We start from the raw sequence: 112,919 nt of genomic DNA on the forward strand, positions 1-112,919 counted from the left end.
TGGTCCAGGATGGTCCAGGAGGGTGTGGGCGCGGCCGCGGCCGATCGCGTACAGGGCCATGATTTCCGCGTCCGCGTAGCGGGAGCGGTAGGCGGGGTCGGTGGCGGGGTCTTCCCCGGCCAGGGGCGGGCGGCGGGTGGCGAAGACGGCCAGGGCGGTGGCTTCCCGGCCCCGGGCCCAGGCCGCGAGCCGGTTCGCCGCGTGCACGTAGTCCAGCAGGTCGTTTTCGCCCAGGGCCGCCGGGTCCAGGCCGGCCAGGGCGTCCGCCCCGGGGACCGGGGACCACACCACCCCGGCCGGGTTGTGCGGTCGGGGTGCGGTGGGCAGGTCCGGGACCGCGGCCCGCAGCATCCGCACCCGGGCTCCCACCCCGGGCCCGGGCCGGGAGAGGGCCGGGTCAGCCTGGCCCGGATCCGCCCACGGCGCGGGCATCACCGGCACCGGAAACACCGACCCACCCTCACCGGACGCGCCCGCACCGGGGACGGACGGAACAGGGACGGCGTCGGGGACGTCCTCGGCGGTCTCGGGGTAGTCGGCGGGGGCGGGGTAGTCGTCGGCGGGGCGGTAGCGATGAGGCGGGCGATGTCGGCGTCGCTGAGTTCGGCGCCGGGGTCCTCCTCGGCGAAGGAGCCGGCGGCCAGGTGCCAGGCCAGTTCCGCGGCGCTGAAGCCGGCCCAGGGCTCGTGTGCGAGGGGGTCGGTGGCGATCAGGGCGGCCAACTGATCATCGGTGAGCCGTGGCTCATCGTCCTCCGGCCGGCGGCCGGGGTGTTGATCCAGATGCGACGGTCCGGTGGGGGTGGAGTCCCCGCTGCTACCGGGCCGATCCGTCGTGCCCATGATCCCACCTTACCCACTTTGTTCTAGTTATGGAATAGCTTCACGTATTTATCTTCTATATTGCTGTTTCCCCGGCCCGGCCCCGTCCGTGGTCCCCGGGGTTGTGGCGTCGCCCGGCCCCCGGAGTCGACAACCCGGTGGCATCGATTCTGCCCGCCGGGACCGACACATCCGGCACACCCGCAGGAGCTGCCAGCTCAACAGTCCCGGATCCCGGCAGGCGCACCTACCCGCAGGAGCTGCCAGCTCAACGGGGCCGGCGGATCAACAGGGCCGACCGGCGAGGGCTCCATCGACGCAACTTTTTGCCCGCGAACCACTGTTCCAAGCCTGCCCCCGGGCGTAGGCTCTGGCATACCGTTTGCAAAGTTGCAGGAGAACTCCACGTGCCGACTTCACGAGATGAGCTTCCCCGGAATTGTGCGTTTCAGGAGCGTACGAGCGGTTCGGCTGCGGCCGATTTGGTTCCGCCGGCTTCCGAATCCGGGCCGGTGCCGGGGCGCGCATTTCAAGTCGGGCTGGCCGTAGCGTGCACAATGTTGGCGGCCGGCGGATTCATCGGGGCCGGCTTGGTCGACACGTCCCCTGCGGATGCGGCCGCCGCTGCCCGAACTTTGCAGTCCGTTCCAAGGGTCAGCCCGGCCGGTTCATCTACTCCTGATTCCCTCGCAGCAGGGGATCTCCAATTCCAAGTGCAGTTCGCGAGCTCGCTGCTGCTATCCAAAATGCCGCCGGTCAGGCAGGTGCTCGATCTGACGGGGCCCGGGAACACACTGAACTTCGCCTGGTCCCTCGGGCGCGACCCCGGGGTCCGAACGGAACTTTCGACCGCTGCCATGTCCCTGGTGCGCCAGGAAATTGTGGCGGCCGCCTACCGGGGGCTGGGCCACRGCTACGTTTGGGGTGGGACGAGTTTTGCCAACGGGTGGGACTGTTCCGGGTTTGTCCAGTGGGCGTATGCGCAGGCGGGCGTCGCCCTGCCACGCACGGAACAGTGGCTGCCCATGGTGGAAACCAGCAACCCGCAGCCGGGTGACTTGGTGGTGCAAAACCCCGACGGACCCAACCATTGGTCCCACGTCGGCATTTACATCGGCAACGGCCACATGATCAGCGCGCTCAACCCATCCGTGGGCACCATCCTGCACACGCCCGAAGCCACCAGCAATTCCTGGAAGTACTTCACGATGCCCGGCTTTGCGGCCCAGGACAAGGCGGCGCAAGATAGGTCGGCTACGGACAAGTCGGCCCAGGCGACGGCTGACCCAAACGCCAAGACGGCGACGCCAAACCGCACGGAGTCGCCAAGCGTTGCGTCCCAGCCCTCGCCGACGGCCACGGCAACTCCGTCCCCGACGGCAACGGCAACACCCACGGCAACGGCTTCGCCAACCCCAACGCCAACACCAACGCCAACAACAACGGCAACGCCCACGCCGTCGGCAACGGCAACGTCGGGGCCGTCTCCTACGGTTTCACCGACACCCAGGCCAACACCGACACCAACTGAAACGCCAACTCCGTCGCCAATACCCACGGCAACACCGTCGCCAACGGCAACGGCAACGGCAACGCCAACGCCAACGGCAACGGCAACGCCGTCGCCAACCGCAACGATGGATAGCACAGCGTCGCCGACCCCTGCGGCCACCGAGCCGGCCGAGGCGTCACCAACGCCCTCATACGCGTCCACCCACGCAGCGCAGCGGGCGGCCACACAATAGTTTCCGGCACCTCGCAGAATCACTTCCCCGGCCACCACCCTCGCGGCCCTCATGCTCGTCTGCCATTCCATGGAGGACCCGCAATGATGGGAGGATTGATGCGTGGGACATATCGACGTGGCAAACATTGACTACTTTCTCTCCGACGGCCGACAGCTGCTGAACGGGGTGAATTTTCGCGTCTCCGACGGGACCAAGACGGCCCTGATCGGACCGAACGGCACGGGCAAGACCACCCTGCTGCGCATCATCTGCCAGGACATCAAGGCCGATGAGGGCGTGGTCTCCCGTTCCGGCAGCATGGGGGTGATGCGTCAGTTTGTGGGTCAGGTCCGCGACGAGAGCACCGTGCGGGACCTGCTCCTGTCGGTTGCCTCGGCCACCATTGCCGCGGCCGGAAAAGCCGTCGACGACGCCGAGCTGGCAATGATGGAGCGCGACGACGAACCCACCCAGATGGCCTACGCGCAGGCGATCGCCGACTGGGGCGACGTGGGCGGGTACGAGATGGAGACCACGTGGGACGAGGTCACCATGGCCGCGATGGGCATGGATTTCTACGCGGCCCAGTACCGGAAGGCCTCCTCGCTCAGCGGCGGCGAGCAAAAGCGCCTGGTCCTGGAGGCACTGTTCTCCGGCCCGGATGAACTGCTCCTGCTGGATGAGCCGGACAACTATCTGGACGTCCCGGGCAAGCGCTGGCTCGAAGCAAAAATGGCGGAGTCGGAGAAATCCGTGCTGTTCGTCAGCCACGACCGGGAGCTACTGGCAAACGCCGCCGACAGGATCGTCACGCTGGAGCCGGGCATCAACGGCGCCTCCAGCTGGACGCACGGCGGGGGTTTTGCCTCCTACGTGAAGGCCCGCGACGACCGCAACGCCCGGTTCGAGGAACTGCGCAAGCGCTGGGACGAGGAGCACGTCAAGCTCAAGGAACTCGTCATCATGTACAAGACCAAGGCGGCGTTCCGCTCCGACATGGCCAATCGCTACCAGGCCGCGCAGTCGCGCCTGGCGCAGTTTCTGGAGAAGGGGCCGCCGGAGGCCCTGCCCATTGAGCAGAACGTGAAGATGCGGCTCAAGGGCGGGCGCACGGCCAAGCGCGCCGTTGTGGCCACGAAGCTGGAGTTAACCGGGCTGATGAAGCCGTTCAGCACGGAGGTGTGGTTTGGCGACCGTGTCGGCGTCCTGGGGTCCAACGGGTCCGGGAAGTCACACTTTCTGCGCCTGCTCGCGGCCGGTGGCTCGGATCCGGACAAGGAACACGAACCCGTGTCCGACGTCGACATTGCGCACGTACCGCACACCGGTTCCGTAAAACTTGGCGCCCGCATCCGGCCCGGCTTCTTTGCCCAGACGCATGCGCGGCCGGATCTTTTGGGCCGGTCACTGCTGGATATTCTGCACCGCGGCGACGAGCACCGGTCCGGGCTGGGCCGCGAAGCCGCCGCCGGGGCATTGGACCGTTACGGCCTGGCATCCAGCTCCGAGCAAAAGTACGATTCGCTTTCCGGGGGCCAGCAGGCGCGCTTCCAGATCCTGCTGTTGGAGCTCTCCGGCGCCACGCTGCTGCTGCTCGACGAGCCCACGGACAACTTGGACCTGCATTCCGCCGAGGCGCTGGAGAAGGCCATCGATTCGTTTGAGGGCACCGTGCTCGCTGTCACCCACGACCGCTGGTTTGCCCGCTCCTTCGACCGGTTCCTGGTCTTCGGCACCAACGGCGAGGTCTACGAATCCGATGAACCCGTCTGGGACGAAGAACGCGTGGAGCGGGCCCGCTAGGCAAAACGGCAGCCCGCGCCGCGGGGTCGAGGGCGTGCGGCCGCCACGAACACTGCCGCCACAAACGCGGCCGCCACGAACACTAGAGTGGCAGTAACAACCCATGACCCTCTCGGAAGTGAAGGGCAATCCCGCCATGAATCAGCTCGCGGTCCGCCGCGCCACTGTTGCCACATTTGTCATCTTCGGCGTCAACGGGCTGGCCTTTGCCAGCTGGGCGGCGCGAATCCCGGCCGTCACCAGGATCCTGGAGCTGACCGCCGGGCAAATGGGCTGGCTCCTGTTGACCATTGCCGCCGGTTCCGTCATTGCCCTTCCGCTGGCCGGGACGGTGGTGGCGAAGATCGGCACCGCCAACGCCGTGCGGGTGGGCGGCCTCACGTCTTCGGTGGGCGGGCTGGTCATCGCGACCGCGCTGGTCTTCGGCTCAGTTCCCGCCACGGCCGTGGGCCTATTCTTTTTTGGCGCGGGGATCGGCGTGTGGGACGTGTCGCAAAACATCGAGGGCGCGGACGTGGAACGCCACCTCGGCCGGACCATCATGCCGGCGTTTCATGCCGGATTCAGCGCCGGCGCGTTCGTCGGCGCCGTGCTGGGCGCCGGATTGTCGGCCATGAATGTCAGCCTGCCCGGCCACTTGTTCGCCATCGTGGGGCTGGTAATCGTCGTCATGTTCACGGTGCCCCGCCACTTTCTCCCTGGTATTTACGGGACCAAGCCGTCTGTGGTGGTGGATACCGGGGCGCCGAAACCCCCGGCGGCCAGGGGGCGCAGCGCGTGGTCGGAAAACCGCACGCTGCTCGTGGGACTGGTGGTCCTGGGCGCCGCCCTGACCGAGGGCGCCGCCAATGACTGGATCGCCAAGGCCACGGTGGACGGGATCGGCGCCACGGAATCCGCCGGGGCCATCATGTTGGCCGTATTTGTGGCCGCCATGACCACCGTTCGATTCCTGGGCGGTCGCTTCATCGACGCGTACGGGCGCGTTGCCGTCCTGTACGGCAGCCTGGGCGCGGCGCTGGCCGGGCTGGTGCTCTTTGTGCTGGCCCCCAACATCTGGCTGGCCGGGGTGGGCGCCATATTCTGGGGTGCCGGCGCGGCGCTGGGCTTTCCCATGGGCATGTCTGCCGCCGCTGACGACCCGGCGCGCGCCGCCGCCCGCGTCTCCGTGGTTTCAACGGTCGGCTATGTGGCGTTCCTGGCCGGTCCTCCGCTGCTGGGTTTCCTTGGCGACCAGGTCACGGTCCGCTGGGCGCTGCTGGCGATCGGCGTGGCCATCATCGCCTCCCTCCTGACGGCCCCGGCGGCCAGGCCGCTGCCCAAGTCGGCCTACGAGGGCGCGGGCGCGTAAGCCGCCTATATACGGCTCAAGGCATTTATTGCCCACGATGGCCCAGAGCTGCAGGGTCAGCCCGGCCCCGAGGAGCGCCCCGGCCATCGTATCGGGGAGCCAGTGCGCACCCGGGTACCTGCGGCTGTACATCATGGCAACGCTGAGAATCACCCCTGATCCAGATCCACACGCGTCCCAGTACGACGGCGGTTGTCACCGCCGCTGCCACGGTGGCACTAACATGCCCGGACGGGTATGAACCGGAATCCACCGGGACCAGCCACTCCCGCGGCCGCACCCGTCCCACCGTGAACTTGATCAGGTGGGTGGCTCCCAGGGTGCCGAGGTTCGCGCCGGCCGTGAACAAGGCCAGCCGGCGATGCCGGATGAGCAGGGCCAGCGCGGGCAGGCTGGCCCACAATAACGTCCGGAGCGACCATCGCAGCGGCCGGGGCGCCGGCGCCGCAGGAAGGGAAAGGCGCATCCAACCATTCCAATGACGGAAAAAGTGGGCCGACCTCTTCCGGCAACTGGGCCGGGCACATAGTCTGGCGGGGTGACACGTGGACGCGGGTCGCCGCCACGGGACCCCCTAATGGTTAAGGGCATTCGATGGACATGATTGAAGCGTCCGGGCTGCGCAAAACGTACAAGGCCAGGGGCGGCGCCGTTCATGCCTTGGACGGCATGGACCTGACGGCCCAGCAAGGCACCGTGAAGGCGATCCTGGGGCCCAACGGGGCGGGCAAGACCACCGTGGTGAAGGTGCTGACCACCCTGATTCGCCCGGATGCGGGCACGGCGTTTGTGCACGGCATCGACGTGAGGGCCGATCCGCAGGCCGTCCGGCGCCTCATCGGCGTCTCGGGGCAGTATGCGGCCGTCGATGAAAACCTCACGGGATTCGAAAACCTGGAAATGGTTGGCCGGCTGTACCACCTGGGCCGGGCCACCGCCCGAACCCGTGCCGCCGAGCTCATCGAGCTGTTTGAGCTGTCCGAGGCGCAGTCCCGGCCCGTCAAGGGGTTCTCCGGCGGCATGCGGCGCCGCCTGGACCTCGCCGGGGCGCTGGTCATCCGCCCGCGCGTGCTGTTCCTGGACGAGCCCACCACCGGACTCGACCCGCGCAGCAGGCTGGCCATGTGGGACGTCATCAAGCGGCTCGTGGCGGACGGAACCACCCTGCTGCTGACCACCCAGTATTTGGAGGAAGCGGACCAGCTGGCGGACCACATTTCCGTGGTGGACGACGGAAAGGTCATCGCGAACGGGACGGTTGACGAGCTCAAGGCCCAAATTGGCGGGCACCGGGTGGAGGTGACGGCTGTTGATGAACGGGACATGAGCGCCGTCGTCGCCGTGCTGACCCGCTATGCGGCGGGGGAGCCGGCCGAGGAATCGGACGCCCGGACCGCGCACGTCCGGGTGGCATCGGGCCCGGATGCCCTGCACGGGGTGCTGGGTGACTTGAAGTCGGCCGGCATTGAACTGCACGACGCCGGCATCCGGCGCCCCACGCTGGACGACGTCTTCCTCAAGCTCACCGGCCACGTGGCGGAGAAGGAAGAAGACGTGGAGGTGTCCCCGTGACCGCACAGGCCCTGAGCCCACACGCGCCGGGCGCGGCCGCCATGTGGCTCTCCGATGGGTGGATGATGACCTGGCGGAACCTGATCAAGATGCGCCGCTCCCCGGACATGGTCATTTTTGCCGTGCTGCAGCCCATCATGTTCGTGGTGCTGTTCAGCCAAATCTATGGCGGGTCCATTTCCGTCCAGGGCACCGACTATACCCAGTACCTGATGGCCGGAATCTTCGCCCAAACGGTGGTCTTCGGGGCCACGTTCTCCGGGGCGGCCATGGCCCAGGACCTCAAGGACGGCATCATTGACCGGTTCCGGACCCTGCCGATGAGCGGCTCCGCCGTGCTCATCGGGCGGACCAACTCGGACCTTGTGCTCAACGCCATATCCATGGTCATCATGATGGCCACCGGGTTTGTCGTGGGCTGGCGGGTCACCACGCCCTGGTCCCACTTCCTGGCCGGCTTGGGATTGTTGATGCTCTTCGCCTATGCCTTCAGCTGGGTGATGGCGCTGCTGGGCATGAGCGTGCGGTCCCCGGAGGTGATCAACAATGCCTCATTCATGATCTTGTTTCCGCTGACGTTCATCTCCAATGCGTTTGTGCAGTCCAGCAACCTCCCCACGCCCCTGCGCATCTTTGCGGACTGGAATCCCGTCTCCGCCCTGGTCCACGCCGCACGGACGCTTTTTGGCAACCAGGGCACCGCCCCCGTCCCGGACGCGTGGACCATCCAACATGCCGTCCCCACGGTGGTCATCGGCGCCATCGTGATGCTGTGCATCTTTGTCCCGCTGTGCATCCGCAAGTTCGCCTCCATCAGCACCCGCTGACCCGCCGGTCATCCCAAGGGACGACCCTGAATCAACCCTGATTCATCCCTGAGAGAGACGCAATGGCGCCCGGCGCACCGTACCGTGGAGGGTAGGCCGCGGCCAATGTGCCGCACGCAGCTTTCCACAGTCGCCTGAAGGGGTATCCACATGATCGAGGCAGTAAACCTCGCCAAGCACTACGGTGCCAAGACGGCGGTTGACGGTGTCACATTCACCGTCAGCCCCGGGATGGTGACGGGCTTTTTGGGCCCGAACGGCGCCGGAAAATCAACCACCATGCGCATGATCGTGGGGTTGGACAAGCCCAGCGCAGGGTCGGTGCGGGTCAACGGCAAGCACTATGCCGAGCACCGCGATCCGCTCCACCAGGTGGGTGCGCTGCTGGACGCGAAGGCCGTGCACACCGGCCGCAGCGCCTATAACCACCTGCTGGCCATGGCGGCCACGCACGGCATTCCGACCAAGCGGGTCCACGACGTCATCGACATGACCGGGCTGGCGGCCGTGGCCAAGAAGAAGGCCGGCGGCTTTTCGCTGGGCATGGGCCAGCGGCTGGGGATTGCCGCCGCCCTGCTCGGGGATCCGCAAACCCTGATCCTGGACGAGCCCGTCAACGGCCTGGACCCCGAAGGCGTGCTGTGGGTGCGCAATCTGGCCAAGCACCTGGCCGGCCAGGGCAAAACGATCTTTCTCTCCTCCCACCTGATGAGCGAAATGGCGCAAACCGCCGACCACCTGATTGTGATTGGGCGCGGGCGGATCATCGCCGACGCACCCATCGAGCAAATCCTGGCCGGCGCCCAACAGGCCAAGACCCGGGTCCGGACCGCCGACGTCGTGCGGCTGGGCCAGCTGCTGGCCGGGGACGGCGTGCGGGTTGACAGCCTGGAAAACGAAACCCTTGAGGTTGCCGGGCTGGATTCGCGCCAGATTGCCCAGATCGCCCTGGAGAACCGCGTGCTCGTCTATGAGCTGACCCCCCTCACGACCTCCCTGGAGGAGGCCTACTTCGGCCTGACCAAGGACGCCGTGGAGTACCAATCACATGAATTCGCGGATGCCGAACCCGCGCCCGTTGTCACGAAGGGACACTGAAGATGATGAGCACGACGACGATTCCCGCTCCGTCGCGGGCCGGCGCGGACTCCCTGTCCTTCCCGGGGGTCCTGCGCAGCGAGTGGATCAAGTTCCGGTCCCTCATGTCCACCCGGCTGCTGCTGCTTTTCACCTTTGTGGCCGTTGTGGGCGTTGGCACGCTGGCCGCCTGGCTGCGCGGAACCATCATCGAAACCTTGATGGAATCCGGCCCCGGGGGCCCGCGCGAATCCGGCGCCCCGGCCGGTCCGAAGATGACCATGGACCAGGCCATTGAGGCGGCCAACTCCCAGGGCATCACCATTTACGGGGTGCCCATTGCCGGGCTGCAACTGGGCATCCTGGTCCTGGGCGCCCTGGCCGTGCTGCTCATCGCCTCGGAGTTCGGCACCGGGATGATCCGCTCCACCATGACGGCCGTGCCCAAGCGGCTCCCGGCGTTCTTCGCCAAGGCCATCGTGCTGGTGGTGGTCTCCTACATGGTGACCCTGCTGGCCGCCATTGCCACGTTCCTGATCTCCATCCCGATCCTGAACTCCTACGGCATCGAGATGTCGCTGGGCCGTGACGGCGTGCTGTACAGCATCTTCATGGGCGGCGTGTACGTTGCCGGCGTCGCCCTGGCGGGGCTTTCCCTGGGCACGCTGATCCGCAACTCCGCCGGCGGCATCGTCGTGCTGGTGGCCCTGTTCTTCCTGCTGGAGATCGGCACGTCGCTGCTCGGGCTGGTCCCCGGCGACTTCTGGAAGTACGTGGGCCAGTACGTGCCCAGCGCGGCCGGCGGCCGGATGCTGGAGATCGGCGACAAGGCGGCCTACATCAGCCCGCTGTCCGGCGGATTGATCTTCCTGGCCTGGATCACCGCACTGACGGTCCCGGCCGTCATCTCCCTCAAGACCCGTGACATCTAGGACGGCCAAAAAAGTCCGGCTGCCACAAGGCTTCTAGACTGGCTTCCATGCGCACACACAGCCAGGCGGGGGCTGCGGAACGAACGGCCGCAACCCCCGCCGACATCCCGGCCTCCGAGATGCCCGCGGCAGGCAGGGGCGCCGAGGAATTCTCGGCCCGCCGCCGCGGCCTGATGCGCCGCTACCTGTACAACCACCCGAGGGTCATGGACCTGATGGTGGTTGCGGCGTACCTGCTCGCCGGCTCCGCCACGTTCCTAAGCCCGCTCACGGCCCGGCTGCCGGTGCACGCCGCCCTGATGCTGGCCGGGGCCGTGGTGCTGATGTTCCGCCGCAGCCGGCCGCTCACCGTCCTGGCCGCCCTGTCCGTGCTGGAGGTCGTGAGCATCATCCTGGTCCCGACCTCGGGCAATATCGGGACCAGCCTGTGGTTTGGCCTATACGCGGTGGCCGTCACGTACCGCTCCGTCTTCAGCTTCGTCATGGCCGCCCTGGCCAGCTTTCCACTGGTCGCCTACATGCTCTTCTTCTACCAGTATCCCCGGGAATACCTGCTCGCGGACGGTCCCTCCGCCACCGCAAGCAACATCATCAGCGTGATCGTGCTGCTGCTGACCAATACCGTCGCCACCGGCGTCGGGGCGTCGGTGCGCCGCGGCCGCGAACACGAGGCGGAACTGCGTTCCTGGGCGATCAGGAACGCCCAGCTTGCCTCGGTCGCCGAACGGAACCGGATCGCCCGGGAAATGCACGACGTCGTCGCCCACTCGCTGACCGTGATGGTGGCACTGTCCGACGGGGCCGCCGTCGCGGTCAAGCGCAACCCCGAGCAGGCGGGGGAGGTGCTGGGCCGCCTCTCCGAAACCGGGCGGACCGCGCTCTCCGACATGCGCCGGGTGCTCGGGGTGCTGCGGGACGACGCCGGCAGCGACGGCCGGCGCGCCCCGCAACCGGACCACAGCGACCTGCGCACCCTCGTCGACGGGTTCCGGCAGGCCGGGCTGCCGCTGGTGGTCACCCAATCCGGGCCGTCCCTGCCCGAGGACCCCGCACTGGCCCTGACCGTCTACCGGATTGTCCAGGAGTCGCTCACCAATGTGCTCCGCTACGGCACCTCCGTCTCCCGGGTGCAGGTGGTGATCGGCCTCGACGCCGGGACGGTGCGCATTCAGGTCTCCGACGACGGGCACGGCTCCGTCGACGCGCCGGTGGGCGCCGGGCAGGGAATCGTGGGCATGCGCGAACGGGCCGGCATCTTCGCCGGGACGGTCGACGCCGGGCCCTCCCCGGGCGGCTGGACGGTCGAGGCGCTGCTGCATCTGTCCGAGGGAACCGAAAAACCATGACCAGCGAAAGTGACGCGATGAACGTGACCGCACCGATTTCAGTGCTGCTCGTGGACGACCAGCCCCTGCTGCGCATGGGATTCCGGCTCATCCTGGAGGGCGAGGATGACCTGAGCGTCGTGGGGGAGGCCGCCAACGGCGTCGAGGCGCTGGCCGCCGTGGACCGCCTCGACCCGGACGTGGTGCTGATGGATGTGCGCATGCCCGTCATGGACGGGATCGAGGCCACCGCGAAGATCGGCGCATCGGACTCCGAGGCCCGGGTCATCATCCTGACCACCTTTGACCTGGACGAATACGCCTTTGCCGGCCTGCGGGCCGGCGCCAGCGCCTTCCTGCTCAAGGACGTGGCACCGACGGAACTGGTCAAGGCCGTCCGGCTCGTGGCCAGCGGCGACGCCGTCGTGGCCCCGCGCATCACGGCGCTGCTGCTGGAGAACTTTGTGCGCTCGCAGCCGGAGCGGGCCCCCGCACCGCGCGATCCGCTCCTGGCGGACCTGACGCCGCGCGAACTGGAAGTCACCCACGCCATTGCCCAGGGCCTCTCCAATGCCGAAATCGCGCACCGCCTCTTTCTGTCCGAGGCAACCGTCAAGACCCATGTGCGGCGGATCCTGACCAAACTGCACTTGCGCGACCGGGTCCAGGTGGTGGTCTACGCCTACGAAACGGGCCTGGTCACCCCGAGCAACCCGGACTACTGACGCGGGCGCCGCGTCGTGCGGCCGATGATGGTTGAATCGAGGTATGACTTCCCTTGAACACATCCAGGACCTCGGAGCCTTCATTGAGGCCTCGCCGTCGAGCTATCACGCGGCGCACGAGGCCGGCCGGCGGCTGACCGCGGCGGGATTCACCCGGCTGGCGGAGTCCGCCGAGTGGCCCGCGCGCGGGCGCCACTTTGTCATTCGCGACGGCGCGATCATCGCCTGGGTGGTGCCGGAGGCGGCCACGGCCACCACGGGGTTCAACATTGTCGGCGCGCACACCGACTCGCCGTCGTTCAAGCTCAAGCCCAAGCCCACCACGGGCCGTTTTGGCTGGCTGCAGGCCGGCGTGGAGGTGTACGGCGGGCCGCTGCTGAACTCGTGGCTGGACCGGGAACTCCAATTTGCCGGCCGGCTCGTGGACCTGGACGGCACCGAAACCCTCGTGGCCACGGGGCCGCTGCTGCGGTTCCCGCAGTTGGCCATCCACCTGGACCGGGCCGTCAATGACGGCCTGAAGCTGGACAAGCAACACCACATGAATCCGGTCTGGGGCCAGGGCCATCCCGGCCGGGAGGACCTCCTCGGGCTCCTGGCCGCGAAGGCGGGGGTGGAGGCGGCCAGCATTGGCGGATACGACATCCTGGTGGCCGACACCCAGCCGGGACAGGTATTTGGCGCCTCCAACGAGTTTTTTGCGGCCGGCCGCATGGACAACCTGACGTCCGTCCATGCCGGATTGACGGCCCTGATCAATGCCGCCGACACCCATGCCCTCACGGGGTCCGTCATTTCCGTCCTGGCCGCCTTTGACCACGAGGAGATCGGCAGCGGATCCCGCTCCGGGGCGTGCGGCCCCTTCCTGGAGGACATCCTGACCCGGGTCTCGGACGGCTTGGGCGCCTCGGTGAGCGAGCGCCGTCGGGCCTTCGCCAACTCCTTCGCCGTCTCCGCCGATGCCGGCCACGCCGTCCACCCGAATTACTCCGACCGGCACGACCCCGCCAACGTGCCGGTGCTAAACGGCGGTCCGCTGTTGAAGATCAACGCCAACCAGCGTTATGCCACGGACGCCACGGGGGCCGCGATCTGGGCCGGGCTGTGCGCCGCCGCCGGGGCGCCCTACCAGGAGTTCGTCTCCAACAACGACGTCCCGTGCGGCTCGACGATCGGCCCGCTCACCGCCACGCGCCTGGGCATCCGCACCGTGGACGTGGGCACGCCGCTGCTGTCCATGCACTCGGCGAGGGAGCTGTGCGGGGTGGAGGACCCGTTCCATCTGGCCCGCGTGGCGGAGACGTTCTTCCGCACCGCCCTCTAATGGGCGAGGCTGACCACCAGGTTGATGGTGGTGGCCAGGATGCCGGTGCCGAAGAGAAACGCGAGCAGGCTGTGCCGAAGCACCGCCGATCGCATGGCGCGGCTGGAGATGTTTGTGTCCGAGACCTGGTAGGTCATGCCCACGCTGAACGACATGTACGCGAAGTCGGTGTACTGCGGCGGATCATCCTGGTTGAAGTCGATGCCCCCGGGTGTGCCGGCGTAGTACACCTCCGCATAGCGCAGCGTGAACAGGGTATGCACCAGCAGCCACGACATCCCCGTACATGTCAGGGCCAGCAGGGCCAGCAGCAGCCGGCCGCCGCCGGCGACGTCCGTGCTGCCCACCATGACCAGCACGACGGCGGCCAGCGACCCTATCGCCGCCAGCAGGATCAGCAGGTCCGAGGTGCTTTGGCCGGGGTCCTCCTCCTGGGCGTGGGCTGCGGTGCGGGCGGGGTCCATGGGCGCGATGGCCAGCCAGACCCAGACGTTGTACACCAGCGCGGCAACCGCCCATCCCGCGGCGGGCGCGTACTCCCAGGCGCTAAAGATTCCGGTCGCGGCGGCCGCCACCACGCCGCAGGCCAGCATGCCGACCAGGCGGAGTCTGCGGTGTCGGGCCCGCTGCGAGCGTGGGGAGTCCATGAGCTGATCATGCCACGGTGGACCGGGTCCGTGCCGTCGTCGTGCTTACGGTAAGATGGAGAAGTCTGTGCTGGCGCCGGGCCGGAACGCAAGATCCGGTCCGTGGGTCCACGGACACCGCAAATGAACCTCCTGTTACGGAAAGACCGTAACCGCCTAGCCCAAAGGAGGTGGGTTCACATATGCGTCCTTACGAATTGATGGTAATCATCGACCCCGAGGTCGACGAGCGTACCGTTGAGCCGTCGCTTCAGAAGTTCCTCAATGTCATCACCACCGATGGTGGAACCATCGAGAAGGTTGACATCTGGGGCCGTCGCCGCCTGGCTTACGATATCCAGAAGAAGTCTGAAGGTATCTACGCAGTAGTGAACTTCACTGCTTCTCCGGCTACCGCTCAGGAACTTGACCGCCAGCTTGGCCTCAACGAGACCATCCTGCGCACCAAGATCACCCGTCCGGAAGAGCAGAAAGTGGTTGCCGAGTAATTTCGGTCAACAACTCCACAGTTCTTACCCCGTAGGAAACCACCAAGCAGGAAGTAGGAGAAGATGGCAGGCGAAACCACCATCACGGTCATTGGCAATCTCACCAGTGATCCGGAACTGCGGTTTACACCGAGCGGTTCAGCAGTGGCGAACTTCACCATTGCGTCGACTCCGCGTACCTTTGACCGCCAGTCCAACGAGTGGAAGGACGGCGAAACGCTGTTCTTGCGTGCGTCGATCTGGCGTGAAGCGGCCGAGAACGTGGCGGAGTCCCTGACCAAGGGAACCCGCGTGATCGTCTCGGGCCGGCTGAAGTCGCGGACCTACGACACCAAAGAAGGCGAAAAGCGCACCGTCATGGAGCTTGAGGTCGACGAGATTGGCCCCTCGCTGCGCTACGCCAACGCAAAAGTCAACCGCACCCAGCGCTCCGGCGGTCAGGGCGGCGGCTTCGGCGGCGGCAATGCAGGCGGCACCTTCGGCGGCGGCAACGCTGCCGGCGGCCAGGGCGGTTACGGCGGCAATTCCGGCGGAGGAAACTTCGGCGGCAATGGCGGCCAGCAGCAGCCCCAGGCGGCACCGGCCAACGACCCCTGGGCCACGCCCGGTGGCGGTTCGTCCGGTTGGGGTGCGGGCCCGGATAGCTCCGAGCCTCCCTTCTAACAAATCATGTGCGGCAACCGCCGCACGCACACCATCCCGCGGATTAATATCCACGGGCTCCACGAATACTAAGGAGCTCCACGATGGCTAAGGCTGAACTCCGTAAGCCCAAACCAAAGTCCAACCCCTTGAAGGCTGCTGACGTCACCGTCATCGACTACAAGGACGTAGCATTGCTGCGCAAGTTCATCTCTGACCGGGGAAAGATCCGTGCACGTCGTGTCACGGGCGTCACCGTCCAGGAGCAGCGCAAGATCGCCCAGGCAATCAAGAATGCCCGCGAAGTTGCATTGCTGCCCTACTCCGGCGCTGGCCGCGGTTAAGGGAGATAAATACACATGGCAAAGCTCATTTTGACCCAAGAAGTAACCGGCCTCGGTGCCGCAGGTGACCTCGTCGAGGTGAAGAACGGTTACGCACGTAACTACCTTCTGCCCCGCGGGTTCGCCCTGACCTGGTCCAGGGGCGGCGAGAAGCAGGTTGAGTCCATCAAGGCTGCCCGCGTCGCCCGCGAGCACGCTTCCGTGGAAGCTGCCGCGGAGCAGGCTGCCGCTCTGTCCGCCAAGCCGGTCACGCTGACCGTCAAGGCCGGCGAGTCCGGACGCCTGTTCGGCACCGTCAAGGCCGAAGACGTCGCGAAGGCCGTTGAGGCTGCCGGTCTCGGCAAAATCGACAAGCGCAAGGTGGAACTGCCCGCCCACATCAAGTCGGTTGGCAAGTACACGGCCAACGTTCGTCTGCATGACGACGTTGCCGCCGTGATCGACCTGAACGTGGTGGCAGGCTAACAGCCCGCCCGACGCGTCAGCCGGAAGGGCCGGGTTCCGCAAGGAATCCGGCCCTTCCGGTCTTAATCAGTGTTTTTGCGACTGCAGCGATTGCATGTCCGAGGTGGTCGCATGGCGGTAGGACATGCTGATGAGCTGGCGCAGCACGTCCAGGTCGATGTCCGCCAGCTTGTTGACGTACACACAGGCGACACTGCTCTTGAACTTGCCCAGCTTCTCCAGCAGCGGCCGGGCCGCGGGCGGGTAGGTCAGGCCGTAGATCACCAGGTTCGCCTTCCTGGGTGAAAATCCCGCGGCGGGCGCGTCGCCTTCCCGCCCCGACGCATACTTGTAGTGATAGGCGCCAAAACCGATGATGGTCGGCCCCCACATGACGGGCGGCTGCCCGGTTTCCTCCTGCATCATGCGCAGGAGCACGTGGGCGTCCGCGCGACGCACGGCCGACGTGTCCACGGTGTTGATGAAGTCGACGACGTCCGCCGCGGTGGCCTCCGTCGTGTTGGCGTTGCTCGGTTTGGACACCCCGGCTTGCGGTGCGCTCATGGCCTGCCTCCTTCTGGTTGACCCAAGCCTAGTGGGTGCATGGGCTCGGTGGGTCGGGGGCGGACCGGCCGGCCACGGCCCATCCAGGGGTGGGGAACATGCCGGCGCGCGTATAAGCGCAGGTCAGCGTGTTCGGGCCGGCTGACAATTCACAGGTGGGGCGTGAATCTGTGGATATCGCTAGGATACCGCCAGCGATATCCCTGTTTTGTCGCCTTGTCAAGAGGCGGGGTGTGGGTGAGAGTTGCCACAAAGATTCTTTTTCTCCACAGCCGGTGTGCAGTGTTTACGCAGGTCAGAGCGGGTTTTGGGCGGCGGCCCAGCTCTTATCCACATGGTTATCCCCATCCTGTGCACAAGCTATGGCACTTAATGCACAAGTTATCCACAGGGCGGGGTTGGTAGTTGTCCACAGACCGTCTAACGTTGCACACGATCCCCTCTGCAAACGGCAAGCAATGTCGTTATCTGCTGGTAGGACGGGAGCAAGCATTCCAGGCGGGACCATGGGGTTTCGACGATGTCAGGCCAGCAGGCAGAAAGAGGACACAAAAGCATGTCAGCGCAAATGGTTGAAGCGGTCGGTGCACCGCGCGAGCCGGACTTTGCCCGGACCCCGCCGCAGGACCTTGTCGCGGAACAAAGCGTTCTGGGCGGCATGATGCTCTCGAAGGACGCCATTGCCGACGTCGTGGAGGTGTTGCGCGGCAACGACTTCTACCGCCCGGCCCACGAGAGCATCTACGAGGCCATCCTGGACCTCTACGGCCGGGGCGAGCCCGCCGACGCCGTCACCGTGGCCGACGAGCTGACCAAGCGCGGTGAAATCGCCAAGTCCGGCGGCGCCGCCTACCTGCACCAGCTCATCCAATCCGTGCCCACCGCCGCCAACGCCGGCTTCTATGCCGAGATCGTGGCCGAGCGCGCCGTGCTGCGCCGGCTGGTCACCGCCGGCACCAAGATCGTCCAGATGGGCTACGCCCAGGACGGTGAGGTCGAGGACGTGGTCAACGCCGCCCAGGCCGAGATCTTCAAGGTTGCCGAGCGGCGCTCCAGTGAAGACTATGTGGTCCTCAAGGACGTCATGGAGTCCACGGTTGATGAGATCGAGGCGTCGGGACACAAGGGGCAGGGCCTGACCGGCGTCCCCACCGGCTTCTACGAATTTGATGAGCTCACGAACGGACTGCACCCGGGGCAGATGATCGTCATCGCGGCACGGCCGGCCGTCGGGAAGGCCCTGGCACTGGACACCTTGCTTGCCACCCCTACAGGGTGGACCACCATGGGCGAGGTCAGCGTGGGCGACTCCGTGCTGGCGGCTGACGGCACGCCCACCGTGGTGGTGGCCGCTACCGAGGTGATGCTGGGTCGGCCTTGCTTTGAAGTGACGTTCGATGACGGCAGCGTCCTCATTGCCGACGCCGAGCACCAATGGCTCACCGACACCCGGTCCTCGCGCAAGTCCGCCCGGGCCGCCAATCCGCGGATCGCCCCGAGGGTGCGCACGACAGCCGAAATCGCGGCGACATTGCGATGTGCCACCGCCGATCAGCGGCTGAACCACTCGATCCAAAACACGGCGGCCCTGGACCTGCCCACCGCGGAACTGCCCATCGGTCCCTATACGCTGGGCGCCTGGCTGGGCGACGGCGCATCGGCGTCCGCACGCATCACCAACATGGACGAGGAAGTCCTGATGCGGATTTCCGGCGAGGGCTACGTGCTCAAGCCGGTTGCGAACCTGACATACAGCATCCATTTGCCCGTCGAATCATTCGTGTTCGCCGGCGTTTGCGTGGTCTGCGGTACGCCGTTCAGCAACAAGCTGCGCCAGGTTCGCACCTGTTCCCAGGACTGTGGGCGCAGGGCGCGCTGGACCACGGACGCCGTGCCGCAGCCGACGTGCATCGATTGCGGGGTTGCCTGCTCCGGTGGGTTGCGCTGTGAGCCGTGCCGACTTGACCACGGCTCATTGCAGGCCTTGCTCCGTTCCAACTCACTTCTGGGCCATAAGCACATTCCAGCGGCGTACCTGCGGGCCAGCGCGGCCCAACGCCGAGCGCTGCTGGCCGGACTGCTCGACACCGACGGCACCGTCACGTCCAGTGGATGCGCCCAATTCACCGTGACGAGCCGTCGCTTGGCCGACGATGCCCGCGAACTGATCCACAGCCTCGGGTACCGGTCCGGGTGGTCGGAAAGGCGGGTGCACGGACGCAGCGAGGAATCCTCGACGGCCTACACGATCACGTTTGCCACCGACGACGTCGTCTTTGGCCTCTACCGCAAGCAGCTGTTGCACAAGGAACGCGACGCCCGGCCGACCCCCAAGCGCACCCAGCGTTTCATTACGGCCGTACGTCCCGTGGAGTCGGTGCCGGTCAGATGCATCCAGATTGCGCACGAGAGCCATCTGTACCTCGCCGGTCGCTCCTTCATTCCTACGCACAATTCTACGTTCGCACTCGATTGGGCCCGCTCGGCGGCCATTGACCACAACATGGCCACCGTGGTGTTCTCCCTGGAAATGGGCCGCAACGAGCTCGCCATGCGCCTGCTTTCCGCCGAGGCCACCATCAGCCTCCAAGATCTCCGCAAGGGCACGGTCAAGGACGATCAATGGTCCAAGATCGCCACCACGATGGGACGGATGAACGACGCACCGCTGTTCATCGATGACTCCCCGAACATGTCCCTGATGGAAATCCGGGCCAAGTGCCGCCGCCTCAAGCAGCAGCACGACCTCAAGTTGGTCATCCTGGACTACCTCCAGCTCATGTCCTCGGGCAAGCGGGTGGAGTCCCGCCAGCAGGAGGTTTCCGAGTTCTCGCGTGCGCTGAAACTGCTGGCCAAGGAACTGCAGGTGCCCGTTGTGGCCCTCTCGCAGCTCAACCGGGGCTCAGAACAGCGAACCGACAAGAAGCCGATGGTCTCTGACCTGCGCGAATCCGGATCGATCGAGCAGGATGCCGACATGGTGATCCTGCTCCACCGCGAGGACATCTACGACAAGGAGTCGGCGCGCGCCGGCGAGGCCGACGTCATCGTGGCCAAGCACCGCAACGGTCCGACCAAGACGATCGTTGTCGCCTTCCAGGGGCACTACTCGCGGTTTGCCAACATGGCCAACGACTCAGGTGGCGGCGGGTACTAGCGGGGATCCCACACCGGACTCCGACTGCCGGAACCGGGCCTCGATGCGCCGGCCCGCGTGGCAGCCGAGCAGAATCAACACGGCCCCGCAGGCGCCGGGCCAGCCCAGCCGCTCGCCGGCAAGGACAATGCCCGCGAGCACGGCCCAAACGGGCTCCGTCCCCATCAGCAGGCTGGCGCGGGACGCCGACGTGCGCCGGACGCCCCACAACTGGACCAGGAACGCGAACACGCCGGCGGCCAGGCCCAGGTACAGCACGCCAAGCCAGTCGGCCGGCCCAAACGCCGCGGCCGCGGCGAGAGTGCCCGGCGGATCCAGCGCCGCCGCCAGCAACGCGCAGACTCCCGACTGGATGAGGGTGACCGTGATGGAACTGTACGGCCGATCCCGCGTCAGCGCCCCCAACAACGTCACATGCAGGGCCCGCACCGCGGCCGCTGCCAGCATGAGGATATCGCCGGGGTTGGGCGCCCGGAACCCGTCCCCGGACACCAGCAGAGCGACGCCCACCACGCTCACCGCGGCCGCCACAAAAAACCCACGCGGCAGCCAGCGGCGGGTGGCCGCGGCGTCCAACAGCGGGGTGAAGATGATCGTGAGGCTGATGATGAGTCCCGCATTGCCGGCGCGCGTCTGCGCCACGCCGTAGGTCTCCAGCAACAGCACGGCCGCCTGGGTCAGGCCCAGGAGAACGCCCGTCCACAGCTCCGCCCGCCCCGGCCGCCGCCGCACGCGCCACACCCACAGCGCCCCCAAGGCGGCGGTCGCCGGCACGAACCGCCACGCCAGCACCGCCGGCACCGACGCCACCACCGTGAGGTCCTTGGCCACCAGATAGCTGCCGCCCCACACGACGGCGACGGCCAGCAGCGCCACGTCCACGCCCCAACGATTGAGAAAATTCTTCACACCTCCATGCTTGACCCCCGGAAGCATCAGAACAAGCTGTCAGTTTCATCAGCTATGCATTAGTTTGGACTAATGGAAATCGGTCAGTTGCGGGCCCTCCGCGAGGTTCAGGCGCGGGGAAGCATTGCCGCCGCCGCCCAGGCACTGCACGTCACGGCGTCGTCCGTTTCGCAGCAAGTCTCGGCACTGGAGCGCAAGGCGGGGACGGCGCTGACCTACAAGCTGGGGCGCCGCACGGCCCTGACCCCCGCCGGGCTGGCGTTGTCCCGCGCGGCCGCGGACGTCGAAGTGGCCCTGGCCCGGGCGGACGCCGCCGTCGAACGGTTCCGGGACGACGCCGGCGCCCCCGTGAGCGTCGCGGCCTTCCACAGTGCCGGGCTGGCCCTGTTCAGCCGGCTGGAACAGGCGGTGACGGAGGCCGCCGGCCCCCGGCTCGGCTTCGCCGACCAGGACGTGGCGCAACAAGATTTTCCGGCGCTGACGGCCGACTACGACCTGGTGATCGCCCACCGGCTGGCCAGCAGCCCGGTGTGGCCGCCCGCGGTCCACGTGACGCCGCTGGCCTTTGAGCCGCTCGACGTCGCCGTCGGCGCCGGGCACAGGTTGGCCCGGCGCACCCGCCTGACCCCGGCGGACCTGCGCGGCGAGCGGTGGATCGCCGTGCACCGGGGGTTTCCACTGGAGGGGGCCATTGAAATGATCGGCTCGCTGGCGGGGGAGGAAGTGAGCATCGGGCATCGGATCAATGAGTTCTTCGTCGCGGCGTCGGTGGTGGAGCGCGGCAACTGTGTCTCCCTCATGCCCCGCTACACGGTGAACCGCCGGCTCTTTCCCCACTTGGTGCTCATTCCGCTGCGCGTACCGCAGCTGGGCCGCCGGATCGACATTCTGGCCCGGCCCGAGGCGCTGGAGCGTCGCGGCGTGCAGCAGGTGGTGGCGGCGCTGCGCTCCGTCATGGCGGAGCTGGTGGACGCCGCCGGCCCCGGCACGCCGATACGCTAGTCCCATGCCCACAAGCCCTGACCCCGGCACTCCCGCGACCGGCACGCCCGCGACCGGCACGCCCGCGACCGGTGCTCCCGCGCCGGTGAGTGCGGGCTCCGTCGCCGGCCCCTCCACCTCCGTGCAGATTCTGCGCCTGGCCGTGCCGGCCTTTGGCGCGCTGATTGCCGAGCCGCTGTTCCTGCTGGCCGACTCCGCCATTGTGGGCCACCTGGGTGTGCCGGAATTGGCCGGCGTGGGGCTGGCCGCCACCGTGCTCCAAACCGTGGTGGGGCTCATGGTGTTCCTGGCCTATTCCACCACCCCCGCCGTGGCGCGGCTCCTGGGAGCCGGGCGCCGCGCCGACGCCCTGGCCGTGGGCCGGGACGGGCTGTGGCTGGCACTGATCCTGGGCGCGGTGCTGGCCGCGGCCGGGTGGCTGGCCGCCGGCCCGCTCCTGTCCGCCATGGGCGCCGGCGGCGAGGTCTTGCGCTTCGCCCACGAGTACCTGGTGGTGTCCATGGCCGGCATCCCGGCCATGCTGCTGGTCCTCGCCGCGATGGGCGTGTTGCGGGGCCTGCAAGATACCCGGACACCGCTGGTGGTGGCCGGAGCCGGCTTTGGCGCGAACATCCTCCTGAACGTGGTCCTGGTCTACGGGCTGGGAATGTCGGTGGCCGGGGCGGCGCTGGGAACCGTCCTGGCCCAGTGGGCCATGGCCGGGGTGTACCTGGTGATCGTGGTCCGGGCCGCCCGCAGGGACGGCGTGGGCCTGCGCCCGGACTGGGCCGGCGTGCGCATGGTCTCCAGGGTGGGCAGCTGGCTGATGGTCCGCACGCTCTCCCTGCGCGTGGCCATCCTGGCCACCGTCCTGGTGGCCACGGCCCAGGGCCCCGTCAACCTCGCCGCCCATCAGCTGGCCATGACGCTGTTTACGTTCCTGGCGTTTGCCCTCGACGCGTTGGCCATCGCCGCCCAGGCCCTGATCGGCAAGGAGCTGGGCGCCGGAAACGCCGTGGCCGTGCGGGCGCTCACCCGCACCATGACGTGGTGGGGCGTCGGGTTCGGCGTGGTCACGGGGCTGGGCCTGTGGGCGGCCGCGCAGGGCGTGGGCTGGCTGTTCACCAACGATGTCCGCGTGCACCAGGCCCTGGCCGCCGCCCTGGTGGTGGCGGCCCTGGGACAACCGCTCGCCGGTTATGTCTTTGTGCTCGACGGCGTGCTGATCGGCGCCGGGGACGCCCGGTACCTGGCGCTGGCCGGGCTGGTCAACCTGGCGGTATACCTGCCGGTGCTGTTCTGGGTCCAGGCCGCGTCACTGGGGGACGACCCGGCCGGGCTGGCCTGGCTGTGGGCGGCGTTTGGCCTGGCCTACATGGCCGCCCGCGGACTGACCCTGGGCCTGCGCGCGCGGACCGGGCGGTGGGTGCAGGTCGGCGCCGGAGCCCGTCCCCGCTAGACTTGATGGGTGAGAGAAACAGCCGTGCCCAACACCGTCAATGGCAGCATCAGTGCCACCCCGGCTTCCCGGCTGTGGCAGCCGGTGCTGTTCCGTTCCATGATCACCCTGCTTTTTGGCATCATCACGGTCTTCTGGGGCGCCCCGGACGTCGTGGGCCTGTGCCTGAACCTGGGCTGGTACTTCCTGGCCCTGGTCGCGGCCCACTATTGGTTCGTGCGCCGGCTGGCGCTGCCGCGCACCGATCCTAAACGTTTGGCGCTCCTGGCCGCCGCGGGGCTCCTGGCCGTGGCCGGCGTCGTGATTTTCATTGCCGTCAGCACGGCCGTGGCGGCCTGGGTGGGTGGCGCGGCGCTCGCACTGGCCGGCGCGGCGGAGTTGTTCACCGCGCTGCGGGGCCCGGCGGGGAAGGCCGGCAGGTCCGCGCTGCGCAGCGATTGGCTGATTTCCGGTGTGTTGGGCCTGGGCACCGGGATCTTGCTGCCCTTCTTCACGGCCGCCGGCCCGCACGCGCTGCTGGGCGTCAGCGGCGGCGGTGCGCTGATGACCGGTGCGTTGTGGCTCCTCTCGGCGCTGACGCTCCGCCATGACGCCCGAAGCCGAAAAGGCAAGTAAACTAGGGGAAACCGTTCTACTTAATGTAGAAGTGTGAGTCCTATCAGATTGCAGGGCGCGGAAGTTGCCGCGCCGCCACCAGGACGACCCCCCGCTCAACCCGCGGGTGACGACCAATGCGAAGGATCAGCCGTGGGCAGCCAAAAGCCACAGAACCCCGAATCGTCCAACTCCATCAAGTTCCCCCTGAGCTTCTCCGTCGCCATGGCGGCGGTGGCCGGGGTGGTGACCCTGGTCGTCTCCGCCGGAGGCACCAAACACGGGCTGCGCTGGGACCTGGCGGCAATCGCTTTCGGCATAGCCTTCATTGCCACGCTGTTGATTGCCTCCCTGCTGGTGATGGGGCACAAGGAAAACCCCGCCTACCTCAGTGAGGGATCCGGGGTGAACCGCAAGTCCTCCGACCGCCTGGCCCACCTCCGCAAGGATGCCCGGGACGCCGCAGCCAAGGCCGAGGCCGAAAAGGACGACGGCGACCCCGCCGGATCCTGATCTTCACCCCCGGCGCGCGGCCGGCTGCGGGTGGCGGGAGGGATGGCTGCGGCTAGCCGCGCAACGCCGCCAGGGTTGAGCTGATGCGCTCAAAGACGGTCGCCTCCACCACGACTCCACTGCGTTTGAGGGCCAGGACCGCCGCCCCCACCACGCCGTCGTCCACCAAAACCGGGTGCGGGATCCCGCCCGCCCCTGACGGGACGTCGAACGCGGCCCCGGGCGACAGCCGCGCCACCACCTCGGCGGCCACCGTCCCGCCCTTCGTCAGGACGCTGCCGCCAAACACCAGCGGGCCGGGCGTGCGGGCATCGAGCACCGCCGTGAGTGTCCTGGCCAGCTCGTCAGCCGCCCGGTCGATGATGGCGCCGGCCACGGCGTCGCCCGGCACGAAGAAGACCAGCGGCGCAAAGCGGGAAAGTTCAAYGGGGCGCAGCCGGTAGGTCTCGGCGATCAATTGTTGCTGCGCGCCGGATCGGCCGTGCGAACGCTGCAGCGGATCGAGCGTGATGCCGAACTCCGCCAGGACCAGGGCGGTCAGGGCCGTGGGCTGCCCGCGCCCGTCCAGGGCGGCCGCCGCGGCGCGCACCACCTCCCGGCCCAGCCAGAATCCGGACCCCTTGTCGCCGAGCAGCCAGCCGGAACCGTCCGCGACCGCGGCGAGCTGCCCGCCCGCAATCCGCCCCGCCACGGCCCCGGTGCCCGCGATCAAGGCGTAGCCATCATCGTGAAAGGTTCCGGAATAAAAGGTACCCAATAAATCAGCTTCAATCATGACGTGGCCGGCCAGGCCCAGCGGCGCGAATCGCTCACCGAGCAAATGCTCCGGCAGGTCCAAGGATGCGCCCGCCATGCACACGGTGACGGTGGCGAACGGTGACGGGCCATCTCCCAGGGCCTTCCCGGCGGCCTCCGCCAGGGCATCCAACGCGCCCAAAAATCCCCGGGAAACCGGGTTTCCGCCGCCTGCCACGCCGTAGCCCAGGCACTGCCCGGCGGCCGTGAGAAACACGGCCCGCGTCGACGTGCCCCCGGCGTCTATCGCAAGGTGATTGAGCATCGTTACCATTCCGTGTCTCGACTGTGACTTGACTTACACTTCTGATGATAATAGTTTTCAGTTACTTGCGTTATGGAAGAAATGGATTTTCATATGTCAACGATCGCGCCGCGTCCACCGACAGCTCCGGCTGCCGGGCTGGTGAACCGCATTCAGGCCAAACTACCTGATATGCCGGCTGCCATGGCGAAGATCGGAGCCTACCTCCTGGAGCATCCGCAGGCTCCGTTGGAGCTGTCCATCATGGACCTGGCGGAGCAAACCCGGACCTCCCCGGCCACGGTGACCCGCTTCTGCCGGCTCCTTGGCTACGCCGGGTACGTCCCCTTCCGGGTGAGCATCGCCTCCGACCTGGGCCGCAGCGATGCCCGCGAGTCCTGGAAGGCGGATATTGGCCGCGCCTTTGGCCCCGACGATCCGGCCCGCGATGTCCTGAGCACCCTGGTCAATGCGCATACCAGGTCGCTGCAGGAAACCGCGACGCTCATGGACCTGGCGCTGATGAACAAGATTGCCCGCCGCATCGCCATGAGCTCCCATGTGGACATTTACGGCATCGGCGGCAGCGCCGTCATGGCCAAGGAGCTCCAGTCCCGGCTGTACCGGATCGGGGTGAACTCCCACCATTGGTCCGAGGTGCACGCCGGCCTGACAAGCGCGGCCATCCAGGACGGGGACTCGGTGGCGATCGGGATTTCCAACACCGGACGCACGGAGGAGACCATCCAAATGCTGCGCGAGGCCGGTGAGGCCGGAGCCCTGACCGTCGCGCTGAGCAACAATCCCCACTCCCCGCTGGCCGCCGGCGCCGACCTGGCCATCATCACCTCCGTCCATGAGCAGTTCCTGCAGCCGGACGATCTCTCCGCCAAGCACGTGCAATTGCTCGTCCTGGATTTGATCTACCTGCTGGTGGCGCAGGTGAACTTCTCCCAGACCACCTCCAAGCTGGCAGCGTCCGCCCTGGCGGTCTCGCCGCACCGTCGGCCCACGCGGGCGGCGCGCATGGAACTCAATCACCGTGGATCCGGCGGCACGGGAGGGCGGCGCCACAATGTCTGAGAATCTGGCGACTTTCGCCCTGGAGGTTTCCGCGCGGCTGGACGAACTCACCCGGTGGGCCGTCTCCGGCGGCCTGGACGGTGCCGCCGCCGCGCTCGTGGACGCACTGGGCGCCGGCGGCGTTATCCAGGTTTTCGGCACGGGGCATTCCGAGGCGTTCGCCATGGAAATAGCCGGCCGCGCCGGGGGGCTGATCCCGACCAGCAAGATCGCCCTGCGGGACCTGGTACTGCACGGCTCCCGGGACGCATCCTCCCTGAACTCGCTGGAGACCTCCATCCTGGAACGTGAAACGGGGATCGCCGAGGAACTTTTTGACGTCTCACTGGTGGATCCGCGCGATATCTTCATCATCGCCTCCAATTCCGGGGTCAACGGCTCCGTCGTCGGACTCGCCCTGCTGGCCAGGCAGCGGGGGCACAAGATCATCGCCGTCACCAGCCTCGAACACACGAACGCCGTGGAAACAAAACACCCCAGCGGGCTGCGCCTGAGTGAAATTGCCGACTTTGTCATCGACAATAGGGCGCCGTTTGGCGACACGACCTTGGAAGTTTCCGGCGGAGGAGGTGTTGGTGCGGTCTCGTCGATCACGGGTGCGTACATAGCTCAAATGCTCACGATTGAGACCGTCAGGCGCCTTGTTGACGCGGGGGAGAAACCGCCCATTTATGTTTCAGCAAACATCCCGGGCGGGGACGAACACAACGCCGCACTGGTGGGCCGCTATGCCGGCCGGCTTAGGCGCGACGCATGACTCTATAGTTCGCACCATCAATGGAAGGCAGTATACAAAATGAGTATTTTGAACAAGCCGCTCCAGCGTCGCGGGTTTCTCCGCGGCGCACTGGCTACCGCCGTGCTTGTCCCCCTGGGTGGCTCCCTGGCTTCCTGCGCCGGCGGCGGCGGCAGCACCTCCACCTCGGCCGCTGCCGGCGGCGAGAAATCAGCCACCAACCCCTTCGGTGTGGCCAAGAGCGCCAAGCTTGACGCCGTCATCTTCAAGGGCGGCTACGGGATCGATTACGTCGACTTCGCCGGGGCGATCTTCTCCAAGAACTACCCCGGGTCCAGTGTGAAGATCAGCCCGTCCACGGACATCGCCCAGGAACTCCAGCCCCGGTTTGTCGGCGGCAACCCGCCGGACTTGATCGACAACTCCGGCGCCAAGGCCATCGGCTTCAGCACCATCTTGGACCAGCTGGAGGACCTGACCAGCATCACCGAGGCGAACAACCTCGAGGGCACCAAGATCGCGGACACCCTCTACGACGGCGTGTTGGCGCCCGGGACGTTCAGCGGCAAGCTTGCGGCCCTCAACTACGTGCTGACCGTCTATGCCGTGTGGTATTCCAAGAGCTTCTTTGACGCCAACGGCTGGAAGGTCCCCACAACCTGGGACGAGGCCATGGATCTGGGCGCGAAGGCCAAGGCCAAGGGCAAGTACCTCTTCGTGTGGGGAAAGGAAGCCGCAACTTATTACCAGGAGATGGCCATTTCCTCCGCCGTCAAGGAGGGTGGGGACCAGGTCCGCCTGGACTTGGAGAACCTGACGGAGAAGTGCTGGTCCGCCCCTGCGCTGCAGAGCGTCTTTGGTGCGCTGGAGAAGATCGTCAAGGCCGGGTACTTCAAGCCTGGCGGCTCCGGCACCCAGTTCACGGCCGCCCAGGCGCAGTGGAGCAACAACCAGGATGCGCTGTTGTACCCGTCGGGGTCGTGGATCGAGAACGAGATGAAGGATCAGACGAAGTCCGACTTCAAGATGACCGGCGCCCCCGTGCCGGTTGTCTCCGCGAGCCCGAAGATGGCCCAGACCGGCCTGCACTCCGCGGCTGGTGAGCCCTTCATCGTCCCGTCCAAGGGTGCCGACGTTCCGGCGGGCAAGGAATTGCTGCGCATCATGCTCTCCAAGGAGGCGGCCACCAACTTTGCCAAGACGAAGCTGGCCCCGACCATCGTCAAGGGCACCGTCCCGGCGGACGGCTTCGGCTCCACCGCGCTGGTCTCCCAGACGGCAATGCTGGACGCCGCCAAGAAGGACATCTATACCTGGAACTTCATCGACCTCTACGGCATGAACCAGGACCAGCTGGTCGTGTGGAACTCCTTCCTGGACGGCAAGCTGGACGCTGCGGGACTCACCTCCGGCCTGCAGAAGATTACCGACAAGGTCCGCAATGACAGCTCGGTGAAAAAGATTGAAGTGAAGTGACACAAGTTAGCCATCGCGTGCAGCCGGGCGGCGGCGTCCCCGCCGCAGCCCGGCGGCGGCGCCGGAGAAACCTCACGTTCGATAAGGTCAGCTTCATGGCAGTCTTCCTCGGCGTGCCGTTGGCGATCTACCTGGTCTTTGTGATCTCGCCGTTCGCCCAGGCGGTGTACTACTCCCTGACCAGCTGGAGCRGCTTCAACAACGAGATGCCGTTCATCGGGCTCGAGAACTACGTCAAGCTGCTCCACGACGATATTTTCTTGATCGCCGTCCGCAACAGCATCATTCTGGCCATCTTCCTGCCCGTGATTACCGTGATCCTCAGTCTTATCTTGGCAACGCTGGTGACCATTGGGGGCAGCAGCCGGGGCCAAATCAAGGGACTGCGCGGCGCGGGTTTCTACCGCATCATCTCCTTCTTCCCCTACGTCATCCCGGCAATCGTCATTGGCATCATTTGGATGCAGATCTACGACCCCAGCTCCGGGCTGCTCAACGGGCTCCTGACCGGCCTGGGCTTTGACGGCGTGAAGTCATTTCCCTGGCTGGGCGATCCGCGCACGGCCATGGTCGCCTCCATGGTTGTCATCGTCTGGGGTTTCATCGGTTTTTACATGATCTTGTTCATCGCCGCCATCAAGGGCATCCCGGCGGAAACGTACGAAGCCGCGCGCATCGACGGGGCCGGACGCTTCCGCACGGCCATCAGCATCACCATCCCGCTGATCCGCGACAACATCCAGACCGCCTACATCTACATGGGCATCCTGGCCCTGGACGCTTTCGTCTACATGGCCATCCTCAACTCCGGCGGCGGCCCGGACAATGCGACCCTGGTCATCTCCCAAAAGCTGTTCACCACGGCCTTCTCCAAGAGCCAATTTGGCTTGGCCTGTGCCATGGGCGTGGTTCTGGCAAGCCTTACCTTGATCTTCTCCGGGATTGTCTTCCTGGTAAACCGCCTCACCGGAGGCACTACGGAGGTGTCTGAATAGTGTCAATCAAACTGACCAATAAAACCCCCGTGGCGCCCGGCCACGCTGACCGCAAGGCCCAGGAAACACGGGGCGACAAGGCCGTGGCCGGCATATCCCACGCGCTGTTGGCGCTGTGGGCGCTGATGGTCCTGGTGCCGCTGGCGTGGACGCTGCTGTCCTCGTTCAAGACGTCCAAGGAAATCTTCGCATCGCCATTTGGCCTTCCGGAGCAGTGGAGTTTCAAAAACTACGTCACGGCCTGGGACACCGCCGGCATCGGCAGGTACTTCTTCAACACCGTCGTCGTGGTCGGCTGCGCCCTGGTCATCGTCATGGTGCTCGGGGCCATGTGCGCCTATGTCCTGGCCCGGTACGCGTTCCGGGGGTCGCGCGCCATCTACTACCTGATGCTCGCCGGCCTGACGTTCCCGATCTTCCTGGCGATCGTCCCGTTGTTTTTCATCCTGAAGAACATCGGGCTGCTCAATACCCTGCCCGGGCTGATCATCGTCTATGTGGCGTTTGCGCTGCCGTTCACCGTGTTCTTCTTGTTTGCGTTCTTCAAGGCCCTGCCACATGAAATCGCCGAGGCGGCGCAGATCGATGGGGCCGGGGAGTGGCGCACGTTCTTCCAGGTCATGCTGCCCATGGCGAAGCCCGGCCTGGCCTCCGTGGCGATTTTCAACTTCCTGGGCCTGTGGAACCAGTTTCTGATCCCGGTGGCGATCAACACCAATAGCGAAAACTATGTCCTGTCCCAAGGCATTGCCGCCTTTGCCGGCCAGCAGGGCTACGCGGTGGACTTCGGCTCGCTGTTCGCCGCCGCCGTCATTGTGGTGGTTCCCGTGCTCATCGCCTACGTGCTCTTTCAGCGCCAACTGCAGGGTTCGGTCTCCGCCGGGACCATGAAGTAGCCGGCCGGCCTCACGTCCGCGTGGCCTTCTCGGCCAACTGGCGACGCCGGTACGCGGCCACGTGGGCCCGGTTGCCGCAGTTGCCCGTATCGCAATAGCGCCGGGACCTGTTCTTGGAGAGGTCGATCAGCACGGCCTGGCAGTCGTCGGCCGCGCAAACCTTCAGCCGGCCCAGCTCCTTGCCGCGGATCACGTCCACCAGGGCCATGGCGGCCTCCACCCCCATGCGCTGGGCCAGCGGGGCGACCTGCGCGGTGGCGTGCAGGTGCCAGTCCCATTGGTCGTGCTTGACGAGTTGGGGCAGGGCCCTGGCGCGCGCCAACACCTCGTTGACAAGCCGGGCGGCCGTATCCTCCTCGGCCGTCCAGATGGTCCGCAGCTCGGTGCGCATGCGGCGCACCGCACGCAGCTCGGCCTCCGAATGCTCCCGCAGCCCGGTGACTTGCTCCGCCAGGACGAACCGGTCCAAATCCGCCACCGTGGCCAGGCCGTCCGGCTCACCGCCGCCACCGGCGGCGGCGATGCCGGTGGGTGCCGTGTTGATCAAGTTCGCGGCCGATGCCAGGGCCACCTCGGTGTCATTAGTAAAGATCACGTTGACTCCTGACAATTCATGGGCGTAATGTCATTAGTCTAACGCCTTTTACCCATGACATACGGATACACCCATGACCCCAGCCAAGACCACTCCCACGTCCATCCTGCCGGCGCTCAAGCCCACCCGGATCGGATCGCCCGCGCTGCTGTTTGCCTTTGCGTCGGCCGCGACGTTCGCGCTCTCCGGACCCTTCGCCAAGTCGCTGTTCGAGATCGGCTGGTCGCCGGGGGCCGCCGTGGCCGCCCGCATTGGCGGGGCCGCCGTCGTCCTCCTCATTCCGGCGCTGCTGACCCTGATCCGCAGATGGGCTGCGGTCAAGGGGTCCCTGGTGCGCATCGCGATCTATGGGATCGTGCCCATCGCGCTGTGCCAGCTCTTTTACTTCAACGCCGTCGAGCACCTGTCCGTGGGCGTGGCGCTGCTGTTGGAATACCTGTCCCCGGTGCTGCTGGTGGGCTGGGCCTGGCTGACCACCCGGACCCGCCCGCGCCTGCTCACCATCGTGGGCGCCATGGCCGCCATGACCGGGCTGGTGCTGGTGCTGGATCTGGCCGGTGGGCAATCCATCAGCGTCGAGGGCATCCTGTGGGGCCTGGCCGCGGCGGTGTGCTCGGCCGTGTTCTTCATCATGTCCTCGCGCGCCAATGACAACGTCCCTCCCATCCTCATGGCCGGGGGCGGCATGGCCATGGGCGCCGTGCTCATCGTTGCGCTGGGGCTCAGCGGCGTCATGCCCCTGACGTTCAACAGCGCCAGTCCGGTCTTTGCCGGCCATCATGTTCCATGGTTCGCACCCGTGCTGGGGCTGGTGCTCGTGACCACCGTGTTCGCGTACGTGGCCGGCATCATCGCCACGCGCGGGCTCGGCTCAAAGGTGGCATCCTTCGTGGCCTTGTTTGAGGTGCTGTTTGCCGTGCTGTGGGCGTGGCTCCTGCTCGGGGAGCTGCCCCGGATGATCCAGCTCCTGGGCGGGCTGTGCATCGTCGGCGGCGTGGTCATGGTCAGGGTCGATGAGCTGCGCGGATCCGCCCGGCGCGGCCCGTCGTATGTGGTGGACCTCAAGGCGCTACCGGCCGAAGCGGCGCAGCCGTAGCGAGTTCACCACCACCAGCACCGAGCTGGCGGCCATCGCGGCCCCGGCGATCATCGGGTTCAACAGCCCCAGGGCGGCCACCGGGATCCCGACCGCGTTGTAAAAGAAGGCCCAGAACAGATTGGCCTTGATGGTGCCCAGCGTCCGCCGGGACAGTTCGATCGCCGTGGCAACCTGGCCGAGCTCGTTGCCCATCACGGTCAGGTCGGCGGCCTCGATGGCCACGTCGGTGCCCGAACCCATGGCAATGCCCAGGTCGGCCTGCGCCAGGGCGGCGGCGTCGTTGACACCGTCGCCGGCCATGGCCACGACGGCTCCGCCCGCCTGGAGCCTGCGCACCGCGGCCACCTTGTCCTCCGGCACGGCGTCGGCCATCACATCCTCCGGGGCGATCCCCACCCGGTCGGCGACCAGGGCGGCCACCCCGGCGTTGTCCCCGGTGAGCAGCATCGGGCGCAGGCCCAGCCGCTTCAGGCGGGCAATGGCCGCGGCGGACCCGGCCTTGACGGTGTCCGCCAGGGTGATCAGCCCGACGGCGTGCCCGTCCACGGCAACCCAGACGGCGGTGGTGCCCCGGCGCTGGCGTTCCACGAGCGCGGCCCGATCCGCCGCCGTCGTCTGCACCTGGTTTTCCGCCAGCCAGCCCGACCGGCCCGTCACAACCGTCAAGCCGTCGACGACGGCGCGCACGCCGCCGCCGGGGGAGGAGGCAAAGTGTTCCAGGGGCGGCAGGCCGCCCTGCCGCCGGGCATGGGCCGTGATGGCGTGGGCGATCGGGTGTTCGCTGTGGGATTCCACGGCCCCGGCAAGGCGGAGAATCTCCGCAGCCGGCAGACCCGCCAGGCTCACGACATCGACCACGGACAGCCTGCCATCGGTCACGGTGCCCGTCTTGTCCAGCAGGATCGTATCAACCCAGCGCGAGTCCTCCAGCACCTGGGGCCCCTTGATCAGGATGCCAAGCTGCGCCGCCCGACCGGTGCCGGTCAGCAGCCCCACCGGGGTGGCCAGGCCCAGGGCGCACGGACAGGCGATGATCAGGACCGCGACGGCGGCCGTGAAAGCCCGCTGGAGTTCGGCCAGCCCAATCACCGGGCCCGAAAAGACCAGCCACAGGACCAGGGTCAGCACGGCGATGCCCAGGACGATGGGCACAAACACGGCGCTGATGCGGTCCGCGAGCCGGGCGATCGGCGCCTTGCCGGCCTGCGCCCGGCTGACCAGCCGGCCCATCTGGGCCAGCGTGGTTTCACTCCCGACGCGCGTGGCCCGCACCAGCAGGCGGCCGGAAGCGTTGATGGTGGCGCCCGTGACGGCGTCGCCCGCCGCGACGTCCACGGGCAGGGACTCCCCGGTGATGAGGGAGGTGTCCACACTGGAGGCGCCGTCGGTGACCACGCCGTCCGTGGCGATCTTCTCCCCGGGACGGACCACGAAGACCTCGCCCACGGCCAGCTCCGAGGCAGGGATCTCGACCTCGACGCCCTCGCGCAGCACGGTGGCCGCCTTGGCACCCAGATTCAGCAGCGCCTTGAGTGCGTCCCCGGCCTTCGCCTTGGCCTTCGCCTCAAGGTAGCGGCCCAGGAGCAGGAACGTCACGACCACGGCCGCCACTTCAAAATACAGCGACGCATGCTCTCCCTCCATGGCCGCGCCCTGCGCGGTAAGCTGCGGATCCGCCAGCAGGGTAATCGTGGAGAACAGGAATGCCGCGGTGACCCCGATCGAGACCAGCGTGTCCATGGTGGAGGCAAAGTGACGGGCGTTGATGGCCGCCGCACGGTGGAACGGCCAGGCCGACCACGCGACAACCGGCAGCGACAGGACGCCGGCCACCCAGCCCCAGTGCGGGAATTGCAGCGCCGGGACCATGGAGATCAGGAACACCGGAAGGGTCAAGCTGGCCGCCAGGATGAGCCGCGGACGCAGCATGGCCGCGGAGCCGCCATGCGCCATGTGGTCGTGCTCCGCCGGCGCCGTCCCCATGCCGGCGTGCGCGGCGTCCGGGCGGGCCTCATGCGGGCCGGCGTCGTGCGCGGGAAGGGCGGTGTCCTTCAGGGTGGCCTTGTAGCCGGTGGCGTTGACGGTGGCGAGGACCTGCTGGTCGGTGATGCCGGCCGGGACCGTGACCCGCGCCGATTCCAGCGGCAGGTTGACCGAGGCGCTGACGCCGTCGAGCTTGGCGAGCTTGCGCTCCACCCGGCTCACGCACGAGGCGCAGGTCATGCCCGCGATGTCCAGCTCCACCGTGCGGGTGCCGGGGCGCTCGGCGGCGATGTCTGCGGCGCTCATGGCGCTCCTTAGGCGTTGTTGGCGACGACGAGGTAGCCGGCTTCCGCGACGGCCTCACTGATTTCGGCGGGATCGAGGGTCAAGGTGGAGGTGATGGTGACCTCCGAGAGGCCGCCGGCGTTGAGCTCGACGGCGACGCTTTCCACGCCCTTGAGCCCGGTGAGTTCCTCGGTGACGGAGTTGACGCAGTGCTCGCACGTCATGCCGGAAACGAAAAAGGCGGCGGTGTTGCGATGGGTGCTCATGCGGCTAGCTCCTTAGCAGGCGGGAAATGGCGGCGGTGGCCTCGGCGACCYTTTCGGCAACGATCTGCGGGTTGCCGGTTTCCCGGGACTCATGGGCGGCGCCGACCACGCAGTGGGCAATGTGGTCCTCGAGCAGGCCGATGCTCACGGCGTGCAGGGCCTTGTTCACGGCGGCCATCTGGGTGAGGATGTCGATGCAGTACTTGTCTTCCTCAACCATCCTGGCGATGCCGCGCACCTGCCCCTCGGCCCGCTTGAGCCGGCGCAGATAGGCCTGTTTTTCCTCGGCGTAGCCGCGGGTGGCGGCTTCATCTTCAACTGTGGTCATGGCTTAAACATATACCCCCATGGGGTATTAAGAAACTGCGTGCGGCTTCCGAGCGGATGGGGCCGCGATGCGCACGACGACGTTGCCCTTCTTCCGGCCGGCGTCGACGAAGTGATGCGCTGTGGCGATGTCTGCGAGGTCGAAGGTCCGATCGATGACGGGGCGGAAGAGTCCGGCGGCCGCCAGCTGGGAAACATCCGCGAGATCACCGCTGGTGAGCGCGACATTCCCGACCGTGATGTTCTTGCCTGTGCGTCGACTGCGGCCGTGGGCTGCGATGACGTCGGCGAGGCCGGCGATGACCGAGAGCAGCGCCCCGCCGGGCTTGACGAGCGGTTCCAGCCGCTCAAACGACGCGTTGCCGACACAGTCGACGACGACGTCGTAGGTGGTCCTCGACTCGGTGAAGTCGGCCTTGGTGTAGTCGATGACCCGGTCCGCGCCCAGGGAGCGGACCAGGGCGGTGTTTGCGCCGCTGCATACCGCGGTGACTCGTGCGCCCGCCAGGTGGGCAAGTTGTACGGCGGCGGTTCCGACCGCACCGGAGGCCCCGTTGACCAGCACCGATGCGCCCGGTGTGAGAGGTGCCCGGTTGAGGTACGCCCTGGCAGTGATCCCGCCGAAGACGAGGGCGGCTGCTTCGTCGAACGTGAGGTTGCCCGGTTTGGCGGTGATGGCGCCGTCCTGCTTCACGGTGACGTACTCGGCGTGCCCGCCGAAACTCGCACCGAGCATGGCGATCACCTCGTCGCCGGTGCGGAACCCGGTGACGTCGGCTCCCACCGCTTCGATCACTCCGGCAATATCCATTCCGAGAACCGGGCGACGCGGGTTGAGAAACCCAAGGGTGAACGAGCTCAGCAACTTCAGCCCCTTCGGGATGTCCTTGGTGCGCGATCGATGGTCGGCGGCGCTGACGGTACTGGCGTGAACCTTGACGAGCACTTCATCTCGGCGAGGGGTGGGCTTGGGCCGATCCTCGATGCGGACGACCTCCGGTCCGCCGAAACGGCGGTAGACGGCGGCCCTCATCGAACTGCCTCGGTCAACACGTCGCCGGTGGCGTCAGTGGCCGTGAGCCTGGCGACCGCGGCGGGCCTGAAGCCCTTGGTCACCAGCCATATGCCCATCCCGAACTCCCAGACGGTCAGGAACAGCGCGCCGAGTCCCGGCACGACAGACACAGGCGCCCAGAGTCCGAAGAGCACCCCGGCGGCGCCGGTGATCAGAAGTGGGGCACCGATGAATCCGAACACCGGCAAGACACGGGGCAGGAGCCCCGATTTGTACATCAGCGAGCCAAGCAGCAGCGCGTTGAACGCCGGGATGAGGCCCTGGCCCAGGAGTGTCGTCCACGTGTGCAGGGCGAGGAGCGCCTGGCCGGTGATCAGCGCTTCGTCCCCGGCGCCCGCCTGTCGGAGCGTGACAATCGCCAGGAGTGCGACAACGCCGGCAAAGATTGCGGCCGCCTCGAGGATCCGTGCGCCGACGAAGCCGAGCGCGACCCCCTCGTTCTGCCGCTTGACGACGGGGTACAAGGCGACGGCGGTTCCAATGCACGCGAGGGCGACGATGATTTCCAGGACGCTGCCAAGGATGATGGCGCTGTCCGGGCCCGGTCCCGCTATGTAGGCGGGGTCGCCCTTCACCTGGCTGTAGAGAAAGAGGGTCGGGATGGACACGAAGGTGAGCAGGTAGAGCACGCCGGCGGCCAGCGAGGTCCTTCGGAACGAGTTCGACGGCGCCGGTCTCGGAGGGGATGCCTGGGTGGTGGTCTTCATGGTGGTCTCCTGTAGCGGTGTGTGGGGTTTGCCTGCCTTCAGGTGTACAACGTACGCCTTGGTTCACAGCATAAGGTGTACTCCGTACACCTGTCAATGGGTGCATCTTGAGGGGGACAGCGGAGGCAAAGGGCGGTTACTTGGGGCCTGGGCAAGCCGCGTGGAGGCACGCTTTGGCCTGGGCGAGTCGGGCCTCTTCAGCGCTTATCGGCGCGGGTCTTGGACCCTGTCCAGCCTGGCCTGTTGTGACGACCAGCGCTGCTGATGGAGCCGCTCGAAGCCGTCCAGCAACAGATCGAGGGCGAATTCGAACTCAAACTGATCGTCGCAGCCATGCCCGACAACCGAGCCGTCGTCGTGTTGGGCTGCCATGGCCAGCGTAACGACGTTCGGATATCGCGCGGCCATCTCCTTGAAAAGTGCCTCCCGGACCTCCGGCCGGACCTCCGGCGGGACCTCGGCCGCGGGGTCGGCGGGCGTGGTGAACAGTTCCTGGGTGAATCCCCACATCCGGCTGCCGATGGCATGCATGACGTGATGGGCCAGGTCCGCGGAGAAGCCGCCGGCGAGGAACATACCAATGAACGAGTTCATGTAGCCCAGAACGGCAGGGGACTGGTTGGTGCGGGTCTCGAGTACCTGCCGGGCCCATTGGTGGCGCTGGAGCATGCGCCGCGCCGAGAGCACCCTGAGCCGGACGGCGTTCTTCCAGTCGGTATCGGGGACGGCGGGATCGATCTCCCCGACGATGGTCTCGACCATGCCGTCGAGGAGTTCCTCCTTGTTCGCTACATGTTTATAGAGGGCCATCGGCACCACGTGGAGCTCCTGGGCCAGCCGGCGCATGCTCAGCGGGCCGATGCCCACTTGGTCGGCAAGCGAAACTGCCGCCTCCAGCACGCGCTCCCTATTGAGCCGTACCCGTCGTTTCGCTTCGATGCGCTGAGCCACTTCCACTTCCTGCCGACGTCCGTCTCCCGTATTAACAAGAGTACATCGTACACCTTGGCTTCACGCCGGTCGTGAAGGGCCGACGCGGGGAAGTTGCGTGCCCAAACCCCTTGCCGCGCGGCCCGGGCGGTGGTCGAATTTAGGGATGGCAAGCAATGGAGCACCAGCAGAGGCAAAGTCCGGCAATTTCCTGCTGGCCGTGGGCACGAAGAAGGGCCTGTGGCTTGGCACCAGCACCGACAGGGTGAATTTCACGTTCACCGGCCCGCACTTTTTGATGCACGAGATCCCCAGCATCGGCATCGACACCCGCGACGGCCGCACCCGCATCCTGGTCGGCCTGCGCAGCGAGCACTGGGGCCCCACCGTGGCGCACTCGGACGACCTTGGTGAAACCTGGCAGGAGCCGGAGCACGGCGCCATCACCTTTCCGGAAGACACCGGGGCGGCGCTGGAACGGGTGTGGCAGATCCAGCCGGACAGCGCGGAGCGCCCGGGCGTGGTCTGGGCCGGCTGCGAGCCCATCTCCGTGTGGAAGTCGACCGACGGCGGCGAGCACTTTGAGTTGAACCGCGGACTGTGGGACCACCCCCACCGCCCGGACTGGGGTGCCGGATTTGGCGGCGCGGCGGCGCACACCGTCCTGCCCAGCCCGGCGGACCCCAACACCATCCATGTGGCCATGAGCACCGGGGGCGTGTACCGCAGCACGGATGCCGGCGCGTCCTGGGAGGCCCGGAACAAGGGGATCACGGCGTATTTCATGCCGGATCCGCTCCCGGAATTCGGCCAGTGCGTCCACAAGATCGCCCGGGACCCCAATACGCCGGACACCTTGTATGCGCAAAACCACCACGGCGTCTACCGCACCGATGACAACGGCGACACCTGGACGTCGATCGCCGCGGGCCTGCCCACCGATTTCGGCTTCACGGTCCTGGCCCATCCGCGCCGCTCCGGCACGGCCTGGGTGATCCCGATCAAGGCCGACGGCGAGCGGATCCCCCCGGACGGGCAGCTGGCCGTGCACCGGACGGACGACGCCGGCCAGTCCTGGACACGGTTGGCCGACGGTCTGGCGCAGCCGGACTACAACGTGGTGCTCCGGGATGCGGCCGCGGTGGACACGGCCGAGCCGACCGGCCTGTACTTTGGCACGCGCGGCGGTTCCGTTTATGCCAGCGCCGACGAGGGTGCCGGCTTCACCGAGGTCCTCACCCACCTGCCGGACGTCCTGTGCGTCCGGGCCGCCGCCGTCGCACGCTAAGCCGCCAAAAGTTGAGGGAGGGACCGGTGTCACACGAGGTGACGGTGTTGATTCCCAGCCTGTTGCGGCCGTTGGTGGGGGACAGCGCCGAATTGCGGCTGGCCGTGGAGCCGGCGGGCGCCACGGTGGCGGAGCTGCTGGACGTCATCGGCGCGGAATTTCCGCTGTTTGGCCGGCGCGTACGGGACGAGACCGGTGGGCTGCGCCGGTTCGTGAACATTTACCTTAACGGCGACGACGTCCGCCGGCTGGACGGGCTGAAAACGCAGGTGGCCGCCGGCCGGGAGCTGATGGTGATTCAGTCTGTGGCCGGCGGCTGAGGCCCCGGGAACCGCCTAGACGGCGTCGAGGTCCGTTTCCAGCATCGCAACCAGCGTCTCGAGGGCGGCGTCGGCCCCGTCGCCCTCGGCCCGCAGCACCACCACGCTGCCGTGCTCCGCGCCAAGAGTCATCAGGGACAGGATGCTGCTGGCATCCATGGCGTCCTCGGCCGGGGCGCCGGCCATGGCGATGGTGACCTCCACGCCTACCTCGCCGGCCGCCGCGGCGAAAAGGGCGGCGGGCCGGGCGTGCAGGCCGGAGCTGCTGGCAACGGTCGCTGTGCGTTCGGACATGGTTCCTCCTGTGGGACGGGGTGGGGCCGAGGCGGGCCGGCGATCCGGTCCACGGCTGAAGAATACTCTAGAGGCCGAGCTCGGCCAGGATGGGCAATTTCTCCCGTGCCCGCTCCCGCGCCTCCGCGGGACCGGTTGCCGCCAGGGCCACCTTGGCAATTTCCTGGGCCTCTTCCAGGGTGACGGTGGCCAGGACGGCGCCCACGGCGGCCAGCGCCCGGGCCGTCATGGACAGGGACGACACGCCCAGGCCCACCAGCACGACGGCGAGGGCCGGGTCCGCGGCCGCCTCACCGCAGACCCCCACGGGCTTTCCGCCGCCTTGGGCCGCGGCGCCGGCCACCGTCAGGGCGACCAGCTGGAGCACGGCCGGTTGCCACGGGTTGTTCAGGGCGGCCAGCGGCCCCAGCTGGCGGTCGGCGGCCATCGTGTACTGCGTCAAATCATTCGTGCCCAGGCTGGCGAATTCAACCTCGGCCAAGATGGCTCCGGCCGTCACCGCCGCGGACGGCACCTCGACCATGACCCCGGGCGTCCGAAGCCCGGCGTCGGCGCACATCGACGCGAACCGGGCCGCCTCCGCGGCGGTGGAAATCATGGGCGCCATGACCCACACCTCGGCCGCCGACGTCCGGGCCGCCTCCGCGATGGCCTGCAGCTGGCGGGCCAAAACGCCGGGGGAGGCCGTGTCCGTCCGGAAGCCGCGCACGCCCAGCGCCGGATTCGGCTCCGTCGCATCGCTGAGGAAGGGCAGGGGCTTGTCCGCGCCGGCGTCGAGCGTGCGGATCACCACCTTCTTGCCGGGGAACGCGTCAAAGACGCCCTTGTACGCCGCCACCTGCTCCGCCCGGTCCGGCTCGGTTTCCCGGTCCAGGAAGCAGAACTCGGTCCGCAGCAGCCCCACGCCCTGGGCGCCGGCCGCCGCGGCCTTCGCCGCATCGGCGGCACCGCCCACATTGGCGAGCAGCGGGATGCGGCGGCCGTCCGCCGTCGTTCCGTTCCCGTCAAAGACGGCCAGGTTGGCGGCGTTGGCCGCCCACGCCGCGGCCGCCGCACGATCGGCGTCCGAAGGCTCGGTGGCGATGGTGCCGGCCGCGCCGTCGACGTAGACTTCCGTGCCGTCCGCCAGCCGGTCAATGCCGGGCGCGGCGACCACGGCGGGCAGGCCGAGGGAGCGGGCGATGATGGCCGTGTGCGACTGGGGCCCGCCGCCGGCGGTGAGCAGCGCCACCACCTTGGCCGGATCGAGGGTGGCGGTGTCGGCGGGCGCCAGGTCTTCGGCAACCAGGATGAAGGGCGTGTTGGATACGGGGATGCCGGGCGCCGGCACACCGCGCAGGGCGGCCACGATCCGCGCCCGGACGTCCAGGACGTCAGCGGCCCGCTCGGCCATGTAGCCGCCGAGGTTCACCAGCATGGCCGCAACGGCCTCGGCCGCGTCCCAGACGGCGCGTTCGGCCGACGAGCCCGCGGTGATCAGCTTGGCGGCCGCCTTAATGAGCATGGGATCGGTGGCCATGAGCGCGGTGGCCTCCAGGACCGCCTTGGCGTCGGCCCGGGCCGCGGCGGCCCGCTCCCGCAGTTCCGCCTGCACGGCTTGGGCCGCCGCGTGCAGGGCGGAGACGGCCTCATCGGCACTTGTACCGGCCGCGAGCTTCTCGCCCGCGGGCGGCTCGGCCACCGGACGGGGCATCGCCCTGACGGGCCCCACGATGCGTCCGGGACTGACGCCCACTCCGAGGAAATTCCGCATAGAAGGTCCTTTGCTCCTGTAATGGCGCCGCCGCGAGAGTCGAAATACTCGTGTGGCGTACTTCATATAGCGTTGTTATAGGTGTTAGGGTAGCAGTCATGAACTTTGACGGCCAGCTTCCAGCCAAGGCCAGGTTGCTGAAGGCGGCGGCCGAGTTGCTGGCCCATTCGGCCGGGGAGCCGGTCTCGACCCGGGCGATCACCGAGCTGGCGGGGGTGAGCGCACCCACCCTGTACCACCACTTTGGTGACAAGGAGGGGTTGTTTAATGCGGTCATCGACGAGGGCTTCAAGGAGTACGTGGCCGGTGAGCGCAACTTCGTGCCCACCGGGAAACCGCTCGCGGACGTGCGCCAGATTTGGGACAACCACCTCCGTTTCGGACTCGAGAACCCGCAGCTCTACTCGGTGATGTTCGGCAACATCCGCCCGGAAAGCCGGCCCGCCCGGGTTGCCGAGGCGGAAGGCTTCATGGAGGAAATGCTGGAGAAGGCGGCCGCGGCCGGCCAGCTGCGCGTTCCGCCCCGTGAGGCCGCGCGAAGCATCTTGGCGGCCAACGTCGGCGTCACGCTGATGTTGACGGCGGAACCGGCCGCCGAACGCAACTTTGAGCTGTCCGTCATGACCCGCGAGGCCGTGATCTCGGCCGTTTCCTCGGCGGCGGAACTGGCCACCGCCGAAACCCCCGTCGGCGCCTCGTCCGTGGTGGTGGCGGCCATTGCCCTGAATGCGGCGCTGGAGTTCTCCCACCCGGCGCAACTCTCCGGCACGGAGCTGAAACTGTTCCTGGAATGGCTGCACCGGATTGCCCAGACTGCCTAAGTGAGCAGGCCGGACTATATTGGCAGCTAAGCGTTCTTGAGGTGTCCCCAACCGCAGAAAGTTGTGCCCATGGCCAAGGAACTAGCCGCCCAACTCATCGCAGCGCTGCAAACCGCCGGCGTGCGGCGCATCTACGGGATAGTGGGCGACAGCCTCAACCCGCTGGTGGACGCCGTGCGCAAGACCGGAGGGTCGTCCAACGGCGGCATCGACTGGATCCACGTCCGCCATGAGGAGGCCGCCGCGTTTGCCGCCGGGGCCGAGGCGCAGCTGACCGGGGAGCTGGCCGTGTGCGCGGGTTCGTGCGGACCGGGGAACCTGCACTTGATGAACGGCCTCTTCGACGCCAACCGCACCGGCGCCCCGGTGCTCGCCATCGCCTCGCACATTCCCAGCAAACAAATCGGCAGCGACTTCTTCCAAGAGACCCACCCGGACCGGATCTTTGACGAATGCTCGGTGTATTCGGAGCTGGTCAGCACGGCCGAGCAGGCGCCGCGCGTGTTGCACAACGCCATCCAGCACGCGGTGGGGTTGCGCGGCGTGGCCGTCATGACGCTTCCCGGGGACGTCGCCGGCCTGCCGGCCGCCGCGCCGTCGCCCCTGCTGCGGCCGCTGCGACCGGCCAGCCTGGTGCCGGCGCAGGAGAGCGTCGCCGAGCTGGCCGAGGCCATCAACCGGGCGGAGAAGGTGGCCATTTTTGCCGGCGCCGGCGTCCAGGGGGCCCATGACGAGGTGGTGGCGCTGGCCGAGAGGATCAAGGCCCCGATCGGCCACAGCCTGCGCGGGAAGGATTTCATCCAATACCGCAACCCCTTTGACATTGGCATGACCGGGCTGCTGGGCTACGGCGCGGCGGCGGAAGGGATAGCGGACGCGGACCTGCTGATCCTGCTCGGCACGGACTTCCCCTACGACCAATTCCTGCCGGCCACCCGGACCGCCCAGGTGGACCGGGCCCCGCAGCACCTGGGTCGGCGCACGGACGTGGACGTGGCCGTCCATGGTGACGTCCTGCCCACCCTCCAGGCGCTCCTGCCGCTGGTCAAGGAGAAGAAGAATTCGAAGTTCCTGGCCGCAATCTTGAAAAAACATGACCGGCTGATGAACAAGGCGGTGGGCGCCTACACGCGCAAGGCCGAGAAGATTGTGCCCATCCACCCCGAATATGCGGCCTCGCTGCTGGATGAAATCGCGGCCGAGGACGCCGTCTTCACGGCCGACACCGGCATGTGCAATGTGTGGACGGCTCGCTACATCAATCCGCTGGGCACCCGCCGGCTGATCGGCTCCTACCTCCACGGCTCCATGGCCAATGCCCTGCCGCAGGCCATCGGCGTGCAGGCGGCCTACCCGGGCCGGCAGGTCATCTCCGTCTCCGGCGACGGCGGCCTGTCCATGCTGCTGGGCGAGTTGATCACCGTGGCCGCGCACCGGCTGCCCGTCAAGGTGGTCGTGTTCAACAATTCCACGCTGGGCATGGTGAAGCTGGAAATGCTCGTTGACGGCCTGGCGGACTTTGGCGTGGACGTCCCGGACGTGAACTACGCTGCCGTCGCGGCCGCACTGGGCTTCCATGCCGTCCGGGTCACCGATCCGGCGGACATTGCCGGCGCCTACCGGGCCGCCTTTGCCCACGACGGCCCGTCCCTGGTGGAGCTGATCACCGATCCCAATGCGCTGTCCATCCCGCCCAAGCTCAAGGGCGGCCAGGTCATCGGCTTCGCGACGGCCATGTCCAAGGTCGTGCTCAACAAGGGTGCCGGCGAGGCCGTCAGCATGGCCCGGAGCAATCTGCGCAACATCCCGCGCGGCTAGTAATCCACAAGCCGCCGCCATCGAGGAAAAGGACGTCCCATGCTCACCATCGCACTCATCTTTGCCGGGCTGGCGGCCCTGGAGCATGTCTACATCTTTGTGTTGGAATCGCTGCGCTGGACCGCCCCGGCGACCCGCAAGATCTTCGGCATCAGCGGCGAGGAGGCCCGGGCCACCCGGGAACTGGCGTTCAACCAGGGCTTTTACAACTTGTTCCTGGCCCTGGTGGCGCTCGCGGGCATCATCGCGGYCGCCGCCGGGCACCGCGGCGTCGGCGCCGCGCTGATCCTTGCCGGCGCCGGGTCGATGGTCCTGGCCGGGCTGGTGCTGCTGATCTCCTCGCCGGCCAAGGCCAAGGCGGCCCTGGTGCAGCTCGCCCCGCCGCTCGTCGCCGTCGTACTGATCGCACTGTGGCTGGCCGGATAAAGCCATTGAATCCGGCAGCCGGCAGGCATAGCGTTTAAGGACATCCAAGGGGGTGGCCAAAGTGGAAATACATCTGTGGTGGCTTGAGCTGGACCTGGCGGCGAAGGAGTGGCTGCGCGAAAATCTGGAGGCCGAGACGCTGCCGGAGCCCGTCCTGGCCGCAGTGGTCGCCTCCGGCGGCGACGTGGTCAACGGCACGCTGACCGTGCGGGAATGGAACTTCATAGAAACGCAATCGGAGTTTGTCGACTGACCGGCACGCGCGCCGATGTGATATTAACACCAGGATCGCCCGCTGCGGTGGCATGTAAGGGACAATGGGAGGGATGACTCCCCCCAAAAGCACTCCCAGCACCCTTGCATCCGACGCGCCTGTCTCCGACGCGCCTGTCTCCGGCGCGCCTGTCTCCGACGCGCCGACGGCCCCGCGCCCCCCTCGCGGCGCGGGCAAGCCGGCCCAGGTTCTGCCCGCCGCCGAGGGTTGGACCCAGGCCACGGGACCCGGGGGACGCCCGCTGCTCCAGTTCAAGTCCCCCCGCGTGTCCCAGCCGCCCGTGCACCTGGCTGATATGACGCTGCCCGAACGGGAGGCGAAGTTCAAGGAGATGGGCCTGCCGGCGTTCCGCGCCAAGCAGCTCTCCGTGCACTATTTTCAGCACTACACCACCGATCCGGAGCGGATGAGCGACCTCCCCAAGGACCGCCGCGCCGAGATTGTTGAGACCATGTTCCCCAAGCTGCTCACCGAGGTCAAGCGGCTTACCACGGACAGCGGGGACACCATCAAGTTCCTGTGGCGGCTCTTTGACGGCTCGCTCGTGGAGTCCGTGCTCATGCGCTACCCCGGGCGCATCACCCTATGCGTCTCCAGCCAGTGCGGTTGCGGCATGAACTGCCCGTTCTGCGCCACCGGCCAGGCCGGGCTGACCCGCAACATGTCAACGGCGGAGATCCTGGACCAGATCGTCCAGGCCAATCGGGTCATCGCCGAAGGCGGGCTGGGCGGGCGGCGCGGGGCCGACCGGGACGCCGAACGCCACGACGCCGAGCGCGTCACCAACATCGTCTTCATGGGCATGGGGGAGCCGCTGGCCAACTACAAGCGCGTCATGAATGCGGTGCACCGCATGGTGGCCCACGCTCCCGAGGGTCTGGGCATGAGCGCCCGCGGCATCACCGTATCCACCGTGGGGCTGGTGCCGGCTATCTACAAGCTGGCCGAAGAGAACCTCGCCGTGACCTTTGCGTTGTCCCTGCACGCCCCCGACGACGAGCTGCGCAACGACCTGATCCCGGTGAACTCCAAGTGGAAGGTTGATGAGGCCCTGGATGCGGCCTACAACTACTACAAGGTCACCGGCCGTCGCGTGTCCATCGAGTACGCGCTGATCAAGGACATGAACGACCACCCCTGGCGTGCGGACCTGCTGGCGAAAAAGCTCAATGCGCGCGGCCGAGGCTGGGTCCATGTGAACCCCATCCCGCTGAACCCAACCCCCGGCTCCATCTGGACGTCCTCGGAGCCGGCTGTCATGGCGGAATTCATCGACCGGCTCATCGAGGCCGGTGTGCCCACCACCCTGCGCGACACCCGGGGCAAGGAGATCGACGGGGCCTGCGGGCAGCTCGCCGCCGCCGAGTAGCGTCTTTGGGACGACGGCCAAGCCCCGCCAGGGACGTCAGTTCCTCCCGAAGTTTCCCCCGAAGTCGGCCACGACGTACGCGGTGGTGGAGCCGGGCTCAATTTCGGTGCGGCCCGCATCCGCAATGACCGGGCCGGAGGCGCGCCGGGCGCCCTCGCGGAAGTCCCTGGCCCCGGCACGCACCACGCCCACCGGGAATCCGGCGGCGGCCCAGGCGTCCACGGCGGCCTGGCCGGCATCGAGCAGCCACGCAAAGAGCGCATGGGCGGCCTGGGCGGCGGCCTTGCCGGTGGACATCCCCAGGGATCCGTTCAAGACAATGGTCAGCTGTTGGGCGGGCAGCGGGGTCCCGCCGGGCAGCTGCGTTCCGGAGACCTGCAATTTGGCGAGCAGCTTCGGCAGGGAAGCGGCGGGCATGGGCGGCAAACCGATGGCCCCGGCCGTGCCCACCTCGGCCAGGACGTGGTCCGGGAAAGCCGCAAGCACCTTGGCAAACATTTTCGCGTCCGCCCGGCGCACCGATTTGGCAAAGGCTCCCGCCGCCCAGATTTGCCAATCCGGGTTTTCCGGGGCGCGCATGAACGCCTGGACGGACGCCAGTGCCGCGGCGGCGATGCCCTCGTCGCGGCCGGCCGGATCCACCCGGTCCACGAGCAGGACGATCGGCTGGACAAGTTCCTCGGGCATGCGTTCGGCTGGCTCACTCACGTCCCAAGCCTATGCCGCAACGGCCYCGGCGGCAGCCGGCGCCCTCCTCCTTGATTGAAGATTTGTCAGCGCTTACAATCTATGGTGCGGTGCGTGATCCCCACCGTCATCACGCTTGGAAAGGGCTGGGCAGGTGTCRCATGGCCAATCCTGAGCGCCACGGTCCACGACGTCGCCCTCTCCGGCCTGTCCCTCTGCACCGTCTCCCGGACGCTGCGGAACCTGCCCAAAGTGTCCGGGACGGCGCGGCGCCAGGTGGCCGGCGCCGCCGGGAAGCTCGGCTACACGGCGCCGGCCGCGGCGCCCCGCGTGGCCGTGGCCAGTGTGGGGATGGGYCGGGTACCGTGGGACAATGTGGGCATCGATGACGAGCACGCCGCCTGGCTGGCCACCACCCACCTGCTGGAGCGGGGCCACCGGGACGTGGCGGTGTTGACCGGGCCGGCCGGGCGGGGCAATTTTGTGCGAACCTCCGCTGATCGGCTCGCGGGATTCCATCGCGCCTTGGCCGAACATGACCTCCTCGCACGCCCGGCGAACACCGGCAAGGCCGCCCACCATCTGATGGATACTAAGATCATTGAACGCAAAACCACGCGCCGCAAGCGCTGAACGGACCACCGTGAACCCGACCGAACCGCCCGCCGTGTCCGGCCCCGCCCCCTCCAGCAGCACCGCCTGGACGGGGGCCGCCGCCCTGCTGTTTGACCTCGACGGCGTGCTGACGCCCACCGCCCTGGTGCACGAACGGGCCTGGCAGGAACTCTTTGACGGTTACCTGGCCGAGACCGGACACGCCGAAAATTATCGCTCCAGCGACTACTTCGACTACATCGACGGCAAACCGCGCTTTGACGGGGTCCGGGACTTCCTGGCCTCCCGCGGCATCACCCTCCCGGAAGGACCGCTGGACGACGACCCCGCCCACACCACCGTCCACGGCCTGGGCAACCGCAAGAACCTGATCTTCAACCACATCGTCGAGACCAACGGCGTGGAACCCTACGCCGGATCGGTGCGCTTCGTCCAGGCCGCGCTGGCCCGCGGACTCAAGCTCGCCGTCGTCTCTTCCTCACGGAACGCGCCCGCCGTCCTGGCCGCAGCCGGGCTGGCGCGCTACTTCCCGGTGGTGGTCGACGGGCAGGTTGCGGCCCGGGCCGGGCTGCCGGGCAAACCGGATCCCGCCACGTTCACCTATGCCGCCGCACTGCTGGGCGTCGCCACCGAAGACTGYATCGTGGTGGAGGACGCCGTCTCCGGAGTGCAGGCCGGCAGGGCGGGCAACTTCCACTCCGTGATTGGCGTGGACCGCGGCGCGGGACGGGCCACCCTCCTGGACGCCGGCGCCACGTTTGTGGTCGGCGACCTCGACGAACTCCTCTAAGACCTTTCACCCCAAAGGAACATTCCCCACCATGACACTGATCAGCTCCGACCGGCTGCGTTTTCCCTGCGAGCCGTGGCAGCTTATGGAGACAACGCACGCCCCCAACGACGACGACGGCACCCTGGAAACGCTCATGGCGATCGGGAACGGCCACCTGGGCATCCGCGGCGCCCGTTCCGTGGGAGGCGAGGGCGTGCTGCCGGGAACGTTCATTAACGGCTTCCACGAAACCTGGGACATCAAGCACGCCGAGAATGCGTTTGGATTTGCCCGCACGGGCCAGCGGATCGTCTATGTCCCGGACGCCGGAAACTTTAGTGTTTCCATCGACGGCGAGGCGCTCTCGATGGCCGAGTCCACCATTTTGGACTACCGGCGCAGCGTCGATTTTGCCACCGGCATCTACCAATGCACCGTCCTGTGGGCGTGCCGCTCCGGGGCCACCGTCACGACGATCGCCCGGCGCGCCGTTGGCTTCGATTCCCGCGGGTCCCTCGGCATCGAACTCTCGATCACGGCGGACCGGGAGGTCTCCGCGGACGTCACCTCCGCGATCATCAACCGGCAGGACCAGCCGGTGGAGGAACAATCCATCCACGATCCGCGCCGCGCCGGCCGGCACGCGGACAGGATCCTGGTGCCCCTGCACTTGCAGGGCACGGGCGGGTCACTGCGCCTGGCCTGGGAAACGGCCGCGTCCCACCAGCGCGTGGCGATGGCCGTGGACCACCGGATCTCCGGGGAACAACAGCCGTTTGAGACGGTAGTCGGCCCCGACCAGTCCACCGTCCGCTGGGTCTTCGCCATTGAGGGCGGCCAGACCTTCCGCCTGGAGAAGAGCGTCAGCTACGTCACGGCCGAGCAAAGCGTCGCGGAGGACCGCGGGGAGCAGCTGGCCGCCGCGGCGGAGGCGGCCCTGGTGGGGGTCGGAGCCATTTTCGCCGAAAGCATCGCGCACTACCAGCGGTACTGGACCACCGCGGACATTGTGCTGACCGGGCAGCCAGAGCTGCAGCAGGCCGTGCGCTGGAACCTGTTCCAGCTCTCACAAGCCACGGCCCGTGCCGGGGTGTCGGGCATCCCGGCCAAGGGGGTCAGCGGCTCCGGCTATGAAGGGCACTATTTCTGGGACCAGGAGATCTACCTGCTGCCCTACCTGACCTACACCAACCCCGACGGCGCCCGGATGGTGCTCCAGTCCCGGCACCTGATGCTCCCCGAGGCCCGGCGGCGGGCCGCGGAGCTCAACGTGGACGGGGCGCTGTTCCCGTGGCGGACCATCAACGGCCTGGAGGCCAGCGCCTACTACGCGGCAGGCACCGCGCAATTCCACATCGCCTCGGCCATCGCGTTCGCGGCCAACCGCTACGAATGGGCCAGCGGCGACACCGAGTTCCGCGGCGAAATCGGCGCCGACCTGCTGGTGGAAACCGCGCGCATGTGGGTGTCCCTGGGATTCTTCGGCAAGGACGGCCTGTTCCACATCCACGGGGTCACCGGCCCGGACGAGTACACGGCGGTCGTCAATGACAACCTGTACACCAACGTGATGGCCCGCTTCAACCTGCGGGCGGCCGCCGCCCTCGACGGGCACCCCGGCGTCGGCGAGACCGAGCGGCTTGTCTGGCGCCAGGCCGCGGACCGCATGTCCCTGCCCTATGACGCGCACCTGCAGGTGCACAGCCAGGACAACGACTTCATGACGCTGGAGCCGTGGGACTGGTCCACCCCGCGCTCGAAGTATCCGCTGCTGCTCCACTACCACCCGCTGGTGATTTACCGCCACCAGGTCCTCAAGCAGGCGGACACCGTGCTGGCCATGTTTTTGCAATGGCAGGATTTCACGCCGGAGGAAAAGCAGCGCGCCTTTGACTTCTACGATCCCATCACCACCGGCGATTCCACCCTGTCCGCGTGCGTGCAGGGCATCATGGCCGCGGAGGTTGGCTACCGCGACACCGCCCTGAGGCATTTCACCGAGGCGGTGTTCATCGACTTGGACAACTCCCACGCAAACACCATTGACGGTGTCCACATCGCCTCCGCCGGCGGGATCTGGAGCTCCCTGGTGAGCGGCTTTGCCGGCATGCGCGACCAAGGTGCGGTATTGCACTTTGACCCGCGCCTGCCCTTCGACTGGGACGGCCTGTCCTTCAACCTCATCGTCCGGGGCCGGCTGCTGGCCGTCAACCTGGGCCCCGACGCGATCGGCTTTACCCTGGGCGACGGGTATGACACCGCCCCGCTGGAGCTGAGCGTGCGCGGCACCAGAATCCAGGTCACCGGCGGCGAGTGGACCACGGTCCCGCTGGAGGCGGTGCCGGTGCCGGCGCCGTCCGTCTTCCCCAGCTCCTTCCCCACGGCGGGGTTCCCGGTGATCGGCACGGGATTGTCCTAGCCCCGCCCGCCTGCCGGTCCGCACGGCCCCGGGGCCGGCGTATGGCAAGCTGGGAGGCGGCGGCACCGCCGTCGTCCATTTGTCCGCCAGCCTTGCCACGGAGACCGCCATGACCCGACCCCTCACCGTTGCCGCACGAGCCCAGGTGCCGCCGTTTGCGGTGATGGATATTTTGCGTCGCGTGGCGGAATTGCGGGCACAGGGGCGCGACGTCATTTCGCTGTGTGCCGGGGAGCCGGGTGGGGGAGCGCCGTCGGAAGTGTCCGCCGCGGCCGCCGCCCTGCATGCGGGCGGGACCCCGCTGACGTATACGCCGGCCCTGGGCACCGCCGAGCTGCGCGGCGCCATCGCGGGGCACTACCGGCGCTGGTACGGCCTGGACATCCCGGCGCGGAACGTGGCCGTGACCACGGGGTCCTCCGGGGCGTTCCTGCTGACCTTCCTGTCCGCGTTCAACGCCGGGGACCGCGTGGCGCTGGCCCGGCCCGGCTACCCGGCCTACAAGAACATACTGCGCGCGCTGGGGATCGAGGTGGTGGAAGTCGATTGCGGTTCCGACACCCGGTTCCAGCCAACGCCCGCGCAGCTGGACGCCGCCGTCCGTGAGCACGGGCCGTTGGCCGGGCTCGTGCTGGCCTCCCCGGCCAACCCCACCGGAACCATGGTCTCCCGGACCGAACTGGCGGCCCTGGCGCGATGGTGCGCGAAAAATTCGGTGCGGCTGGTCAGCGACGAAATTTACCACGGCATCACCTATCCGGGCCCGGACGCGGACGGTCACGGCCCCGCCGATCCCCAGGGCGTCTGCGCCTGGGAACTGGATCCCGCCGCCGTGGTGATCTCCAGCTTCTCCAAGTACTGGGGCATGACGGGCTGGCGGCTGGGCTGGGCCATTGTTCCGGATGACCTCATCGGGGCGGTGGACGCCCTGGCCGGCAACGTGGCGCTGTGCCCGCCGGCCCCCGCGCAGCTGGCCGCGATGGCGGCATTCACCGAGGCGTCCTACGCGGAGGCCGAGAGGTCCGTGGCCGATTTTGCCCGGACCCGGGAGTACCTGCTGGCCAACGTGGGGCGGCTGGGCTGGGGCGGCGTGGCCCCGGCGGACGGGGCGTTTTACCTCTATGCCGACCTGGGGCCCGCCCTGGACGGGTTTGCCGACTCGGCCGCCTATTGTTCGACGCTGCTGGAAACCGCCGGGGTGGCCGTGGTGCCGGGCCTGGATTTTGACGCGGCGGGCGGGCGGAGCACGGTGCGGCTCAGTTTTGCCGCCGGGTTCGACGCCGTTCGTGCCGGCCTGGAGCGCATCATTGACTTCCAAGAGGCCCGGGTCCAGCAGGCCCGGGTCCGGCCGGCCGGGGGCGCGGCGAGCCGCTGACCGCCCGACCCACGGGGCATTGGCTCCTCCACCGGCGGAGCCCCCGGGGCGGTTGTCCACGCATCGGCGGGCCCCTCTTTTGCGGGGGTGGATGAACTGGGAACCTTGGTCCAGGGAAAGGACGGTCCATGGATAACAACACCGACGACACCACCGAGGACAATACCGAGAGCAACACCGACACCGACCCCGGCCACTCCGCCCGCCGGGTCAACCAGGAATTCCGGGAGCTGACGCGCGGGCTCATCGTGCCCTACCCTCACGAGTGCCTGATTTGCTTCCTGTTTCGTTTCATCGACCTCGTCAGCCTGGCCGACTTCCCCCTGGTGCGCCGGTATGCCAGCGCCAGCGCGCCCAGGGCGACGGGTTTGGTCGGGCGCCTGATGTCGCACGGGGCATACAGCGACGGTGACGTCATTCAATGGGCCGTGGTGGCCAACCCGCAGGTGTGGGACGCGGAGTGCTGTCGCGATTGCGGTGTGCCGCTGCGCGTGCCGGCCTGCCTGCAGGTCCGCCTCGGCTCAACCCAGCCATGCAGGCTGTGGCGGTGGCGGCGGGAGATGGTCTTTGACACCGGGTACCGAAGCTGGATCCCACCGGGCGGGCAGTGAACCAGTCGCGGCGTCGACCATACCCGGCTGACCGTGGTGGGCCGGCGTTACTGGCCCGGATGGGGGAGGTGCTGGTGGGGAACGCGGTCCCGGTCGTACGTGATGGTGGTGTAACCGTGCGGGGCCGGGAGTCCATCGCTGCCAAGGTTGACGAACACGATCTTCTCGATGGTCAAAATCGACTCGCGGGTGAACATGTTCCGCACTTCGGCCCGCATGGTCAGGGAGGTGCGGCCAAATACCGTCGCCGTCAGACCCATCTCGATGAGGTCGCCCTGTTGGGCCGAGGAGACGAAGTTGATCTCCGACATGTACTTCGTCACCGCGTTGCCGTTGCCGAGCTGGATGATCGCGTAGATCGCCGCTTCCTCGTCGATCCAGCGCAGCAGGCTGCCGCCAAAGAGCGTCCCGTTGGCGTTGAGATCTTCCGGACGCACCCATTTACGCGTGTGAAAGGTGATGTCGCCGGCAGCCATGGTGCAATGCTACGGCAAGCACGGGGTCCCGCCCGCCACGTGACGCGGCGGACTACGCGGTGCGGTCGTGCTCGGCGCGGTCGGCGGCGGCCAGGATGGCGGCGCCGAGCTCGACCGGTCGCGTGAACTGGGGCCAGTGGCCGGTGGGCAGGTCTACGTACTCGACGTCGCGGATGCGGGCCAGCTCCGCCACGAACGGCACGCCCGCGGCGACCCACTCGCGCAGCTGCCCCGATGTGAACTCGCAGGCGATGACCGTCACCGGCACGTCGTAGCGGCGCTCATCGGCCAGCTGCTGCCTGTCGTACGCAACGCCCCGCGGTTGCGGAATGGCACGGGCCCGGAACGCGGCCCGCAAGTCGTCCGTGAGCTCGGTGAGGTCGGCATCCTCGAAATCGTCCCACGGCGGCAACGGGACGTCGTCGCCGTCGGCCGCCAGGGAGTCATTGATGGCCAGGCCGTCGCCCAGCGGGCCGCTGTCCACATACACGGCCCGGGACACGCGGGTGGGACGGGCATCGACCACGCCGTGGATGATGGCCCCGCCGCCGGAGTGTCCCACCAGGACCACCGGCCCCTCGATGGCGTCGACCTCGGCCACGACGGCGTCGATGTGGTCACGCAGCCCGATCCCGGCCCGATCGGCGCCAACCGACTCCAGGCCGGGCAGCGTCAGCGGGTGCACATGGTGTCCGGCATCCGTGAGCGGGGGCGTGACATCCGCCCAGGAGGAGGCATCCAGCCAGAATCCGGGCACGAGGACGATATCCATGCGGACAGCCTACGCCGCCGGGCCCGCACGCGGCACCTGCACTGTGGGAGTCTCGCCGCGTCGGCGGCGAGGCGAGGCCCGCGAGAGAATGTTAAATCGATTGACACTCGATAGAAAACGAATAAGATTCGATACATGCAAAAGACTCGTCTGGCGGTAATGGCGCTCAGGATCCTGTTGTTGGTGGCCTTTGCCCTCCTGGTGCTGTTTCAAACCATGTCCCTGCCTGGGCAATTTGCTTTCATGGCGCAGGAAACCCCGGAGCTGGCGTACTTGCGCTGGCCCTTGACGGCGTTCTCGGTGGTGGAATTGATGTGCGCCCAGCTCGTGATCGTGAGCACCTGGAAGTTGTTGACCATGGTCAAACACGACCGCATCTTCACCAGGGCGGCCCTGGCATGGGTGGACGCCATCGTCTGGGCCATCGCCGCCGCCTGGGTGCTCCTGTTCGGCGTTTTCCTCTACTTCGCGAGCAGCTGGGATGATCCCGGGTGGCCGTTGATATTGATTCTCATATTGGTGGGCGGAGCCGTCCTGGGGCTGCTGATGGTGGTGATGCGCGCCCTGCTGCTGCGGGCCACCACGTTGCGCACGGACATGGATGAGGTGATCTGATGCCCATCGTGGTGCGCATCGACGTCGAGCTGGCCAAACGCAAGATGAGTGTGGGGGAATTTGCCGAACGCGTCGGGCTCACCCCGGCGAACGTCGCGGTGCTCAAGAACGGCCGGGCCAAGGCCGTTCGCCTGAGCACCCTGGAATCCATGTGCCGAGTACTTCACTGCCAGCCCGGTGACCTGCTCCAGTGGGTCGAGGAATGAACCGGCGGCGCATCCCCCGGCGCGCCGGCTAGGGCTGGCGCCGGGGACATGTGGTCAAAACGACCAATCGAATCTAAGGTGGGTGGACTTCCCAACTAGCATCGAGGGACCCTGCAGATGAGGCGGAGGACATGATTGCCATTCCCCACGGTCCAGGTCCGGCCGACGACCTGGGCGGCCGGACGCCGGGTCAGTCGGTCATCGCCGAACTGCTGACCCGGCAGGCCCAGGCGCCTCCGCGCGGCTTCCTGGCGCGAATGGTTGGCATCAGCCCGCTGACCGGCGACACGTCTGCGTGGTTCAAAGGCGCACTCGGCGAGATTGCAGTTGCTCGTCTCTTGGCGAAACTCGGCCCGGAATTTCTTGTTCTGCATGCCATTCCAGTAGGAGTTGGCAGCTCAGATATTGACCATTTGGTAATTTGTCCGGCGGGGGTCTTTACTCTCAATACAAAAAACCATTCCGGGCAAAAAGTCTGGGTCGCCGGTGGCACGGTGATGGTCAACGGCACGAAACATCCGCACATCCGCAACGCAGCGTTCGAGGCGAGGCGGGCCTGCCGGATCTTGAGCCGGGCGGTCGGGACGCCGGTGGCAGTGACCGGACTGGTGGTTGTGGTCAATCCCCGGACGTTTACCGTCAAGCAGAAGCCTGCGGGCGTGGAAATCCTGGAGAGCCGAACGCTTCAGCGCTGGTTCATGCGCCGGCCGCGCATCTTGGCGCCGGATCAAATTGCCCAAATCGTCGCCCAGGCCCGGCAACCTTCAACCTGGCATTCCGACCCGCGGACCGACGGGGACCCTGAGGTATTGAACGACCAGTTCCAGTTGCTCCACCAGACGGTCGGGAGCGCGCTCTTGCGCCGTGGACTGTGGGTTTTAGCCCTTCCGGCCACTCTGTTCGTGGCGGGAGCCCTCCACTATGAGGCCCTCATCCGGAATGCCGGCGGCTAGCGGCACCCGCGCCGTGCTGGGCGGGTGCCGCCGTCGTACCGGGCCGGGCGGCTACTTGTGCAGATGGTCCACCAGGGACTCGGCGATGCCAATGTACTTGCCCGGGGTCAACGCCAGCAGGCGGTCCTGCGCCTGCGTGGACAGCCCCAGACCGGAGACGAACTCCTTCATCCGGGCGCCGTCCACGCGGTGGCCGCGGGTCAGCTCCTTCAGGCGCTCGTATGGGTCCTCCATGCCCGGGACCCCCGCAATCGCCTCCGCCCGCATGACCATCTGAACGGCCTCGGCAAGCACCTCCCAGTTATGGTCCAGATCCTCCGCGAGCACGGCCCCGGCCGTGTCGAGCCGGCCCAGGCCGCCGAGCACGTTGTTGATGGCGAGCAGGGAGTGGCCGAAGGCGACGCCAATGTTGCGCTGGCTGGAGGAGTCGGTGAGGTCGCGCTGCCAACGGCTGGTCACCAAGGTGGCGCCGAGCGTGTCCAGCAGGGCGTTGGAGATCTCCAGGTTCGCCTCGGCATTTTCAAAGCGGATCGGGTTGACCTTGTGCGGCATGGTGGAAGAACCCGTGGCACCCGGGACCGGGACCTGGGCAAAGTAGCCGATGGAGATGTAGCTCCACACGTCCGTGCACAGGTTGTGCAGGATCCGGTTGAAGCGGGCCATGTCCGCATACAGCTCGGCCTGCCAGTCGTGCGATTCGATCTGCGTCGTCAACGGATTCCAGCTCAGGCCCAGGCCCTCGACGAAGCTCTTGGCAACGTCCTGCCAGTCGGCGGCCGGGACGGAGGCATAGTGGGCGGCATAGGTACCTGTGGCGCCGTTGATCTTCCCCAGGAACTCGGTCTTGGCAATCCGGTCCAGCTGGCGGGTCAGGCGGTGGGCGGTGACGGCCAGTTCCTTGCCGAGTGTGGTGGGGGTGGCGGGTTGGCCGTGGGTGCGCGAGAGCATCGGCACGGCACGGTTTTCCTCGGCCATCGCGGCAATCTTGGCAACCAGGGCGCGGGCCGCCGGCAACCAAACGTCCTCCACGGCGCCCTTGATGCCCACGGCGTAGGAGAGGTTGTTGATGTCTTCGCTGGTGCACCCGAAGTGCACCAATGCCTTGAGGTGCTCCAGGCCGAGGTCCGCCAGATGGTTGCCGATGAAGTACTCCACGGCCTTGACGTCGTGGAGGGTGACCTTTTCAAAGGCGGCCAGCTCGGCAATGGATTGTGCGTCAAACTCCGTGACGATGGCACGCAGGCCGGCCTGCTGCTGCGGTGTCAGCGGTTTGGTGCCGGGGAGCACGTTGGTGTTGGTCAGGTGAATGAACCATTCGACCTCCACGCCCACCCGGTCGCGGTTCAGGGCGGCCTCGGAGAGATAGTCGACCAGCGGCGCCACGGCGCCCGAGTAACGGCCGTCGAGGGGACCTAGGGCGATGCGCCCGGGGGAGGCGGCCAGCGACAGGCGGCCGGACGGGATGCGGGCGGTGGCGGATGCGGAATCAGACATGGCCCAATTCTTTCATGAACCGCCGGGTCCTCCACAGCGGGGGCCCCCGGCCAGGTCATTGACAACTGTCCCGGCGGCCGCGCCGAGGTGGCCCGGCGCGCCTAGCGTTGAAAGGGAGGAGAGACGGGAAAAGGACATGGACGACCGGATGGCGGGACCCGTGGCAGGGATTGGTGGGGTGGTGCGGGCCGGACCGGCACCCGATGACGTCGACGTGGTGGCCCTGCGCGTGAGGCAAATCGCCCAGGAGATTGACGCCATTCGGCTGGAACTTGGCCCGCTGTGGGGGGTGGACTGGCGCTCGCCGGCGGCCGCCGCGTTCCGTGAGCGCCTCCTGGAGCGCAACGACGCCCTGGCCGGGGCGGTGCGGGACGTCCAGGCCGCCGCGGCGGCCGTGCAGCTCCATGCGCGGCGGCTGAGATCCGCCGCCCCGGCAAGTGCCGGTCCGGCACTCTGGCCAGGTCTGGGCCCGGGTGCCGCCCCTTGGCCTGGTCCCGACGCCGGTGCGGATGCCGGGGACCCTGGGCGGTTCCCCGGCTGAGGGGGCTTGGCCGCTCCCGTGCGGGGCGGTCGGAAAGGAGCGATGCAATGCCCGAGCCGCCGAGACCCGGAGCCACGTTCACGACGACCGGCGGTGTCGGATCCATTCGGTACACGCTGGAGGAGATTTCCGCGGCAGGTGTGAAACTCGGCCGGCTGGCCCAGGGGCTGGAGCCGCTTGTGGACCGGTTGCAAGGCGAATGGTCGTGGCTGGGCTCGGCCCCCGCGGGGCCGGCCGGCTACCCGTTTGCGGCCCTCGAGGCGATGCGGGCGGGAGTGTGGTCGTGCATGCGAGCCCAGGCAGACACGGCGGCCCTTGCCCGAAAGGCGACCAGGGCCGCCACGGACTATGCGTCCGCCGAGGCCCACAATGCCGCCGCGGCCGCCCAGGCGGCCAGGCTGGGGGCGCTCGGGGATGGTTTGCAATCCTGGGCGTGGGGGTCGTTCGCGCCGCTGAGGCTGTGGGGCGGGGCAATGGCGGCATGGCAAAACGCCCGCAAGGGTGGCGCGCGTGATGCCGCGGAGAGCATATTGAACAACGCTCCCGCCTACCTTGCCGGCTTACTGGGTCCCGGCATCGGACTCTCCTTTCTCCTGACGCACCTGGGGTATCCGGACCCGGCGAACTCCGGCATGGTCCCGGCGGTCATGGTCCGGAAGGCTTTTGACTGGTCCGGACTGGCCACGCCGGGACGGTTGGACGTGCGCAGGGTTCCGCCCCCAAACTGGAGCAACCAAGGCGAACAATGGCCGCGCGGCCACGCCCTGCCGGACCCACCGGACGGCGGTGCGCCCGGTGTGGTGGAACCGACCATCAAGGGGGCCCTGGCGGGCAGCCAGGACGCCTACGGCTACCCGCCCGGCTCAATTGGTGTCGACCGGGTGGACCGACCCGACGGAAGCCGGGCGTGGCTGGTGCACTTGCCCGGAACCGAGGACTGGTCCGCGGTGGACAGCGCCAACCCGTTTGATCTGGAAGGCGATCTGGAAGGCCTGACCGCCGCCCACGCCGCCCTGTTCGCCCAGCAGCAGGTGGTGATCCAGGACCTCATCAAGGCGGCGTTGGCGGACGCGGGCGCGCTCCCCGGACAGGACGTGCTGATAACGGGCCATAGCGGCGGCGGCATTCACGCGGCCGCCGCCGCGGCCAATCCCGCATTTCTGGCCACGGTCAACGTCAGGATGCTTGTCATTGCCGGCTCTCCGGCCAAGAACCTGCGGGTCGGCCCGGGCATTGCCGTTCTGGATCTGGAAAACGAACACGACCTTGTCACGGCCACGGACTTTGGGCCACCGCCCGCCTCGCCCACCTGGGTGACCGTCACGTCGCACCGGCCGGGCGCCGCGGACGGGGCGGATCCGCTCACCCTCCTCAAGGACGCGCACGAGTTAAGGAATTATCTCCATGACGCCGCAGCCATGGAAGGCAGCGACGACCCGGCCATCAAGGGAGCGCGGGACGCCCTGCGTCACTTTCTGGGCGCAACGGCCGGGGCGCCCGTTGCCGTCAGGAGATTCGTCTACCAGGGCCGCGACGTCAACGATCCCCAACCGGGGAATCCCAAGCCGGCGGCACGGCCGGGAGGAACGATGAAACCCTAGCGTTTGCGGGCGGAGCGTGTCAGTCCGCTCATCAGCATGGACACCACGCTGATGATCAAGGCGGCCAGGATGGCGGTCCAAAAGAAGGAGTCAAGGGCGAAGTGGACGGGCGTATAGGCGCTCAGCCATGACGTCAGCCACAGCATGGCCGCATTGATCACGATCGTGAACAGGCCCAAGGTAACGATCGTGACCGGCAGCGACAACAGCAGGACGATGGGCTTGATCAACGCGTTGACCACGCCAAAGATCAGGCCGATGAAGACATAGGCCAGTGCGGTGTTCCCCGTGGCACTGCCCGTATCCAGCCCGCCGCCGGCGCTGTACCCGATTGTGACGCCGGGCAGGAGCACCGTCGCAATCCAGAGGGCGACGGCGTTGACAAGCACTCGAACGACTAATCTGACCATGGAGTCATGATTCCACAAACGGGCCAGTCCGGGCAGGTCATGCGCGTCAAATCGGCACTTTTGGCGTGACCGCATTCACACGCCGTTCGGTTCCCTGATTTAGGCTAAGTCCATGACTTCCAATACCCAACCCCTGCATACCGGCGTCCACCCCCGATCCGTCGTGGGCCGGCTGCCCAAATATGCGGCGGGCAAACCCCCCGTCCCGGTGCCCGGGCTGGCGAGCTTCAAACTCTCCTCGAACGAGAATCCGCTGGGCCCGGTGCCCGCCGTCCTGGAACTGCTCCACGGCGGCCTGGAGGTCCACCGCTACCCGGACACCAGCTGCACGGCGCTGCGCACTGCGCTCGGTGAGTTCCTGTCCGTGCCCGCGGAGGACATTGTCACCGGTGCCGGCTCCCTGGGTGCGCTGAACCAGATCCTCGCCGCCTTTGCGGGCCAAAACGACGACGGCACCCCCGATGAAGTCATCTACGCCTGGCGGTCCTTTGAGGCCTACCCCATCTGCGTCGGGCTGGCCGGGGCCCAAAGCGTCCAGATCCCCGTCCGCGCCGACGGCACACATGACCTCCCCGCCATGGCGGCGGCCGTCACCGACCGCACCAAGGTCGTGTTCCTTTGCACGCCAAACAATCCCACCGGCCCGGCGCTGGGCACCGAGGAGACGGAGGAGTTCATCCGCAGCGTCCGCTCCGACGTCGTCATTGTCATCGACGAGGCCTACCAGGAATTCGTCCGGGCCGCCGACGCCGTGGACGGCATCGCCATGTACCGCAAGTACCCCAATGTCGTGGTGTTGCGGACGTTTTCCAAGGCGCACGGCCTCGCCGGGCTGCGCGTCGGGTATTCAGTCTCCGGGCCCGAACTCACGCAATACCTGCGCTCCGCCGCGACTCCGTTCGCTGTCTCCAGCGTGGCCGAACAAGCCGCCGTGGTGTCGCTGGCAAACTATGACCAGGTTGTGGAAAGAGTACAAAGCCTCGTCGAGGAACGGGACCGGGTGACGGCCGGCCTTGCGGCCCTTGGCTGGGACGTCCCGGACGCCCAGGGGAACTTCGTGTGGTTGAACCTCGGGTCCGATACGCCCGAGTTTGCGGCCATCGCGGACCGCCACGCCCTCTCGGTGCGGGCCTTCGGAGAGGAAGGTGTGCGCGTCAGCATCGGCGAGGTGGAGGCCAACACCCGCTTCCTGGAGATCTGTGCCTCCTATACAAAGCCGCCACGCCGTTCCTAGCGGTTAACCAACCGTGAATCGGCGTCGCGTACCGATACAGTGGTAAATCGAAAATGGAAATATATGCACTCCATGGAATGCATTCCCGGCGGAGCATATATCCACACCAACGAGTCGGCGGACCGGGCTTGCGGCCCGCACAGAGTCGGCAGACGAGGAGACGGCATGGGCGCTGCCCACCAACCCGCAACCCGCACGGCATCATCCGGGCACTCCGCCGCCGGCGCGGGCGCCCAACAACCGCGCCCCGGCGGCTCCCACGGCGTCCTGCGGACCACGGGGGTCGGTGAGGCGGACATGGTCCAGCTCCTGGATGAACACGGCAGCCTCCGTACGGACGCCACGTTCAGCCCGTACGTTGACGCCCTGGATCGGGACGCCCTGCGGGGCTTTTACCGCGACATGGCCGTGGTGCGCCGCTTCGACGCCGAGGCCACCGCGCTCCAGCGCCAGGGCGAGCTGGCGCTGTGGGTTCCGGTCGTCGGGCAGGAAGCGGCCCAGGTTGGATCCGGGCGCGCCATGCGCCCGGCCGACTATGCGTTCCCCACCTATCGGGAGCACGGCGTCGCACTCGCCCGGGGGGTGGACCTGGCCGATGTTCTGAAGCTTTTTCGCGGTATCACCAACGGCGGCTGGGACCCCCGGGAGACCAACTTCCACCTCTACACCCTGGTCCTGGCCGCCCAGACCCTGCACGCCGTGGGCTATGCCATGGGCATCCAGCGGGACCTGGCCGCCGACAGCGAAACCGAACCGGCCGCCGTCGTGGCCTATTTCGGCGACGGTTCCAGCAGCGAGGGGGACGCCCACGAATCCATGGTTTTTGCCGCCTCCTTCAACGCCCCGGTGGTGTTCTTTTGCCAGAACAACCATTGGGCCATCTCGGTGCCGTTTGAGGTGCAGTCCAAGATTCCCCTGGTCAACCGCGCCGGCGGCTACGGCTTCCCCGGCATCCGCGTGGACGGCAACGACGTCCTGGCCGTGTATGCCGTGACGCAGTGGGCGCTGGAGCATGCCCGGGACGGCCACGGCCCGGTCCTGGTCGAGGCCGCCACCTACCGGGTCGGGGCGCACACCACCGCCGATGACCCCACCAAGTACCGCCGCCTGGCCGAGGAGGAAGCGTGGCGGGCGAAGGATCCGCTGGCGCGCCTGGAAACCTACCTCCGCGACGCGGGTCTGGCCGATGACGACTTCTTTGCCCAGGTGCGCGAGGACGGCGACGAACTGGCCGCCCATGTCCGGCGCGCCACGCTGGCCTTGGGCGGGGCCGACATCCGGCAAAAATTCGCCACCGTCTATGCCGAGGCGCATCCGCTGGTCGCCGAGGAACTCGCCTGGTTCGAAAACTACGAGGCATCCTTTGCCGACGCCGATCCGCAGACTTCCGCAATACAAGGCGGTGCCGCATGACCACCATGACCATGGCCAAGGCCATCAACGAAGGCCTGCGTGCCACGCTCGCCGGTGACCCCAAGAGCTTCCTCATGGGTGAGGACATCGGCGCTCTGGGCGGGGTGTACCGCGTCACGGAGGGGCTGGCGAAGGAATTCGGCACGCACCGGGTCATCGACACGCCGCTGGCCGAGTCGGGCATCATCGGCACGGCGATCGGCATGGCCCTGCGCGGCCACCGGCCCATTTGCGAGATCCAGTTTGACGGCTTCGTGTTCCCCGGGTTCAACCAGATCACCACGCAGCTGGCCAAGATCCACACCCGCTCCGACGGCCTGCTTAGCGCGCCGGTGGTCATTCGCATTCCCTACGGCGGCGGCATCGGCTCCATCGAGCACCACTCCGAATCCCCGGAAGCCCTTTTTGCCCACACGGCCGGACTGCGCATCATCACCCCGTCCAACGCGAACGACGCCTACTGGATGATCCAGCAGGCCGTGGCGTGCAAGGACCCGGTCATCGTGTTCGAGCCCAAGCGGCGCTACTGGCTCAAGGGCGAGGTTGACACCGACGTCTCGCCCGGAGACCCGTTCGCCGCCCACGTGGTGCACTCCGGCTCCGACGCCACCATCGTCGCGTACGGGCCCCTGGTCCCGGTGGCGCTGGCCGCCGCCCACGCGGCCGCCGAGGACGGGCACAGCGTGGAGGTCATCGACCTGCGCTCCATCTCGCCGATCGACTTTGACACCGTGGAGGCATCCGTGACCAAGACCGGCCGGCTGATCGTCGCCCACGAGGCCCCCACGTTTGGCGGGATCGGCGGGGAGATCGCGGCCCGCATCGGCGAACGCTGCTTTTATTCGCTGCAGGCCCCGGCCATCCGCGTGGGCGGCTTCCACATGCCCTACCCGGTGGCCCGGGTGGAGGAGCACTACCTACCGGACATTGACCGCATGCTGGAGGCGTTGGACCGCGCCTTCGCATATTAGGAAGGCCCCCATGTCGACCCTGAACCTGTTCAAGCTGCCCGATGTTGGCGAGGGCCTGACCGAGGCGGAGATCGTCGCCTGGAAGGTCAAGGCCGGCGATGCCGTGGCCGTCAATGACGTCATCGTGGAAATAGAAACGGCCAAGTCCATCGTGGAGCTGCCCTCGCCCTACGCCGGCACGGTGGCCCAGCTGATGGTGGCCGAGGGCGACACCGTGGACGTCGGCACGCCCATCATCGCCATCGGTGCCGGCGATCCGTCCTCGGCGGCCCCCGCCCCCGCCCCCGCTGCTGTCGAGGAGCCCGCGGCCATCAAGCCCCTGGTGGGCTCCGGCCCCAAGGCCGACGCCGTCAAGCGCCGCCCGCGCCACGGCTCGACCGCGGTCGGCCCCGCACCCGTGGCGGCGCTGGCAGCCGCCCACGTTCCGGCGTCGGGCATGGCGGGCGCGGTGACCGGCCGCGTGTTGGCCAAGCCACCCGTGCGCAAGGCGGCCAAGGACCTGGGCATCAACCTGGCCGACGTCCCGCCCACCGGCGTCCACGGGGAAGTGACGAAGAAGGACCTGCTCGGCCACCAGGAGCGGCGTGCCGCCGCGGGGACGTCACCGGCCGATGACCCGCGCGTGGAGCGGATCGCGGTCAAGGGGGTGCGCAAGGCCACCGCCCGGGCCATGGTGGAAAGCGCCTTCACGGCACCGCACGTGAGCATTTTTGTGGACGTTGACGCGTCCCGCACCATGGAGTTCGTGAAGCGGCTAAAGGCCTCGCGCGACTTTGAGGGCATCAGGGTCTCGCCGCTGCTGATCCTCTCGAAGGCCGTGATTTGGGCGGCCGCGCGGAACCCGTCGGTCAATGCGACGTGGGCCGGCGAGGAGATCATCATCAAGCACTACGTGAACCTGGGCATCGCCGCGGCCACCCCGCGCGGACTCATGGTGCCCAACATCAAGGACGCGCAGGACCTGTCCCTGAAGGAGCTCGCCAGCGCCCTCAACGCGCTGGCGGCCACCGCGCGGGCGGGCAAGACGCAGCCGGCGGACATGGCGGGCGGATCGCTGACCATCACCAACATTGGGGCGCTGGGCATCGACACCGGCACGCCCATCCTCAACCCGGGCGAAGTGGCGATCGTGGCATTTGGCACCATCAAGCAGAAGCCGTGGGTGGTCGACGGCGAGGTGGTCCCGCGCTGGATCACCACGCTGGGCGGCTCCTTCGACCACCGGGTGGTGGACGGGGACCTCTCCGCGCGCTTCATGGCGGACGTGGCGGCCATCATGGAGGAACCGGCCCTGCTGCTGGACTGACCTCATCTGACCCGCAATAGATGTCGAAAAACCCCTGAAATTCGCGATTTTTCGGCATCTATTGCGGGTCAGATGCCCGGGCGGGGCTAGAGGCGGGCGGCGATGGCGTCCGCCAGCACCGGTGCCAGGCGCCGGACGCCCTCGCGGAGCTTGGCGGGAGGCACCGCACTGTATGCCAGGCGCAGCTTGTTGCTGGGGCCGCCGGCCGCGGAGAACGCGGCGCCGGGCACGAAGACCACGCCGGCGTCGATGCCCTTGTACAGCAGCGGGTACGTGTCAATCCCCTCCGGCAGGGTCAGCCACACGAAGAAGCCGCCCTCGGGCCGGGTCCACGAGACGCCGTGGGGCATGAATTCCTCCAGCGCGGCAAGCAGGGCCGAGCAGCGCTCCTGGTACATGCTGCGGTAGGTGGCGATCTGGCCTTTCCAGTCGTAGTTGCGCAGGTAGTCGCTGACCAGCAGCTGGTTGAATGTGGGCGGACACAGCGTGACGGCCTCGCTGGCCAGGTAGTAGCGCTGCAACAGGTGCGCCGGGACCAGCGCCCAGCCAATGCGCAACCCGGGCGCAAAGATCTTGGAAAACGATCCCAGGTACAGCACGTCCTCGGGGTTGGCGGCGCGCAGGGGCTCCGGCAGGACGCCGTCGAACTTCAACAAGCCGTAGGGATTGTCCTCCAACACCAGAATATTCGCCTCGCGGCAGGTGTTCACGATTTCCTGGCGGCGGTCCGGGGCCAGCATCACCCCGGAGGGGTTGTTGAAGTTCGGAATGGTGTACAGCAACTTGATGCGCTTGCCGGCCCCCTGCAGCGCTGCGATGGTGGCGCGCAGGGCGGCCGGGATGAGGCCGTGCTCATCCCCGGCCACCGCCTGGACGTCGACCTGGTAGGCCTCAAAGGTGTTCAGGGCGCCCACATAGGTGGGGTCCTCGAGCAGGATCACGTCCCCGGGGTCGCAAAACACCTTCGCGGCCACGTCCTGGGCCGACTGCGAACCGGCCGTGATGACGACATTCTCCGGGTCCGCGTCCAGGATGCCCTCGGCGGCCATGACCTGGCAAATTTGGGTGCGCAGTTCCAAGGTGCCCTGTCCGCCCCCGTATTGCAGCGCCTCCAATCCGTGCTCGGCGATGATGCGCCGGGCCGTTTCGCCCAGCCGGTCCAGGGGCAGGGACTGAAGGTACGGGTTGCCCCCGGCCAGCGAGACCAGGCCGGGCTGCATGGAAATCTCAAACACGTCCCGCACGGCCGACTGCTTGATGTTGGCGGCACGGGCGGAGAGCAATGCCCCGTGCCGGTGGCCCTCGGTCGGGGCGGGACCGCCCTGGGCCCGGGCGAGGGCGTCGACGGCTTCTTCGGACAACGTTTCGGCGGCGGCGTTGACGCCCGGGGCTGGAGTGTTCACGGTGTCAGGATACAGCCAGAGTTGCTAAATAGGCATCAAAAGTTTAGTTAGAAGGGCGTTATTTCAGGCTGAGCGCCTCCGTCAACGTCTTGCCGTTGATTGTGATGGCAACCGGTGCGCCCGCCGCCCGCTCCGCCGTGAGCATCAGCTGCTGTTCAATGCGCGGGATGTCGCACTCGCCGCCCATCGTCAGGGTGCCCGAAAGGTGGGCCGTGACGGTGGCGCCGGAGCGGTCCACGGACGCCACCGCCAGGCGCGACTGCCAGAGCGTATTGTCCAGCCCCGACGCGCCGACCGCGCGCGTATGGTTGGCCAGCAGCGCGCGCAGGGCCCCCTCCACCGGGTCGGTATAGGTGATGGCGGCGCTCGTCACCGCGACGGCGCTGTCCCCGCAGCCCACCATGGGTCCGGCCACGCCGTTGTCGCCGATCGCGACGTAGAACAGCGTGGCGGACGCCGTGGTGGGCATGACCGTCGGCTCGGCCGGCGGGGACGACGCCGGCGGGGATGACGCCGGCGGGGACGACGCCGGGGCGGGGGTCGGCGTCCCTGAGGCACTGGCCGTCGGCAGGCCTGAGGCGGATGGCGACGGGCGCGCCGTGGTGGCGGTGCAGCCGCCCACAGCCAGGGCCGCCCCGGCCACCAGCGCCAGCAGGAGGTGCGTTCGCGTGCCGGCCATGATGCCCTCCTTGTGGGTTTGCGGGGCGCCGGCAAGTCCGCAAGGCACCTGCCCGTCCGCGTCAAACCAGCCTAGGGAGGGCCGGCCGGCATGTGAATCGGGCAGGCGGAACGGGAACCAAAGCGTGACCACGTCTCGGCCACGTCACGGGTCCCTGGCGGGTGTTAGCGTCGCGCCCGGTAGTTCAGGTGCGTGACGAGGCCGGTCTGCCGCGCGCCCGCCTGCTCGAACGACTTGGGCCCGACACCGTCAAAAAGCCGTTCCCCGGCGCCGAGGATGACCGGCGCAAGGTGGACCCGCAGCTCGTCGATGGCGTCGACGACCAGGTACTGGTTGATGGTTTGGGCGCCGCCGCAGATGGACACGGCGCCAGTGCCGGCGGCCGCACGCGCCCGGTCAAGGGCGGCGTCGATCCCGTCGGTAACGAACGTGAACGTGGTGCCGCCGTCCATGGCCAGCGGCTCCCGGGCGTGGTGGGTGAGCACAAAAACCGGGCCATGGTAGGGGGGATTTGGCCCCCACCATCCTTTCCAGGACCCCTCCCATGCCCCGCGGATGGGGCCGAACATGTTCCGCCCCATGATGAACGCGCCGGCGGCGGTGATGGCCTCAAGTTCGGACGCATTTTCCTCCCGCTGCTCGACCATCCAGCTGTGGAGGCGGCCGTCCACGCCCTCGCCCATGGGCAGTTCGGCGCTTTGGTGCGGGCCGGCCACGAAGCCGTCCAACGATACTGCGATGTCGCACGTGACCAGGCCCATGGCCGCACGTCCTTTCTGTCGGCTGACGTTATTCGCTGAGGAAGTCGGCGATCGCGGCCGCCATGCCAGCAGGCTCCCAGCTGTGGTCGGCGGCCGGGATCGTGGCCTTGCGCGCGTTGGGCACGGATGCGGCGATGGATTCCGCGGCCGGGGGCATGATCGGCAGGGTTTGCCTGCCCACCAGGGCCAGCGTGGGCGCCGTGATGGTCGCCCACAGCTCGATGTGCGGCGCGGACTGGGTCCAGGCCAGGGACTCGGAGTCGGCCTCCAGGGACGGCCCCATCGAGGTCATGACGGGCCAGGCGGGGCTGTTCCGGGCGCCCTCCAGCCACTCCGGCGGCATGTCCTTCATGAAGTAGGCGATGGTCTCCTCGGGGTCCCCGGCCGCGATCTTCTGCCGCAGCCCGTCCAGGAAATCGGCGCCGTCGTCGCCCAGCTCCTCCCGCAGCGGCACCTCCCACAGCACCAGCGCCGAGACGGGCAGCCCCGCGGCCGCGGCCGCCAGGGCGATGGCGCCGCCGGAGGAGCTGCCGAACAGGGCCGCGGATCCGCCGGCGACCGCGATGAGCGCGCGGAGGTCCTCCAGGGTGTCCGCCAGCGTGAACGACGGCGCCTGTGCGCTCTCGCCGCGGCCGCGCCGATCGAAGTTGATCACCCTGAATCCGCGGGCGGCCAGCAGCTTGGCCATCTCGACGGTGGTGGGGTCGAAGCCGCGAAATTGCATGGCCCCCGCCACGAGGATGACCGGCGGTCCGGACCCCTCGATGTCGTAGGCGATGCGGGTGCCGTCGCGGGATGTGACGAAGCTGGACATGGGGCCTCCTGAAAAAAGCTCTAGACGGCACGCTACGCGGATGCGTACGTGCCGTCCAGAGTCTTGCCGCTCGTTGTGGTCCCGGAAGGTGCTAGACCAGCTGGCGCCAGTCGGCGGCCAGCGGGAGGTCGTGGGCCGCGGACACCGAGTGGTGGGCCACCTGGCCGCCGGCCACATTGAGGCCCGCAACCAAGGCGGGGTCCGCCTCCAGTGCGGCCATCACGCCCAGGTCGGCCAGGGCCACCGCGTAGCGCAGGGTGACGTTGGTCAGCGCATAGGTGGAGGTGTTGGGGACGGCCCCGGGCATATTGGCCACGCAGTAGAACACCGAGTTGTGCACCTTGAAGGTCGGGTTTTCGTGCGTGGTGGGGTGGGTGTCCTCAAAGCAGCCGCCCTGATCCACGGCGATGTCCACCAGCACGGAGCCGGGCTTCATCTTCGCCACCAGTTCGTTGGTGACCAGCTTCGGGGCGCGGGCGCCTGGGATCAGAACCGAGCCGATGACCAGGTCGGCCTGCAGCAGCGACCGTTCGACCTCCAGGGCGTTGGAGGCCACCGTCTTCAACCGGCCCTGGTAGTGGTCATCGAGCTGGTGCAGCCGCTCGATGTTGATGTCCAGGATGGTCACATCCGCGCCGGCGCCGATGGCCATGGCCGCCGCGTTGGTGCCGGAGACCCCGGCGCCCAGGATCACCACGTTGGCGGGGCGGACGCCGGGGACGCCGCCGAGCAGGATGCCCTTGCCGCCGGCCGGGGCGGTCAGGCACTGGGCACCCACGGCCACGGACAGCCGGCCGGCCACCTCGGACATCGGGGCCAGCAGGGGCAGCGTGCGACCGAGCTGCACGGTCTCGTAGGCGATGGCCGTGACGCCGCTGTCCATGAGCGCGCGCGTCAGTTCCGGCTCGGCGGCCAGGTGCAGGTAGGTGAACAGCACCAGGCCCTTGCGGAAGTAGGCGTATTCGATGCTGATGGGTTCCTTGACCTTGACCACCATGTCGGCCCGGCCCCACACCTCCGCCGCGTCGGTGACCAGCTCGGCCCCGGCGCCGGCGTATTCCTCGTCCGTGATGCTGGAGCCGACGCCCGCGCCGCGTTCAATCAGCACCGTGTGCCCGTGCGTGATGAGTTCGTGCACGCCCGAGGCGGTCATGGCCACCCGGAACTCGTTGTTCTTGATCTCCTTGGGAACACCAATGATCATGATTTTGTCCTTCACTTGGGCGTCGTCGACTAAACGGCAGGTACGTTGTTTGGTACTGCCAGACTATGTCCGGATTGTGGTCCACTTCATACCCGGGAGAGTCGGGCGCATGGGGAAACGGGCTCAAATCCGGTGAATTTCACCCCCGCGGGTCGACATTTGTCGAGCCCGCGCGGGTCAACTGTCGCCTGCTGTCTGCCCGGCCCGCTAGGCTGGGCCCATGCGCAACGAGGACATCGAGGACCTTGTCGAACAGCTCGCCGTGGAACTGGGCCGCGGGCTGTCCCTGGAGGACCTGGACGGGCTGCTGCTGGCCTACAGCGCCAACCAGTCCCACGCGGACCGGGTGCGGGTCAATTTCCTGCTGAGCAAGCGGGTGCCGGCGGACGTCAGTGGCTGGCAGCTCTCGCATGGGATCGCCACCGCGGTGCGGCCCGTGGTGGTGCCGGCCAACCCCGGGCTGGGCATGCTGGGCCGGGTGTGCGTGCCGCTGCTGGTCCGCGGCTTCCGCGTCGGCTACCTGTGGGTGCAGCAGGACGTCCTGGAGCAAAGTGCGACGGCGATCCTCGCCCAGCTGCCGCAGGTGCGGGACTCCCTGGACCTCCTGGCCACGCTGCTGCTCGATTCCAACACGGCCGAGTCCAGCCACCGCCGCGCCCGGGAGCAGCAGTTTCTGGCCGCCGTGGACGGCGACAAGCACGCGATCGAGAAGATCTCCGAATGGCCCGAGGTCCGCCAGCGCGGCCCGTGGCAGGCCGCCACGGTGTACGCGGCGCCGGGACCGGACCCGGATCCCGCTGCCCCGCCGCTCCCCATCCCCGCACCCCCGGCCGGGTCCGCGCGCGGGCCCCGGTTCGACCGCCGGGCCGTGCGGGATCCGCTGGCCGCCACCCTGGTCCATCGCAGCGCCGGCCTGCAGGCCACCGTCGGCATCGACGATGCCCTGTTCACCGCCGGCCTGGACACCCACGCGGTGATGCTGTTCCGTGCGACGCCGGGACGGGCCAGGCACGCCGCGGTGCTCGAGCGCTATACCGCCGAGCTCACCAAGCGCACCGGCGTGCCGGCGTCGAGGGTGGTGATGGGGATCGGTGAGCCGTTCGGCTCGCTGCGGCAGCTGCCCACGGCGTTCCGGGAGTCGCGGATAGCCGCCCAGGCCGCCGTCGTGGACCCGGCGCTGGGCTCGATCCTGGACGTCCGCGGGGCCGGGGTCTACGAGGTGCTGGCCGGGGGCGCGGCCGACCCGGAGGACAGCGTGTACTACCGGCTGATCCGGGACCGGGACGCGGCCGGGGAGTTGTTCCCGGTGCTGGAGCTGCTCTATGACAACGACGGCGCCGTGGCCGGGATTGCCGGCCAGCTGCACCTGCACCGCTCCACCGTCTACAACCGGCTCGCCCGGGTGCGCGCCCTCATCGGCGCCGACCCGCTGGCCGGCCGGGTTCGGCTGGAACTGCATCTGGCCCTGAAGGCCGCACGCTGGGCGGCGAGGCCCCGGATCTAGCCGGGCGGCGCAGGCCTGTATGGGCCGCCCGGCGCCGGCTACTCCGCCAAGAGGTGCAGGTCCTCGGCGGTGTCCACGTCGGCGCCGTCCGAGAGGTCGCTGCAATCCACCACGTCCAGCAGGCCCGGGTGGGCGCGCAGGAAGGCGCGTGCGGCGGAGTCGCCACCGGCGGAAGCCGCGGCCTCGGCGGCCAGCGAAGCGCTGAAAACGATGGGATGCCCGCGCCTCAACCCGGCGCCCGGACCCGTCCCGGACCCTGCGTACCCGGCGGCGGTGATCCGGCCGGGGCGGTGGGCGGCAAGCAGCCTGGCGACCAGTGCGGCCGTGATGCCGGGCTGGTCCACCAGCGCCACAAGGATGTTGTCTCCGGCGGCCACGGCGGCCACGCCCGTGCGGAAGGAGCCGCCCATGCCCGAGGCCCAGTGTTCATTGACCACCAGCCGGCAGGCGGCAAATGCCGGCTGGTGGGGGGCGGCCAGGCGCCGTGCCGCCCGGTGCAGTTGTGCCACCTCCGGCGCACCGGCGCCCGCCACGACCACGGTTCGCCCGCACCCGCCGTCGCGCACCACCTGTGCCACGTGCTCCACCAGGGTGCCGCCGTGGAAGGGCAGCAGGGCCTTGGGGCCGCGCCCGAGCCGGGTTCCCGCCCCCGCCGCCAGTAGGACGGCCGTAGTCTGCGTCATGTCCCTCAATCTAGGCGCCTTTCCGGCCCGTGAGCCACGTCACCAAAAATAAACTGTTTCTCGGTGAAATACAACCGTTGACTCACGGGAAACTTCGGGTTTACAGTTACGACACCGAAAAGCCGGATTCCGGTTCGTGCTCCAGATTCGCTCAATGCCGCGTGAATCGTTCGCAGGTGAAATCCACCGTGGACGAGGCGCCGGCAGCAGATACCACACTCATCAGTTGCCGTGCATTCCCATGCGCTGCCGATGCCCGAGAGGCAAGTTTTCGCCATGACCGATACTCGTTCCCCCCTGCTCAATCGCCGATCCCTCTTGAAGGCCGCAGCCTTCGCGCCACTGGCCGGTATGGCGCTTTCCGGCTGCAGCACGAAGCCATCTGCCAGCGCTTCCGCGAACAAGACGGTCACGGTCACCTCCTACGGCGGCTCCTACAATGACCAGCTGACCCAAACGATCCTCGATCCCTTTGCGAAGCAGAGCGGCATCAAGCCAACGCTGCTGGCCAATACCAGTCTTGCCGCCCTCAAGGCGCAGGTGCAGTCCGGCGACGTCCAATGGGACCTGGTGGAAATCACCGCCCCCGAGTACGAGACGGCCGTGCAGGAAGGACTGCTGGAGAAGTTCGACTACAACATCATCAGCGACAAAGGCCTGCCGGGCTACGCGAAGGCCGAGTACGGCATCAAATACCTGAGCTTCCTGTTCGTGATGGCGTGGGATGAAAAGGTCATCCCGGACGGCAAGGCACCCAAGGACTGGGCGCAGTTCTTCGACCAGAACCGGTACAACACCAAGCGCTCCATCTACAACCAGCTCTCGGACAGCTCCGTGCTGGAGGCGGCCCTGCTGGCGGACGGCGTGCCGTTCGAGAAAATCTACCCGCTGGACGTGGACCGGGCCCTGCGCGTGCTGGCGGCGCACCCGGGACGGAACAAGCTGCTGTACCACTCCGCCAATCAGGAGCCCATCCAGCAGCTGACCTCGGGGGAGGTCTCCCTGTCCACAAGCTTCAACAACCGCATCAACGCGGCCCGGTCCGACGGCGCCAAGCTCAACTTCTCGCCCGAGAACGCCGTGCTGGCCGGCGACTACTTTGTGGTGCCGAAGGGTGCGAAGAACAAGGAAGCGGCCTTCAAGCTCATGAACTTCATGTCCAACGACGCCGAGGCCGGGGCCGCCTTTGACAAGGTCACGAACCTGACCCTGGCCAACACCGCGGCACTGTCGAAGCTGCCCAAGGAGATCGCGGACACCCTGCCCACCAGTCCCCGTCTGGCCGATAAGATCCTGGTCCGCGACGACAAGTGGTGGGCCGCCAACCTCAAGGAGACGGAGCAGAAGTTCAAGCTGTGGCAGGCCAGCTGAGATGACAAACGCCACTCTTGAAAGGGCCCGGCCCGGCGCCGGTGATGCCCGCGACCGCGCCCGGCACAAACCCCAACGCCGCCGCGCCGGCTGGTTGCTGTTGCTGGCACCAATCCTCGCCTTCGACCTGCTGCTCTTCCTGACCCCGCTGGGCAAGCTGGTCGGCTCCAGCTTCACAGGCGACGCCTACGCCCGGGTGTTGGCCGACCCCCTGGTGAGCCGATCGCTGATCAATACGCTCACGATTGCGCTGACGTCAACCATCGTCACCGTAGTACTTGGCTACATCATTGCCCTGGTGCTGTGGCGCAGCGGCACCGTGATGCGGGTGATCCTCTTTGCCGTGGTCCTGCTGCCGTTCTGGACCGGAATCCTGGTCAAGAACTTCGCCTGGGCCGTCCTGCTCCAGGACAACGGACTCGTCAATGGCGTCCTGCAAAACATCGGGCTGACAGGGGCGCCCATCGGGCTGCTGCACAACCGCTTCGCCGTGATCGTCGGCATGGTCCACTGTCTGCTCCCATACGCCGTCTTCCCGATCTTCTCGTCCCTGACGGCCATTGACGACCGCCTGGCGTTGGCCGCCCGTTCCCTGGGCGCCAGGGAGATGTCCATTTTCCGGCGGATCACCCTTCCCCTGAGCACGCCGGGAATTTCCGCCGCCGGCCTGTTGGTCTTCATCATCAGCACAGGCTTCTTCATCACACCCGTGGTGATGGGTGGACCCGGCGACATGATGATCGCCAATGAAATCGACTACTACGCCCGCCAACTCACCGACTTTTCCGGGGCGGCGGCGCTCGCCGTCATCCTGACCGTCCTGGTGAGCGTCATTGCCGCCGTGTACCAACGGGTCCTCAAGGCCGGAGGCCACCATGAACCGCTCTAAAGCGCCGCAAACCGCCCGCCGGCGCCGGCTGCTGTCCCTGCTGTCCCTACCGGTGTTCGCGTTCCTGGTGGTACCCACCTTGATCGTGGTCCCGGTGGCCCTTAACAACAGCCGCTACATCACGTTCCCGCCCGAGGGCATCTCGCTGGCCGCCGTGCAGGGGTTCTTTGAAGACCGTGCGTGGACGTCCGCGTTATCCGCGAGCATGCAGGCGGCCGTGATCGCCGTCCTGCTGGGCGTGGTGTTCGGCGCGAGCGCCGCCATCGGCCTTCACGGGCGGAAGTTTCCCGGCCAGCAGGCCGTGGTGGGGCTGATCCTGGCACCGATGATCGTCCCGACCGTGGTCCTGGCGCTGGCGTTCTACCAGTTCTTCATTTCCGTGGGGGTGGTGGGCAGCATTATCCCCATCGGCCTGGCCCATGCGGTCATTGCCACGCCCTACGTATACCTGACCACGCGCGCCAGCCTCGCCGGGCTCAACCCGGCCCTGGTGCGTTCGGCGCAAAGCCTGGGCGCCGGGACGTTGTCGGTCTTCCGCCACGTCTACCTGCCCGTCATCCGCCCGGGGCTGATCTCCGGGGCCTTGTTTGCCTTCTCGGTCTCCATCGACGAGACCGTGATGTCGCTGTTCATGCAGTCGCYGGGTGCCACAACGCTGCCGGTGAAGATGTTCACCGACATCCAGTTCAACCTCACCCCCAAGATCGCCGTCTCCTCCGCCCTGTTGGTCACCGTCGCCACCATCGGCCTGCTCTTCCAGGTCGTGTACGTGCTCAAGCGCCGGTCCACCGCCCGCATGATGCCGCTGGCCGTCTAGTTTCGCCTGGAAAGGTTTTCCCATGACAACTTCAGTAATAGCCGCAACTGCACTGGACCCCCGGACGATGGCGGCCAAGGGCGCCATCGAGCTCCGCCAAGTGCGCAAGACGTATGGGGACGTCGTCGCCGTGGACGGGCTGGACCTGTCCATCAAGCCCGGGGAATTCGTCACCTTGCTGGGGCCCAGCGGCTCCGGCAAGACGACCACCATGATGATGGTGGCCGGCTTCGAGGACCACACCTCCGGGTCCGTGCTGATCGACGGCCGGCCCGTGGACTCGCTGCCGCCGCGGGAACGCAATCTAGGCGTCGTATTCCAAAACTACGCCTTGTTCCCGCACATGAGCGCCCGGGAAAATGTGGAGTTTGCCTTGCGGATGCGCAAGGTGCCGAAGGCCGAATCCCGCGAGCGGGCCGAGGCTGCGCTGGACCGGGTGGGCCTGGCCGGCCTGGGCGGCCGCCGGCCGCGCCAGCTCTCCGGCGGCCAGCAGCAGCGCGTCGCGCTGGCCCGTGCGCTGGTCTTCAACCCGGCCGCCCTGCTCCTGGATGAGCCCATGGCCGCACTGGACAAGCGGCTCCGCGAGCACATGCAGGAGGAGATCAAGACGCTGCAAAAAAGCCTCGGCATCTCGGTCCTCTTTGTCACCCACGACCAAGACGAGGCCATGGCCATGTCCGACCGGATCGTGGTGATGAAGGACGGGCGCATCATGCAGTCCGGCCCGCCCGAGGAGGTGTACAACTACCCGTTGACGGATTGGGTGGCCAGCTTTCTCGGCGACACCAACCTCATCCCGGCAACAGTCCTGGAGCGGGACGGCAACCTGGCCGTGGTGGATCTGGGCTCCCTGGGGGTCGGCCGGGTCCGGGACCGCGGAGCGCAGGGGGAGAAGTACGCGGTGTCCATTCGGCCCGAGCACCTGAAGTTCCGTACCGCGCCGGTCGCGGAAAACGGCGGCACCGGCGAGCTGACGTCCTCCACCAACCTGGGCGCCACCATCAGACACCGGCTCAGCGTGGGCGGCCACGACCTCCAGCTCCGCGAGCTCAGTTCGGACGCCGAGGCCCCTGGCCGCCGGGCAGCGGGCCCCGTGCACGTCGGCTGGGACGCGGACAAGGCGCAGCTGCTGGTGCTGGAAGGCTGACCCTGGTGATCCAGCCGGCGCCTAATCGCCGGTGGCCGCGTTGCGCTGCCCCGCCAGCCACGCCGTGATGTCGTCGCGGCGGATGCGCCGGTGCGAGCCGCGGTACTGGACCGGGATCTCCCCGCGGTCGGTCATGTTCCGCAGGAACGTGTGCGAGATTCCGGCCAACTCGGCCGCCTGGGAGGTTGTCAGCAGTTCTGCCACGCTGGCCACCGCGACGGCGTCGCCCCGGGCCAGGCGTCCCAGCAGGTCCAGGACCGCGTCCCTGGCCTCGGGTGCCAGGCGGTGCGCCGTGCCGTCCACGAAGACCGTGACGTCGTCGCTGCCGGAGAGCGTCCTGGCCAGGGCGGCCCGGTCGGCCGGGCCAAGGGCGCTCACGTGCGGCGCAACAAGTGTCATGGGGGGATCCTATCAACGGTCGCACCAAACACCGTGGGCGGCACCCGCGTCAGGCGGGTGCCACCCACGGTGTTCGGTGCGGCGGTGTTTAGAGGATGGTGCGCATCATCAGCGTGATTGTGCCGTGCCCAGCGCGGCGGACTCATCCGCCGTCTCCTGCTGCCACAGGGCAATCCGTGCCTGATGGTTGGGGTTCTTGCGCATGACCGCGTAGACCACCCCGAGCACCACAAACCAGAGGGGCGTCAGCAGCAACGCCAGCAACGTGTCCGGCTGGGTGGTCAGCGCCCACAGGATGAAGGCGAAGAACGCAAACACCACATACACCATCGGCTTGCCGCCGGGCGTCTTGAACGTGGAAGCTGCGGCCAGCTTGGGCCGGCGCCGGCGAAAGGCCAGGTAGCTGGCCAGGATGATCGACCAGACGAACATGAAGCACACGGCGGACACCGTGGTCACCATGTCAAACGCCTTGCCAACGTCCTCGCCCGCGTACAGGAGCACGACACCGCCCAGCAGCAGCAGGCAGGAGAGGAACAGGGCGTTGCGGGGCACCTTGCGGCGGGACAGGCGGCCGAAGATCTTGGGGGCGTCGCCGTCGTTGGCCAGCCCGTAGACCATGCGGGAGGTGGAATAGATGCCCGAGTTGGCGCTGGACATGGCCGAGGTGAGGACCACCAGATTGACCACGGTGGCGGCGATGCCCAGCCCGGCGAGGGCGAACATGCCGATGAACGGGGAGTGCCCGGCCTTGAAGCCCGTCCACGGGGTGACGGACATCAGCACGATGAGCGCGCCCACGTAGAAGAGCATGACGCGGATCGGAATCGCGTTGATGGCCCGGGGCAGGTTCTTCTCCGGGTTCTTCGTCTCGGCCGCGGCCGTGCCGACCAGTTCGATGCCGACAAACGCGAAGACGGCGATCTGGAAGCCGGCCACAAATCCCATGAATTCGTGCGGGAAGAGGCCGCCGTGGCTCCACAGGTTGGTGAAGGAGGCGGTGCCGGCGTCGGAGGTGAAGCCGGTGAAAATCATGACCAGGCCCACGACGATGAGGGCGACAATGGCGACGATCTTGATGAGGGCAAACCAAAATTCGGTCTCGCCGAACGCTGCCACCGTCGGCAGGTTCAGCAGGAGCAAGATCAGCACGGTGGCGACCCCGGGCATCCAGAGCGGGATGCCGGGGATCAGCTCGCGGGAATACCCCGCGATGGCGATGACGTCGGCCACGCCGGTGACGACCCAGCAAAACCAGTACGTCCAGCCGGTGAAGAACCCGGCCCAGGGGCCGAGCAGGTCCCCGGCAAAGTCGCTAAACGTCTTGTAGTTCAGGTTGGAGAGCAGCAGCTGCCCCATGGCCCGCATGACGAAAAACAACATGAAACCGATAATCATGTATACAAATATGACCGACGGGCCGGCCACCGAAATGGTCTTTCCGGACCCCATGAACAGGCCGGTGCCGATGGCCCCGCCGATGGCGAGCAGCTGGATATGCCGATTGGAAAGAGCCCTGGTGAGCTGTGGAGCGTCGTGACCACCGTTTTGGGTGGCACCGACCGTTGCGGTGGAGCTATGTTGCTGCATTAAAAAACCCCTAAAGGCAAGACAAAAGTGACCTAGACAACACGTGTTTGTGTATACATTACAGGCGATTTAGCACTGCTCCTGACCGGTTATTGCGCGCCGGACCGCGGCCGGTCCGGCGTCGGGCATGCCAAAAGTTCACCCCCTGCCCGTCCCTGCGCGACGGGTAGGGTATGAGCCATGACACAAAAAATTCGCACCGCGCTGGTGGGATTTGGCCTGGCCGGAAGTGTGTTTCACGCCCCCGCCATCGCCTCGCTGGAGCGCTTCCGGCTCGACGTCATCGTCACCGGGGACCCGGCGCGCCGGGCCGCCGCCCGCACCGCCCATCCGCAGGCCGCCATCGTGGATCCGGCGCAGTGGGCCAACGCGGAGTCACGGCGGGACGTGGACCTGGTGGTGGTGGCCACCCCGCCGGCGACCCACGCGGCGCACGCGCGCGCCGCGCTGGAAGCCGGGTGCGCCGTCGTGGTGGACAAGCCGTTCACCGTCACCAGCGTGGAGGGGGAGGAATTGATCGCCCTGGCGAGGGCATGCGGGCAGGTGCTGGCCACCTACCAAAACCGGCGTTGGGACGGGGAATACCTGACGCTGAAAAAGCTGCTGGCGGAGGGACGGCTGGGGCAGGTGCGCCGGTTCGAGTCGCGCCTGGAACGCTGGGCGCCCGAGACCACCAAGGAATGGAAGGCCCGCGCCACCGCGGCCGAGGGCGGCGGCGTCCTGTACGACCTTGGCACGCACCTGATCGACCAGGCCCTGGCGCTGTTCGGCCGGGCCGTGCGCGTCTACGGGGAGCTGGCGGCCAGGCGGCCGGCGGAGCGTGCCGACGACGACGCCTTCGTTGCGCTCGAACACGCCGGCGGGGTGGTGTCTCACCTGTGGATGAACCTCACCGCTGCGCAGGCGGGTCCGCGGTTGCGGGTTGTGGGTTCCGAGGCGACCTATGTGAAGCAGCGGGCCGACGGCCAGGAGGGCCAACTTCGGGCCGGCATCCTGCCCGGGCAGCCCGGCTACGGGGTGGACCGGGAGGAAGACTGGGGACTGCTGGGCCGGGACGGGTCGCTGGTGCCGGTTCCCACCGAACCGGGCAACTTCGCCGAATTCTACGAGCTCCTCGCCGCCGCGCTCCTGGACGGCGGGCCGGTTCCGGTGGACCCGGCCGATTCCGTGGCGGCGCTGCGGATCATCGAGGAGGTCCGGGCCCAGCAGGTGGTGTGGTAGCCGCCGGGCGCGGCCACCCGGGTGGCACGGGCGAATTCTGCCGCCGGAGGGCGCCGTACGGACGTAAGCTATGGCCAGGAATGTGAAGGCACAACGTGGGAAAGCTGGGGGAATGACAACGTCGGGGAATGTACTCCCGCCGGGGAGCGCGGCGCTGGCCGAGCCGAGCGAGACGGTCCGGCATCGCTGGACGGTGTCCGTCGTCCTGGTCAACGTGGGCATCAACGCCGCATTCTTCGGCCCCCTCCAGGTGCTGCTGGGGCAGCAGGCCATTGCCTTCAGCGCCGCGGATAAGGAAGGCATCCTGGCCCTGGTCACGGGTGCCGGGGCCGCCGTCTCGCTGGTGGCCAACCCCCTGTTCGGCACCTTCAGCGACAGGACCATCTCCCAATTCGGGCGCCGCGTTCCGTGGGTCTTCATCGGCGCCCTGCTGGGCACCATTGGCCTGTTGGGGCTCACCGTGGCGCCCACCGTGGCCGCCATGACCGCCCTGTGGTGCCTGGTCCAGCTCGGCTGCAACGGGGCCCTGGCCGCCATCACGGCCGCCGTCCCGGACCAGGTCCCGATCAGGCAGCGCGGACGGATCGGCGGCCTGGCCTCCATGGGGACCGTGGTCGGCATCTTGGTGGGGGCCGCCTTCGGGGCCGTGGTCGCGGGCAACTTTGCGCTGGGCTACGTGCTGTGCGCGGCGGCGCTGGTGGCCGGAATCCTGCCGTACCTCTTCCTCTCCAACGACCAGGTGCTGCCGGCCCGCGACCGCCCGCCGTTTTCCTGGGCGGAGTTCGCCAAGGGCTTTTGGATCTCCCCGCGGCTCTACCCGGACTTTGGCTGGGCGTGGATCACCCGCTTCCTGGTCAATGTGGGAAACCACCTCGTCACCTTGTACCTGCTGTTCTTCCTGCGCGACGCGGTCGGCTTTGAGAATCCGGAATTCGGGGTGCTGATCCTGACCGGCGTCTACGCCGTCCTGACCCTGGTGACGGCGGTGATCGGCGGCCAATGGACGGACCGGGTGGGCAAGCGCAAACCCTTTGTCATTGGTTCCTCGGCCATCATCGCCCTGGCGGCCCTGATCCTGGCATTTTCGCCCACCTGGCCGGGGGCGCTGGTGGGCGCGGCCGTGCTGGGCGTCGGCTACGGCGCCTACCTGGCCGTGGATTTTGCCCTGCTGACCCAGGTGTTGCCGTCGGCCGCCAGCCGGGGCAAGGACCTGGGCGTCATCAACGTGGCCAATTCGCTGCCCCAGGTCATCGCCCCCATCATTGCGTGGCCGCTGGTCACCCTCTTGGGCGGCTACGTCACCTTGTACGTGGTGGCCGCCGTCATCGGCCTGTTGGGTGCCGTGTTCGTGGTGAAGATCAAGGGCGTGGCCTGAGGGCCGCTCAGGCGAAGAAAAGCATCTTGACCAGCGCGGCGACGCCGACCACGATGATGGTGGCGCGAAGGGCCATCGGCGGCAATTTTCGCCCGAACTTGGCCCCGGCGAGCCCGCCCAGCAGTGCGCCGCAGGCAATGAGCGCGGTGACCTTCCAGTCAATGTAGTGCCACGCGACAATCATGAACGTGATGGCGGCGATCCCGTTGACGGCCGTGGTCAGGACATTCTTGACCGCGTTGATCTGCTGCAGGGCCACGGTCGTCATGATGCTCATGAGCCCCACAACCAGGATGCCCTGGGCCGCGCCGAAATATCCGCCGTACATGCCCAGCACAAAAATCCCCGCCATGAGCCCCACCGTGCTGCGCGACGCCCCGCCGGGACGCTCGCCCGCGCTGGCAGCCATGATCGCCTGTTGCCGGGCGGTCCGGCGTTGCAGGGCCGGTCCGAACGCCACCATCAAGATGCCGATGACGATCAGGACCGGGACAATGGTGTTGAAGGCCGACGGCGGAAGGACGAGCAGCAGCAGGGCCCCCACCAGCCCGCCAATGGCAGAGGCGGGGAGCAGCCGCTTGATCAGTTCCTTGTTGGGGGCCAGCTCCCGGCGGTAGCCCCACGTGCCGGACAGTCCGCCGGCCACCAGCCCGATGTTGTTGGAGATGTTCGCCGTCAGGGGCGGGTAGCCAAAGAGCAGCAGCACCGGAAACGTCACCAGCGTTCCGGATCCCACGACAACATTGATCATTCCGGCCCAAAAGCCCGCCAGAAATATTGCCGCCGCCTCCAGCATGGGGCCACCCTTCCCGATTCCGTGCACGGCCGTCGCCTGGGCCGCCGCCTGTGAGCTGTCCAGCCCGCTCGCAGTCAGGGGGAGTCCGCAAACTTTAGGAGGGGCCTTACGAAGTCTAGTGTCACCGGCGCCGCCGCCCCGGGCGGAGGGTGCGCCATCGCGCCGAACGGGGCCGGCCGGCGTCGAATTGGCGTGGCGGGGCGTCACAATTGCACCGCGCCCATGGCAGGATGGCGGCATGGACGCACAAGTCGCCTGGACCATCATCTGCGGGCTCGCCATCCTGGTGGGCGTTGCGGGCGTGATCGTGCCGGTGCTGCCGGGCAGCCTGTTGATCGGCGCCAGCCTGCTCGGATGGGCCCTGGCGGTGGGGCGGCCGGTGGGCTGGATCGTATTTGGCGTGGGCGCGGTGCTTGTTGCCGCCGGAATGCTCTCGGGCGCCATGCTGACCGGACGCGCGATGAGGCGGCGCAACATTCCGGGCCGGTCCGTCGTGGCCGGGCTGGTGTTGGGCGTTGTCGGGTTCCTCGTGGTCCCCGTGGTGGGGCTCCTGCTCGGGTTTGCCGTGGGATTGTTCCTCTCCGAGCTGCAGCGACAGAGGTCGTTCGCGCCGGCCGTCTCGTCCTCGATGGCCGCGCTGAAGGCGACCGGGTTGGGCATGCTGGCCGAATTCGGGTGTGCGTCCCTGGCGGCCGGGACGTGGGCGGCCGGGGTGCTGGTCTACTTTCTGAACCGGTGAACGGCGGGCGGGGCGAGCCTCCGGGCGGCCTTAGGGCAGCTGAAGCAGCACGCGTACCTCGGCCATGGGTCCGCCACATTTCTCGGTGCCCGCAACACGGGTCCAGTTCAGTGCATTGGACGCCCTTGCAAGGACCGTGCCGCTCGCGTCAAACACGCTGAACGTGACGTGCGCCGGTGGCTTGCTGCCCACGCTCAGAACCCACGAACCATCCGGCTGGTGGGCCAGCAGACCGGTCCCGCCCGCGGAATTCCGGGCGAATGTCGGTGAGAGGGGAATGCATGCGCTGCCCGTGCAGGCGGTCACCGCCGCGGCCGCGGCCACGGCGTCGTGGTTGCCGGCCAGGGTCACGGAGACGTGGTTATGCCACGACGCCGGCGGGCAGGACCCCGCGTCCCGGTCCAGGACGATCGCCCCGATGATGAAGGCCATGCACAGGGCGGCCATCACGGGGATGACCACCAGCTCCACGCGGCGGCGGGATGAGGACTTCACGGGCATTTTGCCATCGTATCGAACGGGTCTGGAGGTTTCCCGCGAATTTGTTCAAGGCCCCGACCCCGTGCGTGCGTTCGGGCGCGCTTTCCGCCCGCGTTAGGATCGGCATATGCCGCTGCCCGCCCCCGAGTTTTCCGCACCGACCCAGCCCGACTACCCCCTCCGCACCGAACGCCTGCGGTTGCGTCCCGTCCGGGCCGGGGACGTGCCGGCCATCAACGCCTACCGTTCCCGACCCGACGTCGTCCGGTACTTGCCGCACCCGCCGCAGACCGTGGCCGACACCGAGCTGACGGTGAAATCCATGATGTCCCAGGCCGCCCTGTCCGAGCCCGGGCAGTGGCTGGATTTGGCCGTGGAATACGGTGACGGTGCCGATCCCGTGGGTGAGGTGCTCCTGAAGTGGGACGGCGCCGACCCGCGGCTGGGGGAGATCGGGTTTGTGTTCAGCCCGGCGGCACAGGGCCGGGGCATCGCACGGGAGGCATGCGCGGCGGCCCTGGACTTGGCGTTCACCGGCTTCGGCTGGCACCGGGTGGAAGGGATTTGCGATGACCGCAACGGCCGCTCGGCCGCCCTGATGACGCGCCTGGGCATGCGGCTGGAGGCGACTTTTGTGGAGTCGGACTGGTTCAAGGGCGAGTGGGTGTCCCTGCGCCACTACGCCATCCTGGGCCGGGAGTGGCCGGAGGTCACCCTGGCAGGGACGGGACGGCGCTGAGGAATCCGCCCGTGCCCATGGTCAGGAACGTGGCGCCGATGCCGGCCACCACGTAGAGGCTGACCGGGACCAGCAGCAGCCATTCCCGCCACGAGCCCGCGTTGCCCAGCACCGGCACGGCCAGGTTGCCGTTGCGCTTCCATACATGCCGCAGCCCGGGGACGGCGCGCACCAGCCGGGGCGCCTTGACGCGCAGCGGCCACAAAAGGTTGCACCCGCCCGTGGTGAGGATGTCACCGAGGATGTGAACGGCCACGCCCAGGCCCATGGCCAGGGGGAACCAAAACTGCTCCTGCGGGGCGAAGAACGTGATGAATCCGCCCAGGCCCAGCCCCAACACCCACGGGAACTTCCGCATGGAGTCGGGGATGACCTTCAGCGCCTTGGCCGCAAACGAGCCCAGCAGCACGGTCAGCACGCCCGCGCCCGGGTAGATGACCCCGAACGGCTCCAACGGCACCGTCCACAGGCCCGCCAGAAACGCGATCACCACAAAGACGGCCAGCCCCAGCAGCGAATGGGTGCCGTGCCGGTGCCCGCCGGACAACCTGCCCACCTGGATGCACATGATGTTGGACAGCGGCGGCAGCGAATGTGCAATGGTCGCATGCCGGTGGTCCGCATCCGGAAGCAGCGCGGCCCCCGCGGTGACGATTGCGCCGGTCAGCACACCGACCGGGCTGACCTCCAGCAGCCCCAGCCCCAGGTCAAATCCCTGCGTGGCCAACGGCGCCAGGTGGGCGGCGGCAGCGGGGTCCACGTGGAACCGGGTGGTCAGCGCCAGCCAAACGGCGGCACCGCAGGCGGCGTGGTGGGCTCCCATCATGGCGGCAGGTCCTTTCACCTTGCGGGCGTTCACCCCAAGGGCAGTGGTGCCGTCCCTCAGGGCGGGGAGGAAAACGTGCAAGCTCCACAGTACGGCGAGCCCGGGACAAATTCCGGGCCCCAACACGCCCATGTGATGCACGCGACCCGCCCGAGGTAACCTAGGGGCCGAGGGGGAAGCAATTTGGCTGATGGTTTAGGGCACGACGGCGCCGCGCGGCTGACCGTGCACGTCCCCATGCGCTGGGGAGACATGGACGCCTACGGGCACATCAACAACGTTGAGGTGCTCAGGATCCTGGAGGAGGCCCGCGTCCACGCGTTTGGCCCGCCCGCCGGCACCGGCATGCCCGGCGTGGAAGTGGACCTCCCGGTTTTCACCGACCTGCCCGAGGGCACCCAGGCGCTGGTGGTGGAGCACCGGGTGAAGTACCTGACCCCCCTGAACTACCGCAACATCCCGGCGCGGATCGAGGTCTGGATCAGCGCCGTCAAGGGCGCCAGCTTCACGGTTGCCTATGCCGTCTTCGATCCGGTCACCGGGGCCCGGTGCGTCATCGCCGAAACCGTGCTCGCCTTCTTCGATGAGGGGTCCGGTTCCCTGATGCGCCTTGCCGCGACCAAGAAGGCGCTGCTGGAGCCGCTGCGCGGCCCCGCGAACTTCCGCTAGTTTTGCCGGGGCGCCACTTGGCGGCGAAATATCCCGGCCCGCCCAACCGTTGCACAGGCATGACAACCATAGGAATCATCGGTGCAGGACACATTGGCAGCCAGATCGCCCGCAAGGCCGTCCAGCTTGGCTATGACGTGGTCATCAGCAATTCACGCGGGGCGGAGTCCCTGGCGTCCCTGGCGGCGGAGCTGGGGCCGCGGGCCCGGGCCGCAACGGCGGCGGAGGCCGCGGCGGCCGCCGATTTCGCCGTCGTCACCATCCCGTTCAAGAACTACCGCGACGTGCCGGCAGCCCCGCTGGCCGGGAAGATTGTGATCGACACCAACAACTACTACTGGGAGCGCGACGGCCATGTTCCCGCCCTGGACAAGGGCGAGGCCACCGTCTCCGGGCTGTTGGCGGAGCATTTGAAGGATTCCCGCGTGGCGAAGGGATTCAATCACATTCCGGCCGCGGACATCACCACCACCGGCTCCGTGGCCGGCACGGCGAACCGGCGGGCGCTGGCCACGGCGAGCGACCATGCCGACGCCGCCGCGCTGGTGACCAGGCTCTACGACGAATTTGGCTTTGACACCGTCAACATTGGCCCGCTGTCCGAAAGCTGGCGGGTGGAGCGTGACCGCCCCGCCTACGTGGTGCGGCAAAACGCCGCGGAACTTGCCGCCAACCTGGCCAGGGCGCCCCGCCTGATCTGATTTTGGGGTCGGCCGCGTCACGCGTCGACGAGGATCCCGTCCGCGTCCGCATAGATCATGGCGCCGGGGCGGATGGTGACGGTGCCGAGCCGGATGGGGACGTCAATCTCCCCGGCCCCGGTCTTGGAACTCTTGGCCGGATTGGTGCCCAGCGCCTTGACCCCGAGCGGGAGGGTGTCCACCACCACGCTGTCGCGGATGGCACCGTTGATGATCACCCCGGACCAGCCGTTGTCCACCGCCGCCTGGGCAATCATGTCCCCGAGCAGGGCCGTCTCAAGCGAGCCGCCGCCGTCGACCACCAACACGGCGCCGTGCCCCGGCGTGGCCAGGGTGGCCTTCACCAGCGCGTTGTCCTGAAAGCAGCGGATGGTGCGGGCCGGGCCGCGAAACGCGGCGACCGTGCCAAAGGTGCGGAATTGCAGGGCGACGGAGGCCAGCTCGGGACCGCGTTCATCGTACAGATCTGCCGTGGTAAAAGTCATGGTTCTCCTGGGACGGTTGTGTAGCCAGCATAGGCGAACCAAGGCGTGGGGGGGGGGGTGAGCATCTGGTAGGTGGTGGCGATGGCGGCGGTGATGACCGGTTTGCCGATCGCATCCTGGATCTGCTGGACGGCCTCCAGGGAGGGCATCTGAACGCAGGCCGACAAAACCACGACGTCGGCCCGGCTGTGGTCAAGGTCCTTGATGATCTCCACCAGCGCCAGCGGATCCCGGGAGCCGACTTCCAGGTTGTCCGGGATCTCCAGCGCTATGTAGTTTGTGACCTCAATGCCCTCGTTCTCAATGTACTCGGCAACCGCGCGGGTGAGCGGTTCCATGTACGGGGCAATGATCGCCGTCCTTTTCGCGCCGAGGGCGCGCAGGCCCTCGATCAGCGCCCCGGCGCTGGTGACCACCGGCGTCGGGGACCCGGCGTCGGCCGCGCGTGCCTCAAGCTGGGCCTGGGATTTTTCGTGATAGCCGTTTCCGCGGCTCATGATGGCAACCAGGCAGGCGTACCCCATGACGTCCACCCGGGCATCGGCGAGTTCCACCGCGCACCGCTGGGAATCGTCGTCCATAGCCTCGAGCTGCTCCTTGGTCACCTCCGTCATCCGCATGCGACTGGAGTGAAAGGTAAACCGTTCCGGCTCGTGTAGTTCACGGGCATGCAACATGGCGGGGATTTCGGATTCCATGGTGATGTTGGAACTGGGGACTATTTGTCCGATGCGTATCTTGCGTGGCATGGGATACTCCTTCGAGGATTCAGGGTTGGGTGCGGACGGGGCCGGATTGTTCAGACCGCTATGACGGGGTTGGTGAGACGTCCGATCTTCTCGATGGTCAGCTCCACCACGTCACCGGGCTCCAGGAACTGGGGCGGCATTTGGGCCGCGCCGACGCCGGAGGGGGATCCTGTTGCGATGACGTCCCCGGGCTCCAGGGTCATGCCGGCGCTGATGTCGGCAATCAGCTCGGCAATGGGGAAGAGCATGTGGCGGGTGTTGGAGTTTTGCATTTCCACGCCGTTGACGGTCAGCCGCACGTCCAGGTTCTGCGGGTCGCCGATTTCGTCGGCGGTGACGATCCACGGGCCCAGGGGCGCGTAGGAGTCCTGGCCCTTGGAGTAGAACCACTGGCCGGAGCGGCGCTGGTCCCGGGCGCTGATGTCATTGGTGATCGAGTAGCCGAACACGTGGTCCAGTGCGTTCTCCACCGTGACCTTGGTGGCGGTCTTGCCGATGACCACCGCCAGCTCGCATTCCCAGTCCAGCTGCTTGGTCAGTTCCGCGTTGTGCAAGATGGGTTCGCCCGGGCCGATGACGGCCGTGGCGGGCTTGGAGAAGAGCACCGGCCGGGTGGGCAGGTCCTTGTCGGTGTCCAGCGTGCGGCTCGACTCGGCAACATGCTCCACATAGTTCAATCCCACGCCTACGATCTTAGTCGGGCGGTGGGGTGCCTGGAGGGTGACATCGGCGAGCTGGTGGACGCTCTCGCGGGGCCAGTTCCCGGCACTCGATTGCAATGCCGAGGTTGCCTCGGCGAGCAATGACGGGTCCGCCACATAGGCGAGCACGGTGTCGGGCAGTTCCCTTCCCACCGCCTGGCCCAGGGCCTGAAGGTCGATGACGGTCGACTCGTCCACCAGAACCCCGGCCCGGGCAGTTGCACCGGCGGGTGTGAAAGTTAAAAGTTTCAAGATTTGGTACTCCGTGTTTCTACAGGGCTGCTCCGCCCGGCGAATAGGCGCCGGGCGGAGCAGTTGGTGATGGGGGTCTAGAAGTCCAGGTACTGTGAGCCGCCGTTTGCGTCGTAGCCTTCTTCAACCCAAAGGTCCAGTGACTTCATGGTGGGGAAGTCATTGAAGGAGAAGAGGCAGGCGTCATCATTGGCGTCGTCATTGTGATGTTCGTGCCAGGCCCAGGAGGGAACGACGAAGATGTCGTTTTCCGTCCAGTCAAAGCGCTGGCCGTTGATGATGGAGTGGCCCTTGGCGCCCTTGGCCACGGTGTAGACCACATTGCCGGTGTGGCGGTGGGACAAGGTGCCCTGCCCGGCTTGGAGCAGCTGCATGTGGGCGCCCATGGTCGGCATGACCGAACCACCGGTCACCGGGTTGACGTACTCCATGATGACGCCGTCGTAGGGCGTCCCGTCGGAAACCGTGGCAAGGTTCTGCAGTGCCTCGTAGGTCTTTTCCCACGGGAAAGCCAGCAGCGGCGAGTACTTCTTGTCCCAGCCGAAGCCCACCGGCTTGAGAGTGCCGGCCCCGTGCTTCATCAAGGTGGTGTTCAGCACCTTGCCGGGGACCTGGTGGAGTTCGGGGTGCACGGCGTAGAAACCCGCGTCAAGGGCGTTGATCAGGGGGATGTCGAGCCCGTCCTGCCAGATGACCTGGCTGGTATCGGAGTTGTTTCCATGTTCGTGCCAGGTGCCGCGCGGGGTGATGGCGAAGTCCCGCGGGCCAACCTTGAGGCGGTCGCCTTCCACGATCGTCCAGGCGCCTTCGCCCTCGATGACAAAACGCAGGGCCGAGGCGGCATGACGGTGCGCGGACATGGACTCGCCGGGATTCATGATCTGCAGGCCGGTATACAGCAGGCCGACGGCCGCGCTGACGTCCCTGCGACCCTTGTTGGCCAGGTAGACCACGCGCCGGCCGGCATCGTCACCGGTGACCAGCGCCGCGGACTCGACCACCTTGGGGCGGAGCTCCGCGTACTTCCAGTGCATCGGCACGGATTTTGGCTTCGGCTGCCACGGTTCGATGTCGTTGGCCACCGTCCACAGGGCGCCGGCATCCATGGCCTCGAGCTCTGAATAGAAGGTTTCCAGTTCCGCGGTGTTCTTCACCCGGGCGCGACCGATCTGATCGTCAGTAGTTGTGCTCATTGCTCCTCCTCCGTATGGGCCGCCACAGCTGTGAATTGCCGGACGTGCCAATGTCATTCACTAGATTCTCGGATTCCTGCTCTGGTTCAGTGCCGGAATAATTTCGGTCCGCAGGACCGGTTTCGTTCAATATCCTCACGGGACGGTTGGGGCGTTTGTTGACCCGAAGATCGAAAATATCGAAGCGGTTGTAGTGACCGACGATGTCGTGCATCTGTTTGGGTTGGATGCACTTGCTCAGGTCAACTTCGGCATAGACGATGCCTTCGACGTCAATCAGTGGCTCGGTCAGCAGGCGGCCGTCGGGGCCAAAAATTCCGGAAAACGCACTATTGGACCGCGAAAGCAGCTCGCGGGCCTGCGCATCCTCGCCGGCCACCGCCTCGATAATCTCTTCCGAAACCGTCGAGCACGAGACAATGCTGAAAACCTTGCCCTCGAACGAGTGGGCCGAGGCGCGTACCTTGATCGCCTCCACCATGTCGTACTCGGCCGGTGCCACAGGAAGCGCGATGTAGTTGGCAACATGGATGAGTTCACCCTGTGCCAACAAACTAAAACGCGCCAGCGTATTCGTGTTCTCGCCGCACGCCAGCACGCCCAGCGGACCCAATTCGGTGTCATAGACTTCCAGCGAGCTCCCATCGCCCTGGGCCCAGGTCAGCTTCTCGGCCCAGGTGGGCACGAGCTTGCGGTGCACCCCGATGAGTTGACCGGTGTCGTCGATGACCAACACCGTGTTGTACAAGGACCCAATCCCGGGGCCGCCGCGCTCATTGACGCCAATCACCACATGGCACTGAAATTCCCGGGCCGCCGCACACAGCGCGTCCACGTGCGGGCCGGGAAGCTCAATCGAGGCACTGTGCAGGCGCTCATACCATTTGCCGCCCTGTACCGGATTCATGGTCCAGTTCCAGTACGGGTAGCCGGGCACAAACACTTCCGGAAAGGCCACCAGGCGGGCGCCGTTGCCGGCCGCCTCGGCGATCAAACGGCGCGCCTTGGCCACCGTGGCGTCCGGGTCGAGAAAGACCGGGGCGGCCTGAACGGCCGCGGCGATGAACTTTGGATGTCGCTTGATACCCGCCGACTCCGGCATTTTCCACGTCACAGACATCGCCACTTTCACTTGTCCGTCGGCAGCAGGACTGCCTTCGGCCTGGATCTTGAACTAATAGTAAACCACTAACCAGCGTTAGGTGTAAACAATCATGGGCCTCGGCCTTTGGACTTGTCAACCCCGCGCCCAGGGACGGGCGGGAAGGCGATTGTGCGCCCCTCGTGTGGGTGTCGCCCGCCGCCGCCGCGGCGATTCATTCGACATCCCTCTCCGCTCGGAAGTAATATTCCCCCATGGGTGAACAATTGGTCGGCGAAGAGACAGCTGCGGATTTAGGCGCCATATCGGTCGACGGCTGGCTGGAACCGCCGCAGCCCCAGGACCTGATGCTCACGGTCCTGGCCGACAACGTCCGCCATCGCGCCGAGAGCGTGTGGTCCGGCGGGCTGGTCCGGCTGCTCGGTGACTTCGGATTTTCGACCGGCGCCTCCAGGGTCGCGTTGAGCCGCATGGCCAGGCGGGGCCTGATTGCCCCGCGCAAGCAGGGCCGAGTGGTCAGGTACGAACTCTCCGATCGCCTGGAGCGGCTCCTGGCAGAGGGCGACGCCAAGCTTTTCGGCGACCGCGAATCAAAGTATCTCGACGACGACATCACCGTCCTCCTGCATACCTTGCCCGAAGACATGCGGCTGGAGCGAAGCCGGCTGGCCCGGGGACTGCGATTCCGCGGGTTCGGAACGGTTCAGGATGGAACGTGGATCGCCCCGGGGGACCGGGAGGAGGAAGTTCTTCGCTTGGCCACGGAGCTCGGCATCACCGGGTACTGCAGCCTCGTGGTGGGCCATCTCTCGCGGAATCCGAAACTTTCGTCCCTGGTGGAACGGGCATGGGACCTTGCGGCCCTCAATCGTCGCTATGAGGAGTTTGTCGAGATGTTCGGGTCCATCGATCCCCTGGCCCCGGCCTCCGATGCCGAGGCCTTCTTGAACCGCACCCAGATCATGCACAACTTCCGGCAGTTTCCCTTCCTGGATCCAGGCATGGGGGGCGCGCTTTTCCCCGTGACGTCCAAGCGGGAAGACGCGATTGCAATTTTCCACCGCGTCTATGGCGGCTTGAGGGAGCCGGCCCAGCGGCACTTCGATCTGATCACCGCCCTTGATAAAGGCGTCCGATAGTGGGGGCGACGACGACGACCCGGGTGTATCCCGTCATTCATGTGGCCGGGACCGCGCAGGTGGTCCAGCAGGTGCGTGTCGCCTTTGCGCACGAGATCGCGGGCGTCTTTCTCATTGACCATGACAGCGATGACGCACGGTTGATGGACAGCATCAATGCCGTTCGTGACATTTACCCCGAGGCGTTCCTGGGCGTCAATTTCATCCACCGATCGGCGGCAACCGCGCTCCACATCCTCGCGGGGCGCTTTGGGGCGGACATTCCATTGAATGCGATCTGGTCCGACAATGCGGGGCTGAGGCTCACAGGTGCCCCGGACGGGGGAGTGGGCGAGGAGGTCGCGGACCTCGCCGCGGCCCGAAGCCACACGGGATGGCAGGGCCTGCACTTTGGTGGGGTGGCCTTCAAGTACCAGGCGCCGGTGCCGCCCGCCCAACTGCCGGCGCTCGGGCGGCTGGCACGTCAATACGTGGATGTCCCAACGACCTCTGGCCCCGGGACCGGACAGGCCGTGGACGTCACCCGGCTCCGAGCGTTGCGCGAGGGGCTCGGCGACCACCCCCTGGCCTTGGCCAGCGGCGTCACGGCGGCCAACGTGGCCGATTTTGTGGAATTTGTCGACCATATCCTGGTGTCCACAGGCATCAACAACCGGGCGGACCTGATCGAGGAGGCCAAGCTGGTTGAGCTTCTGTCCAGGGTCCAGGCACCCTGACCGCGGTGCGTTCAGGGGCGAAAATGACCGGGCCAGTCGTCCACCCGGATGCGTTTGATCCGTCGAATCTGCCCCATGGTTCCCCATTCATCGAGTCCCAGCCGGGACAGCGGCCTCAGTAGATCGATCCGCGGATGCACCCCGTCCAGGACCTCTTCCGACACGGCCACATGGACCACTTCACCAAAGACGAGCGTGCAGTCGCCCATCGGTAGAATCCGGTGCACGCGACACTCCAGGGCGACCGGGGATTCCCCGACCCGCGGCGCACGAACGGTCAGGCTCGGTTCGCGGGTCAGCCCGGCGGCATCGAATTCACTGATGCTTTCCGTGAACGCGGTTCCCGTGGCATTCACCTGCTCAAAGAGTTCCTCCGGGGCAAGGTTTACGGTGAACTCACCGGTGGCCCGGATGTTCCTCAGAGTATCTTTTTCCCCGACCGAGGTGAACTGAATAATCGGCGGGTTGACGGAGGCGACCGTGTAGAAGGAGTGCGGGGCCAGGTTGTCGACACCCGCTGCCGACCGCGAGCACACCCAGGCGATGGGACGCGGGACCACAGTGGCCGTCAGCAGGCGGTAAAAGGCTGAGGCGGAGGTCTCTGCCTTGTTGAACTCACGACGCATGCCTCAGAGCTTACCGGGACGGCGGCCGACCGTATGCTGATCTCGATGGATACGGTGTGAACCCGGCCGGCCGGTTCCCGGCTTGACTCTGCATGAATCATCCCGCAATATTGATAACACTTCACCATGGTGAAGAGTTAATGAAAAGGTCGGGAACGACGTGGCCAAGCACTCCATGTCCAGCATCCCCAATACCGCAACTACCGGAGGACTCCAGATGCTCGAGGTCGCTCAGTTATCCAAAACTTACGGGGAGGTCCTCACGGACGGCCGCCGTTCGCCGTGCCCGGCCGGCCCGTTGGGATGCGCCAATACGACACATTCTTGCTGCGTGCCGAGCCCTCTTTTCCCCGCCCAGGGGTCGACCGTGCCCGAGTCGCTGGCGCTGGTCAACCGGGACAGGGCCGTTGCCCGGAGAAACGAGGTGGGGGCATGAGCCTGGTCCTTGAAGCCATGGGAGCGGCCCTGCCGAAACTTGGCGTGTCGTTCATGGCCGGCCTGCCCGGCAGCGGAAACTACGAACTGGTCCATGCCGCCCGTGCGGCCGGCGTAACGTATTGCGGGACGAATCACGAGGCGGGTGCCGTGGGTCTTGCCGACGGCTGGTCACGCACCACGGGCCAGGTTGGTATCGCCATGCTGTCCCAAGGCCCCGGACTGACCAACGGGTTGACGGCACTGACGGAGGCCATCAAGAGTCGTACGCCCATGGTCGTCGTGGTGATCGACACGCCAAGGACGTCCCGGCACGGCAACCTGAACATCGACCAGGCCGCCGTCTGCCACGCCCTGGGAGCCGGCGTTGAAATGGTGCGCGCCCCGGGCACCGCGGTCGAGGACCTCGCCCGGTCCCTGTACCGGGCCCAGGCGGAGATGCTCCCGATCGTCTTGATGGTGCCGTTGGACCTGATCCACGCCGAAGTCCCCGCGGACAGCGCCGCGCCCGAGTCGATGCCGCTGGCGGACCCGCCGTGGCCGTCGCCCCCGGCGGTGACGGCCGCCGCCGATCTCATCCGCTCAGCTCGCCGGCCCGTCGTCGTCGCCGGTCGCGGGGCGATCCGCTCCGGGGCCTGCGCCTCCCTTGTCACGCTCGCGGAGCGGATCGGCGCCGTGCTCACGGTGTCCGCTCCCGCCAAGGGAATATTCGCGGGGGCGTCGTTTGACCTGGGCATCGCGGGCAGTTTTGCCTCGCCGCTGACCGCGGAGATCTTGACGCAGGCCGACCTGGTGTTGTCATTTGGGGCTAGCCTGAACGCCTGGACGACCGGCAATAGCCAGATGATCCGGGCGGACGTGCCGATCATCCAGGTGGACGTCGACGCAAGCGCCATCGGCGCCCACAGGCCCGTGGCGATTGCGCTGCAGGGCGACGCGGCCGCGACTGCGCGCGCACTCGCCGAAGAACTCGCCAGCAGCGACTGGCGGCAGACCGGCTTCCGAACGGAGGAACTCGCCGAGCGGCTGGCCAATCATGACCCGTCCTCGGAGTTCACGCCGGTCGACGGCACCAACGGTTTGGATCCGCGCAGTCTCACCGTGGCACTCAACGAACTCCTGCCGGTGGAACGTACCGTCACGATCGATTCGGGTCACTTCATGGGGTGGCCGGCCAAGTATCTCGATGCGCCGGACGGCGTCGGGTTCATGTACCCGCAGTCCTTCCAATCCGTGGGACTTGGCCTCGCCGTGGGGATCGGAGCCGGCATCGCCCGGCCCGACCGCATCAGCGTGGTGACGATCGGTGACGGCGGATGGATGCTCAGCCCGCAGGAACTCGATACCGCGGTGCGTCACAGCGTTCCCTTGCTGGCGGTGGTGTACAACGACTCCGCCTACGGGGCCGAAGTGCACCGTTTCGAGCCGATTGGCCTGGACGTCGATCTGGTGCGTTTCCCGGACCGCGACTTTGCGGCCATGGCGACGGCGGTCGGCGCCCGTGGGGTGACCGTTCGGACACTCGCCGACCTTGAGCAGCTGCGTCCGTGGCTCGAGCAGCCGGTAGGACCAATGGTGGTGGACGTCAAGATCGACCCCACCGTCCTGGGCACCTGGGTGGCCGGCAACTCGAAGGCGGCTCTCGCCTAACCTGCCCTGACACAATATAGTACATGTCACCGGAGTGAAGTGTGTATAATAGTACACACAAGCGCCACGTGATCACCAAAGGAGAAATACGCCGTGACTGAGCCGTTGTTGAAGTCGTCCCAGAATCCCGTCGTCCGTAATGCCGCACGGACGAGGCTCATCCTGCTGGGGACGGGGGGAGGGCCAACGATTCACCGGAATGAGACCCGCACCGGGCCGGCGAGCGTCCTGGTCGTCGACGGCAAGCCGTACTTGATCGATTGCGGGGCCGGGGCGCCTCGCCAGTTTCTCCAGGCCGGGTTGCGATTTGAGGATGTCGACCACATCTACGTCACGCATCAGCACTTCGACCACAACTCCGACCTGGGCAACTTCATGGCGTACGCGTGGTACGCGGGTCGCCGCGAGCCCATCGACGTGTGGGGACCACCGCGCCTCGGCGGCTATATCAGCGACTACGTACGGCTTAATTCCTTCGACTTTGAATTGCGGGAGCGCGAAACCGGCCGGTCGCCGTTCGCCCCCATCCCGCGGGCCAATGAGATCGACATGGACGGAGCCATCAAGACCGACGAGTTGGCGATGATGTCCGACGACCTCGTGTCCGTCAGTGCGTTGCGTGTCTCCCACGGCCTGGTCCCGGCGGTCGCGTACCGGTTCAAGACGCCGGATCTGGACGTCACATTCAGCGGGGACCGCGGCGGTGAAGACGAGATTGTCCGGTTTGCCACGGGGAGCGACGTTCTTGTGCACGAGGTGCTGCACTACGACGCAATGCTCAAGACTTTTCCCAATGCGAACGAGACGGTCTTGTCCCACTACCGCAATGACCACACGGCGCCCGGGGATGTGGGGCGGATCGCCAAGGAGGCCAATGTTCCCTGCCTGGTGCTCAACCACATTCTGCCGGACAACGATCTTGTCAGTGTCAGCGAATGGACGCGATTGGTGCGTGAGACCTACGACGGGGAGATTTTGGTTGGAACGGACCTTATGGAAATCTGATCACTCGAAAAGTGAATTTCAGCCACGCCACCGTTGCACGAACGAAGAACTGACAATCAATTTCCTGACCTGGAGTTGCACATGCCTGCCGTAACCGACCCTTCGGATGCCGTTTCCAATCTGCTCGCCGACCTCGCCTCAGGCAAGGTCGAAATCGTTGACCTGACCCAGCCGCTGTCCGAGAGCTCGCCGGTGATGCGGGTCCCGGAGCCGTTCGTGAATGCGATCGGACTCAAGATGACCGAATTGTCCCACTTTGACGAGCGCGGGCCGCGGTGGAGGTGGAACCATCTGGAGCTGAGTGAGCACGTGGGCACCCACCTCGACGCGCCCATGCACTGGATTAGCGGTCAGGGCGGCGACGACGTCGCAAGCGTGCCGCTCCCGCGTCTCGTCGGCCCGGCCGTGGTCATTGATCGCACCGCGCAGGTCGAAGAGAATCCGGACTATCTGCTCACGATCGAAGACGTTCGGGAGTTTGAGGCCGCGCACGGCGCGTTGCCGGAGGGCGGCTGGCTGCTTTACCGGACCGGTTGGGACTCCCGCGTTCACGACGTGGGAGCCTTCCTCAATAATGCCTCCGGGTCGGCCCGCACGCCCGGCATCGCGCCGGAGTGCGCCAAGTGGCTGGCCCAGGAGACCGGAATCGTCGGCATCGGAGTGCAAACCGTCGGCACCGACGCGGGCGCCTCGCCGACCTTTGATCCGCCCACGCCCGTGCACTACTACATGCACGGCGCCAACAAGTACGGAGTCACGCAGCTGACCAACCTCGACAAGGTGCCGCCCACCGGCGCCCTGATCGTCGTGGCACCGTTGCGCCTGGTCGGGGGCACGGGCAGCCCCGCCCGCGTCATGGCCTTCGTGCCAACGAAGTAGGCGCACCGCACTGACGGTCGCACGCGGGCCGACGCGCCCGCATGGAGACGATGACGCGTGTCCGGCCCGCGCGAGAACGCACATGGCCGGCACTCCCCACCCAAGACGCATCGCTGACCAGGCCGCCGAAGGCCTGGTCAGCGATGCGTCTTGGTTTCGTGGCGGGCGTCACATACTAGTGATCCAGCCGACTGGTGTCAATTGAGTCGATGGGGAAAGTCGAGTCGAAAATATCTGTTGACACGTTACCCGGGTAGTGCGTAAAGTAGCCGTCATCCGACTCCACCCCTCAAACAAAAGCTTGGAGCCCATAAATGCGCAAATTGATTTCAGTCGCCCTGCTGGCCGTCTTTGCAACAACAGCGTGCAGTTCCACCGGCAATGCCCAACTGCCACAGGGGGGCGCTACGACGGCCGCTGCTACGACCGTCGATGAAACAAGTCGGGCGATGCTTCCCGCCGGCCTGCGGGACTCGGGGGAACTTCGCATTGGCGCGTCGTTCCGCACGCCGCCCCTGACCATGCTGATCAAGGACGGCCAGGTCCGGGACGGCCTCTCCTACGAGATGGCGAGCCTCGGCGCAGAAAAACTGGGCCTTCGCCCGGCCTGGAGCAACATCATCTACCCGGGGCAGACTCCCGCGATCAAGGCAGACAAGATCGACATTGTCTGGGAGACAACGAGCGTCAACGAAGAACGCATCAAGGCGGCGACCTTTGTCCACTTCGCCAATGCGAACACATCCGTGCTCGTCACCAAGGGCAATCCCAAGGCAATTGGCTCGATGTCCGACATGTGCGGTTTGAGCATCGGCATGTCGATGGGATCCATCTTCGTCGGATTGGTCAAGGAGCAATCGGAGCGGTGTGTCGCCGGGGGGAAGCCGGCCATCAACCAGCTCACCTATGACGGTGCACCCAGCGGGCGTACCGCCTTGCAGTCAAAGAACATTGACGGCTTCATGAGCGCGCAGCCCGATACCGTATATTTTGCGAACACAACCGGCTCCGGGAACGTATTCTCCGCGGTCGATCTCCCGGAGATCCCGCCGACAAAACTGGCCATCCAGATCAAGAAGGGCGACGCCGAGCTTGCCCGGGCCCTGGAATCACTGGTCAACAACATGATCAAGGACGGTTCCTACGCCGCCGTCTTCAAGAAGTGGAATATGCCCGATTCCATGATGGTCAAGGCCGCCGAGGTCATCGGTTAATCTCAGGGATTTCATTTCGATTGAATCAAGATCCCTGTCTTTTTCACTACCTGAGGAGTTCTGGCACAAAATGAAGTTTCTAAATCGTACGGATGTCTCGAGAATTCTCGCCGATGCACCCGAAATTGTCCGTCCCGTCGTCATCGACACGTACAGTTCGCTTGCCGCCGGCCACGCGACCAGCGCCAAGACAACGTTTTTGAAGATTCCCAACGAGGCGACATCGCGCTTCGTCTCCCTGCCGGCCCATGCCGGCGTCGAAGGCGGCGCCGGCGCGGCCGGAACCAAATGGGTTTCGAATTTCCGTGGGAATGTCGAACGGGACATCCCCCCGTTGAATACCCTGCTGCTGCTTTCCGACACCGGCTCCGGTGCGCCGCTGGCATGTTTGGAGGGCAGTGAACTCAATCTCCGCCGAACGGCAGCGTCGGCATTCCTGGCCGCCGAGCGGTTCGGGTTTGATCCCAGCGATGGCCCGATTGGACTGGTTGGTGCCGGGGCGTTGGCCAAGGCGTTCTGTGCTGAACTTATCCAGACGTATTCCGGCGTGCACAGCGTGGTCGTGAGCGACATCGTCGCGGACCGGGCGCATGAGCTGGTGGCGTCGCTGCTCGAGCGGGGCGTCAAGGCCTCCGTTGGAAGTACGGAAGAGATCTTGCGCGACGCCAACATTGTGGTGCTGGGAACTTCGGCCGAGGAGCCGTGGATTGACCTCGAGCTGCTGCCGACGGAGGGGAAGATTATTCTCAATATCTCCGCGGATGACTTGCCCGCGGAGTACTTCTCCCGCGTCCTGAATGTTACGGACCGAGTCTCGGATGTTGCCAGCATGCCCGTGAGCCTGGGTCGCGCGATTGCACAGGGGTTGGAGACCACCGACATCCTGGAACTCCCGCATCTGCTCGGAACCGACGTGGTGACTACCGAACGCACAGTGGTATTCTCCCCCTTTGGCCTCAGTGTCCTGGACGTGGCACTCGCCGAGAAGATCTATCGGATTGCGGACTCTCAGGACGTGGGAATGGCCTGGGACCATCGGGGCTAGGCCAATTCGCCCCTCGTCGCTCACCCCTCGGGGTCCGGAGCGCCTCACCAGCAGTGTGTAGCAATCATGTCCGCAATATCGGTTACTTGGATGGAGTTTCAATGTCACGTAAATACCTATTGTCAGCGCTCGCCGTTGCCACGCTAGTTGCCGTCTCGGCCTGCGGGTCTCCCGCAGGATCGGGCACGAGCGATCAGCCCACCGCCCTTGCGCCGTCGGCCGCCGCATTGCTGCCGGCAAATATCAAGAGCGCCGGAGCCGTCAGGATTGGTGCGTCATACCAGACCGCCCCGATGACCATGCTTCTCAACGATGGCCAGGACAAGTCCGGCATCTCGCATGAATTGGCGACCCTGGCCGTGGAGCAACTCGGACTCAAGGGCGAGTTCACCACGATGCCCTTCCCGGGCCAGGCTGCCGCACTTGAGGCGGACAAGATTGACGCGGTCTGGGAAACCACCAGCATCAACGCCGAAAGGCTGAAGTCGGCCACCTTCGTCGAGTTCGCGAAATTGACCTACGGCGTGTTGGTCCCGCGGGGGAACCCGGCGAACATCACCGACCTGAAGTCCTTCTGCGGACTTCGCATTGGCGTACCCCAGGGTTCCATCTTCCAGGACTACGTCGAATCGGCGTCCAGTGATTGCAAGGCCGCGGGGTCCGCGCCCGTCAATGTCCTCACCTACAAGGGCCCGCCGGAGGGGCGCCTGGCGGTGCTCTCCAAGAACGCCGATGCATTCCTGGGCGGCTACGCCAACAACCTCTACTACGCCGAACATTCGGATAAGGGTGCGGTCTTTAGTGCGGTCGAGGTTCCGGACATCAAGGCCACCCCGATCGGTATCCAGTTCAAGAAGGGTAATACCGAGTTGGCGAAGGCCATGGCCGAAGCCGTCAATGCGTTGATTGCCGATGGTTCGTACAAGAAAGTCTTCAAAAAGTACGGGCTCGAAGCCATGGAAATTAACTCGGCATCCATCGTGCAATGAACAAACATGACAAGATGAGTACCCAACCAGAGATCGCCGCCCAACGACGCTGTGTGAGTTCACTCCAGCGCGATCGGCACGGCAAAATTCACCATCCATTCCGCCAGCCACAGGAGCAATTCCTATGTCTTTGCTGACAACCCGTAAATTGGTCAAGTCCTTCGGTGACCATTGTGTCCTCAACGGTATCGATTTTTCCCTGGAGGAGGGCAAGGTCGTAAGCATCATGGGACCGTCCGGCTCCGGAAAGAGCACGCTGCTTAGATGCCTAAACCTGCTGGAGTATGCGGACAGCGGCGAAATCTGGTTCGACGGGAAACTCTCGGGCGTGAAGTTGACGCCGAAGGGTCCGCGACGCCTGAGTGAACGTGCCATGCAAAAGCAGCGCCTGGGCATCGGCATGGTCTTCCAGCAGTTCAACCTGTTTCCGCACCTCTCTGTCATGGGAAACCTGTCGATGCCCCAGGTGCACACGCTGGGTGTTTCCAAAGCCGACGCCATGGCGGAGGCGACGCGCCAATTGCAGCGCGTGGGACTGGCCGACAAACGCGATGCCTACCCGGCGCACCTCTCCGGCGGGCAGCAACAACGCGTGGCCATTGCCCGGGCCCTGTGCCTGAAACCCCGGTTGATGCTCTTCGACGAGCCGACCTCGGCGCTGGATCCGGAACTTGTCGGTGAGGTCCTGGCAGTGATGAAGGACCTCGCGGAGAGCGGCATGACCATGGCAGTCGTCACTCACGAAACGCAATTTGCGCTCGAGGTTGGCGAAGACGTGGTTTTCATGGCGGACGGCGGAATCGTCGAACAAGGGCCGTCAAGCCAGGTTCTCCTGGCCCCACGGGAGCAGCGCACGCAAGAGTTCTTGCACAGGTTTCGCCCCAACAAGGCAGAAGCGTAAGACCTTGGAATTCTCGTCCTGGAATACTACAAGAGGGTAGCATTTTCATGTCTAAAAAAACTATTTCACCACTTCGTCCCAAGGCGTCCTCGCTTGACGCGGAACACGCCCGGAATGAATTTGCCGCCATTCTTCCGCGAAAGCATCCCGGGTGGTACATTTCCGGAGCAGTCCTGATTATTGCGTTCCTTTGGTTCAGCTCGAGTCTGGCAAAGAATCCCAATATCGACTATGCGACGATCGGGGCCTACTTTTCGAAGGATGTCATCCTCGGCGGGGTGGTAAATACCTTGCTGATGGCGGCAATCTCGATGTTCTTTGCGGTCATCCTTGGTACGATTCTTGCCGTCATGCGCTTGGCCGGCGGCCCCGTTTGGGCCGCGTTTAGTTGGGGATACGTTTGGTTTTTCCGGTCGGTTCCGCTGCTGGTGCTCATTATATTCTGTGGGAACCTGGCGCTCTTGTTCGATCGGCTGGGGATCGCCATCCCCTTCACGGAGACCTACCTCATCAGCGTCCCCACCAACTCGGTCATGACCGCCTTCGTCGCCTCGATCGTGGCACTGTCCCTGCACGAGGCGGCCTACATGGCCGAGATCATACGAAGCGGCATCATGTCGGTGGCCCCGGGTCAGCGCGACGCTACCAAGGCCCTTGCCATTCCGGGATACAAGGCGTTCTTCCTGGTGGTCATGCCGCAGGCGATGAGAATCATCATTCCCCCGACGGGCAGCTCGGTCATCAATACCATCAAGGCCACCTCGCTGGTTTCGGTTATTGCCGGCTCGGAATTGTTGACCCGGGCGGAGAATATTTCCGCCACCAACCTCAAGACCATCGAGCTGCTGCTGGTGGCATGCCTTTGGTACCTGATTATTGCCTCGGTAGCCGGCGTGGCGCAGTACTACCTCGAACGCAAATACGGCCGGGGGTTCAGCAGGTCCGCTCAATCAGGGACACGGGCACGGCCGGCCTCCGAATAAGGGCGATTCACAACCGAATGACATGAGCGGGCGGCAAGTCTTGCCTCCCGCCATGGCGAATTGAGAAAAGGTACAACCAATGATTGTCGATAGTGCGCACACGCCGCCAAGGCCCACGACGGATGCCGTGGATTCCTTCCATCGGCCGACACCCTTCAGTGAAGGGAGAGTCCACGACGTTGACGGCATCGGGCTGTGGTGCCACGACACCGGCGGCACGGGGGAAGTGGTGGTGCTCCTGGGCGGCTTCACGGCCGGGCACTTTGTCTTTGATCTGGTCCGCGAGTACATGAGCGGCTATCGGCTCATCACGTGGGAGCCGCGTGGCCTGGGCCGCTCGGACACCCCCAACCCTGCCGAGAACGAGTACTCCGTCAATGTGTGGGCAGAGGATCTTCACCGACTGCTTTCCCTTGTGGGGGTGGAGAAAGCCCACATATGGGCCGACGGGTTCGGCGGCTTTATCGCCATGCGACTGGCGGCGGAGTATCCGCAGATCGTCCAAAGCGTGATCACCTCCACCGAGGTTTGGGCGGGCCTGCAGGACCGCACCAAGAACTGGAACGTCTACTCAAGCATTGTCGAGAATCTTGGCACCACGGGCCGCGGGGCGCGGCTCCTGGCAAAGTGGATGGACGTGGAGACCGTGCCGTGGTTCGTCTCCTGGGAGGCGTCAAACATCTCCGAGGTGCTGCACTTGGAGACGGTGCGGGCCACCGTGGGGTATGGGCTCCTGGACGCCGACATTCGCTCGGAACTGCCGCGTGTCAAGGCCCCCACCCTCCTGCTGCTCGGCGGCGCAAAGGGGCAGGATGCGTTGACCCAGGTGGGCGTCAGCGAGTTGCGCGAGGGCGTGGAGAACCTGGAGATCGTCGTGGTCGAAGGCGCCCATGACTCCTACGGCGTTGTGACCCACCCACGGGAGTTCGCGAACGCGGCCCGGGCCTTCATTGAGGCAAATGGGGCCGTGACCCAGCCGTAATCATTGGAATGCACGCCATGAAGGGATCGTGTCCGCACCAGGGCACGATCCCTTCGCGCTTTGGTAAGGATCCGTTGCTCGATGCGCACACGGGTCGGAGATGACGAAGACCTCCGGGTGAGGTGGTGTTGCACCACCTCACCCGGAGGTCTTCGTCATCTGCCCTGGCCACGCCGACCGGGCGGATCGGAGGGGAACCCCCGACCGGCTAGCGGATGGAGAAGGGATCTCGCGTGGCGCCGGCCGTCTCCACCCAGACCGTTTTGGTCTCGCTGTAGGCACGCATCACTTCGAGTCCGTTTTCGCGGCCGATGCCGCTGTGCCCAAACCCGCCGAACGGTGCGGCCGGCGAGTACGCGCGGTAGGTGTTCACCCAGACCGTGCCGGCGCGCAGCGCCCGGGCGACCCGGTGGGCCCGGTGAACGTTCTGGCTCCAAATTCCGGCCGCCAAGCCGAACTTGGTGTTGTTCGCCAGTTCGATCGCCTCCTCCTCGGTGCGGAACTTCATGACGGCCAGCACCGGGCCGAAGACTTCCTTTTGGGCGATGTCCATCTCGGGGTGCACGTCGGTGAAGATGGTCGGTTCCACGTACCACCCCGTCAAGCCCTCCGGGATGCCGCCGCCGCACGCGAGGGTCGCTCCCTGGCGCCGCGCCACGGCGATGTGCTCCAGGACGGCGGCGTGCTGGATCCCGTTGACGAGCGGGCCCATCTGCGTGTTGGTGTCCGTCGGCGAACCGATCCGGATCGCCTTGGCCCGCGCGATGAGGCCGGCGACCAATTCGTCGTGAAGGCTCTCGTGCACGAGGAGTCGCGAGCCGGCGATGCAGGTCTGGCCCGTGCCAATGAATATTCCGTTGATTACCCCGTTGAGTGCAGCTTCCGGGTCGGCGTCCTCGAAGACGAGCTGCGCGGACTTGCCGCCCAACTCCAGCGTCACGCGCGTCAGGTTCGTGACCGCGGACTTGCCGACCGCTATCCCGGTGGCCGTCGAGCCGGTGAAGGCAACCTTGTTGACGCCGGGGTGGGCGGTGATCGCCTGGCCGACTGCCGGACCGAATCCGGTGACAACGTTGTACGCCCCGTCCGGGACTCCCGCCTCGGCCAGAATCGGTCCGAGGGCCAGGGCAGTGGCCGGCGTGTAGTCCGAGGGTTTGACGACGATCGTACAGCCGGCGGCCAGCGCCGGTGCCACCTTCCAGGCCAGCAGCAGCAAGGGTGCATTCCACGGGACGATCGCGCCAACAACTCCGACGGGCACTGCTTCCGTGTAGACGAGCATGTCCAAGTGGTCGGTCGGTATGGTTTGGCCGGTGACCGTCTCGGCAAGCCCGGCGAAGTACTGGAACCAATCAGCGACGAAGGTGATCTGAGCCTCGGCGTCGCGCAGCAGTCGCCCGCTGTCCCGGGCTTCGAGCCCCGCCAGGTGATCGATGTCGCGCATCACCAATTCTGCAATCCGCCGCAGGACACGCGCCCGGCCGAACCCCGTGGTCTGGCTCCACGGTCCCGTCAACGCGGCGCGAGCGGCAGCCACCGCTGCGTCGACGTCGGCAACGTCGCCGTCGGGCACGCGCGCCCACGGCATCTGGGATGCCGGGTCGACGCTGTCGAATGTTCGCCCCGAGTCGGCGGCTGGGACAGCCTTGCCGTCGATGAGCATCGGGAGCGTGACCAGCTGGGAATCCGCGAGCTTGTTTGCAGTCACCTGGGAGCCTCTTTCGGGAGTGAGCATGGAGCATGTACAACTAATACTAAACACTTCACCTAGTTGAGTTGTCAACTGAGTGGTCGAACCCCACGTCGCCTCCGGTGGAACGCGCTTGACGAATAGATGGGTACCAGCAATGCTATGTATCAATCTTGGATGTTCCCGTCCGCAGGGCAATGCAGTGGTCACTGCGCCGGCCCCTCTCGGCGGTAAGCGGCAGGCAGGAAGGAAGTGGCCGATGCCCCCGTACACCGCACACACGGATACCTTCGTGTTGGACCGGATGCCCACACCCGATCAGATGCCGGATCTGGTATTTGACCTCCCCGACCTCCAATTTCCGCCGCGACTGAACTGCGCCGACGTGCTGCTGGGCACCAGTATCGCGGCCGGTCGGGGGGATCGCCGCTGCCTGATCACGGACACCGCAACGTGGACCTATGCTAACTTGTTGGCCCGCAGCAGCCAGATAGCGCACGTGCTGGTCGAGGATCTGAAGATCGTGCCGGGCAATCGGGTCCTGTTGGTCGGCTTCAACGGCACCATGCTCGTGGCCGGTTGGTACGCGGCGATGCTGGCGGGTGCGGTTGCGGTGACCATCGTGCCAAAGGCCACCGGCTACGAAATCAAGTCCTACGCTGATCGAGTCCAGCCTTCCGCGGCGCTCTTTGACTATCGCTTGGCCGATCGCCTCGACGAGGTGACCACCGGGCTCCCCGACAGCCGGCGTCTGGCCTGGGGGGCGGATGCACAGGGTGGACTCGAGGCCAGGATGCAGTCCAAGCCCACAACTTTCGACCCCGTTGACACGGCCGCGACCGATCCGTGCATCATCGCGTTTACCTCGGGTTCTGGTGGGCGGCCCAAGGCCGCCGTCCACACTCACCGCGACATCCTTGCAGTGTGCTCCATCTTCGCCGGCTCCGTCCTTAAGCCAAACGAATCAGACGTGTTTGCCGGCAGTCCGCCGCTCGGCTTCACCTTCGGGCTCATGGCGTTGGCCTGCTATCCGATCATTGTTGGCGCCGCCGTCGTGCTCCTTGAGCGCGCGGGCCCTCGCGAACTTGTTGACGCGATTGAGGACCACCGCGCGACCGTGTGCTTTACGGCGCCCACCGCCTACCGCACATGGATCAGGGACGGCGTCGTGCAGCGCCTGCGCTCGCTGCGCATTGCCGTGTCGTCGGGGGAGCCGATGGGCGGCGCGGAGTGGCGCGCCTACAAGGAGGCGATCGGCCTGGACGTGGTGAACTGTCTGGGAACTACCGAGCTGCTCCACGCGTGCATGTCGACCTCACGCTTCACCCCGCGGCCCGGATCGATCGGTCGGCCCATCCGCGGATATAAGGCCAAGATCATCGACCTCAGCGGTCACGAGCTGACCGGTGGCGGGGTGGGGCTTCTCGCCGTGAAGGGGCCCACCGGCTGCATGTACCTCGATGACCCGCGCCAGCGTGAGCAGGTTCGCGGCGGCTGGACCCTGACCGGGGACCTCGCACGGCGCGACGCGGACGGCGTCTACTGGTTTGAAGGCCGCTCCGACACGATGATTGTCACGGCGGGGCGAAACGTCTCACCCGCCGAGGTGGAAGGCGTGCTGTTGGAGCACCCCGACGTCGAGGAGTGCGCGGTCATCCCGATCCCGGATCGCATTCGCAGCGCCAGGATCAAGGCAGTCGTCGTGACGCGGCGCGGATTCCCCAACGATGAGCGCGGGGTGATGCTGCTCAAGGAGTTCGTGATGGCCAAGATCGACACCTACAAGTGTCCACACATCATCGAGTTCGTCGCCGAATTGCCGCGAACGCCGAGCGGAAAGGTGGCCCGCCGGGCGCTGACATGAGTCGACGGGACCGGGCCGGGGCGCCTCGGCAGCGTCGCCACCGGCCCAATCCCCACCATTGGACGCATTGGCCTACGTTTGCTGCCCCACAGTTGGGGCAAAATGCTGGATTCTGTGCCTAAGGTAGTGAAATAGTGGCGGAAGTGTTTTCAGCACTTTTGCCGGCCCCAACCTAAGGATGCACGAAAATGACAGGAATTATCATTGTCGGAGTCGACGGCAACTCAACGTCCATGAAGGCTGCCCGAGTGGCGGCGTCCCTGGCCAAGGCCACCGACTCCACCTTGCGCGTGGTGACGGCCTATGGGGCGGACAAGACCGAGAAGGTGGAGATCGGCAACGACGAATGGTTCCTGTCCACCGCCGATGAGGCCGAGCGCGTGGCCCAGCGGGTCGCCGAGGAGCTCAAGGCCAGCGGCGTCAAGACGGAGTACACGGCCGCCCTGGGCAAGCCGGCCGAGGTCCTCCTGGAGGAGGCCGAGATGCGCCAGGCCACCATGATCGTGGTCGGCAACGTGCGCATGCAGGGCCTCAAGCGCGTGCTGGGCTCGGTGGCCAACGCCGTCTCCCACAACGCTCCGTGTGACGTCTACATCGTCAAGACGGACGGCTAAGCGCGATCAAATGTCCCCCTTGCGGCGGCCGATGCCCGCCGCGAGGGGGAATTGCTTAAGCGGCCCGGTCGGTATCCTTCTTCAGCTCGGAGAGTTTTTCCCCGAGCTTCGTGGTGGAGGCCTTGGCCGCCTTGCCGGCCTGGTGCGCCAGCCCGACGGCGGCACTTCCGGCATGCGTACGGGCGCTGTTTAGGCCATGGGAGAGTTTTTCGCGCACGACGGGCGCAAGGACCTGCAGGGGAGCCGCCGGCCTGGCCGCGGACACGGGAGCGCCCTGGGCGGAGCGCAGGAGGATCGTGACCGGGCGGGCCAGCAGGAACACTCCGCGCACGGCCGCGGCCGCGGCCACCACGGCAAAGAAGGCCAGGAAGCTGACCGCCAGAATGAGCACGCCGAGCATCAGGGTGCCGGCGAAAACCAGCGTGTAGGAGTTAAACAGCAAGTTATCCATGAGGTCTCCCGATTTCGTGCTCAGCAGCGCGTATTCCCGACGCTAGGGGGCAAAGCTGAAATGGGCGGCCACATCCGGGCGGTGTCGGAACAATGAAATCAAGCCGTGACATTTCACTCTGCAATTCACATGATCTCAAAGTTGGGGGACCAATTTCCGCCGGAAGGCTCCGATCCCGTCGGTGACGTTGGGCACACCCGGACGGGACCGCGACCTAGCGGTAGTTCCGGTGCTGGTTTTCGCGCCGTGACGGGCCGCCGGCCGCGTCCGCGATCCACGGCCCGGTGCCCTCGGAGAAGTCGATGATCCCCTCCTCCAGCCACGTGTAGTCACCCTCCAGCACCGACGCGGCCAGGGAAGAGTCGGCGTCGTCGGTGTTGTGCCACAGCTCCCCGAACAGCGCCTCGATCCGCAGCCTGGACTGGCCGGCAAACGCGTCCGCGAGCTCCAGCGCGTACCGGCCCTGGACGGGATCCTTGAGCCGGAGCATCTCCGCCCGGCTGCAGCAGGCGGCAATGGCGAACAATTCCGCGCCGATGTCCACGATCCGCGCCAGGAACGCCTGCTTGTATTCAAGCCTGCCCTGCCAGCGGCCCATGCCGTAAAACGTCTGCCGGGCCAGTTTCCGGGATTCGCGTTCCACAAAGCGCAGGTGCTTGCCGAGCGGGCCGAACTCGTTGTAGGAGCGCGGGTCCAGTCCCTTGCCCACCACCAGCTGCGGCAGCCATTTGGCGTAAAAGCCGCTGGCCGCCACGGCCGCCTTGCCCTTTTGCGCCAGCGTGGCGGTGGTGGAGGCCAGGTCCCCGGCCGCGGCCAGGTGCGCGTCGACGGCCTCCCGGGCGATCAGCAGGTGCATGATCTCGGTGGAGCCCTCGAAGATCCGGTTGATGCGCAAATCCCGCAGCAACTGCTCGGCCGGCACGGCGCGCTCACCGCGGGCGGCCAGCGACGCGGCCGTCTCATAGCCGCGGCCGCCGCGGATCTGCACGAGCTCGTCGGCGCATTTGTAGGACATCTCCGAGGACCACAGCTTGGCCAGTGCCGCCTCGATCCGTACGTCCTTCATGCCCGCGTCGGCCAGGGCGGCGGAGAGTTCAAAGACGGCCTCGAGGGCAAACGTGGTGGCGGCCATGAACGCCAGCTTCTTGCCCACGGCCTCGTGCCGGCCCACCGGGTGCCCCCACTGGGTGCGCGCGTTGGACCATTCCCGGGCGATCTTCAGCGACCACTTCGCCGCCCCGGCGGCCGTGGCCGGGATGGACAGCCGTCCGGTGTTCAGCGTCGTCAGGGCGATCTTGAGCCCCTGGCCCTCCCGGCCCAGCCGGTTTTCCGCCGGGACCCGGACCTGGTGGAAGCGGGTGACCCCGTTTTCAATGCCGCGCAGGCCCATGAACGCGTTGCGATGCTCGACGGTGATCCCGGGGGAGTCGGCCTCCACCACGAACGCCGTGATGCCGCCGGTCGTCCTGCCGTCAGCATCTAGCCCGCGGGCGGGCACCACGGCCATGACCACCACGATTTCGGCGATGACGCCGTTGGTGGTCCACAACTTCACGCCGTCCAGGATGTATTCGGAGCCGTCCTCGCTGGGCACGGCGATGCAGGCCATCCGCGCGGGGTCGGAGCCGACGTCGGGCTCGGTCAGCAGGAAGGCCGTGATGGCGCCGGCCGCGCAGCGGGGCAGGTACTTTTGCTTTTGCGCCGGCGTGCCAAAGACCTTGACCGGTTCCGGCACGCCGATGGACTGGTGCGCGGAGACGAGCGCGCCGAAGGACGGGTGCACGCTGCCCAGGATTTCCAGCGCCCGGCCGTAGTAGGTCAAATTCAGCCCGAGGCCGCCGTATTCACGCGGAATCTTCATGCCGAACACGCCCAGCTCGGCCAGGGAGGCAAGGTATTCGTCCGGGATTTTCGCGTCGCGTTCGATCCGGGCGCCGTCCATGGTGCGCGCGTAGGTGTCCACGGCGAGCAGGAAGGCGTCGCCGCGTTCCACGTCATCGTCCGGCGCCTGGGGGTGCGGGTGGATCAGGCTCAGGTCAAAGTTGCCCAGATACAGCCCCTTGGCAAAGCTGGGCCGCTCCCATGCGGTTTCCCGGGCCGCCTCCGCGACTTTCCGGGCGTCTTCCGCCGTCACCGGCGCGCCGGTGGTCGAGGGCGCCGGACCGGCGGGCGTGCTGGACGGAGGGGTGTTTGTTGCAGGGTCGCCAACGTGTGTGCTCATGACTTCCTCGATTCCGCCGGCGCCGTCGAAGGCACCGGCCGGTGGAACATGGGGCCCAGTGATGCCTCGATGCTACTCGCCGGTACGGTGGGCGGCAATGGTGGCGCCGCGGCGCCGGCGCGGGGGTGGGCAAGCGGAGAAGATGGCGGCACCATTGAGGGGAGAGCACCCCCGCCCCGGCCGTGCAGTCCTTTTTGGAGGAGAAATTGAAGGAGAACGCAGTGACCCACCGCCAGCCCTTTCTTCACGAGATGGCCGTGCTCGTCAGCGCCCCCATGCAGGCCTGGTCCGGCCGCGACGGGCAGCTGCGGGCCAACGGCGCCCAGGGAATTTACTGTGCGGACACCCGGGTGGTGGGCGAGGCCGTGCTGACCATCAACGGCGAGGAACCCGAGTTCCTGGCCACCTCCCGGGACCAGGGCGCCGAGGTGTGCTTTGAGGCCGCGGTCCGCTCGCTGGGCGGCGACACCGATGATCCGCTGGTCGGGCTGACCCGGCTCCGGCGGGTCCACGCCGAGGGCGTCACCGAGGAAATCGTGCTGCGCTCGGACCTGGGCCGCGACGTGGACGCCGTGATCGAGCTAAAGGTCGGCGTCGATTGTTCTCCGCTGGCGTCGGTGCGCTCCGGCGGGGCCGCCCATCCACTCACCCCCATCGACCGGGACGGCCGCTGGGAGGTCCGTGCGGGCGCGGTCCGTGCCACCGTGACCGCGCCCGGCGCCGCGGCGGAACGGGACGACGCCGGGGTGCGCTTCCGCTGGGCGGTCACCGTCCCGGCCCGGGGAACCGCCCGGGCGGAGTGGTCGGTCGGCGCATGGGATGACCTCGCCCCCTTCACGGCCGCGCGGGTGCCGCCCCCGCCGCCGCTGACGGTGCGGGCCCGTGATCCGCGCCTGGCCGCATTGGCGGCCCGCGCCCAGGCGGACCTGAGCGGCCTGCGGATGTCGCCCCGGGAGTCCCCGGACGACGTCTTCCTGGCCGCGGGGGCGCCGTGGTATTTCACGCTCTTTGGCCGGGATTCGCTCATCGCCGCCCGCATGCTGCTGCCCGTGGATCCCGGGCTCGCTGCCGGCACGCTGCGCACCCTGGCCGCGCGGGCCGGCCGGGCCAACAATCCGGAGGCCGCCGAGCAGCCCGGCAAGATCCCCCACGAGGTGCGCCGCGGCGAGCTCCACCTGCCCGCCGGCGCCCACAATGCCGAACTGCGCCTGCCACCCGTGTACTACGGCACCGTGGACGCGACGCCGCTGTGGATCAGCCTGCTCCACGAGGCCTGGAAATGGGGCATGCCGGCGGATGAGGTGGCGGCGCTGCTGGACACTCTCCAGGCGGCCCTGGCGTGGCTGCGGGACTGGGCGGATGCCGACGGCGACGGGTTTCTCGAGTACCTGGACACCACCGGGCACGGCTTGGCCAACCAGGGCTGGAAGGACTCCGCGGACGCCATCCGCTGGAACGACGGCTCGCAGGCGCACGGTCCCATCGTGCTGGCGGAGGTGCAGGGCTACGCCTACCGGGCCGCGCTCGACGGCGCGGAACTGCTCGAGGCGTTCGGCCGCCCGGGCCCCGCGGAATGGCGGGCCTACGCCGGTGATCTGGCCCGGACATTCCGGGCCGCGTTTTGGTGCCGCGACGCCCTGGGACCCTACCCGGCCCTGGCCCTGGACCAGGACAAGCGGCCGGTGGACGGCGTCGCCAGCAACATGGGGCACCTGCTGGGCACGGGCATCCTCTCGGCGGCCGAAAGTGCGGCGGTCGCGGCCCGGATCATGCACCCGAGCCTGTTCTCCGGCTTCGGCGTGCGCACCCTGGACACCGGCAACGGAGGGTACTGGCCGCTGCGCTACCACGCCGGTTCGGTGTGGACCCACGACTCGGCCGTCATCTTGGCCGGACTCGCCGCCGCCGGGCACCCGGAGGAGGCGGCCCGCATTGCCGCCGGCCTGCTCAACGCGGCCGAGACCTTCGGCTACCGGCTGCCCGAGCTGTTTTCCGGCCACACCCCGGACCAGGGCGGGCCGCTGCCCTACCCGTCGTCCTGTCGTCCCCAGGCCTGGGCTGCGGCATCGGCCATCCCGATCATGCTCGCCACCCTGGGACTTGAGCCCCACGGCCCGGGCGCGCTGCCGACCGCCGCCGCGAGGGTCCCGACGCCCTTCGGCGCCTTCAGCGTTGCGGGCCTGCGCGCCGGCGGCCGGGCGTTCACGGTCGACGTCGACGCCCGGGGCCGGACCGCCATCTCACCGTCCTGAGGCGCGTGGGAGGCGTCAGCCCRCCGCCGGCGTCAGCCGCACCGTCACGATCTGGAACGGGCGCAGCACGACCACCACCCCGTCGGGACCTGCGGAGGTGAGAGATCCGGCGTCGTGCGGCTGCTCCAGGAGGTTGTTCTCCACGGCCGCGGCCACCCGGAACGACGTGCCGAGCGTGACCCTGGCGCGGGCGCCCAGGGGCTCGTACAGGCGCACGATCACGTCCCCGCCGCGGTCATCGGCCAGCTTGACGGCCTCCACCACGGCGGCCGCCGAATCGGTCCGCACCAACGGGGCAACCGGCGCGCCGGCCAGCTCGCGCGCCGGGAGGTTGAGCGCATACCCGGCCCGGACGGCGTCGGCCACCGTGGCCCCCACCACCAGCGCATAGCTGAACCGGTGCCGGCCCTGGTCGGTTTCCGGGTCTGGGAACCTCGGCCCGCGCAGCAGGGACAGCCGCACCGTGGTGAAACTGGACCCGTGGGCGCCGGGGTGGCGGGAGACGTCGTGGCCGTACGTGGAATCGTTGACGACGGCGGCGCCGAATCCGGGCTCGCCCACATGGACCCAGCGGTGCGCACATACCTCGAAACGGGCACAATCCCAGGAGGTGTTCTCATGCGTGGCCCGCCGGATGTGCCCGTACTGGGTCTCGAAGCGGGCGGAATCGGCGTGCACGTCGATGGGGAACGCGGCCTTCAGCAGGGTCTCGTGTTCATGCCAGTCGACGTCGTTGTGGACGGTGACCTGCCGGGAGTCCGGGGCGATGTGCACGCGCTGGGTGATATGCGAGTTCCGGAACGCGCGCGTGATGGTTACCACCGCCTCCCCATCCCGCACGGCGGCCTCCAGCGATTCCACCTCACGGACGTCCGTGACCGTGTTCTTATAGAATTTGTCGATGTCCCAGGCGTCCCACATGTTGGGGAAGTCCGCGTGCAGCTGCAGCAGGTTGGCCCCCTGCCCGGCGGGGACCACCTCCCGGTTCGCGGCCAGGTCGATGATGGAGGTGATGACCCCGTCGGCGCCGAAGCGGACCCGGATCAGGCCGTTTTGGGCGAGGATGGCGTCGCCGTCGCGCTCGAGGGTCACCGTGGTGGTGGCCGGTGCCGGGACGCCGGCGGCAAACGGGGCCACGCCGCGGCGGGCGAACGGCGAACCGTTGAAGCTCACCCAGGCCTCCGGCGTGGCCGGGCGTGGGGAGCCCTGGGCGGCGGCCGGCGCGCCGGCCAGGGCCCGCTGTGCGCCGGTGATGACGGCGTCGAGGTCCGCGGCGATCTCCGCATAGCGTTCGGCGGCCTCGYGGTGCACCCAGGCGATGGAGGAGCCGGGCAGGATGTCATGGAACTGGTGCAGCAGCACGAGCTTCCAGATCCTCTCGAGCTCGTCATACGGGTAGTCCGCCACCCCGCGGACGGCCGC

General features: G+C 67.1%; 112 protein-coding genes and 1 pseudogene (1 of these 113 running past the window's edge). 71 read left to right on the forward strand and 42 right to left on the reverse strand.

Annotation, left to right across the window (positions count from 1 at the left end):
• Positions 1-450 (reverse strand): hypothetical protein (locus AB4Y80_RS06995; RefSeq protein ID WP_442213075.1); only part of this gene is annotated, 450 nt, incomplete at its 3' end.
• The gene (locus AB4Y80_RS07000) at positions 432-842 is read right to left on the reverse strand and encodes a hypothetical protein (protein WP_442213077.1); all 411 of its coding nucleotides are present in this window, start codon (positions 840-842) and stop codon (positions 432-434) included. The genes AB4Y80_RS07000 and AB4Y80_RS06995, both read right to left, overlap by 19 nt.
• Positions 843-1,678: 836 nt before the next feature.
• On the opposite strand from AB4Y80_RS07000, the pseudogene AB4Y80_RS07005 reads away from it, so the two are divergent.
• A pseudogene (locus tag AB4Y80_RS07005) lies at positions 1,679-1,912 on the forward strand (C40 family peptidase); the annotation flags it as partial.
• Positions 1,913-1,929: 17 nt separating this feature from the next.
• On the opposite strand, the gene AB4Y80_RS07010 reads toward AB4Y80_RS07005, so the two are convergent.
• The gene (locus tag AB4Y80_RS07010; protein WP_442213354.1) at positions 1,930-2,619 is read right to left on the reverse strand and encodes a hypothetical protein; all 690 of its coding nucleotides are present in this window, start codon (positions 2,617-2,619) and stop codon (positions 1,930-1,932) included.
• A 49-nt stretch (positions 2,620-2,668) separates the two neighbouring features.
• Between AB4Y80_RS07010 and AB4Y80_RS07015 the strand changes: the two genes are divergently transcribed.
• The 9 genes from AB4Y80_RS07015 to AB4Y80_RS07055 all read left to right on the forward strand — a co-directional run bounded on the left by AB4Y80_RS07015 (position 2,669) and on the right by AB4Y80_RS07055 (position 13,484).
• The gene (locus AB4Y80_RS07015; RefSeq protein WP_442213079.1) at positions 2,669-4,351 is read left to right on the forward strand and encodes an ABC-F family ATP-binding cassette domain-containing protein; all 1,683 of its coding nucleotides are present in this window, start codon (positions 2,669-2,671) and stop codon (positions 4,349-4,351) included.
• 103 nt (positions 4,352-4,454) lie between these two features.
• The gene (locus AB4Y80_RS07020) at positions 4,455-5,702 is read left to right on the forward strand and encodes an MFS transporter (protein ID WP_442213081.1); all 1,248 of its coding nucleotides are present in this window, start codon (positions 4,455-4,457) and stop codon (positions 5,700-5,702) included.
• A 594-nt stretch (positions 5,703-6,296) separates the two neighbouring features.
• Positions 6,297-7,274, forward strand: a complete 978-nt coding sequence (locus tag AB4Y80_RS07025; protein WP_442213083.1) for an ATP-binding cassette domain-containing protein — start codon at positions 6,297-6,299, stop codon at positions 7,272-7,274.
• Between the two features lie 41 nt (positions 7,275-7,315).
• Complete coding sequence (locus AB4Y80_RS07030; RefSeq protein ID WP_442213340.1) at positions 7,316-8,101, forward strand: ABC transporter permease; 786 nt, start codon at positions 7,316-7,318, stop codon at positions 8,099-8,101.
• Positions 8,102-8,251: 150 nt separating this feature from the next.
• Positions 8,252-9,199, forward strand: coding sequence for an ABC transporter ATP-binding protein (locus tag AB4Y80_RS07035; protein WP_442213084.1), 948 nt, complete (start codon positions 8,252-8,254; stop codon positions 9,197-9,199).
• 5 nt (positions 9,200-9,204) lie between these two features.
• The gene (locus tag AB4Y80_RS07040; protein WP_442213086.1) at positions 9,205-10,110 is read left to right on the forward strand and encodes an ABC transporter permease; all 906 of its coding nucleotides are present in this window, start codon (positions 9,205-9,207) and stop codon (positions 10,108-10,110) included.
• A 47-nt stretch (positions 10,111-10,157) separates the two neighbouring features.
• Complete coding sequence (locus AB4Y80_RS07045) at positions 10,158-11,456, forward strand: sensor histidine kinase (protein ID WP_442213088.1); 1,299 nt, start codon at positions 10,158-10,160, stop codon at positions 11,454-11,456.
• Positions 11,457-11,473: 17 nt separating this feature from the next.
• Positions 11,474-12,160 (forward strand): response regulator, encoded by a 687-nt coding sequence (locus AB4Y80_RS07050; protein WP_442213342.1) that lies wholly within the window; start codon positions 11,474-11,476, stop codon positions 12,158-12,160.
• Between the two features lie 43 nt (positions 12,161-12,203).
• Entirely contained in the window at positions 12,204-13,484 is a 1,281-nt protein-coding gene (locus AB4Y80_RS07055) for a M18 family aminopeptidase (RefSeq protein ID WP_442213091.1), read from the forward strand.
• Here AB4Y80_RS07055 and AB4Y80_RS07060 read toward each other — a convergent pair.
• A complete protein-coding gene (locus AB4Y80_RS07060; RefSeq protein ID WP_442213093.1) occupies positions 13,481-14,131 on the reverse strand; it encodes a DUF1345 domain-containing protein in 651 nt (216 codons plus the stop codon). The two genes, AB4Y80_RS07055 and AB4Y80_RS07060, sit on opposite strands and share 4 nt — an antisense overlap.
• 182 nt (positions 14,132-14,313) lie before the next feature.
• Here AB4Y80_RS07060 and rpsF point away from each other — a divergent pair, with 182 nt between their 5' ends.
• The 4 genes from rpsF (at position 14,314) to rplI (ending at position 16,070) form a co-directional block, all read left to right on the forward strand.
• The gene (gene rpsF, locus AB4Y80_RS07065) at positions 14,314-14,619 is read left to right on the forward strand and encodes a 30S ribosomal protein S6 (RefSeq protein WP_442213095.1); all 306 of its coding nucleotides are present in this window, start codon (positions 14,314-14,316) and stop codon (positions 14,617-14,619) included.
• Between the two features lie 63 nt (positions 14,620-14,682).
• Positions 14,683-15,282, forward strand: coding sequence for a single-stranded DNA-binding protein (locus AB4Y80_RS07070; protein ID WP_442213097.1), 600 nt, complete (start codon positions 14,683-14,685; stop codon positions 15,280-15,282).
• Positions 15,283-15,365: 83 nt separating this feature from the next.
• Positions 15,366-15,605, forward strand: a complete 240-nt coding sequence (rpsR, locus tag AB4Y80_RS07075) for a 30S ribosomal protein S18 (RefSeq protein ID WP_005273147.1) — start codon at positions 15,366-15,368, stop codon at positions 15,603-15,605.
• A gap of 15 nt (positions 15,606-15,620) precedes the next feature.
• Positions 15,621-16,070: a 50S ribosomal protein L9 gene (gene rplI / locus AB4Y80_RS07080; RefSeq protein ID WP_442213099.1), complete on the forward strand. Its 450-nt coding sequence runs from the start codon at positions 15,621-15,623 to the stop codon at positions 16,068-16,070.
• A 66-nt stretch (positions 16,071-16,136) separates the two neighbouring features.
• Here the strand turns inward: rplI and AB4Y80_RS07085 are convergent, their stop codons facing one another.
• Positions 16,137-16,613 (reverse strand): DUF1801 domain-containing protein, encoded by a 477-nt coding sequence (locus AB4Y80_RS07085; protein ID WP_442213100.1) that lies wholly within the window; start codon positions 16,611-16,613, stop codon positions 16,137-16,139.
• A 556-nt stretch (positions 16,614-17,169) separates the two neighbouring features.
• Here AB4Y80_RS07085 and dnaB point away from each other — a divergent pair.
• Positions 17,170-19,770 (forward strand): replicative DNA helicase, encoded by a 2,601-nt coding sequence (gene dnaB / locus AB4Y80_RS07090; RefSeq protein ID WP_442213102.1) that lies wholly within the window; start codon positions 17,170-17,172, stop codon positions 19,768-19,770.
• Here dnaB and AB4Y80_RS07095 read toward each other — a convergent pair.
• Positions 19,750-20,679, reverse strand: a complete 930-nt coding sequence (locus AB4Y80_RS07095; RefSeq protein WP_442213104.1) for a DMT family transporter — start codon at positions 20,677-20,679, stop codon at positions 19,750-19,752. The genes dnaB and AB4Y80_RS07095 overlap by 21 nt on opposite strands.
• Positions 20,680-20,751: 72 nt before the next feature.
• Between AB4Y80_RS07095 and AB4Y80_RS07100 the strand changes: the two genes are divergently transcribed.
• From AB4Y80_RS07100 to AB4Y80_RS07115, 4 genes are all read left to right on the forward strand, one after another.
• A complete protein-coding gene (locus tag AB4Y80_RS07100; RefSeq protein WP_442213106.1) occupies positions 20,752-21,681 on the forward strand; it encodes a LysR family transcriptional regulator in 930 nt (309 codons plus the stop codon).
• Between the two features lie 4 nt (positions 21,682-21,685).
• Positions 21,686-23,119, forward strand: coding sequence for an MATE family efflux transporter (locus AB4Y80_RS07105; protein WP_442213108.1), 1,434 nt, complete (start codon positions 21,686-21,688; stop codon positions 23,117-23,119).
• Positions 23,120-23,128: 9 nt separating this feature from the next.
• A complete protein-coding gene (locus AB4Y80_RS07110; protein WP_442213110.1) occupies positions 23,129-23,734 on the forward strand; it encodes a hypothetical protein in 606 nt (201 codons plus the stop codon).
• Between the two features lie 132 nt (positions 23,735-23,866).
• On the forward strand, positions 23,867-24,226 hold the full coding sequence (locus AB4Y80_RS07115; RefSeq protein ID WP_442213112.1) for a hypothetical protein: 360 nt from the start codon (positions 23,867-23,869) through the stop codon (positions 24,224-24,226).
• Between the two features lie 52 nt (positions 24,227-24,278).
• On the opposite strand, the gene AB4Y80_RS07120 is transcribed toward AB4Y80_RS07115, so the two are convergent.
• Positions 24,279-25,286, reverse strand: coding sequence for an N-acetylglucosamine kinase (locus AB4Y80_RS07120; RefSeq protein ID WP_442213114.1), 1,008 nt, complete (start codon positions 25,284-25,286; stop codon positions 24,279-24,281).
• A 183-nt stretch (positions 25,287-25,469) separates the two neighbouring features.
• Here AB4Y80_RS07120 and AB4Y80_RS07125 point away from each other — a divergent pair, with 183 nt between their 5' ends.
• The 5 genes from AB4Y80_RS07125 to AB4Y80_RS07145 all read left to right on the forward strand — a co-directional run bounded on the left by AB4Y80_RS07125 (position 25,470) and on the right by AB4Y80_RS07145 (position 30,451).
• A complete protein-coding gene (locus tag AB4Y80_RS07125; RefSeq protein WP_442213116.1) occupies positions 25,470-26,348 on the forward strand; it encodes a MurR/RpiR family transcriptional regulator in 879 nt (292 codons plus the stop codon).
• Complete coding sequence (locus AB4Y80_RS07130) at positions 26,341-27,105, forward strand: sugar isomerase domain-containing protein (RefSeq protein WP_442213118.1); 765 nt, start codon at positions 26,341-26,343, stop codon at positions 27,103-27,105. The genes AB4Y80_RS07125 and AB4Y80_RS07130 overlap by 8 nt, the downstream gene beginning before the upstream one ends.
• A gap of 39 nt (positions 27,106-27,144) precedes the next feature.
• Entirely contained in the window at positions 27,145-28,560 is a 1,416-nt protein-coding gene (ngcE, locus tag AB4Y80_RS07135; RefSeq protein WP_442213120.1) for an N-acetylglucosamine/diacetylchitobiose ABC transporter substrate-binding protein, read from the forward strand.
• 95 nt (positions 28,561-28,655) lie between these two features.
• Entirely contained in the window at positions 28,656-29,555 is a 900-nt protein-coding gene (locus tag AB4Y80_RS07140) for a carbohydrate ABC transporter permease (RefSeq protein ID WP_442213122.1), read from the forward strand.
• Positions 29,556-29,560: 5 nt separating this feature from the next.
• Positions 29,561-30,451, forward strand: coding sequence for a carbohydrate ABC transporter permease (locus AB4Y80_RS07145; protein ID WP_442213344.1), 891 nt, complete (start codon positions 29,561-29,563; stop codon positions 30,449-30,451).
• 10 nt (positions 30,452-30,461) lie between these two features.
• On the opposite strand, the gene AB4Y80_RS07150 is transcribed toward AB4Y80_RS07145, so the two are convergent.
• Positions 30,462-31,046: a CGNR zinc finger domain-containing protein gene (locus AB4Y80_RS07150; RefSeq protein ID WP_442213124.1), complete on the reverse strand. Its 585-nt coding sequence runs from the start codon at positions 31,044-31,046 to the stop codon at positions 30,462-30,464.
• Between the two features lie 73 nt (positions 31,047-31,119).
• On the opposite strand from AB4Y80_RS07150, the gene AB4Y80_RS07155 reads away from it, so the two are divergent.
• Positions 31,120-32,142: an EamA family transporter gene (locus AB4Y80_RS07155; protein WP_442213126.1), complete on the forward strand. Its 1,023-nt coding sequence runs from the start codon at positions 31,120-31,122 to the stop codon at positions 32,140-32,142.
• Here AB4Y80_RS07155 and AB4Y80_RS07160 read toward each other — a convergent pair.
• The 6 genes from AB4Y80_RS07160 to AB4Y80_RS07185 form a co-directional block, all read right to left on the reverse strand.
• Positions 32,116-34,434 (reverse strand): heavy metal translocating P-type ATPase, encoded by a 2,319-nt coding sequence (locus tag AB4Y80_RS07160; RefSeq protein WP_442213128.1) that lies wholly within the window; start codon positions 34,432-34,434, stop codon positions 32,116-32,118. The genes AB4Y80_RS07155 and AB4Y80_RS07160 overlap by 27 nt on opposite strands.
• An 8-nt stretch (positions 34,435-34,442) precedes the next feature.
• Positions 34,443-34,679, reverse strand: coding sequence for a heavy-metal-associated domain-containing protein (locus AB4Y80_RS07165; protein ID WP_442213130.1), 237 nt, complete (start codon positions 34,677-34,679; stop codon positions 34,443-34,445).
• 4 nt (positions 34,680-34,683) lie between these two features.
• Entirely contained in the window at positions 34,684-35,007 is a 324-nt protein-coding gene (locus AB4Y80_RS07170; protein ID WP_442213132.1) for a metal-sensitive transcriptional regulator, read from the reverse strand.
• 27 nt (positions 35,008-35,034) lie between these two features.
• Entirely contained in the window at positions 35,035-36,039 is a 1,005-nt protein-coding gene (locus AB4Y80_RS07175) for an NAD(P)-dependent alcohol dehydrogenase (RefSeq protein WP_442213134.1), read from the reverse strand.
• Positions 36,036-36,788 carry a DUF4386 domain-containing protein gene (locus AB4Y80_RS07180; RefSeq protein ID WP_442213136.1) on the reverse strand — a complete coding sequence of 251 codons (753 nt, stop codon included), beginning with the start codon at positions 36,786-36,788 and terminating at the stop codon, positions 36,036-36,038. Before AB4Y80_RS07180 ends, AB4Y80_RS07175 begins: the two co-directional genes overlap by 4 nt.
• Positions 36,789-36,992: 204 nt before the next feature.
• Positions 36,993-37,739: a TetR/AcrR family transcriptional regulator gene (locus AB4Y80_RS07185; protein ID WP_442213137.1), complete on the reverse strand. Its 747-nt coding sequence runs from the start codon at positions 37,737-37,739 to the stop codon at positions 36,993-36,995.
• Positions 37,740-37,884: 145 nt separating this feature from the next.
• Here AB4Y80_RS07185 and AB4Y80_RS07190 point away from each other — a divergent pair, with 145 nt between their 5' ends.
• Together AB4Y80_RS07190 and AB4Y80_RS07195 are read left to right on the forward strand one after the other, a co-directional pair.
• A complete protein-coding gene (locus AB4Y80_RS07190) occupies positions 37,885-39,006 on the forward strand; it encodes a WD40/YVTN/BNR-like repeat-containing protein (RefSeq protein ID WP_442213139.1) in 1,122 nt (373 codons plus the stop codon).
• 26 nt (positions 39,007-39,032) lie between these two features.
• Positions 39,033-39,326, forward strand: coding sequence for a MoaD/ThiS family protein (locus AB4Y80_RS07195; RefSeq protein WP_442213141.1), 294 nt, complete (start codon positions 39,033-39,035; stop codon positions 39,324-39,326).
• A 15-nt stretch (positions 39,327-39,341) separates the two neighbouring features.
• Here AB4Y80_RS07195 and AB4Y80_RS07200 read toward each other — a convergent pair whose 3' ends face one another.
• Together AB4Y80_RS07200 and ptsP are read right to left on the reverse strand one after the other, a co-directional pair.
• Complete coding sequence (locus AB4Y80_RS07200) at positions 39,342-39,620, reverse strand: HPr family phosphocarrier protein (RefSeq protein WP_442213143.1); 279 nt, start codon at positions 39,618-39,620, stop codon at positions 39,342-39,344.
• Positions 39,621-39,687: 67 nt separating this feature from the next.
• Entirely contained in the window at positions 39,688-41,373 is a 1,686-nt protein-coding gene (gene ptsP / locus AB4Y80_RS07205) for a phosphoenolpyruvate--protein phosphotransferase (protein WP_442213145.1), read from the reverse strand.
• A gap of 98 nt (positions 41,374-41,471) precedes the next feature.
• On the opposite strand from ptsP, the gene AB4Y80_RS07210 reads away from it, so the two are divergent.
• From AB4Y80_RS07210 to rlmN, 5 genes are all read left to right on the forward strand, one after another.
• Positions 41,472-42,194, forward strand: coding sequence for a TetR/AcrR family transcriptional regulator (locus tag AB4Y80_RS07210; RefSeq protein ID WP_442213146.1), 723 nt, complete (start codon positions 41,472-41,474; stop codon positions 42,192-42,194).
• A gap of 69 nt (positions 42,195-42,263) precedes the next feature.
• A complete protein-coding gene (locus tag AB4Y80_RS07215) occupies positions 42,264-44,012 on the forward strand; it encodes a pyruvate dehydrogenase (protein ID WP_442213148.1) in 1,749 nt (582 codons plus the stop codon).
• A gap of 39 nt (positions 44,013-44,051) precedes the next feature.
• Positions 44,052-44,438, forward strand: a complete 387-nt coding sequence (locus AB4Y80_RS07220; RefSeq protein WP_442213151.1) for a DUF1304 domain-containing protein — start codon at positions 44,052-44,054, stop codon at positions 44,436-44,438.
• Between the two features lie 52 nt (positions 44,439-44,490).
• Positions 44,491-44,691, forward strand: coding sequence for a hypothetical protein (locus AB4Y80_RS07225; RefSeq protein ID WP_442213153.1), 201 nt, complete (start codon positions 44,491-44,493; stop codon positions 44,689-44,691).
• A gap of 73 nt (positions 44,692-44,764) precedes the next feature.
• Entirely contained in the window at positions 44,765-46,081 is a 1,317-nt protein-coding gene (gene rlmN, locus AB4Y80_RS07230) for a 23S rRNA (adenine(2503)-C(2))-methyltransferase RlmN (RefSeq protein WP_442213155.1), read from the forward strand.
• Between the two features lie 36 nt (positions 46,082-46,117).
• On the opposite strand, the gene AB4Y80_RS07235 is transcribed toward rlmN, so the two are convergent.
• On the reverse strand, positions 46,118-46,789 hold the full coding sequence (locus AB4Y80_RS07235; protein ID WP_442213157.1) for a peptidyl-tRNA hydrolase: 672 nt from the start codon (positions 46,787-46,789) through the stop codon (positions 46,118-46,120).
• Between the two features lie 93 nt (positions 46,790-46,882).
• Between AB4Y80_RS07235 and AB4Y80_RS07240 the strand changes: the two genes are divergently transcribed.
• The 5 genes from AB4Y80_RS07240 (at position 46,883) to AB4Y80_RS07260 (ending at position 52,560) form a co-directional block, all read left to right on the forward strand.
• A complete protein-coding gene (locus AB4Y80_RS07240) occupies positions 46,883-47,401 on the forward strand; it encodes a LacI family DNA-binding transcriptional regulator (RefSeq protein WP_442213159.1) in 519 nt (172 codons plus the stop codon).
• A 10-nt stretch (positions 47,402-47,411) separates the two neighbouring features.
• Positions 47,412-48,173, forward strand: a complete 762-nt coding sequence (locus tag AB4Y80_RS07245; protein ID WP_442213161.1) for an HAD family hydrolase — start codon at positions 47,412-47,414, stop codon at positions 48,171-48,173.
• A gap of 31 nt (positions 48,174-48,204) precedes the next feature.
• The gene (locus tag AB4Y80_RS07250; RefSeq protein WP_442213163.1) at positions 48,205-50,574 is read left to right on the forward strand and encodes a glycoside hydrolase family 65 protein; all 2,370 of its coding nucleotides are present in this window, start codon (positions 48,205-48,207) and stop codon (positions 50,572-50,574) included.
• A gap of 109 nt (positions 50,575-50,683) precedes the next feature.
• A complete protein-coding gene (locus AB4Y80_RS07255) occupies positions 50,684-51,949 on the forward strand; it encodes an aminotransferase class I/II-fold pyridoxal phosphate-dependent enzyme (RefSeq protein WP_442213165.1) in 1,266 nt (421 codons plus the stop codon).
• 128 nt (positions 51,950-52,077) lie between these two features.
• Positions 52,078-52,560: a hypothetical protein gene (locus AB4Y80_RS07260; protein WP_442213167.1), complete on the forward strand. Its 483-nt coding sequence runs from the start codon at positions 52,078-52,080 to the stop codon at positions 52,558-52,560.
• 47 nt (positions 52,561-52,607) lie between these two features.
• Here the strand turns inward: AB4Y80_RS07260 and AB4Y80_RS07265 are convergent, their stop codons facing one another.
• Together AB4Y80_RS07265 and AB4Y80_RS07270 are read right to left on the reverse strand one after the other, a co-directional pair.
• Positions 52,608-53,036: an acyl-CoA thioesterase gene (locus AB4Y80_RS07265; protein ID WP_442213169.1), complete on the reverse strand. Its 429-nt coding sequence runs from the start codon at positions 53,034-53,036 to the stop codon at positions 52,608-52,610.
• 52 nt (positions 53,037-53,088) lie between these two features.
• Positions 53,089-53,808, reverse strand: coding sequence for an alpha/beta fold hydrolase (locus tag AB4Y80_RS07270; RefSeq protein ID WP_442213172.1), 720 nt, complete (start codon positions 53,806-53,808; stop codon positions 53,089-53,091).
• Between the two features lie 135 nt (positions 53,809-53,943).
• Between AB4Y80_RS07270 and AB4Y80_RS07275 the strand changes: the two genes are divergently transcribed.
• The 3 genes from AB4Y80_RS07275 (at position 53,944) to AB4Y80_RS07285 (ending at position 55,582) form a co-directional block, all read left to right on the forward strand.
• Positions 53,944-54,423 (forward strand): DUF2975 domain-containing protein, encoded by a 480-nt coding sequence (locus AB4Y80_RS07275; protein ID WP_442213174.1) that lies wholly within the window; start codon positions 53,944-53,946, stop codon positions 54,421-54,423.
• Positions 54,423-54,629, forward strand: coding sequence for a helix-turn-helix domain-containing protein (locus AB4Y80_RS07280; protein WP_442213175.1), 207 nt, complete (start codon positions 54,423-54,425; stop codon positions 54,627-54,629). The genes AB4Y80_RS07275 and AB4Y80_RS07280 overlap by 1 nt, the downstream gene beginning before the upstream one ends.
• A gap of 131 nt (positions 54,630-54,760) precedes the next feature.
• Positions 54,761-55,582 carry a nuclease-related domain-containing protein gene (locus AB4Y80_RS07285; RefSeq protein WP_442213178.1) on the forward strand — a complete coding sequence of 274 codons (822 nt, stop codon included), beginning with the start codon at positions 54,761-54,763 and terminating at the stop codon, positions 55,580-55,582.
• Positions 55,583-55,633: 51 nt separating this feature from the next.
• Here AB4Y80_RS07285 and purB read toward each other — a convergent pair whose 3' ends face one another.
• Entirely contained in the window at positions 55,634-57,076 is a 1,443-nt protein-coding gene (purB, locus tag AB4Y80_RS07290; RefSeq protein ID WP_442213180.1) for an adenylosuccinate lyase, read from the reverse strand.
• A 160-nt stretch (positions 57,077-57,236) separates the two neighbouring features.
• On the opposite strand from purB, the gene AB4Y80_RS07295 reads away from it, so the two are divergent.
• Together AB4Y80_RS07295 and AB4Y80_RS07300 are read left to right on the forward strand one after the other, a co-directional pair.
• Complete coding sequence (locus tag AB4Y80_RS07295) at positions 57,237-57,617, forward strand: hypothetical protein (protein ID WP_442213183.1); 381 nt, start codon at positions 57,237-57,239, stop codon at positions 57,615-57,617.
• 47 nt (positions 57,618-57,664) lie between these two features.
• Complete coding sequence (locus AB4Y80_RS07300; protein WP_442213185.1) at positions 57,665-59,218, forward strand: hypothetical protein; 1,554 nt, start codon at positions 57,665-57,667, stop codon at positions 59,216-59,218.
• Here the strand turns inward: AB4Y80_RS07300 and AB4Y80_RS07305 are convergent.
• Positions 59,215-59,628, reverse strand: a complete 414-nt coding sequence (locus AB4Y80_RS07305; RefSeq protein ID WP_442213187.1) for a phage holin family protein — start codon at positions 59,626-59,628, stop codon at positions 59,215-59,217. The genes AB4Y80_RS07300 and AB4Y80_RS07305 overlap by 4 nt on opposite strands.
• Positions 59,629-59,740: 112 nt before the next feature.
• On the opposite strand from AB4Y80_RS07305, the gene AB4Y80_RS07310 reads away from it, so the two are divergent.
• The 4 genes from AB4Y80_RS07310 (at position 59,741) to AB4Y80_RS07325 (ending at position 64,552) form a co-directional block, all read left to right on the forward strand.
• Positions 59,741-60,862 (forward strand): histidinol-phosphate transaminase, encoded by a 1,122-nt coding sequence (locus AB4Y80_RS07310; protein ID WP_442213190.1) that lies wholly within the window; start codon positions 59,741-59,743, stop codon positions 60,860-60,862.
• 165 nt (positions 60,863-61,027) lie between these two features.
• The gene (gene pdhA / locus AB4Y80_RS07315) at positions 61,028-62,275 is read left to right on the forward strand and encodes a pyruvate dehydrogenase (acetyl-transferring) E1 component subunit alpha (protein WP_442213192.1); all 1,248 of its coding nucleotides are present in this window, start codon (positions 61,028-61,030) and stop codon (positions 62,273-62,275) included.
• Positions 62,272-63,246 carry an alpha-ketoacid dehydrogenase subunit beta gene (locus AB4Y80_RS07320; RefSeq protein ID WP_442213194.1) on the forward strand — a complete coding sequence of 325 codons (975 nt, stop codon included), beginning with the start codon at positions 62,272-62,274 and terminating at the stop codon, positions 63,244-63,246. The genes pdhA and AB4Y80_RS07320 overlap by 4 nt, the downstream gene beginning before the upstream one ends.
• A gap of 10 nt (positions 63,247-63,256) precedes the next feature.
• On the forward strand, positions 63,257-64,552 hold the full coding sequence (locus tag AB4Y80_RS07325) for a dihydrolipoamide acetyltransferase family protein (protein WP_442213196.1): 1,296 nt from the start codon (positions 63,257-63,259) through the stop codon (positions 64,550-64,552).
• 86 nt (positions 64,553-64,638) lie between these two features.
• Here the strand turns inward: AB4Y80_RS07325 and AB4Y80_RS07330 are convergent, their stop codons facing one another.
• The 5 genes from AB4Y80_RS07330 to ald all read right to left on the reverse strand — a co-directional run bounded on the left by AB4Y80_RS07330 (position 64,639) and on the right by ald (position 69,413).
• Positions 64,639-65,955, reverse strand: a complete 1,317-nt coding sequence (locus tag AB4Y80_RS07330) for an aminotransferase-like domain-containing protein (protein ID WP_442213198.1) — start codon at positions 65,953-65,955, stop codon at positions 64,639-64,641.
• Positions 65,956-66,013: 58 nt separating this feature from the next.
• Complete coding sequence (locus AB4Y80_RS07335) at positions 66,014-66,766, reverse strand: hypothetical protein (RefSeq protein ID WP_442213200.1); 753 nt, start codon at positions 66,764-66,766, stop codon at positions 66,014-66,016.
• 32 nt (positions 66,767-66,798) lie between these two features.
• Positions 66,799-67,395, reverse strand: a complete 597-nt coding sequence (locus tag AB4Y80_RS07340) for a dihydrofolate reductase family protein (RefSeq protein WP_442213202.1) — start codon at positions 67,393-67,395, stop codon at positions 66,799-66,801.
• Between the two features lie 28 nt (positions 67,396-67,423).
• Positions 67,424-68,209, reverse strand: coding sequence for an alpha/beta fold hydrolase (locus AB4Y80_RS07345; RefSeq protein WP_442213204.1), 786 nt, complete (start codon positions 68,207-68,209; stop codon positions 67,424-67,426).
• A gap of 91 nt (positions 68,210-68,300) precedes the next feature.
• Positions 68,301-69,413 (reverse strand): alanine dehydrogenase, encoded by a 1,113-nt coding sequence (ald, locus tag AB4Y80_RS07350; protein ID WP_442213206.1) that lies wholly within the window; start codon positions 69,411-69,413, stop codon positions 68,301-68,303.
• A gap of 220 nt (positions 69,414-69,633) precedes the next feature.
• Here ald and AB4Y80_RS07355 point away from each other — a divergent pair, with 220 nt between their 5' ends.
• A complete protein-coding gene (locus AB4Y80_RS07355) occupies positions 69,634-70,917 on the forward strand; it encodes a PucR family transcriptional regulator (protein ID WP_442213208.1) in 1,284 nt (427 codons plus the stop codon).
• Between the two features lie 38 nt (positions 70,918-70,955).
• Here the strand turns inward: AB4Y80_RS07355 and nboR are convergent, their stop codons facing one another.
• Complete coding sequence (gene nboR, locus AB4Y80_RS07360) at positions 70,956-71,600, reverse strand: nicotine blue oxidoreductase (RefSeq protein ID WP_442213210.1); 645 nt, start codon at positions 71,598-71,600, stop codon at positions 70,956-70,958.
• A gap of 276 nt (positions 71,601-71,876) precedes the next feature.
• On the opposite strand from nboR, the gene AB4Y80_RS07365 reads away from it, so the two are divergent.
• The 4 genes from AB4Y80_RS07365 to AB4Y80_RS07380 are packed head-to-tail and all read left to right on the forward strand — an operon-like array spanning position 71,877 to position 75,824.
• Positions 71,877-72,971: an extracellular solute-binding protein gene (locus AB4Y80_RS07365; protein WP_442213212.1), complete on the forward strand. Its 1,095-nt coding sequence runs from the start codon at positions 71,877-71,879 to the stop codon at positions 72,969-72,971.
• A 1-nt stretch (position 72,972) separates the two neighbouring features.
• Positions 72,973-73,860 carry an ABC transporter permease gene (locus AB4Y80_RS07370; protein ID WP_442213214.1) on the forward strand — a complete coding sequence of 296 codons (888 nt, stop codon included), beginning with the start codon at positions 72,973-72,975 and terminating at the stop codon, positions 73,858-73,860.
• On the forward strand, positions 73,847-74,677 hold the full coding sequence (locus AB4Y80_RS07375; protein WP_442213216.1) for an ABC transporter permease: 831 nt from the start codon (positions 73,847-73,849) through the stop codon (positions 74,675-74,677). The genes AB4Y80_RS07370 and AB4Y80_RS07375 overlap by 14 nt, the downstream gene beginning before the upstream one ends.
• Positions 74,678-74,699: 22 nt before the next feature.
• Positions 74,700-75,824 (forward strand): ABC transporter ATP-binding protein, encoded by a 1,125-nt coding sequence (locus AB4Y80_RS07380; protein WP_442213218.1) that lies wholly within the window; start codon positions 74,700-74,702, stop codon positions 75,822-75,824.
• 21 nt (positions 75,825-75,845) lie between these two features.
• Here the strand turns inward: AB4Y80_RS07380 and AB4Y80_RS07385 are convergent, their stop codons facing one another.
• Positions 75,846-76,223: a helix-turn-helix domain-containing protein gene (locus AB4Y80_RS07385; protein ID WP_442213220.1), complete on the reverse strand. Its 378-nt coding sequence runs from the start codon at positions 76,221-76,223 to the stop codon at positions 75,846-75,848.
• 108 nt (positions 76,224-76,331) lie between these two features.
• Positions 76,332-77,813 carry an amino acid permease gene (locus AB4Y80_RS07390; RefSeq protein ID WP_442213222.1) on the reverse strand — a complete coding sequence of 494 codons (1,482 nt, stop codon included), beginning with the start codon at positions 77,811-77,813 and terminating at the stop codon, positions 76,332-76,334.
• A gap of 180 nt (positions 77,814-77,993) precedes the next feature.
• Between AB4Y80_RS07390 and AB4Y80_RS07395 the strand changes: the two genes are divergently transcribed.
• Both AB4Y80_RS07395 and AB4Y80_RS07400 read left to right on the forward strand, forming a co-directional pair.
• Positions 77,994-79,034, forward strand: a complete 1,041-nt coding sequence (locus AB4Y80_RS07395; protein ID WP_442213224.1) for a Gfo/Idh/MocA family protein — start codon at positions 77,994-77,996, stop codon at positions 79,032-79,034.
• A gap of 112 nt (positions 79,035-79,146) precedes the next feature.
• Entirely contained in the window at positions 79,147-80,409 is a 1,263-nt protein-coding gene (locus tag AB4Y80_RS07400; RefSeq protein WP_442213226.1) for an MFS transporter, read from the forward strand.
• Positions 80,410-80,416: 7 nt separating this feature from the next.
• Here AB4Y80_RS07400 and AB4Y80_RS07405 read toward each other — a convergent pair whose 3' ends face one another.
• Positions 80,417-81,205, reverse strand: a complete 789-nt coding sequence (locus AB4Y80_RS07405; protein WP_442213228.1) for a sulfite exporter TauE/SafE family protein — start codon at positions 81,203-81,205, stop codon at positions 80,417-80,419.
• Between the two features lie 238 nt (positions 81,206-81,443).
• Between AB4Y80_RS07405 and AB4Y80_RS07410 the strand changes: the two genes are divergently transcribed.
• Entirely contained in the window at positions 81,444-81,944 is a 501-nt protein-coding gene (locus AB4Y80_RS07410; RefSeq protein WP_442213230.1) for a DUF456 domain-containing protein, read from the forward strand.
• A 30-nt stretch (positions 81,945-81,974) separates the two neighbouring features.
• Here the strand turns inward: AB4Y80_RS07410 and AB4Y80_RS07415 are convergent, their stop codons facing one another.
• On the reverse strand, positions 81,975-82,439 hold the full coding sequence (locus AB4Y80_RS07415) for a hypothetical protein (RefSeq protein WP_442213232.1): 465 nt from the start codon (positions 82,437-82,439) through the stop codon (positions 81,975-81,977).
• A 112-nt stretch (positions 82,440-82,551) separates the two neighbouring features.
• Here AB4Y80_RS07415 and AB4Y80_RS07420 point away from each other — a divergent pair, with 112 nt between their 5' ends.
• Entirely contained in the window at positions 82,552-83,163 is a 612-nt protein-coding gene (locus AB4Y80_RS07420; RefSeq protein WP_442213234.1) for a GNAT family N-acetyltransferase, read from the forward strand.
• Here the strand turns inward: AB4Y80_RS07420 and AB4Y80_RS07425 are convergent.
• Positions 83,135-83,989: a metal-dependent hydrolase gene (locus tag AB4Y80_RS07425; protein WP_442213236.1), complete on the reverse strand. Its 855-nt coding sequence runs from the start codon at positions 83,987-83,989 to the stop codon at positions 83,135-83,137. The genes AB4Y80_RS07420 and AB4Y80_RS07425 overlap by 29 nt on opposite strands.
• 237 nt (positions 83,990-84,226) lie before the next feature.
• On the opposite strand from AB4Y80_RS07425, the gene AB4Y80_RS07430 reads away from it, so the two are divergent.
• A complete protein-coding gene (locus AB4Y80_RS07430) occupies positions 84,227-84,658 on the forward strand; it encodes an acyl-CoA thioesterase (protein WP_442213346.1) in 432 nt (143 codons plus the stop codon).
• A 59-nt stretch (positions 84,659-84,717) separates the two neighbouring features.
• Positions 84,718-85,359: an NADPH-dependent F420 reductase gene (locus AB4Y80_RS07435; RefSeq protein WP_442213238.1), complete on the forward strand. Its 642-nt coding sequence runs from the start codon at positions 84,718-84,720 to the stop codon at positions 85,357-85,359.
• A gap of 17 nt (positions 85,360-85,376) precedes the next feature.
• Here the strand turns inward: AB4Y80_RS07435 and rraA are convergent, their stop codons facing one another.
• The 5 genes from rraA to AB4Y80_RS07460 form a co-directional block, all read right to left on the reverse strand.
• Complete coding sequence (gene rraA / locus AB4Y80_RS07440; RefSeq protein ID WP_442213240.1) at positions 85,377-85,844, reverse strand: ribonuclease E activity regulator RraA; 468 nt, start codon at positions 85,842-85,844, stop codon at positions 85,377-85,379.
• Positions 85,841-86,593 (reverse strand): maleate cis-trans isomerase family protein, encoded by a 753-nt coding sequence (locus tag AB4Y80_RS07445; RefSeq protein ID WP_442213242.1) that lies wholly within the window; start codon positions 86,591-86,593, stop codon positions 85,841-85,843. Before AB4Y80_RS07445 ends, rraA begins: the two co-directional genes overlap by 4 nt.
• 50 nt (positions 86,594-86,643) lie before the next feature.
• Entirely contained in the window at positions 86,644-87,546 is a 903-nt protein-coding gene (locus tag AB4Y80_RS07450) for a fumarylacetoacetate hydrolase family protein (RefSeq protein ID WP_442213244.1), read from the reverse strand.
• A 77-nt stretch (positions 87,547-87,623) separates the two neighbouring features.
• Positions 87,624-88,739, reverse strand: coding sequence for a cupin domain-containing protein (locus AB4Y80_RS07455; protein WP_442213247.1), 1,116 nt, complete (start codon positions 88,737-88,739; stop codon positions 87,624-87,626).
• Positions 88,723-89,871, reverse strand: coding sequence for a carbon-nitrogen hydrolase family protein (locus tag AB4Y80_RS07460; RefSeq protein ID WP_442213249.1), 1,149 nt, complete (start codon positions 89,869-89,871; stop codon positions 88,723-88,725). Before AB4Y80_RS07460 ends, AB4Y80_RS07455 begins: the two co-directional genes overlap by 17 nt.
• A 224-nt stretch (positions 89,872-90,095) precedes the next feature.
• Here AB4Y80_RS07460 and AB4Y80_RS07465 point away from each other — a divergent pair, with 224 nt between their 5' ends.
• Positions 90,096-90,980, forward strand: a complete 885-nt coding sequence (locus AB4Y80_RS07465; RefSeq protein WP_442213251.1) for a PaaX family transcriptional regulator — start codon at positions 90,096-90,098, stop codon at positions 90,978-90,980.
• Complete coding sequence (locus AB4Y80_RS07470) at positions 90,980-91,696, forward strand: hypothetical protein (RefSeq protein WP_442213253.1); 717 nt, start codon at positions 90,980-90,982, stop codon at positions 91,694-91,696. The genes AB4Y80_RS07465 and AB4Y80_RS07470 overlap by 1 nt, the downstream gene beginning before the upstream one ends.
• An 11-nt stretch (positions 91,697-91,707) precedes the next feature.
• Here AB4Y80_RS07470 and AB4Y80_RS07475 read toward each other — a convergent pair whose 3' ends face one another.
• Positions 91,708-92,322 (reverse strand): flavin reductase family protein, encoded by a 615-nt coding sequence (locus AB4Y80_RS07475; protein WP_442213255.1) that lies wholly within the window; start codon positions 92,320-92,322, stop codon positions 91,708-91,710.
• Positions 92,323-92,754: 432 nt separating this feature from the next.
• Between AB4Y80_RS07475 and AB4Y80_RS07480 the strand changes: the two genes are divergently transcribed.
• From AB4Y80_RS07480 to AB4Y80_RS07520, 9 genes are all read left to right on the forward strand, one after another.
• On the forward strand, positions 92,755-94,407 hold the full coding sequence (locus AB4Y80_RS07480) for a thiamine pyrophosphate-binding protein (protein WP_442213257.1): 1,653 nt from the start codon (positions 92,755-92,757) through the stop codon (positions 94,405-94,407).
• Positions 94,408-94,500: 93 nt separating this feature from the next.
• Positions 94,501-95,412, forward strand: coding sequence for an MBL fold metallo-hydrolase (locus tag AB4Y80_RS07485; RefSeq protein ID WP_442213259.1), 912 nt, complete (start codon positions 94,501-94,503; stop codon positions 95,410-95,412).
• Between the two features lie 81 nt (positions 95,413-95,493).
• Positions 95,494-96,291, forward strand: a complete 798-nt coding sequence (locus AB4Y80_RS07490; RefSeq protein WP_442213261.1) for a cyclase family protein — start codon at positions 95,494-95,496, stop codon at positions 96,289-96,291.
• 314 nt (positions 96,292-96,605) lie between these two features.
• On the forward strand, positions 96,606-97,505 hold the full coding sequence (locus AB4Y80_RS07495; protein WP_442213263.1) for a transporter substrate-binding domain-containing protein: 900 nt from the start codon (positions 96,606-96,608) through the stop codon (positions 97,503-97,505).
• Between the two features lie 70 nt (positions 97,506-97,575).
• A complete protein-coding gene (locus tag AB4Y80_RS07500) occupies positions 97,576-98,550 on the forward strand; it encodes an NAD(P)-binding domain-containing protein (protein ID WP_442213265.1) in 975 nt (324 codons plus the stop codon).
• A gap of 101 nt (positions 98,551-98,651) precedes the next feature.
• Positions 98,652-99,539, forward strand: a complete 888-nt coding sequence (locus tag AB4Y80_RS07505) for a transporter substrate-binding domain-containing protein (RefSeq protein ID WP_442213267.1) — start codon at positions 98,652-98,654, stop codon at positions 99,537-99,539.
• A 124-nt stretch (positions 99,540-99,663) separates the two neighbouring features.
• Positions 99,664-100,440 (forward strand): amino acid ABC transporter ATP-binding protein, encoded by a 777-nt coding sequence (locus AB4Y80_RS07510; RefSeq protein ID WP_442213270.1) that lies wholly within the window; start codon positions 99,664-99,666, stop codon positions 100,438-100,440.
• 47 nt (positions 100,441-100,487) lie between these two features.
• Positions 100,488-101,423: an amino acid ABC transporter permease gene (locus AB4Y80_RS07515; RefSeq protein ID WP_442213273.1), complete on the forward strand. Its 936-nt coding sequence runs from the start codon at positions 100,488-100,490 to the stop codon at positions 101,421-101,423.
• A 79-nt stretch (positions 101,424-101,502) separates the two neighbouring features.
• The gene (locus tag AB4Y80_RS07520; RefSeq protein ID WP_442213276.1) at positions 101,503-102,405 is read left to right on the forward strand and encodes an alpha/beta fold hydrolase; all 903 of its coding nucleotides are present in this window, start codon (positions 101,503-101,505) and stop codon (positions 102,403-102,405) included.
• A 208-nt stretch (positions 102,406-102,613) separates the two neighbouring features.
• Here the strand turns inward: AB4Y80_RS07520 and AB4Y80_RS07525 are convergent, their stop codons facing one another.
• Positions 102,614-104,113, reverse strand: a complete 1,500-nt coding sequence (locus AB4Y80_RS07525) for an aldehyde dehydrogenase (protein WP_442213278.1) — start codon at positions 104,111-104,113, stop codon at positions 102,614-102,616.
• A gap of 241 nt (positions 104,114-104,354) precedes the next feature.
• Here AB4Y80_RS07525 and AB4Y80_RS07530 point away from each other — a divergent pair, with 241 nt between their 5' ends.
• Both AB4Y80_RS07530 and AB4Y80_RS07535 read left to right on the forward strand, forming a co-directional pair.
• On the forward strand, positions 104,355-105,959 hold the full coding sequence (locus AB4Y80_RS07530; RefSeq protein ID WP_442213280.1) for an AMP-binding protein: 1,605 nt from the start codon (positions 104,355-104,357) through the stop codon (positions 105,957-105,959).
• 188 nt (positions 105,960-106,147) lie between these two features.
• Complete coding sequence (locus tag AB4Y80_RS07535) at positions 106,148-106,573, forward strand: universal stress protein (protein WP_442213282.1); 426 nt, start codon at positions 106,148-106,150, stop codon at positions 106,571-106,573.
• A gap of 55 nt (positions 106,574-106,628) precedes the next feature.
• Here AB4Y80_RS07535 and AB4Y80_RS07540 read toward each other — a convergent pair whose 3' ends face one another.
• Positions 106,629-107,024 carry a hypothetical protein gene (locus AB4Y80_RS07540; protein ID WP_442213284.1) on the reverse strand — a complete coding sequence of 132 codons (396 nt, stop codon included), beginning with the start codon at positions 107,022-107,024 and terminating at the stop codon, positions 106,629-106,631.
• Positions 107,025-107,238: 214 nt separating this feature from the next.
• Positions 107,239-109,245 (reverse strand): acyl-CoA dehydrogenase family protein, encoded by a 2,007-nt coding sequence (locus AB4Y80_RS07545; RefSeq protein WP_442213286.1) that lies wholly within the window; start codon positions 109,243-109,245, stop codon positions 107,239-107,241.
• A gap of 206 nt (positions 109,246-109,451) precedes the next feature.
• Here AB4Y80_RS07545 and AB4Y80_RS07550 point away from each other — a divergent pair, with 206 nt between their 5' ends.
• Complete coding sequence (locus AB4Y80_RS07550; protein WP_442213288.1) at positions 109,452-111,497, forward strand: glycogen debranching N-terminal domain-containing protein; 2,046 nt, start codon at positions 109,452-109,454, stop codon at positions 111,495-111,497.
• 15 nt (positions 111,498-111,512) lie between these two features.
• Here AB4Y80_RS07550 and AB4Y80_RS07555 read toward each other — a convergent pair whose 3' ends face one another.
• Positions 111,513-112,919, reverse strand: the end of a protein-coding gene (locus AB4Y80_RS07555; RefSeq protein ID WP_442213290.1) for an alpha-mannosidase. The gene runs 1,731 nt beyond the window's last position; 1,407 of the gene's 3,138 nt are visible here — the last part of the coding sequence; its start codon lies off the right edge, out of view — the gene reads right to left on this strand; it ends in the stop codon at positions 111,513-111,515.

The organism is Specibacter sp. RAF43 (assembly GCF_052114065.1).
In the GTDB taxonomy this organism is placed as follows: Bacteria; Actinomycetota; Actinomycetes; order Actinomycetales; family Micrococcaceae; genus Specibacter.

Coding starts and splice junctions, on each gene's coding strand:
- AB4Y80_RS07420 (WP_442213234.1), top strand. CDS start 82,552: ATGCCGCTGCCCGCCCCCGAGTTTTCCGCACCGACCCAGCCCGACTAC.
- AB4Y80_RS07085 (WP_442213100.1), bottom strand. CDS start 16,613: ATGAGCGCACCGCAAGCCGGGGTGTCCAAACCGAGCAACGCCAACACG.
- AB4Y80_RS07365 (WP_442213212.1), top strand. CDS start 71,877: ATGACCGATACTCGTTCCCCCCTGCTCAATCGCCGATCCCTCTTGAAG.
- AB4Y80_RS07345 (WP_442213204.1), bottom strand. CDS start 68,209: ATGTCCAGCTTCGTCACATCCCGCGACGGCACCCGCATCGCCTACGAC.
- AB4Y80_RS07270 (WP_442213172.1), bottom strand. CDS start 53,808: ATGGATATCGTCCTCGTGCCCGGATTCTGGCTGGATGCCTCCTCCTGG.
- AB4Y80_RS07530 (WP_442213280.1), top strand. CDS start 104,355: ATGCCCCCGTACACCGCACACACGGATACCTTCGTGTTGGACCGGATG.
- AB4Y80_RS07380 (WP_442213218.1), top strand. CDS start 74,700: ATGACAACTTCAGTAATAGCCGCAACTGCACTGGACCCCCGGACGATG.
- rpsF (WP_442213095.1), top strand. CDS start 14,314: ATGCGTCCTTACGAATTGATGGTAATCATCGACCCCGAGGTCGACGAG.
- AB4Y80_RS07320 (WP_442213194.1), top strand. CDS start 62,272: ATGACCACCATGACCATGGCCAAGGCCATCAACGAAGGCCTGCGTGCC.
- AB4Y80_RS07155 (WP_442213126.1), top strand. CDS start 31,120: ATGACCCCAGCCAAGACCACTCCCACGTCCATCCTGCCGGCGCTCAAG.
- AB4Y80_RS07160 (WP_442213128.1), bottom strand. CDS start 34,434: ATGAGCGCCGCAGACATCGCCGCCGAGCGCCCCGGCACCCGCACGGTG.
- dnaB (WP_442213102.1), top strand. CDS start 17,170: ATGTCAGCGCAAATGGTTGAAGCGGTCGGTGCACCGCGCGAGCCGGAC.
- AB4Y80_RS07190 (WP_442213139.1), top strand. CDS start 37,885: ATGGCAAGCAATGGAGCACCAGCAGAGGCAAAGTCCGGCAATTTCCTG.
- AB4Y80_RS07260 (WP_442213167.1), top strand. CDS start 52,078: ATGGATAACAACACCGACGACACCACCGAGGACAATACCGAGAGCAAC.
- AB4Y80_RS07390 (WP_442213222.1), bottom strand. CDS start 77,813: ATGCAGCAACATAGCTCCACCGCAACGGTCGGTGCCACCCAAAACGGT.
- AB4Y80_RS07410 (WP_442213230.1), top strand. CDS start 81,444: ATGGACGCACAAGTCGCCTGGACCATCATCTGCGGGCTCGCCATCCTG.
- AB4Y80_RS07165 (WP_442213130.1), bottom strand. CDS start 34,679: ATGAGCACCCATCGCAACACCGCCGCCTTTTTCGTTTCCGGCATGACG.
- AB4Y80_RS07045 (WP_442213088.1), top strand. CDS start 10,158: ATGCGCACACACAGCCAGGCGGGGGCTGCGGAACGAACGGCCGCAACC.
- nboR (WP_442213210.1), bottom strand. CDS start 71,600: ATGACGCAGACTACGGCCGTCCTACTGGCGGCGGGGGCGGGAACCCGG.
- AB4Y80_RS07200 (WP_442213143.1), bottom strand. CDS start 39,620: ATGTCCGAACGCACAGCGACCGTTGCCAGCAGCTCCGGCCTGCACGCC.
- AB4Y80_RS07540 (WP_442213284.1), bottom strand. CDS start 107,024: ATGGATAACTTGCTGTTTAACTCCTACACGCTGGTTTTCGCCGGCACC.
- AB4Y80_RS07040 (WP_442213086.1), top strand. CDS start 9,205: ATGAGCACGACGACGATTCCCGCTCCGTCGCGGGCCGGCGCGGACTCC.
- AB4Y80_RS07070 (WP_442213097.1), top strand. CDS start 14,683: ATGGCAGGCGAAACCACCATCACGGTCATTGGCAATCTCACCAGTGAT.
- AB4Y80_RS07210 (WP_442213146.1), top strand. CDS start 41,472: ATGAACTTTGACGGCCAGCTTCCAGCCAAGGCCAGGTTGCTGAAGGCG.
- AB4Y80_RS07395 (WP_442213224.1), top strand. CDS start 77,994: ATGACACAAAAAATTCGCACCGCGCTGGTGGGATTTGGCCTGGCCGGA.
- AB4Y80_RS07020 (WP_442213081.1), top strand. CDS start 4,455: ATGACCCTCTCGGAAGTGAAGGGCAATCCCGCCATGAATCAGCTCGCG.
- AB4Y80_RS07430 (WP_442213346.1), top strand. CDS start 84,227: ATGCGCTGGGGAGACATGGACGCCTACGGGCACATCAACAACGTTGAG.
- AB4Y80_RS07455 (WP_442213247.1), bottom strand. CDS start 88,739: ATGAGCACAACTACTGACGATCAGATCGGTCGCGCCCGGGTGAAGAAC.
- AB4Y80_RS07370 (WP_442213214.1), top strand. CDS start 72,973: ATGACAAACGCCACTCTTGAAAGGGCCCGGCCCGGCGCCGGTGATGCC.
- ngcE (WP_442213120.1), top strand. CDS start 27,145: ATGAGTATTTTGAACAAGCCGCTCCAGCGTCGCGGGTTTCTCCGCGGC.
- AB4Y80_RS07495 (WP_442213263.1), top strand. CDS start 96,606: ATGCGCAAATTGATTTCAGTCGCCCTGCTGGCCGTCTTTGCAACAACA.
- AB4Y80_RS07545 (WP_442213286.1), bottom strand. CDS start 109,245: ATGAGCACACACGTTGGCGACCCTGCAACAAACACCCCTCCGTCCAGC.
- AB4Y80_RS07035 (WP_442213084.1), top strand. CDS start 8,252: ATGATCGAGGCAGTAAACCTCGCCAAGCACTACGGTGCCAAGACGGCG.
- AB4Y80_RS07385 (WP_442213220.1), bottom strand. CDS start 76,223: ATGACACTTGTTGCGCCGCACGTGAGCGCCCTTGGCCCGGCCGACCGG.
- AB4Y80_RS07255 (WP_442213165.1), top strand. CDS start 50,684: ATGACCCGACCCCTCACCGTTGCCGCACGAGCCCAGGTGCCGCCGTTT.
- AB4Y80_RS07535 (WP_442213282.1), top strand. CDS start 106,148: ATGACAGGAATTATCATTGTCGGAGTCGACGGCAACTCAACGTCCATG.
- AB4Y80_RS07250 (WP_442213163.1), top strand. CDS start 48,205: ATGACACTGATCAGCTCCGACCGGCTGCGTTTTCCCTGCGAGCCGTGG.
- AB4Y80_RS07050 (WP_442213342.1), top strand. CDS start 11,474: ATGAACGTGACCGCACCGATTTCAGTGCTGCTCGTGGACGACCAGCCC.
- AB4Y80_RS07505 (WP_442213267.1), top strand. CDS start 98,652: ATGTCACGTAAATACCTATTGTCAGCGCTCGCCGTTGCCACGCTAGTT.
- AB4Y80_RS07055 (WP_442213091.1), top strand. CDS start 12,204: ATGACTTCCCTTGAACACATCCAGGACCTCGGAGCCTTCATTGAGGCC.
- AB4Y80_RS07280 (WP_442213175.1), top strand. CDS start 54,423: ATGCCCATCGTGGTGCGCATCGACGTCGAGCTGGCCAAACGCAAGATG.
- AB4Y80_RS07500 (WP_442213265.1), top strand. CDS start 97,576: ATGAAGTTTCTAAATCGTACGGATGTCTCGAGAATTCTCGCCGATGCA.
- AB4Y80_RS07490 (WP_442213261.1), top strand. CDS start 95,494: ATGCCTGCCGTAACCGACCCTTCGGATGCCGTTTCCAATCTGCTCGCC.
- AB4Y80_RS07275 (WP_442213174.1), top strand. CDS start 53,944: ATGCAAAAGACTCGTCTGGCGGTAATGGCGCTCAGGATCCTGTTGTTG.
- AB4Y80_RS07265 (WP_442213169.1), bottom strand. CDS start 53,036: ATGGCTGCCGGCGACATCACCTTTCACACGCGTAAATGGGTGCGTCCG.
- AB4Y80_RS07100 (WP_442213106.1), top strand. CDS start 20,752: ATGGAAATCGGTCAGTTGCGGGCCCTCCGCGAGGTTCAGGCGCGGGGA.
- AB4Y80_RS07125 (WP_442213116.1), top strand. CDS start 25,470: ATGGCGAAGATCGGAGCCTACCTCCTGGAGCATCCGCAGGCTCCGTTG.
- AB4Y80_RS07355 (WP_442213208.1), top strand. CDS start 69,634: ATGCGCAACGAGGACATCGAGGACCTTGTCGAACAGCTCGCCGTGGAA.
- AB4Y80_RS07025 (WP_442213083.1), top strand. CDS start 6,297: ATGGACATGATTGAAGCGTCCGGGCTGCGCAAAACGTACAAGGCCAGG.
- AB4Y80_RS07310 (WP_442213190.1), top strand. CDS start 59,741: ATGACTTCCAATACCCAACCCCTGCATACCGGCGTCCACCCCCGATCC.
- purB (WP_442213180.1), bottom strand. CDS start 57,076: ATGTCTGATTCCGCATCCGCCACCGCCCGCATCCCGTCCGGCCGCCTG.
- AB4Y80_RS07285 (WP_442213178.1), top strand. CDS start 54,761: ATGATTGCCATTCCCCACGGTCCAGGTCCGGCCGACGACCTGGGCGGC.
- AB4Y80_RS07175 (WP_442213134.1), bottom strand. CDS start 36,039: ATGAGGGCCGCCGTCTACCGCCGTTTCGGCGGACCGGAGGTCGTCCGC.
- AB4Y80_RS07435 (WP_442213238.1), top strand. CDS start 84,718: ATGACAACCATAGGAATCATCGGTGCAGGACACATTGGCAGCCAGATC.
- rlmN (WP_442213155.1), top strand. CDS start 44,765: ATGACTCCCCCCAAAAGCACTCCCAGCACCCTTGCATCCGACGCGCCT.
- AB4Y80_RS07325 (WP_442213196.1), top strand. CDS start 63,257: ATGTCGACCCTGAACCTGTTCAAGCTGCCCGATGTTGGCGAGGGCCTG.
- AB4Y80_RS07010 (WP_442213354.1), bottom strand. CDS start 2,619: ATGAGGGCCGCGAGGGTGGTGGCCGGGGAAGTGATTCTGCGAGGTGCC.
- AB4Y80_RS07445 (WP_442213242.1), bottom strand. CDS start 86,593: ATGCCACGCAAGATACGCATCGGACAAATAGTCCCCAGTTCCAACATC.
- AB4Y80_RS07060 (WP_442213093.1), bottom strand. CDS start 14,131: ATGGACTCCCCACGCTCGCAGCGGGCCCGACACCGCAGACTCCGCCTG.
- AB4Y80_RS07215 (WP_442213148.1), top strand. CDS start 42,264: ATGGCCAAGGAACTAGCCGCCCAACTCATCGCAGCGCTGCAAACCGCC.
- AB4Y80_RS07475 (WP_442213255.1), bottom strand. CDS start 92,322: ATGCGTCGTGAGTTCAACAAGGCAGAGACCTCCGCCTCAGCCTTTTAC.
- AB4Y80_RS07400 (WP_442213226.1), top strand. CDS start 79,147: ATGACAACGTCGGGGAATGTACTCCCGCCGGGGAGCGCGGCGCTGGCC.
- AB4Y80_RS07515 (WP_442213273.1), top strand. CDS start 100,488: ATGTCTAAAAAAACTATTTCACCACTTCGTCCCAAGGCGTCCTCGCTT.
- AB4Y80_RS07105 (WP_442213108.1), top strand. CDS start 21,686: ATGCCCACAAGCCCTGACCCCGGCACTCCCGCGACCGGCACGCCCGCG.
- AB4Y80_RS07510 (WP_442213270.1), top strand. CDS start 99,664: ATGTCTTTGCTGACAACCCGTAAATTGGTCAAGTCCTTCGGTGACCAT.
- AB4Y80_RS07180 (WP_442213136.1), bottom strand. CDS start 36,788: ATGAAGACCACCACCCAGGCATCCCCTCCGAGACCGGCGCCGTCGAAC.
- ptsP (WP_442213145.1), bottom strand. CDS start 41,373: ATGCGGAATTTCCTCGGAGTGGGCGTCAGTCCCGGACGCATCGTGGGG.
- AB4Y80_RS07130 (WP_442213118.1), top strand. CDS start 26,341: ATGTCTGAGAATCTGGCGACTTTCGCCCTGGAGGTTTCCGCGCGGCTG.
- AB4Y80_RS07520 (WP_442213276.1), top strand. CDS start 101,503: ATGATTGTCGATAGTGCGCACACGCCGCCAAGGCCCACGACGGATGCC.
- AB4Y80_RS07480 (WP_442213257.1), top strand. CDS start 92,755: ATGAGCCTGGTCCTTGAAGCCATGGGAGCGGCCCTGCCGAAACTTGGC.
- AB4Y80_RS07405 (WP_442213228.1), bottom strand. CDS start 81,205: ATGCTGGAGGCGGCGGCAATATTTCTGGCGGGCTTTTGGGCCGGAATG.
- ald (WP_442213206.1), bottom strand. CDS start 69,413: ATGATCATTGGTGTTCCCAAGGAGATCAAGAACAACGAGTTCCGGGTG.
- AB4Y80_RS07000 (WP_442213077.1), bottom strand. CDS start 842: ATGGGCACGACGGATCGGCCCGGTAGCAGCGGGGACTCCACCCCCACC.
- rplI (WP_442213099.1), top strand. CDS start 15,621: ATGGCAAAGCTCATTTTGACCCAAGAAGTAACCGGCCTCGGTGCCGCA.
- rraA (WP_442213240.1), bottom strand. CDS start 85,844: ATGACTTTTACCACGGCAGATCTGTACGATGAACGCGGTCCCGAGCTG.
- rpsR (WP_005273147.1), top strand. CDS start 15,366: ATGGCTAAGGCTGAACTCCGTAAGCCCAAACCAAAGTCCAACCCCTTG.
- pdhA (WP_442213192.1), top strand. CDS start 61,028: ATGGGCGCTGCCCACCAACCCGCAACCCGCACGGCATCATCCGGGCAC.
- AB4Y80_RS07465 (WP_442213251.1), top strand. CDS start 90,096: ATGGGTGAACAATTGGTCGGCGAAGAGACAGCTGCGGATTTAGGCGCC.
- AB4Y80_RS07300 (WP_442213185.1), top strand. CDS start 57,665: ATGCCCGAGCCGCCGAGACCCGGAGCCACGTTCACGACGACCGGCGGT.
- AB4Y80_RS07030 (WP_442213340.1), top strand. CDS start 7,316: ATGTGGCTCTCCGATGGGTGGATGATGACCTGGCGGAACCTGATCAAG.
- AB4Y80_RS07425 (WP_442213236.1), bottom strand. CDS start 83,989: ATGATGGGAGCCCACCACGCCGCCTGCGGTGCCGCCGTTTGGCTGGCG.
- AB4Y80_RS07340 (WP_442213202.1), bottom strand. CDS start 67,395: ATGGGCCTGGTCACGTGCGACATCGCAGTATCGTTGGACGGCTTCGTG.
- AB4Y80_RS07305 (WP_442213187.1), bottom strand. CDS start 59,628: ATGGTCAGATTAGTCGTTCGAGTGCTTGTCAACGCCGTCGCCCTCTGG.